The following is a 115343-nucleotide window of genomic DNA, read 5'->3' as shown; positions in this document are numbered from 1 at the left end:
TTGAACAGCGCCACGCAATCGCCTTCGCCAGGTTGGTTGTAGCGGCGGCTCACGCGGTCAATAACTTCGCGGTTGAACTGGATGGTGTAGGGGCGGCCGTGGCCAATGGCGTCTACGCTGTCCTGGCTTATGTCGGTGATCAGGTTGCCGTAGTGGTCTACGTGTACCACATGGCCAATAATGGAGTGGTCGTTAAGCCGAAGCTGGCGGTTAATGCGCTGCACCATGTCTTCGGCCAGTTCGCCTACCTCGGCCATGTTGGCGCCGTTGGCCAGGCCCACCGCTGCGGGGGCCATAATATCACGGCAGGGCGACGAGGAATCTGGTTGGGCCGGCAAATCCACCAACTGGCGCGGGTCGTTCTCGGTGATCAAGGAAAGCAAACCGTTGTCGGCGCAGACAAAATAATGGCCTTTGTAGAGCGCGGCCTGGTAGCGGCCGTTCTTGGTGCCGTGCGTGTCCACCGCCAGGAGGTGCACCGTGCCCTCCGGGAAGTCTTGGTACACGGAGTTGATCACGTGCAGCGCGTGGGCAATATTGAAGGGCTCCACGTGGTGCGAAATGTCTACAATCACTTGCTCTGGGTTGAGCGTCAGTATTTTAGCTTTTACGGCGGCTACGTAGTGGTCAGTAGTGCCGAAGTCTGATAAAAACGTGAGAAAACCCATGGTGGCGGTCGGTGAGAAGAACTTAAATATTCCTATATTTGTCTTAAAACAAAACTACTACATTTTCAGTAGAAGCACGCATAAACCTACTTTTAAACCTGATATAGCCTTTGGTAGAAAAAACTATTACCCTGGAGAATATCTCACTTATAGATTTCCTGGGCCTCGAAAATCAGAACATCAAACAATTGGCCGCCGCGTTCCCCAGCAGCAAAATCATCTCGCGCGGCAACGAGATCAAAATCCAGGGCCAAACCCCCGAGATCACCAAAATCCACGAAATCCTGTCTTCTTTGATTGAGCATTACCACCAGTACGGCAAAATCACAGATAAGAGCGTGCATAAATTCCTGGCCGCCGACAATGACTTTGAGGACGATGTGGTCATCACCAGCCCAGATGTGATTGTGTACGGCAGCAAGGGCGGCGTGATCAAGGCCAAAAACCCCAGCCAGCACCGTTTGGTAGAAGCCATCGCCAAGAACGATTTAATCTTTGCCATGGGCCCCGCCGGTACCGGTAAAACGTTTATCTCGGTGGCCATGGCCGTGCGCGCACTCAAAAACAAAGAAGTCAAGAAAATCATCATTTCGCGCCCCGTGGTGGAAGCCGGTGAAAGCCTGGGTTTCTTGCCCGGCGACATGAAAGACAAGATTGACCCGTATCTACGGCCCATCTATGACGCCCTGGAAGAAATGATTCCGGTAGAAAAGCTGAAGTATTACTATGAAAACAAAATCATAGAAATAGCCCCTTTGGCCTACATGCGCGGCCGTACCTTGAACAACGCGTTTGTTTTGCTAGACGAAGCCCAAAACACTACGCCCATGCAAATCAAGATGTTCATGACCCGTATGGGCCCTACGTCTAAAGTGATGATCAACGGCGACCGCACCCAGATTGACTTGCCGCGCAACCAACGCTCCGGCCTGATTGAGGCGATGACCGTGCTCAAAGACATCAAAGGTATCGGTTTCGTAGAAATGGCGTCTGAAGACGTGGTGCGTCACCGCCTGGTGAAAAACATTGTGGAAGCCTACACCAAATTTGACGAGAAACGCCAGAAAGACCGTGAAGAGCGCGAAAAGTCCGGCGACACCGACAACCAGGACGCCCCGCGCCGCCGCCAGAACTTCCGGCGCTATGATGATTAACTGAGTTTTTATTTCCCTGTTTAAGGGAAATTTCACAAAGAGCGTTTTCGGCCTCATTTTCAGAAATGAGCCTGAAAACGCTCTTTTTTGTTTGTCTTGGTTTTGCTGAAATTTTCTAATTTCAACGTTGATTCACGCATTCCGTCCCCCTTTGAAGGGGGTAGGGGGATGATAAAGATTGCTTAGTTACACAAGTACAGATCTGCCGCAAGTTTAACGGCAGCGTAACTTGTGGCTACCCACTTGGTGAGTTTATCAACTCACGTAAGTTTATAAACTTACAACTTGCAAAACCACAAGTTACGCTTCGCTAAACTTGCGGCAGAGAAACAAAAAAAGCATTTCACTCCCTTGGTCGGTCCCCTGACAGACCGAAAGGTAAGCCGTACCTTTACTCAAATAAGTTGGCTTCTCTGTGAACTGGCCAAGTGTAATGAAATCAGCACTAGCCATCATCCCCCAACCCCCTTCAAAGGGGGACGAAATGCGTGAGACATTGACTTGTTTTTGGCTTCGTTTCCAGAAATGAGCCCGAAAACGCAAATGCACAACACCACACATCCCAAAACCTAAAAACGCGTATGCCAGAAAAAGCCGCAGACGCTGAGAATTAGAAAGGGAACGCGTACTTTTGCAGCCTTTCCATAAAGAGAACCAATGACTATTTCCGCGCATAAGATAGAGAACCAGCAAGACTTGGAGGCTGCCTTCAAAATCAGAGAAACCGTGTTTGTGGTGGAGCAGAACGTGCCCGCCGAGGAGGAGTATGACGAGTTTGAAAAATCTTCCACGCATTACCTGGCCACTGCCAATGGCATTCCCTGCGGTACCGCCCGCTGGCGCGTCACAGACAAAGGCGTGAAGCTGGAACGGTTTGCCGTGCTTCAGGAATACAGAAGCCAGCAAGTTGGCAGCGCCATTCTGCAGAAAGTGATGGCCGACGTGCAGGCCGCGCACCCTGGTAAGAAAATGTACATGCACGCGCAGGTGCACGCCATTCCGTTTTATGGCCGCCACGGGTTCACGAAGGTAGGCGAGCTGTTCTCTGAATGTGACATTGACCATTATAAAATGGAGAAATATGCCTAAACTGGTCATCACCGGCACCTTGCGCCTGGTGGGCAGTTTTGTGGTAGGCATTCTCCTGTATCATAGCATAGGCCGCGGTTTCCCATTTGCCTGGGAAGCTGCGGCTTTTTTTATGCTACTATTTGGACTGCTGGCCTGGCGGGCGTTCCAGAAACCGTTGGCTAGAAACAGAACGCGGGCAGGAGTAGCGGGCCTGGCAGCCGTGGCGGCGGTTTCTTTCTGGGGCACTTCTCTCAAAAATAAACCCGCTAACCTGCCGGTGCCGCTGGCGGAAATCACGCATTATCAAATCACGTTTAGCAAATCCGTGGCCTTAAAACCGACCTCGGTGAGTTCAGTGGGCCAGGTACAGGCCGTGCGCGCCAACGGGAAATGGTACAAGGCCAGCGGCAAAGTAGCGGTGTTTCTGCCCAGGTCTGAGTCTGCTGATTCTTTGAAATACGGGCAGCAACTTTTAGTCAAAGGAAGCTTGCAAACTCCCGCAGAGCCCGCCAACCCTTATCAATTTAATTACAAACGCTACCTGGGCCTGCAACACATTCAATGGCAAGTCTACCTGAATGACGGCACGTGGCAAGCCATTGGCTATGAACCGCCCAGCCTTCTGGTGTCGCTCAGCCTACAAGTCAGAAAGAAATTGGAGCGGGCATTTAAGGCCCAAATTCCAACCAAACGCGAACTGACCATTGCCCAGGCATTGATTCTGGGCGTGCAGGATGATTTAGACGCCGCCACAAGAAACGCCTACGCCCGAACCGGCACCATGCACGTGCTGGCAGTGAGTGGTATGCACGTGGGGTTGCTGTACGGGGCGCTGCTCTTGTTCTTGAAACCAATGGCCCGCGGCAGGAAAGGCAAATTGCTGGTGTTTCTGGTGATTGTGGGCGTGGTCTGGTTTTACGCGTTCGTGACTGGGATGTCGGCGTCGGTGCTGCGGTCGGTGACCATGTTTTCGTTGCTGGAATTGGGCAAAGTGCTTCGCCGGAAGGCGTCTATTCTGAACACGCTGGCGGTGGTGGCCATGGTTTTACTGCTGTACGAGCCCAATTTCCTGTTCGATGTCGGGTTTCAGCTGTCATTTTTGGCGGTGGCGGGCATTGTGCTGCTGCAGCCATTATTCCTGCAAGTCTGGAACCCTGAGCGGCGCATGGTGCGCTGGGTCTGGGAATTGTTCGCCATTTCTGTGGCCGCGCAATTGGCCACGTTTCCGCTGAGTCTCTTTTATTTCCATCAGTTTCCGGTGTATTTCTGGGCGGCTAATTTGTTGGCGGTGCCGGCTACTTCGCTTGGGTTGTATGTGGGCCTGGCGTTCATGGCGTTTTTCTGGGTGCCGGGGTTAAATGTTATCTTGGCGAAAGTCTTGCAAGGCTTACTCTGGATTTTGAATGAGTTCCTGCTGCTAGTGGAGTTTTGGCCGGGCGCGGTGCTAGATGGTTTTGTGATCACGCCGGGCCAAACGGTGGCGCTGTACTTGTTCATCGGCGCAGCCATCATGTTCTTAGTTTACAGGAAGTTGGCGTGGCTCACCTTTTCAGTGATGTGCCTGGCCTTTTTGTCGGGCACTGAATTGGCGGAGGCACAGCGGCTGCGCCGAACCCAGGAATTAGTGCTTCATAGCGTTCGGAAAAGCAGCGCGGTGAGTTTAGTGCAAGGAAGGAGCGTGCATTTCATGGCCGACTCCGCCTTTCGGGCGCAGCCCCAGAATTTCACCTACAACGTGCAGCCGTACTGGTGGGCGAAGGATATTAAAAACGAAGACGCTTGGTTTGGGGCCCATTTCCAAAACGGAGCCCAAAAACAGGAAATCGCGCAGCATGAAACCGATCAGGGAAACCGAATTCTGGTCTGGCGCGGCAAGCGACTGCTCTGGCTGAAGCGACTGCCGCGCGCAGTGCAGAAACCGCTGCAGGTAGACGCTATTGTGCTGCAGCAGAACGTATGGACAACTCCGGACAAGTTGAAATCAATGTTTTCTACGCGCTTGGTGGTGCTGGACCAGACCAATGCCAGGTGGTACGTGCAGCGCAAAAAACAAGAACTGCAGCAAGCCGGTTATACTGTGCATTTGCTGGAGGAAGATGGCGCCTGGCACATCAGGCTGTGAAAACCCGTTTTCGGGTTCATTTCTGAAAACGGAGCCAAAAACGGAAACCATGTTCTGAACGGGCGCCCGACAATTTGCTGGAGCGGCTGACCTCAGGTGCCTGCGCTAAAACACCGTGTTTCTGCTGCCGAAAGCGGGTATTTTTTCTTTATCTTTCCCCCGTGCACTGCCGTACATACTGCTATGAATTTATCTGACATGAATACGTCCACTGAAGAAACCCTCGCCCTTACCTATATTTTATATGAATGCGTGGACCGCGTGGCCTACATCACCTTGAACCGGCCCGAGAAACGAAACGCGCTGAACGCCGAAGTGGTGACGGAACTGAAAAAAGCCTTTGACTTCGCGGAGAATGACGAGGCCTGCAAGGTGATTGTGCTGCGGGCCAACGGGGCTGTTTTCTGCGCGGGCGCTGACCTTGAATACCTGCAACAGCTGCAACACAACAGCTTTCAGGAAAACCTGGAAGACTCTACGCACTTGATGCAGCTCTTCTACCAGATTTACACGCTCAAAAAAGTGGTGATTGCGCAGGTGCACGGGCACGCCATTGCCGGCGGAAGCGGTCTGGCCACGGTCTGTGATTTTACCTATGCCGTGCCCGGTGCCCGGTTTGGGTACACAGAAGTGAAGATTGGGTTTCTGCCCGCCATTGTCAAAATATTTCTGCTCCGAAAAATAGGGGAGGCCCGTGCCAAGGAACTGCTCTTGACCGGAGACTTGATTTCGGCGGTAAGGGCCAAGGAGATTGGGTTGGTGAATGACGTGATCCCCGACGAAGACCTGGCCACCACCGTGCGTCAGTTGGCAGAACGGCTTTGCACGCAGAACTCGGGCCAGTCCATGGAAGTGACCAAGGAAATGATTGCCATGGTGCAGGAAATGCCTTTGAAAGATGCCCTGAACTACGCCGCAGAACGCAACGCCCTCGCCCGCGCCACCGAAGACTGCCAGCGCGGTATCCAGTCGTTCCTGGACAAGCAACCGCTGAGTTGGTAGAAAGTGGTTATTAGTTGTTGGTGGTTAGTTTTTTGAGGGGATTTGGGTTTCTGTTTTTGGCTTCGTTTTCAGACATGAGCCCGAAAACGCGAGGACCCGGAATAGATTTATACTATATATTTTCAAGGCATGAATTTAAAGGAGTCTATAAAAGGAAATACACCAGCGTTTTTAGACTTGTGCAAATCGCATCAGGTTAAAACACTGTATGCTTTTGGGTCTGTCACTACAAATGATTTTGATGAAAGCTCCAGTGATATTGATTTGTTGGTGGAACTCAATACCCAGGATCCGGTGCAAAGGGGCGAACACCTTATGGATTTATGGGAAAAATTTGAGGTGTTTTTCCAACGGAAAGTGGATCTATTAACCAATGCTTCTATTAAAAACCCAATTCTCAGGAAAAGTATTGACGCTTCCAAGCAATTGATATATGACGGACAGAAGCAGGAAATATCTATCTGATGTGTTGATGGCTATTGAATTAATTGAGGACTTCACGAAAGACACGCCAGACTTCAGCATGTATGAAGCAGACCGAAAAACTCAGAGTGCTGTTGTAAGACAGTTGGTGATTATCGGTGAAGCCATCAACAAATTCAGAAAGTTAGAACCTGCCATTGAAATTAAGAATGATAGGCAGATTGTAGGGTTCAGAAACAGACTGGTTCATGCGTATGATAGTTTAGACAATTCCATTGTTTGGGCGATTCTGGAAAGTCACCTGCAACCGCTAAAGCTTGAAATGAAGAAGTTGAGTTTGCTTTAGGACAACTTTAAGGGGGCCTTGGATATTAGAGTTCAAGGGGAAAATCCTTTTCAAATGATTTATTATTTGGATTATTGAGCCTAAAATAAAATAGTCCTGCCTCACATTTTAATTTTAAAACAAAACCGACTCCACTAGGTTACAGAGATATGCTGACGAACGCGGCGATAGTGTTAGGGACCTTTGCAGTGATGGAGGTGGTGGCCTGGGCGGTGCACAAATACGTGTTGCATGGTTTTCTGTGGAACATACATGAAAGTCACCACAAGCCGCATGACCACGCCTTTGAGCGCAATGATCTGTCTTTTGCTTTCTACGGGGTCATTGCGGCGCTTTGTTTTATTTACGGCTCTGAGCAGCTGGATTACCGGTTCTGGATTGGTACCGGTATTTCGCTCTACGGGTTGGCGTATTTCTTCATTCATGATCTGCTGATTCACCGCCGGATCAAGTTGTTTGGGAAAGCGTCCAGCACCTACTTGAGAGCCTTAGACATTGCGCACAAGGTACACCACAAAACCAAAGGCAGAGATGGGTCAGAGTCCTTCGGGATGCTCTGGGTCCATCCTAAATTCTTTCGCATAGCCCGCCGGAAACGTTAATTTTACCCGTTCTATTTAAAATCTCTGCTGTGGCGCATTACTCTATCAAGGAGTTGGAACATCTTTCGGGCATAAAGGCCCATACCTTACGCATCTGGGAACAGCGCTACAACCTGCTGCAACCCAAACGCACTGATACCAACATCAGGTACTATGATGACGCCGACCTCAAGAACCTGCTCAACGTAGCGCTTTTATACCAAGAAGGCTATAAAATCTCCAAGATAGCCCAACTGCCGCCCAGCCAGGTAGCCGAGGAAGTACTCAAACTCACTGAAAACGAGCTAGGGCAGGAGCAGTTCATCAATCAGCTCATTGTGGCCATGGTGGAATTGGACGAAGCCCTGTTTGAACGCGTGCTGAGCCGGGTGATTCTGACCTTGGGTTTCACGGGCGCGGTGAGAACCGTGATTTACCCGTTTCTGCACAAGATTGGGCTGCTGTGGCAAACCGCCAACATTACGCCGGCGCATGAGCATTTCATGAGTCAGTTGATCAGGCAGAAAATGCTGGTGGCCATTGACGCACTGCCCCTGCCGCAAAACCAGGCGGCCCCGCGCGTGATTTTATTTTTGCCAGAAGGCGAATTGCATGAACTGGCTTTGTTGTATGGGCATTACTTGTTTCGGGCCAAAGGCTACCAGACTTTGTATCTGGGGCAGCACTTGCCGTTGGTAGATGTGCAACGCGCCGCCAATCAATTCAAAGCCGAATTTCTGTTCACCGTGTTCACTTCAGCCATGCAGAAAATGACGGTGGTGGAATATTTGGAGCAGCTCAATGAAACCGTGAACGTGAAAGAAATTTTGATCACCGGTGCCATTCTGCAATATTACCCGGAAGGCGCGTTCCCCAAAACCACCCACTATTTAAAAACCCTGGATGCCTTAGATGCCTGGTTGGTGAAATAACAGCAAAGGTTCTTCTGTTTAACTTATAAAGAGAAACCTTCTACAAAGCTGGAGCAGCATCCGTAACTTACTTCCCGTTTTCGGGCTCATTTTCAGAAATGAGCCCGAAAACGGGAATTTTTATTTCGCCCTTTATCTTTTAAAAGGCCTTCTGTAATCTTGAGTAAATGATTATTGAGCCAGCTTTAAGTCTGATAAATAATTTTGATAAAGATTTGTGTAAAAAAGTTAAACAGAAATTAGCGTTTATTTAAAATAGCCCGTACTATTGTTTAATGTTTTACACCAAACGTTAAACAATATGACAGCCTTAGATTTTACTTCCGTTGTAGAGAAAATGGCGCCCACCCTTCGGCCAGCTGCCTATAACCTTACCCGCGATGCGGACGATGCCAAGGATTTGGTTCAGGAAACGCTGCTGAAGGCGTTTGTGAACCGTGAGAAATTCAGGGCGGGCACCAATCTAAAGGCGTGGTTATACACCATCATGCGCAACACCTTCATCAACAACTACAACAAGGTCACCAAACGAACCAGCACCTTAGACACCACGGAGTACATTCAATATTCCAAAGATGACCGCATGGTCACCTCCAACCGTGCCTCCGGTGATTTCGCCCTCAATGATATTTACGCCGCCATTGAAAACCTGCAGGAAGAATTCCGGATTCCGTTTATGATGTACTACGTGGGCTACAAGTACCTGGAGATTGCCGAGCAGCTGCAATTGCCCATAGGAACCGTGAAGAACCGCATTCACCTGGCCCGCAAAGAACTCAAAGGCCAATTGCACGTCTACGCCTACGGCGATTGATTTAAGCAGAACGCCCCGCTTCCTGAACCAATATCCCAGAAATATGCGTATATTGTTTCAGCTATATTTTGACCCAAAGCCATTTTTTGCCAAGAGGTGGCTTTCTAATTCCATTATACCTTTACATGTCCAAACTTCCCGGGAAAAATGCAGTGGTGATTGGGGCGGGCTTTGCCGGCCTTTCGGCGGCGTCTAGCCTGGCCCAGGCCGGGTATGCCGTGACTTGCCTGGAGAAAAACGAGGTAGCTGGTGGCCGCGCCCGGGTTTTCAGCGCCCAAGGCTTCACCTTTGACATGGGCCCCAGTTGGTATTGGATGCCCGACGTGTTTGAGCATTACTTCCAGAAATTCGGGAAGAAGGTGTCTGACTATTATGATTTGGTACGCCTGGACCCATCTTATCAGGTTTTGTTCGGCGAAGGCGATGTATTGCCTATTCCGGCCCAAATGGCGGAGTTGGAAGCCATGTTTGAGGAACTGGAACCTGGGGTAGCTTTGCAACTTCGTAAATTCCTGAAACAGGCCGCTTATAAATACGAGGTGGGTATCAACCAACTGGTGTACAAACCCAGCCGGTCGGTGACGGAGTTCGCCAACGTGAAGTTGATGGTAGATGTGCTGCGATTGGATGTGTTTCAGAGCATGTCTAAACACGTGCGCAAGTATTTCAGGCACCCCAAGCTGATTCAGTTGATGGAGTTCCCGGTGTTGTTCCTGGGCGCGTTGCCAGAGAACACGCCGGCGCTTTACAGCCTTATGAACTACGCAGATTTAAGTTTAGGCACCTGGTACCCCAAAGGCGGCATGCACAAGATTGTGGAAGGCATGGTGAAATTGGCGCAGGAATTAGGCGTTGAAATGAAACTGGGCGAAGAGGTCACGCGCCTGGAGTTTGAGGGCGAAAGCATTTCCAAAGTCATTACCAGCAAAGGCGAATATGCAGCTGATGTAGTAATTGGCGGTGCCGATTACCACCATTTTGAGACCAAGCTTCTGCCGCCTGCCTTACAAAGCTATACTGAGAAATACTGGCAAAGCCGCGTAATGGCCCCGTCCTCGTTGATTTTCTATTTGGGCGTGAATAAGAAACTGACCGGCCTGCTGCACCATAACCTGTTTTTTGACGAAGACTTCGGGCCGCACGGCCAGGAGATTTACACCAATCCGGCCTGGCCTAAAAGACCGCTTTTCTACGTGTCGATGCCGTCTAAGACAGATGACACGGTGGCGCCAGAAGGCATGGAAAATCTGTTTGTGCTGATTCCCGTGGCCCCAGACCTGGAAGACAAAGCTGAAACCCGTGACTATTACTACCACTTGGTCATGGAGCGTTTGGAGCGGCTCACGGGTCAAGACGTACGCTCCCACGTGGTTTATAACCGAAGCTATGCGCACCGTGATTTCATCGCAGATTACCACGCCTTCAAGGGCAATGCTTACGGCTTGGCCAACACGCTCACGCAAACGGCTATTTTGAAGCCCAGCCTCAAAAGCAAGAAAGTAAAGAACCTGTTTTACACCGGGCAATTGACGGTGCCCGGCCCGGGCGTGCCGCCGTCGTTAATCTCCGGGCAAGTGGTGGCCGCAGAAGTGGTGAAAGAATTTGCGCCGCGCCCAGTACCCTTAACCGCCTGATCTGCCATGCAAACCCCCATGAACCTGTTTGATACCACCACCCTGGAGTGCAGCAAGCTGATCACGCAGCGCTACAGCACCTCCTTTACCTTGGGTATCAAAACCTTGCACCCTAAGTTTCATGACGCTATTTATGCCATTTATGGGTTTGTGCGCTTCGCGGATGAAATAGTAGACACCTTTCACGGGCACAACAAAGCGGCTTTGCTGGAGCGGTTCAAACAGGAAACCTACCAAGCCATTGAAGAACAGATTAGCCTGAACCCTGTGCTGCACGCGTTCCAAATGGTGGTGCGGCAACATAACATAGACCATTCCTTTATTGATGCCTTTCTCAGGAGCATGGCCATGGACCTGGACGACCACCAATATGACAGTGACCTGTACCAGGAATACATCTACGGTTCCGCTGAAGTGGTAGGATTGATGTGCCTGAAAGTCTTTTGCGAAGGTGATGACGACATGTTTGCCCGCCTCAAGGCGCCGGCCTGCTCTTTAGGGGCCGCTTTCCAGAAAGTGAATTTCTTGAGAGACATCAAAAGCGATTACCATGACCGCGGTCGCGTGTACTTCCCTAAGGTGAGTTTCCTGTCTTTCTGCAACAAAGACAAAGAGGAAATTGAGCAGGACATTCAACATGATTTTGACCTGGCTTATCAGGGAATTTTAGCCTTGCCCAAGGGTGCAAGAATGGGCGTTTACCTGGCGTATATCTATTATTTAAAGCTATTTAAGAAAATAAAGGCGGTTCCTGCTGCCCAAATTATGGCAGAACGCGTAAGAGTGCCTGATAATACGAAACTCGCCCTGCTGGTAAGTTCGTATATTAAGTACCGGCTAAATACCATCTAATGTACCTGATCGCACTTTTGTTTACTCTTTGCCTAGTAGTTGCCCCCACCACCTGGCAGGCCACTGACCCGTACGCGCATCAAAAGCTGCTGAATTTTTACCAGACGGCCTCTAAAGACGAAAAGATTGCCGAGCAGTTCCACTCCCTGATGCACAAATATCAGGGCAAAGATCCGCTCAAGATGGGCTATAAGGCCGTTTCCAATGCCATTATGGCCAAACATACTTGGAGCCCTTATTCCAAGCTGAAGTATTTAAAACAGAGTTCGCAGATTTTTGACCAGGCCGTGGCCTTAGACAACACTGACCCAGAAGTTAGGTTTTTGCGCTACTCTATAGAAAATTACATACCACGCTATTTGAACATGAGCAGCCACCTGGAAGAAGACAAGCGGGTGTTCATGGCGGCCATTTTAAAGCACCCACGCTCGGGCATGCCCAGTGAGTCTGTGAAGATCATGCGGGAATTCCTGCTTCGCAAAGAATTGCTCACCGCTCAGGAAAAAGAGCAGGTGGAAAAATTGAAACTATGACCTACGTTTATCTCTATTTAAACATTTTTACCATTTTTTTTCCACTGGCGCTCTCGTTTGACCGCCGCGTCCATTTCTATACCAACTGGCGGCACCTGTTTCCGGCCATGGCCATTTCGGCGTTCTGCTTTATTTCCTGGGACATTGCCTTTACAGACCACGGCGTCTGGGGCTTTAATCCTGATTATCTGGTGGGCATTTACTTTTTCAACCTTCCGCTGGAGGAAGTATTGTTCTTCATTACCGTGCCCTATGCCTGCGTGTTCATTTATGAATGCCTGAATGAATATGTGCGCAAAGAGTGGCTGCAACCCTATTCGCCGTACATCACCTGGATCTTGGTGGTGCTGAATTTAATAGTAGCCGTGGTTTTCTGGGGGCGTTGGTACACCATGCTCACCTGTCTGCTGGTTCCTATTTTGCTCTTAATCTATTATTGGCGCTTCCGGTACAAGAAAATGGGTCGGTTTTATCTGGCCTATGTGGTGCACTTGGTGCCATTTCTGCTGGTGAACGGCGTGCTCACGGCGCTGCCGGTGGTGTGGTACAACAATGCCCATAACGTGGGCCTGCGCATCAGCACTATTCCGGTGGAAGATACCATGTATTCTATGCTGATGCTGCTGCTTGTCATTATCTTATATGAAGGCTTCAAACAAAAAGCCGAGCGCCTCGCAAACATTCCCGTTCTTGAAACTGTTTAGGTTCTATGCGTCAACTTCAGGTACATATTGACAACAATTCGGGCTTTTGCTTTGGGGTAATCTATGCCATACAGATGGCTGAGGATATTCTGGAAGAGCAGGGCTACCTGTATTGCCTGGGCGATATTGTGCACAACGACGAAGAAGTGGAGCGCCTGCAGCACAAAGGCCTGCGCATCATCAATTATGATACCCTCGCCACGCTCCGCGATGAAAGCGTTTTAATCAGAGCCCACGGCGAGCCACCTTCTACGTACCAGATGGCGATGGAAAATAATTTGCGCCTGATTGATGCCTCGTGCCCGGTGGTGCTCAAACTCCAGAACCGCATTAAGACTTCCTTCGATAAAAAAGAGCAGATTTTCATTTACGGCAAACACGGCCACGCCGAAGTTTTGGGGTTGTTAGGCCAGACCAGCGGCGAGGCGGTGGTATTTGAGAACCTAGAGGAACTGCTTCGGCATGAATTGCCGGAGAACATCACGCTTTACAGCCAAACCACCAAAAGCACCGACAGCTTCTACCGCATTAAAGGCGAACTGGAAGGCCGTGGGTATGCCGTGAACGCCAATGACACCATTTGTAGGCAAGTTTCTAACCGTGACAAAGAACTCCGCAATTTCGCGCTGCGCTTTGACAAGATTATCTTCGTGTCGGGTACCAAGTCTTCTAACGGGCGCGTGCTGTACCAGGTCTGCAAAGACACCAATCCCAACACATTCTTCGTTTCTAAAGTAGAGGAACTGCAACCCGACTGGTTCACGGCCGGCGAATCGGTGGGCATTTGCGGGGCCACGTCTACGCCCATGTGGCTGATGGAGGAAGTGCGCAACGCGCTGTCAGCGTTTTAAAAAAAATGCGTATTCGGGCTCATTTCTGAAAACGAAGCCAAAAACGGGATTGTCTGTACTTTTGTATCTTGCCACCTGCCAACGGAACTACCTTCGCCCACTACGTGTAGGAGTTAAACCATGAAAAACCAACCTACTACTTTCCTGGAAAAAAACGCCGGCGTGCTGATTGCGCTCACTATTCTGGTGGCCTGGGCAAGCGTGCTGTGGTTTCTGCTCAACTGGGAAGTGGATTTTGCGTCGCCGTTGACGTACGTGGCGGTGTTGGTGATGTCACATTTATACACCGGCCTGTTCATTACCGCCCATGATGCCATGCACGGCGTGGTGGCGCCCGGCAAGAAAAAGTTGAACATGGTTATTGGTACGGTGGCAGCGGGGTTATTTGCCTATAACTATTATTTTCGGCTGCTGCCAAAGCACCACCAGCACCACCAACACGTAGCCACCGAACATGACCCAGATTACCATGGCGGCAATTTCTTTCTGTGGTTTTTCAGCTTTGCGCGGCAGTACATTACCGTGGTGCAAGTCTTGCTGATGGCGGGCACCTACCATGTGCTACAGCTTTGGTTTCCAGTGGAAAACGTGGTGCTGTTTTGGATGATACCCGCCGTGACGGCTACGTTCCAACTGTTTTATTTCGGGACATACTTGCCGCATAGGGGTGAGCATGAACCGGAAAACAAGCATAAATCTGGCACGCAACAGCGAAATCATGTGTGGGCGTTCCTGAGCTGCTATTTCTTTGGCTACCACTACGAGCACCATGACAAACCGTATCTGCCCTGGTGGAAATTGTATCAAGAAAAAGACCGCCTGTTGCATCCATAAAAATGGAAGCCGTTTTTGGCTTCCATTTTCTATTTGAGGGCAAAACCAGAAATTTGCTTAGCTGAGCCAGGCCGGTTTGGTGGTGGTGATGTTCGCTTTCAACTGGTTCAACAAACTGTACAAGCCAAAATATGTCCGGTTCACGAAAAGCCCGTGGCGGGACCCGCGCGCCATTCGGGAATTCCGGAACATTTTGTCCTGTGAGATTCTATCGCCCAGCATGTAAATCTGCTGAAAGTATTGGTCATCGGCAAAGTCAAACGACGGCGCATGGAACGGTTGGCCCAGCAACGAAATCATTTCCTTGAAAACACCTTTGAAATACGCCTGTTCCGCCGCGGTGTCCTGGTTATTGATGAACTCCAGGTCAAAGAAAATCTGGTTCAATTCGGCTTCCTTCAGCAGAGAGTCTTTCTTGATCAGGGAGAAATAGCCTAGGTAAAAATCCTCCGGAATCACTTTAATGCAGCCGAAGTCAATCACACCCAACACCGGGCCGGGCTGCACAATAAAGTTGCCGGGGTGGGGGTCGGCGTGTACTTGCTTGAGGTGGTGTACCTGAAAATCATAGAAATCCCAGAGGGCCTGGCCAATGCGGTTGCGTTCTTCCTGGGTGGGTTTGGTGTCCAGCCATTCACGCAGGTGCGCGCCGGGCAGCCAGTCCATGGTAATAATGCGCGAACTGCTGAGTTCTGGGTAATAATTAGGGAACGTGAGATGGGGCAGGTGCTGGCAGGCGGCAGAGATTTCCGCGGAGCGGCGAACCTCAAGTTCATAATCTGTCTCTTCCAGCAGTTTCTCCTCCACTTCCTGCAGATAATGGTCCATGTCGCGCTCGTTCATGTTGAGCAACCGGTACGCGAAGGGCCGCACCATGCGCAGGTCTGAACTCACGCTTTCGGCCACGCCAGGGTACTGCACTTTCACGGCATAGGTCTTGCCGCCTTTGGTGGCCTGGTGCACCTGGCCAATAGAGGCCGCGTTCACCGCCGAGGTGGAAAACGTATCAAATAGCTGCTCCGGCGTCTTCCCGAAGGATTTCTGAAACGTGCGCACCACCAGCGGGTAAGAAAGCGGCGGCGCGCTGTATTGCGCCTGCGCAAACTTATCTTGGTAGGCCTGGGGCATCACGCTTTTGTCCATAGACAGCATTTGGGCCATCTTGAGCGCGCTGCCTTTCAACTGGCTCAAAGAGGCGTAAATGTCCTGGGCATTTTCAGTGTGCAAGGCTTCTTTGCCCAGGCTGGGGTTCACTATCTTTTTAGCGTAATGCTTAATATAATTGCCTCCCACTTTGGCCCCGGCCCCAATAAACTTGGAAGCGCGCTGCACTTTGGAGGTAGGAATATGGTCTTGCTCTTGCGGGCTATTGTCCATGAAATTTATTTAGACTGATAAAGGAATTTAGCGAAGTCAACCAGACTGTCCACGGCGGTTCTGCCCATCAGGTCAAAGGCCAGGGTCACTGATTTTTCAATGGCGGCATCGGTTTTCTCAAAGCCCTGGGAGGTATCACGCAACCAGAACTGGAAGATGAACAGCGTCTCCAGCCACAGCGCGTCTGGGTAGCGGTCAGAGAAGAATTTACGGTCGGCGAGCAGGCCGGCTTCTTTGCCCTGGAGCACTAGTTCCTGCACAAAAGCCTGGAACTTGGTCTTGAACGCCTTCAACTCTGGGCTAGGCATTTTTCTCAGGCTCTCTGGCAACGGATAGGCGACCAACAGAAAGCTGCGGTGTTTCTTGAGCACTTCCAGCCAGGTGTAATAAAAGGCCAGCAGCTTCTCTTTGGAATTGTATTGGGTGTACACCGCCTGCGCGTGCATGCTGCTGTAGGTCTGGTCGAAGATTTGTTCCCACAAACCTTCTTTCACGCCCTGGAACGAGGAGAAGTAGTTGTAGAACTCTTCTTCACTAATGCCCAAACTCTGCGCGAATTTATAAACGGAGGCAGGTTCACGGCCATGTTCCAACACATGGTGCACGTATTCCTGAATAATTCTTTCTCTGATGTTTTCTGACTGGATTTGTATAGGTGTGGTTGTTTCCATGGCTATTGCTGGTATACCCTCACAACAAACCAGAGCCCCAAGAGGTTTACCCAAACTCCTAAATAACCGAAATACTAAGCAAGCGTTTTGAGTTTCTGTTTTTGGCCTCGTTTCTGAAAATGAAGCCAAAAGCTGGGGGGGTAGGAGGGCGTTTAGATGGTTTACAAATTATTTAAGGTGAGTCTACTGGTATGGACAGGGCTTGACCTGTCCAATGCGGTGGCCGTACATCATGGTTGTTTCTTTGGATTAGAGCAGAGAGTAGTCGGGGCTGCTGGTATCAGGAATGCGTGGGCGGACAGGTCAAGCCCTGTCCCTACGTGCAAAATACTCTACATCAATCAAAGGGGTTTCTAAATACATCAACGCCTAAACAAAGAAAGGCTTCCAATTGGGAGCCTTTCTTACACTTGATATTTGATAATGCTTAGTGCACGCCGTTGTCTTTTTTGCAGCAGGCGTCTAAACGGTCATAAGCGCGAGGCGTGGCTTTAGAATCATCAGCGTCATAGCCCAGGTCATTCACGGCTTTTCTCAATTTGTCAGCAGAGGTTTTGGTGCTGTTGAACTGCACGGTGAGCACTTTGGTATTTTCGTCCAGGGTGGCTTTCTCCACGCCTTTCTCGTAGGCCAGGCCTTTCTCTAACGTGGCTTTGCACATGCCGCACACGGCAGAGGTTTTGAATTTAACTTCCTCGCCTTTCTTACCGCCCTGCGCAAAGCCGAACGTAGCAAGACCAACAAATACCAAAGAGAATAATAGGGTTTTTAAGCTTTTCATGGGTTATGGTGTATGATTGTGTGTTAAAAATTATTTCAAAGCTGGCCGTTTTCAGGCTCTAAATCCAAAATCAGGCCAAAAATAGAAATTTAGCGGAAGTAGCAGGAAGTTATTTTCTGTTAAAGTTCTGCTTCCTGGCAAAAACTACCTTCTAAATTTCCAGAACGCCATATTAGTTCACGGGCAGGTACAATTTAATGGTTCCTGGCTTGAATTGAACGTTATCCAAATGTCCCATTTTCTGCCGGTTAGCGGTGATTAGGTGCAGATGCAAAAAGGTGTCATGGTGGGTGAAGATGGTTTTATGTTCCGTGGAAAAGAAGCCTAGAATCTCTACCTGTTCGTTTTGCAGCTGATAATCTACCTGGCCCTGGTGCGCCTCTTTGGGCGAATTTACCTTGGTGCCCGGGGGCAAATTCACCACATGAATGGTGGCCTGGTTTATTTCGCCCGCCAATTTAAACAGAAACGGACGGGTTGCCTTCTTGGTCTGCTGGTCAAGGTAGGTTTCCAGCTGCGCGAGCGTCTGAATCTTAGCAGGCAAGGCGTGTTCTTTCCATTGGGTCACGGTGGTGTAGCCAAAAAACGGCGCTTTCAGCTCAAAGGTCGCTTCCACACGCATGGAAGAATCTGGCTGAACCGTTGCTTTGTAGGCTTTGCCGTCCAGAATCAAGATTTCACCGGCCAGGTTTTCCATGGGCCCCAAGCCGTACAAATGCGTTTTCTGCGCGATGGTGTCTAACGCAATGGTGCCCTGGAGTTGGCCGCGCATCATCACATTTTTCATGGCGCCCACAATCTTTACGGGGCTTTGCTTCTGCGCCCTTGATTGACTGGTTGTCAAAAGGGCCAGAAGGCAAAATGCCAGAGTGGTTTTCGTTTTCATATTGATGTGTTTTACAAAACCTATTTGATGGTGATTCTGAGACCTGCATAAATCACGCGACCAATGATGGGCGCATAAATCATGCTGACGTCAAAGTGTTGGCTGAACGGTTGGTCTGCGCCTAGAATAGGGTTCTTTTGAGTGTAGCCCAGCAGGTTTTCGCCGCCCACATACACTTCCCAGCGTTTGAACGCGCGCGTGATTTGCCCGTTGAACGCGGCATACGGACTCACCGACCTGGTTCTTATTTCGCCTTCGTGCTGGTGTTCCATCAAAGGCACTAACCGTTTCCCGAACCACTGCGCCGTCAAGTCTGCCCGCCACTTGTCAAAAGGCGTCGCGAAGCCCAGGTTCACAAACGCCCGGTGATTGGGGATAAAGGGGCGCTGCAGGAGTTGGCCGTTGTAGCTGGTTTTCACGTCAAAATACTTGTAGGCCGCTTTCACGTCCAGCATTTCGGTGAGTTCATACTGCAATTCTGCCTGAAAGCTTTTGGAGAAGGACCGTCCCACCAGGTTGGAAAACTGTACCTGGTTGGGGTTGGTGTACATGTCAGGCACTACCTGGTTTTGGAACGTGGTGTAGTAGTAATCAGTGATGAACGCGCCCTTGCGGTTGCCCACCTCAAAGTACTGCGTGAAGCTTCCGCCCAGGTTCCAGGCTTTCTCTGGTTCTAAGTTGTTAGGCAGTACAAAATCACGGTTACTGATTAAGGAAGCCACGTTCTCGGCGATAGGGTTCGCTACTCTGAATCCTTTTCCGGCCGCTAGACGCAAGATGGAATTAGGGTTGAAATCATATTTCACGTTGAAGCGCGGCGTGTACACCATGCCTTACAGGTTATGATGGTCCGCCCGAATACCGCCTACTAAGGTCAGGTTGGTGCTGTTCTGGTACACATATTCAAAGAAAGCGCCCGGCACTAACTCTTTGCGGGTGTAGCGTTTGCCCGCCAAGGTTTCGTCCAGGTCTTCCAGCTGGTAACTCAGTCCGGTTTTATAGGTGTGCGACGTATTCCCAAACGCCGACTGGAAAATCAGATTCGCCAAACCGCTTTTCTGCTGGCCGTCATACATTCTGGGCCCGTACTGCGAGTCAAATTCATGGTTAGACCCAGACAAAATCAACCCGATGCTCTGATAAGGTTTGTTTTTGAACGTATACGAGGTTTTGGAATACGCACTCACGCGGTCGGTCTCAGATTCAATGCCATAGAAACTGCCTTCTTGCTGGGGCATGCCGCGGCGGTAGTTCACCTGTCCGCCGGTGCGGGTTTCATTTAAGGCCTGCAGCCCAATCTCCGCCACCCATTGCTTGCCGGTGTTGTATTTCCACTTGTTGAACACATTGTAGTGCTTGCCCAAGGGCAAATCCAGAAAACCATCTTTGTTGCCGTCCACGCGGTTGCTCAACTGGTCCGTGTGCAACATTAAGACCGTGGTTAGTTTTGGCGCAACTGTGAACGAGGTGTTGAGGTTGGCATCCCATTTGGCCAGGCTGTTGCCGTAAAGGTTCAGGTGCAGGCGGTCGGTTTTCTCCGGGTCTTTCAGGCGCACGTTCACCTGACCCGAGATGGATTCATAGCCGTTCAGCACCGAGCCGGTTCCTTTGATGATGTCAATTGCCTCAATGTAGGTGCCAGACAAATAATTGAGTCTATATGGCGTGGCCAATCCGCGCAAAGCCGGCACATTTTCGGTAGTAAGCAATGTGTAGGAACCATCCAGCCCCAGCATTTGAATCTGCTTGGCCCCTGAGACGGCGTCTGAGGTAGTCACTTCCACCGAGGCGTTGGTCTCAAAGCTCTCGGCCAGGTTGCAGCACGCCGATTTAAGCAAATCCATGGACGTAATGACCTGCGTGTTGGTGGGCGTGAGCGCCGAGTAACGGTCTTGTTTGCCGGTCACGGTCACTTCCTGCAAATCTGAGAAAGACTTCAGCTTGACCGTTATATTGGTTTGGCCATTGACTTGAATAGTGTCAGGATAGTAGCCCACATAGGAAACCAGAATAGCCGTTACGCCCGTGGTGCTGGGTTTTAAAGAGAAGATGCCGTTGGCCAGAGTGGAAGTGGCTTCAGTAGTACCCAGCCAAGAAATAGAGGCGCCAATTAATCCTTGGTTATTGGCCGCGTCTACCACGCGGCCCGTCAGATTTTGCGCCATTCCGGAAAAGGAGCCCAAAAACGCAAACAGAGTCAAAACCAGAGCGGTCTGACGTTTAGAAAAAAACATAGGTGTGATTCATTTAGTAAAACAAATTTCCAAAGGGGATAGGCCATAGAAAGCCTTTGCTTCGGCGCGTGCGCCAAAGTGGGAAATTGCAGAACTAAATGTTGAGGATGTGCAAGCGGTGCAGCAGGTCAATACCGGCCAGCGGGGGAGAAGAATCTGAGTACAGCGGCCAGCCTTTACTTACTGACTGAGCACCCAGAAAAGGAACTAAAAAAGACGTTTCTGGCACTGCGGCCAAAACGGCAAACTCAACTTTGGGCAGCTTGTTCGTTGGCGCTACGTCAACTGTATGGAACGTGGTGGCAACCGTGCAGCAAGGCGTTTTGTCTAGGGTAGTTGTTTCCGCAGTTGGGCAAACTGGTGTTTTCTTCTTGGCCTTGCAACAGCCCATCTTCTCCATCTTCTCCGCCGCCGCTGCCGACGGGGCCATGCCCAGCATGGCGCAGAAGCGCTGCGTGGCCGCCATCCCCACCGAGCCCGTGAGCACGTTGAAGGCGAGCAGTAAAAGGAGAATATGCCTGGTTTTCCGGTGCATGCCCCAAAGTTACGGAAAAACGCGCCACTTTCCACCACTTTCGCGCCACGCTTCATATTTGACTTCCGTTTTTGGGCTCTAAATCTGAAATGTGCTCTAAAACAGCGCGTTGGCACTTTTTGCGCAATAGTCTACTAGATTTCCGGCAAATGTTATCCAAAAGTTTTCCCAACCAGGCCAGAAAAAATGTGGATAATGTGCATAAGTGGGGTGGATAACCATGATTTATCCACAAAGTGGGAAAAAGTGGGAGAGTGTGGTTGACTTTGCGGGCGGCTTTACTACTTTTGTTTTGTACCAAAGACCGCAGTCACCACACCACTTATCATGAACTTCCTCTCCGGCGAATATGAATGTAAGCTAGACCCGAAGGGACGATTGGTGCTGCCTGCCAAAATCAAAGCCAACCTTCCCGAAGATTCTGGAAACCAGGTGGTTTTGACCCGCGGGTTTGAGCCGTGTTTGGTGTTGTACCCCAAAACGGAGTGGAAGGTCATCTATGACCGGGTTTCCGGGCTCAACGAATTCAATGAGGAGTACCGCCATTTCCAGCGGAATTTCTTCAGGGGCAACACTGAGGTAGAGTTGGATGGCGCAGGCCGCTTTATTCTGCCCCGCACCATGGTACGCTACGCGGAAATTGAGAAAGAAGCCATTGTGGTGGGGTTAGGCAACCGGGTAGAAATCTGGAACCCAGAGAAGTATGACGCCTTCTTAATTAAAGACCAGCAGAACTTCTCCCAAATGGCCCAGAAATTTTTGGGAGACGAAACCACAGCCACTACAACTATTTTAAGCGAGTAACCAGGCCATGAGCTATCACCAACCCGTTTTATTACAGGAATCGGTAGATGCGCTGGCCATAAAGCCCGGCGGTATTTACGTAGACGTCACCTTTGGCGGTGGCGGTCACTCCGCGCACATCTTGTCACAGATGAAGGGCGGGCAGCTCTATTCCTTTGACCAGGACACAGATGCCGAACTGCAGTCAGAGAAACTAATCTCAGACACCTTCACGTTTGTGAAAGCAAATTTCCGGTACCTCAAAAAATACCTGAGACTGTACGGCGTGAAACAGGTAGACGGCATTCTAGCTGACCTGGGCGTTTCCTCACACCAGTTCAACACCGCTGAGCGCGGCTTCTCCACCCGTTTTGACGGCCCGCTTGACATGCGCATGGACAAAGAAAGTCCGCTCACTGCGCAGCAGGTCATTATGACCTATGAAGAAGAGCAACTGCACAAAATCTTCGGGCTGTATGGCGAAGTGAAAAACGCCAAAACGCTGGCCCGAGAGATTGTGTCGGCGCGCAACGTGCAGGAAATTGAGACCATCGCAGATTTTAAGAAAGCCATACAGGGCTGTACCCCAAGGGGTAAGGAAAATAAGTACCTAGCCCAGGTGTTTCAGGCCCTCAGAATTGAGGTGAACGATGAACTGAAAGCGCTGGAGGAGATGTTGGAGCAGGCCGTGGAAGTGCTCAAGCCTGGCGGAAGATTGTCCGTGATTTCCTACCACAGCCTGGAAGACCGCCTGGTTAAGAACTACATCAGCAAAGGCAAGTTTTTTGGGGAAGTAGAGAAAGACTTCTTCGGGAACGAGATAAAACCCCTTGATTCTGTCACGCGCAAGCCTATTGTGCCCGGCGCGCAGGAATTACAGGAAAACAACAGAAGCCGCAGCGCCAAGTTGCGCGTGGCCGTGAAGCGAGAGGCCCAGGATTTGGCTAAAAAGTAGAGAGGAAGCAGGGATAGAGAAATTTTACCAACCGTACCATGGCAGTCAACACTGTACGTCCGCAAAACATCCGGCCCAAGGCCAACACCCTGCGCGAGGTGCCCCAGGTGGAACCGCCGCGCGCACCCCGCAAGCCCCGGCAGAAAGGCACCAGCCTTTTTGAGCTGCTGGACCGCTACACCAAAGTTGATTTCTTCTTCGCCGATGGCCTGCCTGTGCGGTACCTGCCCAAGGTTTTGTTTCTTATGGGCGTAGTCTTGTTCTACATTGGCAACACCCACTACGCAGAGCGTACTTTGCGGCAGATTGACAAAACCAAGTCTGAAACCGAGGACCTGCGCGCTGACTATACCACGCTCAAGTCTGACTACATGGAGGCCAGCAAGCAGAGCGAGGTTGCTCGCAACGTGGCGCCCAGCGGTTTGGTAGAAAGTTCTTCGCCGCCCATTCAAGTAATTGTAGGTAAAAATGAATATTAAGAGGTCCATCGTTACGCGCGTACGGTTGGCCTTTTTGGCTATCTGCCTGTTCGCGTTCGCCATTATGTACAAGGTGGCCTACATTCAGTTCAAGGACGGGGACCGCTGGCGCGAAATTGCCAACGAGAAGCGGTTCCATTACCAGCCCATTTACGCCACGCGCGGCAACATCTACTCAGATGACGAGCGTATCATGGCTACGTCATTGCCCTTTTACCGCGTGGCCTTTGACCCATCCATTCCCAAAGACGAAGTCTTCAACAAAGGCATTGACTCCTTGGGCATGATGCTGTCGCGGTTTTTCGGGGACCAATCTCCGGAGTATTACAAGCGAAAAATCAAGGGCGCCCGCGCCAAGAACCGAAAATACGTGCGTATCAACGGTCGCCTGATTAATTACCAGGACAAAAAACTGATGGCCAAATGGCCGATTTTCAGGGCCGGGAAAAACAAAGGCGGGGTGATATTTGAGAAGATTGACCGTCGGTTCCTGCCGTTCGGGTCCTTGGCCAAGCGCACCATTGGCTTCATCAACGAAGACCGCAAAGGCGCCGGTCTGGAGTTTAGCTTTAACCGCCATTTGGCCGGCAAAGATGGCGAAGCTCTGTTTGAACGCATGGCCGGTGGCAACAAGCCCATCAATGACGGAACCGAGGTGAAACCCATGCCGGGCTTCGACATTCAAACCACCATTGACATCAACCTGCAGGACGTAGCCGAAAGTGCGCTGCGCCGCGTGCTCACCATCAATGACGCCGCTCACGGTTGTGTGATTCTGATGGAGGTAAGCACCGGCCGGATTAAAGCAATCGCCAATCTAGGCAAGGCCGGCCCGGGGTATTACGAGGAAGACTATAACTACGCGGTGGGTAACCAAGGCCGCACGGAGCCCGGTTCTACGTTCAAACTGGCGTCTATGATGGCCCTCTTGGAGGAAACCGACATGAAACTCACCGACACCGTGGAAACCGGCTACGGGTCAGAACGCATTGGCGGCGCAGTGAAAACAGACACGCATGGCTACGGCAAAATCACGCTGCAGCAAGTGTTTGAGAAATCGTCTAACGTGGGCGTGGCCAAGCTGATTCAGAAAACCTTTGAAAGCCAGCCGCAGAAATATGTAGACTACCTGCACAAGTTCGGGTTGCACCAGCCGCTTGGTTTCCAGATGAACGGCGAGGCCATTCCGTACATCAAATCGCCGAAAGACCGCAGCTGGAGCCGTCCGTCTTTGTCCACCATGGCCATTGGCTATGAATTAAAGCTTTCGCCGCTGCAGACTTTGGCCTTTTACAATGCGGTGGCCAACAACGGCGTGAAAGTGCAGCCCATGATTGTGAAGAGCATCAAGCGCGCAGACAACGTGCTGGAACAGTTTGAGACCAAGGTTCTGAACCCAAAAATCTGTTCAGACGAAACCTTGGCGCAACTAAGGGCCATGATGGAAGGTGTGGTAGAGAACGGAACTGGCAAGAACGTGCGCAGCGAAGACTACAAAGTGGCCGGCAAAACCGGTACTGCCCGTAAAGTAATAAACGGCCAGTACACCCGTAAATATTCCACCTCGTTTGTGGGGTATTTCCCGGCTGACAAGCCCAAGTACAGCTGCATTGTGATTATTGACAATCCGCAGAAAGGTGCACAGTACGGCGGTGATGTGGCCGCGCCGGTGTTCAGAGAATTGGCAGATAAGGCTTATGCCCAGGATCTAGCCATCCATAAACCCATGGCGCGCAAACCAGCCGGCGTTCAGCCTAAACTGCCCACGCTCCACGCCGGAAGCCAGGAGGAAATCAAATTACTCTGTGACAAACTGGGCATCAGCGCCCACCCCATCAACCCCGAGGAAGACTGGATTAGGGTAGACACGCAAAAACACTCGGTGGCCTTGAAACCGGTTCCCGTGAAGATGGGCAAAGTGCCCGACGTGACGGACATGACCTTGAAAGACGCCCTGTATCTCTTAGGAAACCACGGCCTGCGCGTACGCATTGTGGGGCTAGGCAGAGTGCAAAGCCAGAGTCTTACGCCCGGCGAACCTGTTCAGAAAGGCGCAATCATTACCCTTACCCTTGGAAAAAATGGCACAACTACAAAACCTGCTGCAGGCCCTCCAGCCAACGCAATTGCTCGGGCCTTCTAACCCCGAGCTTTCTGCGTTAACCATGGATTCTCGCCAGGCGGGGCCGGGCGTGGCGTTTTTCGCCATCAAAGGCACGCTCCGCGATGGGCATGATTTCATAGAAGCCGCCATGGCGCAGGGCGTTTCGGCGGTCATTTGCGAAACAGAGCCCAAAAACGCCCCAGCCGGAGTAACGGTGGTGGTGGTGCCAGACGCCGCCGCGGCCATGGGCCACATGGCCGCGGCGTTTTATGACTATCCGTCTAGAAAACTTAAGCTGGTGGGCGTCACCGGCACCAACGGCAAAACCACCTGCGTGACCTTGCTGCACAAACTGTACCGCGAGCTGGGCTACAATGCCGGTTTGCTCTCCACGGTACAAAACCAAATCAATGAAACCGTTATTCCGGCCACGCACACCACGCCCGACGCCATCACGTTGCAGGGCTTGCTGGCCCAAATGGTGAAAGCTGGTTGTACGCACGCCTTCATGGAAGTGAGTTCGCACGCCCTGGTGCAGCACCGCGTGACCGGGGTGGAATTTACTGGGGCGGTTTTTACCAATATTTCGCATGACCACCTGGATTACCACGGCACCTTTGACGAGTACATTAAGGCCAAGAAACTATTCTTCGATTTCCTTTCTAGAAAAGCGTTTGCGTTGGTAAACTCCGATGACAAGCGCGCCATGGTTATGTTGCAGAACACCAAAGCCAGCAAATACACCTACGCGCTGCGCAAGGAAGCCGATTTCAAAGCCAAGCTGATAGACAATTCCATTCAGGGTTTGCAGCTGGAGCTGGAAGGGCAGGAGGTCTGGTTCAGGTTAATCGGGACGTTCAATGCTTATAATTTAATGGCGGTGTATGGCGCGGCCATTTTGCTGGGAGAAGATTCTCCCGAAGTTTTGGCCAGCTTATCAGATTTATCATCGGCAGCCGGACGGTTTGACTATGTGGTGTCGCCCGAGGACCAGATTACGGCCATTGTAGATTACGCCCACACGCCAGACGCGCTGGAGAACGTGCTGCAAACCATTCAGCAAATCAGGAAACCAGAACAGAAGGTGATTACCGTGGTAGGCTGCGGCGGCAACCGTGATGCGGCCAAGCGCCCGGTCATGGCCGACATCGCGGCTCGTTTAAGCGACCGCGTGATTCTGACCTCAGACAACCCTAGGGATGAAGACCCGCAGGAGATTTTGAACCAGATGCAGGTAGGCGTGAAACAAGTGGATTTGAAAAAAGCGCTTTCGGTGATTGACCGCCGCGAAGCCATTAAAACCGCCGTCATGCTGGCCGAACCTGATGATATTATTCTGGTGGCGGGCAAGGGACATGAAACCTACCAGGAAGTGAAAGGCGAGCGGTCGCCGTTTGACGATAAATTGATTCTACAGGAAGCCTTCGCGCTCCTCCAGAAATAACCGACGGATAGCAGGGAAGGCAAGGCAGAAAATGCCTACATCCTAAACATTATAAGATGCTGTATTACCTTTTTAGATACTTAGACCAAGAATTTGACGTGCTGGGCGCGGGTGTATTCCAATACATTTCGTTCAGGGCTGGCTTGGCGGCGCTGCTATCTCTCTTGATTGCCATGATTTTCGGCGGACGCTTGATAAGAATGCTGCATCGCAAACAAGTAGGCGAATCCATCAGAGACTTGGGTCTGGAAGGCCAGATGGAGAAGAAAGGCACGCCAACCATGGGCGGTCTAATCATTCTGTTGGCCATTGTGCTGCCTACGCTTCTGCTGGCACGACTGAGCAATATCTATATTATTTTAATGCTGGTGTCTACGCTGTGGCTGGGCGCCATCGGGTTTCTGGATGATTATATTAAAGTCTTCAAGAAGAACAAAGAAGGTCTGGCCGGCAAGTTCAAAATCATTGGGCAGGTGGGTTTGGGGTTGATTGTAGGCGTGGTGTTGTTTTTCAACGAAGACGTGGTGGTACGCCAATACCTCACAGAAAAAGGTATCTCGGCCATTGACGTGGGTGGTTCCTTTGAAGACGTTCGCAAGATGATTACCACCGTGCCGTTCACCAAAAACAACGAACTGGATTACCACCATTTCTTCAGCTTTGCGAGTCCCGTTTTGGGCTCTTACGCCCGCTTCCTGTACATCCCGTTGGTGATTATCATCATCACGGCCGTATCAAACGGCGCCAACATCACCGACGGCATTGACGGCCTAGCCGCTGGGACTTCAGCTATTATTGGTACTACCTTGGCGGTGTTTGCCTGGGTGTCTGGTAACGCCATCTTCGCCGATTACTTTGACATCATGTACATTCCCAACACCGGCGAGTTGGTGATTTTCTGTACCGCCTTTGTGGGCGCCTGCGTGGGTTTTTTGTGGTACAACTCGTACCCGGCGCAAGTGTTCATGGGTGACACCGGTTCCCTTTCCATTGGCGGCATCATTGCCGTTTTGGCGCTCATTTTGAGAAAAGAGCTCCTAATCCCAATTCTCTGCGGCATCTTTTTAGTGGAAAACCTATCGGTTATGATTCAGGTGAGCTACTTCAAATACACCAAACGCAAATACGGCGAAGGCCGACGAATTTTCAAGATGTCACCGCTGCACCATCACTACCAGAAACTAGGTTACCATGAATCTAAGATTGTCACCCGCTTCTGGACCGTGGGCATCATGCTGGCCATTTTGACTTTGGTGACTTTGAAATTGAGGTAGGAAGATTTTCCGTTTTGGGGCTCATTTTCAGAAATGAAGCCAAAAATGGAAATTCAGTTTCAGAATAAATTACACTGCACAGAACGCTTGAACAAAAAATGAACAAACAAATAGCCATACTAGGAGCGGGGGAAAGCGGCGTTGGCGCGGCCTTGCTGGCGCAGGCCAAAGGTTATGATGTGTTCGTGTCTGACCGAGGCGAAATTTCTGAGAAATACAAAATCCAGTTGCAGCAAGCCAAGATTCCTTTTGAGGAAGGAACGCACACGCTGGAACAAATCTACGCAGTTGCGGAAATTATCAAGAGCCCGGGCATTCCAGATTCTGTGGCTGTGATTCAAGGGGCGTTGGAAAAAGGAATTCCGGTGATTTCTGAGATTGAGTTCGCGGGGCGGTATGCTGGAGGAAAGTTCATCTGCATCACGGGTACCAATGGCAAAACCACCACCACGCTGCTTACCTACCACCTGCTGAAAAGCGCGGGTTTGAAAGTGGCTCTGGCCGGTAATGTGGGCGAAAGTCTGGCCGGCAAAGTATTGGAAGGCGGTTACGACTACTACGTGGTGGAACTAAGCAGTTTTCAGCTGGACAACATGTATGCGTTCAAGGCGCACATAAGCATTTTGCTCAACATCACGCCAGACCATCTGGACCGCTACAACTACCAAATGGAAAGCTATGCTGCGGCCAAGTTTAGAATCACGCAGAACATGACTTCCGAAGATTTCTTCCTCTTCAACCTGGATGACGCGGAGATTCAAAAATATCTGGCAACCCACCAGGTGCCGGGCAAACCGGTTCCTTTCGGCCTGAAAGAGTCAGAAACATTAGCCATCAATTTTGAAGAGAAGTCGATTTTGGCCTCTGTTTGTGAAATGAAGACAAAACTGGACACAACGGGTTCTAATTTGATTGGCCAGCACAACCAATACAATACCATGGCTGCCGTGGGCGGCGCCTTGCTGGTCGGTATTTCACCAGAGCAAATAGAAACCGCACTTGCCACTTTCCAGAACGCGGAGCATAGATTACAGCCGGTAGGCGAGATTGACGGCGTGCGCTTTATCAATGATTCCAAAGCCACCAATGTGGAAGCCGTTTGGTACGCGCTGGACGGCATCAAAGAACCTATTGTGTGGGTAGTGGGCGGCAAAGACAAAGGCAATGATTATTCCACGCTGCTGCCTTTGGTGCAGGACAAAGTGAAAGCCATTGTCTGCCTGGGCCTAGATAACAGCAAGATTTTGGCTTCATTTTCAGAAATGAGCCCGAAAACGGTAGAAACGCAGGATGTGAAGGAGGCAGTAAAGCTAGCTTTTGATTTCGCTGAGAAAGGCGATGTGGTGTTGCTCTCGCCGGCTTGCGCAAGTTTTGATTTATTCAACAATTATGAACACCGGGGCCGCGCGTTTGCAGAAGCAGTGGCCGCGCTAAAAAACACTCGGGTATGATGACAGCAGCGAAAGATTGGCTCCGCGAGAACCTTAAAGGCGACCCTATTCTGTGGGGTATTGTGCTCACTTTCGGGTTGATCAGTATTGCGGTGGTGTACTCGGCCACGGGCACGCTCGCCTACAAAATGATGTCGGGGAACACGGAATATTACCTGTTCAAGCACTCGGCACTGATTTTCATTGGTTTGGCCTTTGTGTGGCTGGCGCATAAAGTCAACTACCGCTATTACGCCAAGATGAGCCAAGTGGCGCTAATGTTTTCGGTACCCTTGCTGATTTACACTTATTTGAAAGGCTCTAACATTAACGAGGCGTCGCGCTGGCTCACTATTCCCATCATCAACCAGACGTTTCAGCCCTCAGATTTGGCCAAGCTGGCCTTGATTTCTTATTTGGCCAGCATACTGAGCAAGCGCCAGATGAACATCGCGCACAAACAAACCTTGATTCCGTTGTTTCTCTGGAGTGGCTTGATTTGCGGCTTGATTGCCATGAGTAATATCTCCACGGGCTTTTTGCTTTTCATGACCTGTATTCTGCTGATGTTCATCGGACGGGTGCCCATGAAACCCATTTTCACCATGATTATAGTCGGGGCCATCTTCGGGACCATTGCTTTGACCATAGGGCAGCGGATGCAGACGGCTATCTCCAGGATTGAGAATTTCCTTGATTCTGAGGAAACTGTTTTCCAACTGGAGCAATCCTACATCGCCATTGCCACGGGCGGAATTGTGGGCAAAGGGCCGGGTAATTCAGACCAACGCAATGTGTTGCCGCACCCGTATTCAGACTTTATTTACGCCATCATTATTGAGGAATACGGGTTAATAGGAGGGGCCACCGTGTTGATGCTCTACCTGGCCTTTCTCTACCGCGGCATGGTGGCGGTGACCAACAGTTTGGGCGCCTTCGGGGGATTGCTGTCGGCGGGCCTGAGTTTTAGTCTTGTCATTCAGGCAATGGTGAACATGGGCGTGGCCGTGGGCTTGGGTCCGATTACCGGTTTGCCGTTGCCGCTATTGAGTATGGGCGGAACCTCGCTTATTTTCACCGGTATTTCCATTGGCATTATCCTGAGTGTGAGCCGAAGCGAATATGAGGCGCGCCAGCAGGCAATTGGGGCCGTGAACAAACCAGCCTTGAGCCATGCCTGAGAAAACCTACAGATTCATTATTAGTGGGGGCGGCACCGGCGGGCACATCTATCCGGCGGTGGCCATCGCCAATGAGATTAAGCGGTTGCACCCAACGGCTGAAATTCTGTTTGTGGGCGCCGAAGGCCGCATGGAAATGACACGTGTGCCCGAAGCAGGCTATAAAATCATTGGTCTCTGGATTAGTGGTTTGCAACGAAGACTGACTTTAGACAATCTTTCTTTTCCGCTAAAAGTCATTTCCAGCGTCCGGAAAGCGTATAAAATCATCAAAGACTTTAAACCCGATGCGGTGGTAGGCGTGGGCGGTTACGCCAGCGGTCCGTTGTTGTATGCGGCTACCAAAATGGGAATTCCTTCCTTGATTCAGGAACAGAACGGGCACGCCGGTATCACCAATAAGTTGTTGGCTAACAAGGTAGAAAAGATTTGTGTGGCCTATGACGGCATGGAGAAGTACTTCCCGAAGGAAAAACTGATTCACACCGGCAATCCCGTACGCCGTGACATTACTGAACTAAAGGGGAAACGCGAAGAAGCCATGGCTTACTTCGAGTTGAACCCTGCCAGAACTACATTTCTGGTAATAGGCGGAAGTTTGGGCGCCCGCACCTTGAACCAAGCCACAGAGGCTGCCCTGGCAGAAATCCAGCAGAAAGGCTACAACTTGATTTGGCAAACGGGCAAGACGTTTATCTCCACGGCAGAAGCGACGGTGCAGCATTTTCCTACAGACCAAATCAAGGCTTCTGACTTCATCAAACGCATGGATTTGGCCTACGCGGCGGCAGATGTGGTGATTTCCCGTGCGGGGGCTTTGTCAATTTCAGAACTGTGTCTGGCGCAGAAGCCGTCTATTCTGGTGCCTTCGCCTAACGTGGCGGAGGACCATCAAACCAAAAACGCCATGGCTTTGGTAAATAAAGAAGCGGCCGTATTGGTGAAAGACGCAGAAGCAGACAAATTGTGGAGCAGCGCTTTCGCTTTAGCCCAAAATAAAGAAAAACAAGCAGAGTTGAGCCGCAACATCGCGTTGCTGGCGCGGCCTTTCGCCACCGAAACCATTGTGCAGGAACTTTTTAAACTAATAAAATGAACCTGCGGCAATTTGAGAATATCTACTTTTTAGGCATTGGCGGCATTGGCATGAGCGCCATCGCCCGCTGGTTTCTGGCCAAAGGCTTTGCCGTGGCGGGTTATGACAAGACGCCTACGCCGCTCACCCAGAAATTGCAGGAAGAAGGTGCCCAGATTCATTTCGAAGATGACGTAAACCTGATTCCGGGCTCATTTCTGGAAATGAAGGCAAAAACGCTGGTGGTATTGACGCCCGCCGTTCCCAAAACCCACACACAGCGGCAATATTTAGAGCAACAAGGTTTTACCATCATGAAGCGCTCGCAGGTGTTGGGCTTGCTCACCGCTGACCAGTATTTGATTGCGGTGGCGGGCACGCATGGTAAAACCACTACCTCTACCATGGTGGCGCATTTGTTGCACCACGCAGGTGTCTCCACGTCGGCGTTTCTGGGTGGCATTTCCACAGATTTGGGTTCTAATTTGTTGCTGCCAGCCAAAGACGAAGACCGGGCCCTGGCCGTGGTGGAAGCCGATGAATATGACCGTTCGTTCCTGACCTTGCACCCAGACATTGCCATTGTCACCTCCACAGACCCAGACCACCTGGACATCTATGGCGAAAAGGAGGCCTTAGTAGAGTCATTCCGGCAGTTTGTGAGCCAGATTAAACCCAATGGTTTTCTGATCTTGAACCATACTGCTGACCAGAGCATAGCAGAGGCCGTTCACCCTTCCGTGAAGATTATCAGGTATGGTCTTGAAGGTGAGGAGCTAGCGGCAGGCGAGATAAAAATAGCCGATGGAAGTATGAAATTTTTTGCCCAAGGCTGGAACTTCCAACTCCCAGAGACCGCTTTGCAGGTACCCGGTTTCCATAATGTAGAGAATGCCCTGGCCGCGGTGCAGGCCGTGTCACTGGCGGGTGTGAGTGCCCAGGAAATTGCTAACGGACTTGCGGTTTATACGGGCGTAAAAAGGCGGTTTGAAAAGGTGTGGACTGACGGAAAAAGGGTATATTTAGATGATTATGCGCACCATCCGCGTGAGATTGAGGCTTTTTTGACTTCCGTGAGGGCGCTGTATCCAAAGAAAAAGCTTCGTGTTGTCTTTCAGCCGCATTTGTTTACCCGTACCCGTGATTTTTTAGAAGGCTTTGCCACCAGTTTGAGTTTGGCAGATGAGGTCTGGCTGCTGGATATTTACCCAGCCCGTGAGTTGCCCATTGAAGGCGTGAATGCCAAGCTGCTGTTTGACAAGTTACCCTTGGCAAACAAGCGTTTGCTAAAAAAAGAAGAAGTGCTAGCTGCGTTAGCAAAAGAGTTGGATTTTGCCGTGTTGGCCACGGTGGGGGCAGGAGACATTGACACGCTTGTTCCTGAGATAAAAGCATTTATGGAGGAGCAGAACCATGTATTGGAATAGGAAGGTAAAAGCCCTGCTTTTCGTAGTTTTTTGCGCCGCGAGCTTTGTTTTTCTGGCTGGGTTTTCAGGTACCCGGCAGGCCGAAAAAATATGCGAAAAAGTCAATATTAAAATTGATAATGAGTATAACAATTACTTTCTTAGTGATTCAGAAGTGATGGCCTTGCTCACCAGAAATGGGAAGCAACCACTCACCGGAATGAAAAAGGGAGAGATTGACCTCAAGGGACTGGAAATGCGGATTAAATCGCATAAATTTGTGAAAGAAGCCGAGGTCTCCCGGGATTTGGCAGGGAACATCAACGTCACAATACGGCAAAACAGGCCCATTGCCCGCTTGCTAAGCACTGAAAAAGACGCGTATCTAGATGAAGAAGGCAACCAATTGCCCCTCTCTTCTCTGTACACGGCCCACGTGCTGCCGGTGACCTCCTCATTGGTCTTGAAAAAGCCCGCCGGCTCCTTCTTTCAAGACTCGGTGGGTTTGCCCTATCTGGAGTTGTTGAAGTTTATTGAAAAAGACGAGTTCTGGAACGCGCAGCTGGCCCACATGCACATTGACGGCAAGGGCAGCGTGAGTTTTTTGACCCAGGTGGGCGACCAGCGAATTGAGTTCGGGAAACCGGTGCAGGTGCAGGAGAAGTTCAGGAAACTGTTTGTCTTCTACAAAGAAGTGCTGCCGGTGGTAGGCTGGGAGAAATACAGCCGCCTGAACGTGGAATACAAGGATCAGATTATTTGTGAATAGATATTGATATGACTCAGAACGACAAAATTGTTGTAGGCTTAGACATTGGGACAACCAAGATTTGCGCGCTGGTAGGTAGAAAGAATGAGTACGGCAAGCTGGAGATCCTTGGATTGGGTAAAGCGGTGTCTGAAGGGGTGGTGCGCGGCATGGTGAGCAACATTGACAAAACCGTTGAGGCCATCCGCAAGGCAATCCGTCAGGCAGAGGAGCAGTCAGGCATTGACATCAAGGTAGTGAACGTGGGCATTGCCGGTCAGCACATCAAGAGCTTGCAGCACAACGGCAGCATCACGCGCACCTCTGTGGACAGCGAGATCACCGTGGAAGACGTGAACCGCCTCACCAATGACATGTACCGTTTGGTAACCCCTCCTGGCAGCGAAATCATTCATGTCATGCCCCAGGACTACAAAGTAGACTACGAAGACGGCATCATGGACCCAGTGGGCATGTCAGGTGTGCGCCTGGAAGGCAACTTCCACATTATCACGGCCCAGTCAAACGCCATCAACAACATCAACAAGTGCATTCACCGCGCCGGGCTTGAGATTGACCAGCTGATTCTGGAGCCTTTGGCCTCGTGCATGAGCGTGCTCAGCGAAGAAGAGCGTGAGGCGGGTGTAGCCCTGATTGATATTGGCGGTGGAACTACTGATTTGGCTATTTTCAAAGACAACATTATTCGGCACACCGCCGTGTTGCCGTTTGGCGGGAACATTATTACTTCAGACATCAAACAGGGCTGCATGGTCATGCAGAACCAGGCCGAGCAATTAAAAGTGCGGTTTGGCAAAGCCATTGCCGATGAGGCTTCTGAAAATGAGATTGTCTCTATCCCGGGCTTGCGTGACCGTACGCCTAAAGAAATTTCCTTGAAAAACCTTGCTTTTATTATTGAAGCTAGAATGGAGGAAATTGTTGAACTTGTCTATTCAGAAATTGTTAGGAGCGGGTATGCCAACCAATTGGCGGCTGGCGTGGTGATCACCGGCGGTGGCGCCCAATTGCAGAATCTGGTACAGCTGGTGGAATATTTGACCGGTTTAGATGCCCGCATTGGTTACCCGAATGAGCATTTAGGCAAAAGCAAGATAGACTCTGTGAAGAGCCCAATGTACGCTACCACCGTTGGTTTGGTGCTGGCCGGTTACCAGGCCTTGGATGAGCGTGCCAACCGCTACACTGAGATGCAGAACCCAGAGCCGTCAAGAGCCGTGAATGAAGCCAAGCCTGCCCAGAAACAGAACAGCGGCGCCGGATTCTTCAGCAAGATAGTAGAGCGCACCAAGAGCATGCTGATTGACGATTTTGACGACAAGCAACAGAACTATTAACGAGTAATTGATAAGATAATATGAGTGTTTCATCGTACAAGTTTGAGGTGCCATCACACTCCAAGTCAATCATTAAAGTGATTGGCGTGGGCGGAGGAGGAAGTAATGCCGTGAACCACATGTTCAACCAAGGCATTAAAGACGTGGAGTTTGTGGTGTGCAATACCGATGAACAGGCGTTGAAAAGCAGCAGCGTGCCCAACAAACTTCAGATAGGGACCAACCTGACCGAAGGACTGGGCGCCGGTGCCAATCCGGAGCGTGGCAAGCAAGCTGCCTTGGAGAGCAAGGAAGACATTCGGGAACTTCTGGGCACGCATACCAAAATGGTGTTCATCACGGCTGGTATGGGTGGTGGGACTGGTACCGGTGCTGCTCCCGTGATTGCCAAAGTAGCCAAGGAACTGGATATCTTAACCGTAGGAATTGTGACCGCCCCTTTTGCTTTTGAAGGCAAGAAGAAGCGTGCCGCCGCCGAGAACGGTATTCAGGAACTAAGCGAAAACTGTGACACCGTGCTAGTGATTCTCAATGACAAACTGCGCGAGATGTTCGGGAACCTGCCTATTAGAGCAGCGTTCGCCAAAGCAGATAACATCTTGAGTACCGCTGCCAAAAGTATCGCCGAGATTATTACGGTAACCGCCGAGGTGAACGTTGATTTTGAAGACGTGAAAACGGTGATGAAAGACTCCGGCGCCGCCGTAATGGGCTCTGCCATCACTGAAGGCGAGAACAGAGCTTTACGTGCTGCTGAGGAATCACTTTCTTCACCATTGCTCAATAACACAGATATTCATGGCGCTCAGAAAATCCTTCTTTCCATTATGTCTGGTGATCAGGCAGAGTTAGAGATGGATGAACTGACCGAAATCACGGACTACATCCAGGAGAAAGCCGGCGATGATTCTGAAGTGATTTTCGGGCACGGTATTGATTCTACGTTGGGGGCCAGCATTAGAGTAACGGTGATTGCCACTGGCTTCGCCCGCAACGTGATGGACCTTTCAGAACCAAAAAAGGAAGTGGAGGCTGAGCCAACTGGGGCTACTCAGCCTCAGGCGGTTGAAATGACAGCAGCGCCGGTTGCTCCAGCAGTTTCTACGTATTCGGTGCATCCGCCGGTGTCTGCCACGCAACTGGTAGCCAACGACCCGGTTCCGGTTAGAAAACCTGCCCCGGTGGCCGAGACCAGCAAAATCATCTTCGACTTAGATTCTAACAACGAGATTTTCACGCCGGTTTTTGAGGAAGAAGCGCTGTTGGTGGAAGCCACACCTGAGAAAGATGTGCTTTCGGCTAAGATGATTGAGCGCCGTGAGCGTCTTCGTCGCATTAGCCTGGACAGCAACTCAGATGCCGCCATCAAAGAGAAACTGGAGATTCCGGCTTATCTGCGCAAGCAAGTGCAACTGGAGAACGTGGTACCGTCCACAGACCAGCAGATCTCCCGCTTCAACCTGAATGATGACAACGAACTGTTAGGCGATAACCGCTTTCTGCATGACAATGTAGACTAGTCGTTTTTGACCTCTATTTTACAAACGAGCCCCAAAACAGATTCTGTTTTGGGGCTCATTTTTTTTTGCCAGCATTTCTTTAGACTGAGAGATAAAAAGCGTTTACGGGCTCTAAACTGGAAATAGAGCAGAAACTGGAGTTTTCCCACAAGTTACGCTGCTTTAAACTTGCGGCAGGTATGCAGAAATGCTTGGTAGAGACAAGGCACTGCCTTGTCTCTACGGTTGAGGTCCCGACTGCTGTTACTCAAAAGACCTCTTACCCTGTGATGCTCTTACCAGTGACTCCACCAACCCTTGTTTTAGGCCTCATTTCCAAAACAGAGCCCGAAAACGGAATTCTTCTAAAACCCAATCAAGGCATCTACCTGTTCCTGAAGCAATTGCTGGTACAAGGCATTGGTGAATTGGCCGTCTTGCAGATGTTTGTGAATGAAGGGGTACCGCGGCTTTTGGGCGAGCACGTGCAGGCCGCAGTAATGCAACACATCGGTAAGGTGACTGAGCGCAATGTTGCCGCCCTGGCTGCCGGTGGACAGACCCACCAAAGCGCCTTTCTTCCCTTTTAACGCTGCCGGGTACTCCAAGCCATCAATAAACGCTTTCAAAACTCCGGGGAAGGAGCAATTATATTCCGGCACAATGAAGACAATTTTGGCAGCCTGGGCCACGCGTGTGCGCAAAGCCATGAATTCCTGGGAGAACAATTCACTTTTGTACAGTGCCGGGGAGGCGAAGTCCAGCGGGAGTTCCTGTAAGTCAAGAATCTCTGATTCCTGGCCGTGTGCCTGCAAGGTCTGCTGGTAGATTTGCGCTACTTGTAGTGTGATGGAGTTGGGCCGATTAGTCCCTGAAATTATTAAAATCATCTGCGGCGGGTTTCCTCTTAAAACAGATAGGGCGGGGGAATGTTACGTTGGTTGCTCAGAGGCTTCACGAAATAAAGAATGAAATATCCGTTTTTGGCCTCTAAACTGGAAATGGAACAAAAAAGGCGACACCAAACGGCATCGCCTTTTCTTATTTCTTCAGCAATTGTTAAACGTTCTCTGAAGTCAACGAAGCAGAGATGTACTCGCGGTTCAGCATGGCGATGTTCTCCAAAGAAATACCAACCGGGCATTCTGCGGCGCAAGAACCAATGTTAGTACACGCCCCGAAGCCTTCAATGTCCATCTGGGCCACCATGTTCTCCACGCGTGTTTTGCGCTCCACCTTGCCCTGCGGCAACATGGCCAACTGCGACACCTTGGCCGAGGTGAACAGCATGGCAGAACCATTTTTACAGGCCGCCACGCAGGCACCGCAACCAATACAGGTGGCAGCATCAAACGCTTTGTCAGCAATAGATTTCGGAATAGGGATTTCGTTGGCATCTGGCACCCCACCGGTATTAATGGAGATGTAGCCACCGGCCTGCTGAATGCGGTCCAACGCCGAACGGTCCACGCAAAGGTCCTTCAACACGGGGAACGGACCGGCGCGCCAAGGCTCAATGGTGATGGTGTCTCCGTCTGAGAACTTGCGCATGTGCAATTGGCACGTGGTGGTTCCTCTTTCGGGGCCGTGGGCGCGGCCGTTAATGTATAAGCTGCACATACCGCAGATACCTTCGCGGCAGTCATGGTCAAACGCGATGGGGTCAACGCCGCTGCGAAGCAGGTCTTCGTTGAGCACGTCCATCATTTCCAGGAAAGACATCTCCGGGGAAATATCTTTTACCTGATAGGTTTCCATTTTACCGGCCGCCTGGGAGTTTTTCTGTCTCCACACTTTCAGCGTCAGGTTCATGGGTTTGCTGTTAGGATTATTGCCAGCCATCTTTTTCTAATTTAGAATTAAGAATTTGGAATTAGGAATGGAGAACGATTGCAGCATAGCAATTCTTAATTCTCCATTCCTAATTCTTAATTGTTACTTGTAGCTACGTTGCGTCAACTTCACGTTCTCAAACTTGAGCTCTTCCTTGTGCAGCACAGGCTGTTGTTCAGGACCGGTGTATTCCCAGGCCGCCACATAGGTGTAGTTCTCATCGTCACGCATAGCCTCGTTCTCTGGCGTCTGATACTCTTCCCGGAAGTGACCACCACAAGACTCATTGCGGTTCAAGGCGTCATCTACCATCAGTTCGCCCAGTTCCAGGAAGTCGGCCACACGGCCCGCTTTCTCCAGGGTGATGTTCAGTTCCTCATTGGTACCTACAATCTTGACATCATTCCAGAACTCTGCGCGCAGTTTTCTGATTTCCTTCTTGGCGTAGTTCAGGCCTTCAGCGTTACGGGCCATGCCGCAGTAATCCCACATCAAAAGACCCAGGGCCTTGTGGAATTCATCTACCGTACGGGTACCGTTGATGCTCAGTAATTTGTCAATATCAGCTTTAACTGCGGTTTCTGCTTGTTTAAAGGCAGGGTGGGTGGTCTCTACGCGGGTAGAAGGAATCTGCGCCAGATAATCCCCAACAGTGTAAGGAATCACGAAGTACCCATCAGCCAAGCCTTGCATCAGCGCCGAAGCACCTAAGCGGTTGGCGCCGTGGTCAGAGAAATTACACTCGCCGGTAGCATATAAACCAGGGATGGTGGTCATTAAGTTGTAATCCACCCAAAGGCCGCCCATGGTGTAGTGCACGGCCGGGTAAATGCGCATAGGTTGCTCGTACGGATTCTCACCGGTGATTTTCTCGTACATCTCAAACAAATTGCCGTACTTCTGACTGATGGCGTTCAAGCCTTCACGCTTGATGGCATCAGCGAAATCAAGATACACGGCCAGCTTTGTAGTTCCTACACCGCGTCCTTCGTCACAGGCCAATTTGGCATTGCGTGAAGCCACGTCACGCGGTACCAGGTTACCGAAGGATGGATATTTACGCTCCAGGAAATAGTCACGCTCGTCTTCAGGAATCTGGCCCGGCGCACGGTTATCGCCAACCGCCTTCGGCACCCAAACGCGACCATCGTTCCGGAGAGACTCCGACATCAAGGTCAGTTTAGACTGATAAGCGCCGGAAACTGGAATACAGGTAGGGTGAATCTGCGTGAAGCATGGGTTGGCAAACAAAGCACCTTTCTTATGCGCTCTCCAGGCCGCGGTGGCGTTGGAGCCCATGGCGTTGGTAGACAAGAAGAACACGTTGCCATAACCACCGGTGGCCAGAATCACCGCGTGCGCGCTGTGTGATTCTATTTTACCGGTTACTAAATGGCGCGTCACAATACCTCTTGCCTGACCATCTACCATTACCAGGTCCAGCATCTCTGTACGTGGGTACATTTTCACTTTCCCGTAGGCAATCTGGCGGTTCAAGGCAGAATAGGCACCTAGCAACAGCTGCTGACCCGTTTGGCCCCGGGCGTAGAACGTGCGGCTTACCTGCGCACCCCCAAAGGAGCGGTTAGCCAGCAATCCACCGTACTCGCGGGCGAAGGGAACACCTTGGGCCACGCACTGGTCAATAATATTCACACTCACTTGGGCCAGACGATATACGTTGGCTTCGCGGGCGCGGTAGTCACCACCTTTGATGGTGTCATAGAACAAACGGTACACGCTGTCGCCGTCGTTCTGGTAGTTTTTGGCGGCATTGATGCCCCCTTGCGCGGCAATGGAGTGCGCGCGGCGTGGGCTGTCTTGGTAGCAGAATGCTTTTACGTTATAACCCAGTTCAGCCAGGGTAGCAGCGGCAGAAGCTCCAGCCAAACCGGTTCCTACCACAATAACGTCATATTTACGCTTGTTGGATGGGTTCACCAACTTTACGTTGAATTTATGCTTGTCCCACTTTTCGGCTAATGGGCCTTCAGGTATCTTAGAATCTAAAATCATAGCAGGTGCTTAGTTTAGAATGTGTTGAATGAAAAAGTAAAGCGGCATGGCGGCAAACGCACCAGGTACAACCACAGAGAAAAACGCCCCGAACATCTGAATAGCCGGCGTGTATTTCTTGTGATTCAGACCCAGGGTCTGAAACGCACTCTGGAAACCGTGGTACAAATGGTAGCCTAAAGCAATCTGCGCTACTACGTACAGCACCACATACCACCAGATATGGAACGACTCCACCACGCGAATGTACAAGTTGTCATACTGCACATTGTCTACCACTACGCCGTCAAGACCGCCAAAACGGGCCGGCACAAAGAAATTCCAGAGGTGGACAATCAGGAAAACCAGGATTACCGTGCCCAGCAAGCCCATGTTGCGGCTAGACCAGTTGCTGTTATCTTCTGGGCGGTTATAGGCGTAGGCCACCGGTCTCACGTTTTTGTTGCGCCGGGTAAGCACCAGGGCTTCATAGATATGGAGCAGAAAACCTACCACCAACACAATCTCCATGGTCCTGATGATGGGGTTGGTGCCCATGAAGTGTGAATAGACGTTGAAGGCATTGCCACCGTCATCTTTGAACAGCTGCAGGTTGCCCACCAGGTGCACCACCAAAAAGGAGATGAGAAACAGACCGGTCACGGCCACCAAAACCTTTCGGCCTATGGTACTGGAAAACGTTTTAGTAAACCAACTCATTTTGTTGTGTTAAGGTTGAAAATAAAGGTGTGTAAGGAATGGTAAAAATCTCTTCAAAGGTACATGCCCATGGTTTCCCACGCAATGCATCTAGTTATTTTGAATTAATCTAAATTGTTTTGTAAACATGTCAGGTGCAGATGCCCGGTGAAACGCCAGGTTTGAAATAATATAGCCTTACGGCATTATTTCCCTGAAAGCCTACAACAGTGGACCTTGTAATTCGTTATAGCCATGTGCCACTGTGCATATAACCATTCTGACGCCCGGTTGTTCACCAGGTGATGGTCAATTTAAAGATTCTTCTATCTTTGTTTTTGCATGATAACCCCTACTATATGCCTTTAACTTTACCGAAAACAAAGGCCTGGCTTTCATTGCTTGCGGGTCTGTTGGTGTTCTTTTTGCTTGCGCCAGAAACTACGCAGGCAACGCACTTACGGGCCGGTAACATCTATGCCAAAAGTGACACCACCGCCGCTAAAAATCCACTTCGGTTTTTCTTTAAATTGGTGACCTACAGTGTGCTGGGCGGGTTTGAAGACACACAGGCTACTTTGTACTTTGGCGATTGTACGAACCAATTACGGCCCCGCACCTCTAGGGTAGTGGCCAACAACGGGCAGAACGACACCTATGTCAATGTCTATTATTTTGAACATACCTACACCGGTCCCGGCACGTTCACTGTTACCTTTATTGGCGAAAACAGGGTAGGGGGCATTGTCAACATGCAGAACTCCGTGGATCAGACCTTCGTGATACAGTCACAGGTAACGGTAGATCCCTTTCTAGGCATTAACAGGTCTCCCATTCTGCTCTATGACCCGCTGGACATTGCCACCAGAAACCAGATTTTCATACATAACCCAGGGGCTTATGATGATGACGGCGACAGCCTGGCCTTCAAGTTAGTGCCTGTGCGGGTATTTGCCGGGCAGACAGACGCCTGCGGAAATCCCTCACCAGCCACCGCACCCGGCTTTCAAAGCCTTGACCGTTTCCTAGGCGTGCCTGTCAACACCCCCACGGCCTTTTTCACCTTAAACCAACGAACGGGCCAACTCACCTGGAACACGCCGCCTGCCGTAGGAATTTACAACATTGCCTTCGCAGTGGAAGAATGGCGAAACGGGCGACTCATCGGTTTTGTTATCCGGGACATGCAGATACGAGTCATTGACAACCCCAACCGGCCACCGGTGCTATTTATACCAAGGGACACCTGCGTAATTGCCGGCACCACCCTGCGAGACACCATCAGGGTCACCGACCCAGACCGGCACCGGGTGAACGTGACTGCCATTGGGGAGATGCTCCCGCCCGGCGTGTTCAGAAAAGTCTTGAATGACACCACCTATGTATTTGAGTGGGTCACTACGTGTGAAGATGTCAGGACAGCACCTTACCAAGTGTTGTTTAGGGCAGAAGATATTCCACCAACGGGTGTCTTTCCATTAGTGGATTTACAACCCTGGCAAATCACAGTGGTGGGACCGCCTCCGGTGCTGACTGCGGCGTTTCCGCAGAGCAGTAACAGCATTAAACTCACCTGGGACCGGTATACCTGCTCCAATGCCACCACCATTTATATTTACAGAAAGGAGAACCCGTCTACTTTTGAACCCACTACCTGTGAGGTAGGCATACCAGCCTCGGCGGGCTATACCTTGGTGGGCGAAGTGTCAGCGGACCAAACCGAATTCCTGGATAACAACAACGGGCAGGGCCTCCTCCGGAACCGAACGTATTGTTATCGCATTTACGCCGAATTCCCGTACCCAAGCAACGGAAAAAGCATCGCCTCCAATGAACTGTGCGCCTCTTTGGAATCTATTTCTATGACCAAAGTGAGTGTGACGGAAACCAGTACCACCACCGGGCAGATGCGCGTGGAGTGGAGCAAGCCGCGCGCCATATTAGCGCAACTGACCGCCCCGCTGGAATACCGGTTGTTACGCGCTGTGGGGCAAAGCAGGGCGGCAACGGTTCCCTTCACAGAAATTCGCAGAACCCAAGACCTGAATGACACTGTCTTTACAGACACCAACCTCAATACCCAGGAGCAGGCTTATACCTACCGCGTGGAGTTCTATCATGCGGGCAATACCGGGGCTCCAACCATTTTGGTGGATTCGTCCTCAGCGTCCAGCGTGCGCCTGCGGGCCATGGCCAACGGCCCTTCCATGGTGTTGAACTGGACCTACAATGTGCCTTGGAACAACGCCAGCGCAGCGGGCGGTCCCTATGTGCATGATGTGTATTTAAGCCGGGCGGGCGGTCCGTTTACCTTGGTGAACAGTGTGGGAGCCGGAGCTACAGCCGGAACGTTAACCCAAGATGTGACCCTGGAAGAAGGAGTGCAGTACTGCGCCTACGTAGTCACCAGAGGTACTTTCCAGAATCCTCTACTGCCCGACCCCATTGTGAACAACAGCCAGGTGGTGTGCTTTACCAGGCCTTGCGTGCCGGTGCTGAGCATTGACCCGCTGGTCTGCGATGAGAATTTCAGGGCCACGGGGCCACCGTTCCAGAACCTTTTGAGCTGGTCCTTCCCGGCGGGGTCGCAGTGTGATCCTGCGGCTATTGATTTCTACACCTTATATTACAAGGCCACCGATGAAGAGGAATTCAAACCCATCGCCACCGTAGAGGATATGTCATACGTACACCAGAACCTGCTCTTCTACTCGGGGTGCTACGTGTTAACGGCCACTGACATGTTTGGCAATGAAAGCGAACGCAGCAACATAGTCTGCAAAGACAACTGCATCATCTTCATCCTGCCCAACATCTTCACGCCAAACGGTGACGGCAAAAACGATGTGTTCACGCCGCAGCAAGGTGCCGCCTTCATTAAAACCGCCAAACTGATTGTGTATAACCGCTGGGGCAACCGCGTGTTTGAGGGCAACCAGGAGCCGGGCCTGAACTGGCGCGGCGTTGACAACAGCGGAAAAGCCTTGGCAGATGGCACTTATTTCTACCAGGTGGAAGTGGAGTTTTACGGCCGAAGCGCCACCCCAGACCGCCGCACGTTCAAAGGCTGGGTAGAGATCATCCATTAACCATGCTATACAAGTCATAAGTTTGGCGCCCATTCCGTATCAGGAATGGGCGCCTTTTTTATACCTTTGCCACCGGTCTGTTTCAGAGGTGCGTTTTTGGCCTCGTTTTCAGAAATGAGGCCGAAAACGCAAAACAACTTCACTATGAAAGCATATGTATTCCCCGGCCAGGGCTCGCAGTTTGTGGGCATGGGCAAAGACCTGTATGACCAGTATGATCTGGCCAAGGAAATGTTTGAGCGCGCCAATGACATCCTGGGCTTCAAAATCACAGACATTCTCTTCAACGGAACCGACGAGGAACTGAAACAAACCAAAGTTACCCAGCCCGCCATTTTCCTGCATTCCGTAATTCAGGCGGCCGTGGCCCAGGATTTCGCGCCAGAGATGGTAGCCGGTCACTCCTTGGGCGAATTCTCTGCCTTGGTGGCTAACAAAGTGCTGGCCTTTGAAGATGCCTTGAAACTGGTTTCCAAGCGTGCCTTGGCCATGCAAGCCGCCTGCGAGGAACAACCGTCAACCATGGCGGCTATTCTAGGTTTAGACGATGAAAAAGTAGAGCAGATCTGCGCCGAGGTAGACGAGGTGGTGGTAGCCGCCAACTACAACTGCCCCGGGCAATTGGTGATTTCGGGCTCTATTAAAGGGGTGGAGGAAGCCTGCGAACGCATGAAAGCCGCCGGTGCCAAACGCGCCTTACTATTGCCGGTGGGCGGCGCGTTCCATTCGCCGTTAATGAAATCTGCCGAGGCTGAATTGGAGCAAGCCATCCGGGAAACCGAATTTAAGCAAGGCATTTGCCCGGTATACCAAAACGTTGACGCCATGCAGCATACAGACCCTCAGGAAATTCAGCAGAACCTGATCAAGCAGTTGACCGCGCCCGTGCGCTGGACCCAATCGGTGCAGCAGATGATCGCTGACGGTGCAACCTTGTTTGTAGAATGCGGCCCCGGCAAAGTACTGCAAGGCTTAGTCAAGAAAATAGACAAAAACGCCGAAGTAAGCCAGGTAGGCTAGAATTTCCCTGAAATCAAGTTGATCAGAAATTCTACTTGTGTTCAGCATTCGTGGCAATTAAAATCAATTGCAGATTATTTCCGTTTTGGGGCTCATTTCCAGAAACGAGCCCTAAAACGGAAATTTTCGTATGTCAGATTCTGATTATAAATTCCTTTCGTTTCTTTTCACCTAGATTAACCGTTGAAAAGAAAATTCACCGCAGTACATGTACAAAGGACAACTACAGCAATTGTTTCAACAAAAAATGCCCCGGCAGGTGGTGTTTGCGTTGGACGTATGCCTGTGTGTGCTCACGTTTTTTGCGGCCTATGCGCTGCGGTTCAACTTTGACCTCCACAAGTTCAGGGAATTGGCGGCGCTGCAGATGCTGCCCATAGTTCTGGCTATCAGGGCGGCCACATTCTTTTATTTCAGGACCTACGCCGGCATTCTCAAGTACACCAGTTTAACCGATCTTCGGCGGTTGTTCCTGGCCTTGTCAACGGGTTCTTTGTTGCTGGTGGCCGCGCAGTTGGTGTATAACAAGGTCTTCGGGTTCCAGAATTTCATTCCGCTTTCGGTGCTGCTCATTGACTATGTGCTGAGCTTGGTGGCCTTGTCTTTGCTGCGGGTTTGGGCCAAGATAGTGACCTATGAATGGAGCCATACCAATTCGTACCGCGTGAATGTGGCTATTTTTGGCGCCGGCGAGATTGGCAGCATCACCTTGCAGACGCTGCAGCAGGACATGGGCACCTATTACCGTCCTGTTTCCTTTTTAGACGATGATCCTCGCAAACAGGGCCTGCTGAACAACGGCGTTGCCATTGAATTGCCTGCCCAGGACTTGGAAACCCAACTCAAAGAACTCAACATTGACTTGCTGGTTTTGGCCGTGCAGCGCTTGGCCATTGCCCGAAGAAAAGCCTTGGTAGATGCCTGCCTTAACGCCGGGGTGCAGGTGCTGGTGGTGCCGCCCGCCTATAAATGGATTAACGGCGAACTTAGTTTCAAGCAGATCAGGGAAATCAGGATTGAGGATGTGCTGGGCCGCGCCGCCGCTGAGATTGATTCGCCGCTGTTGCATAAAGAGCTGCAGAATCGCACCATTTTGGTTACCGGGGCGGCGGGTTCCATTGGCAGCGAATTGGTGCGCCAGGTGATTCAGTTCAAACCCAAACAGCTGATTTTGCTGGACCAGGCCGAGTCCACCCTCTATGACCTGGAACTGGAACTCACGGAGTTGTATGTGAAAATCAACTTCGAGATTGTGCTGGGCGACATCTGCAATGCCGCCCGCATGGAAGCGGTTTTCCAGACGTTCCAACCCGAACTGGTGTTCCATTGCGCTGCTTACAAACACGTGCCCGTAATGGAGGAAAACCCCACGGAGTCCTTGAATACCAACATTCTGGGTACCAAAATTTTGGCAGATTTGGCCGTGAAATACCAAACCCAGAAGTTCCTGCTGCTCTCCACTGATAAAGCGGTGAACCCCACCAGCGTGATGGGCGCCTCCAAACGATTGTGTGAAATTTACGTTCAGGCGCTGGACCATTACCTGCGTGATGCCGGGCAAAACCGAACGCGCTTTGTGACCACTCGTTTCGGGAATGTGCTGGGCAGCACGGGCTCTGTCATTCCCAGGTTCAGAAAGCAGATTCAGGATGGTGGCCCGGTCACAGTCACGCACCCAGACATTTCGCGCTTTTTCATGTCCATTCAGGAGGCCTGTCAGTTGGTTCTGGAAGCGGCGGCCATGGGCCAGGGCGGTGAGATTTACATCTTCAACATGGGCGATTCCATCAAGATTGTGGACCTCGCCAAAAAGATGATCAAGCTTTCTGGTTTAACGCTGGGCAAAGACATTCAACTGGTGTACACCGGTCTCAGGCCCGGCGAGAAACTGGAGGAAGAACTGTTCCATGAGCATGAAGCTGTAGAAGCCACCACCCATCCTAAAATACGACTGGCCAACATTCCCGCGCCCGATAGTGAAAAAGTGCTCCAGGAAATCCAGTATCTGATTGATTTGATTGATTCTCAGGACAGTACGGCCGTCATTAAGAAAATGAAGCAGCTGGTGCCCGAGTACGTAAGCCAGAATTCTGTCTACCGCAAATTTGACGTGAAGCAGTAGGGGCAGGTCGCGAGCTATCCTGACGCATTCCTGGTCTAGGCATTTTGAGTAAAGGCTGCGTTCTTAATTCATAGCTGACTTTTTAGCTTCGGCCACCGTTCAGGACAGGTCGCGACATGTCCGTACAAACCTCTATTCGGGTTTTCCGTTTTCGGGCTCATTTCTAAAAATGAAGCCGAAAACGCACTTCTAAAATTTACTGTTCTTCCAACATTTTCACCTCTAAAGAATCTGGGCACCGGGCCAATAATTCCTGAACACTTTTCTCCAACACCGGATGCTGCCAGTGAAGCAAGATTTCTGCCAAAGGAACCAAGGCAAACCGGCGAAGGTGCAGTTGCGGGTGGGGGAGTTGCAGTTCTGGCGTGTTCAAAATTTGCTGGCCCAGAAACAAAATGTCAATGTCAATCATGCGGGCACCCCAGCGCTCTTTTCTGATCCGGCCCAGGTCGAGTTCAATCTGCTGCGTGTGGGCTAGAATTTCCAGCGCGGGAAGAGCGGTTTCATACGCCAGGGCTTGGTTGTAAAAAGACGGTTGTTCGGTGAGGCCCCAGGCGGCGGTTTCATAGACCTTTGATTTTTGGCTCGGTTTCCCAAACAGAGCCGATAAACGGGATTCGGCTTCCTGCAGATAGAAAAGTCGGTCGCCCAGGTTGCCGCCTAAAAGTAAGATCAAGGTTTCCATTAGGCGCGTTCTATGGTTTCCTGGAAGAAGGAAATGGTTTTCTGGGCGGCAGCTTTGGTGAAATCAGGAAGTTCCTGCCCCGCAAACGGGTGCCGGCCACCAAACGAATGGTCGCCTTCCGGAATCAGAAACAGTTCAGCATATGGGTTGCAGAAGTGTAGGTCATGGGCCATTTGTACGGGCAGGGTTTCGTCTTTTTCGCCGTGGATGATGAGCCAGGGCATCTGTAGTTTCTCGGCGGCTTTGGGAATGTCCAGGCGGTGTTTGTTGGCCAGAAAATTCTCGGCTAGTTGGTAATAGAGCGGCATCTGTTGGCCGGTTCTTCCGTTGAGTACGTATTGCACACCGGTTTTCTGCCAGGTTTCCATGGTTTCTGGGCTCCAGCGCTGGTCATAGTCACTAACGGCGGCCCAAGTGGCCAAACCAGAAACTCGTTCGTCTTCGGCGGCTTTCAAGACCGCCAATCCACCGCCGCGGCTGTGGCCAATCAAGAACAGGTAAGAAGCGTCTATTTCTTCCGCCGGAATTTCTTTTGGGCCCGACGTCACATAATCCAGCACGGTTTTGACATCGTCCAACTCAATGCAGAAGTTGTTGTTCCCGAAGGCTTCCAGGTTGGTCAAATCATCGCCGTCAGGCTCCACGCCGTTGTGCGAGAGGTTCAGTTTCACGAACACAAACCCGTGCTGCGCGAAGTAATCTGCCAGCAGATTGAAATACCCCCAATCTTTGAAGCCCTTGAAACCGTGCACAAACACCACCACGGGTTTGGGCTGTCCGTCGGGGAGCCAGCGGGCGTCCACGGCGAAGTTGCGGCCGTGGGGCGAGGGAAGGAGGAACTGGGTTTTCTGCACCATAAAAAGCAAAAGTCTGGATTTGGACAAAAGTAACGCCCTATTGTGGGGAAATGCAAACGGGCGGTTTGCTTTCAAGGGCGCAGGCTCGTAATATTGTGTACCCACATGAGCAGTCCTTTAAACCAGATTCAGGCCCCCATTGCCGCCGAGATGCAGGAGTTCGAAAAGAAGTTCCGGCAGTCTATGAAGTCTAATGTGCTGCTGCTTGACAAAATCATGGGCTACATTGTCAAGCGCAAGGGCAAGCAGATGCGGCCCATGTTCGTGTTTTTTACGGCCAAACTGGTGCAGGAACAGATTCCAGACGCCACCTACCGCGGGGCGGCCTTGATAGAATTGCTGCACACCGCCACACTGGTGCATGACGACGTGGTGGACGATGCCAATTACCGCCGCGGTTTCTTCTCGGTGAACGCCCTCTGGAAAAACAAGATTGCCGTGCTGGTAGGCGATTACCTGCTTTCCAAAGGCCTACTTCTTTCCTTGAACCACAATGATTTTGAGCTGCTCAAGATTGTGAGCAACGCCGTGCGCGAGATGAGCGAGGGCGAACTCCTGCAGATGGAGAAAGCCCGCCGCATGGATATCACCGAGGCTGTGTATTTTGACATCATCCGGCAGAAAACCGCTTCTCTCATTGCCTCCTGCTGCGCCGTGGGCGTGGCCTCTGTGGGCGCTGATCTGGAGACTATTGAGCGCGCCAGGTTGTTTGGGGAAAAAGTGGGCATTGCCTTCCAGATCAAAGATGATTTATTTGACTACGGCACCGCCGAAATTGGCAAACCCGTGGGCATTGACATCAAAGAGAAGAAAATGACGCTCCCGCTCATTCACGCCCTGCAGCAAGCCGACTGGCTCACCAAGCGCCGCATCATCTACAACGTGAAAAACAACAACGGCAAGTCAGAGAGAATTAACGCGGTCATTGACTTCGTGAAGCAGTCTGGCGGGCTGGAGTATTCCATACAGGTCATGAATTCCTATCACCAGGAAGCGCTGCAACTGCTGCATACGTTCGCGCCCTCGCCGTCCAGAGATTCTTTGGAACAGTTAATACGGTACACCATAGAGCGGGAGAAGTAAAGGGCGTTTTCGGGCTCATTTCTGAAAATGAGGCCAAAAACGGCAAGTGGGGCGGCATGGCCTGAGAAGCAAGTAATTCTAGTGACAACGGTTTATTCTTACCTGGCGCGCCAGACCCATTTAGAAAAAGCCAGTTCAAACTCTATCAGCATGAAGGAAATCATTAAAAATGTACTTAAGCCGCTGGGCGTTCAGATAAAACGATATCCGGATGATGATTTGGCGCGCCGCATGAAGATTCTTAAGGCGTTTCAGGTCAACACCATTCTTGACATTGGTGCCAATTCTGGGCAATACGCCTTAAAAATGCGCGAACTGGGTTTTGAGGGGCAGATTATTTCCTTTGAGCCCTTGCAGCAGGCCTTCAGTACCCTGGAAACGGTTTCTGCCAAAGACCCCCACTGGCAGGTTCATAATTACGCGCTGGGCGAGTCTGACAAGAAATCGGCTATAAATGTGGCGGGCAACTCCTTCAGCAGTTCCATTTTGAACATGATGCCCAAGCATGAGGAAAGCGCGCCCGCTTCTGGCTATGTGGCCAAACAGGAAATTGACATCAAGCGGTTAGACTCTGTTTTTCCTGAGTTGGTGCAACCCAACAGCCGCGTTCTGGCTAAGATTGACACGCAGGGTTACGAGAAAAACGTGCTGGACGGCGCCACCGCCTCCTTGGCCAAGATTGGGGTTTTGCAACTGGAGATGTCACTGGTTTCCTTGTATGAGAATGAATTCCTTTTCAGTGAGATGCTGGCCTACGTGAAAGCGCTGGGGTTTGACCTGTATTCTCTGGAAAATGGCTTCGCCGATGAAACCACCGGCCAGTTGCTGCAGGTAGACGGCGTCTTTGTGCACCAAGATTTACTGAGATAGGTACTGCTCTTTTAAAAAGCGCTCGTTCGGCTTCCGTTTTCGGGCTCATTTCTGAAAATGAGGCCGAAAACGGAAGCGGCCGGTACTTTAGTTTCTGTTAAGTTAATTTTATGCCTGTCATTGAACTGCGGACAGAAATCAAGGTGCCGCGCCCAATAGTCTTTGACCTTTCCAGGAGCATTGACCTGCACCTGCTTTCCACCCAACAAACCCATGAAAAAGCCATAGCGGGCAAAACGCAGGGGCTCATGGGGTTGGGCGAATGGGTCACGTGGCGGGCGAAACACTTCGGGGTGTACCAGCAGCTCACCTCCCACATCACCGAAATGGAGCCTCCGCATTTTTTTGTGGATGAAATGGTGGCCGGTGCCTTCAATCGCTTTAGGCACGAGCATCATTTTCAAGAAAGCCCGTACGGCACGCTCATGGTTGATTTGTTTGATTACACCTCGCCTCTCGGAATGCTAGGAAAACTGGCCGACTTCCTCTTCCTGAAAAAATACATGACCACGTTGTTAGCTGAAAGAAACCGGGTGCTCAAGGAAGTAGCTGAAAGTGATAAATGGAAAGATTTGCTTGTCCGGTAGAAATCTATTTCCCGTTTTGGGGCTCATTTCTGAAAATGAGCCCCAAAACGGAAGCGGCGCAGCTCTCAAAAGAACTGCGCCGCTTCCGTTTCATATGCTTCAGAAACTTTTACTTCTCTGCCAGCAATTCATCCATGGTCTTGTTGAAATCACGCACAAAATCTTCATAATACTTGCCGGTGCCGGGGCCTGAGAAGCCAGTGTGGATTTTGCGCACCTTGCCTTTTTTGTCAATGAAAATGGTGGTGGGGAAGGAAACCACTTTGTCAAGGGCCGGCAAGGATTTGGCCACCAGTTCTTTGTCTTTGGTGCCGGCCACCAGCAAGGGGTATTCCACCTTTAATCGGTTCTGCATCTTCTCAATGCGGGCTTTGGCTTTGTCAAACTCGGGGCTTACCTCGTAGCCCAGGCCAATCACTTCCACGCCGCGGGTTTTGTTTTTAGCGTACCAGGGCGCCAGAAAAGCCGTCTCGTCCATACAATTAGGGCACCAGGACCCGAAAATCTGCACCACCACGGGCTTCCCCTGAAAACGGGCATCAGTTAAAGACACTTGCTGGCCGTTTACATCTGGGAAAGAGAACATGAGGCGGTCATAGCCAGGTTTCAAGTAAGTGAGGGTTTCGGCGGAAGCTAGTTTGAAATCTGGGTTGCGCTTGGCGGTCCAGGTTTCATGGGTGGCCAGGCCGGCGTAAAAATTTCCTTTCAACGTACTGTCGGCCTGGGCCTGGGCGTTAAATAAATATGCATGAGCGCCGTCAAACACAGAAAGGGAGAGGGAGGATCCGGAAACTTCGCCCTGCAGGTAACGGTAATCGCCGGTGGTGGTCAGGAACGTGCCGGTGAGTGCGTTGCCGTTCTGCACAAATTCGCCAATGGCGGGGTAGGTGCTGCCGTCTGCTTTGGTGAACTGAACTTCCCATTTCCCTGAGACATTCACCGCCGGCGCAGTTGGGTTTTCTGAGAAACGCGTGGTTTGGCCGTGTTCGGCGGTGAAGGGCAGGTTGTAGGGTTTCTCCATGTCGCGGCGGGCCCAGCGGCCGGCCAATCGGTTGCCGTCTGCCTTGGCAATTAAGGTGGCGTCAAAAATGTGCATCTCCAGGTGCACGCTGTCCTGGGCGTATGAAATTTCGTTAATCAAAATTCGCTCTTCTCCGTTTACTAAGTAAGCCACCGGCTTGCCTTCCTGCTCAGCCACGGTAAAGTTGAACGGCATGTTTTGGCCAGCCACCTGTATCACCCCGCGCCAGTTGCCCGGTAAAAGGGTTTTATCTTTGGAAGTTTCTGAGGAACAGGCCGTCATGAAAAGAAAAGTGGGTATAAGTAAGGCTGAAAAATAGCGGGTAAGGGCAAATGTTGGTTTCATGGTTCAAAAGTAAGGGACAGCGGTTGAATTACTGCTTTCTGCCGGGCAAAACCTTGAAACCATACGTTGATTTAAAAGTTTGTGTAAAAGTGTTTTGTTTGCGACTTTTGTGCGCGACGTTAAGAGTGTACTAAATAATAATACTAAAGCAAATCTATGGCATTTGATGTAGAAATGATCAAAGAGGTGTACGCCAAATTCGGGGACCGCATCAACGCGGCCCGTCAGGCAGTAGGCCGTCCTTTGACTCAGACCGAGAAAATCCTTTATGCTCACTTGTACAATGGCGCTGCCACTGAGGCGTATGAGCGGGGCAAATCATATGTAGATTTCGCGCCAGACCGCGTGGCCATGCAAGACGCCACCGCCCAGATGGCTTTGTTGCAGTTCATGCAGGCGGGCAGACCAACTGTGGCCGTGCCTTCATCGGTTCATTGTGACCACTTGATTCAGGCCCGCGTAGGTGCTGACCAAGATTTAGCAGATGCCAACACTGAAAACAAAGAGGTTTATGACTTCCTGGCATCGGTGTCTAACAAATACGGCATCGGGTTCTGGAAACCGGGTGCGGGTATCATCCACACCGTGGTATTTGAAAACTACGCCTTCCCGGGCGGCATGATGATCGGTACCGATTCTCACACACCAAACGCGGGTGGTCTGGGTATGATTGCTATTGGCGTGGGCGGTGCAGATGCCGTGGACGTGATGGCCGGCATGGCCTGGGAACTGAAATTCCCGAAAGTGATTGGCGTGAAACTGACCGGCAAAATGAGCGGTTGGACAGCAGCCAAAGACGTGATCTTGAAAGTGGCCGGAATCCTGACCGTGAAAGGCGGAACCGGAGCCATTGTAGAATATTTTGGGGAAGGTGCCCGCAACATCTCTTGTTCGGGTAAATCAACCATCTGTAACATGGGTGCCGAGATTGGTGCTACCACTTCAGTGTTTGCCTATGATCCAACCATGAGCGAGTACCTGCGCGGTACCGAGCGTGGTGAGATTGCCGAAGCCGCTGATGCCGTGGCCGAGCACCTGCGTGCCGATGATGAGGTATATGCCAACCCAGAGGCCTTCTATGACCAGTTAATTGAAATAAACCTTGACGAGTTGGAGCCGCACGTGAACGGTCCGTTCACGCCAGATGCCGCCTGGCCAATCTCTCAGTTTGCCGCTGCCGTGCGTGAGCACAACTGGCCTGCTAAACTGGAAGTTGGTTTGATTGGATCTTGCACCAACTCTTCGTATGAAGACTTAACCCGCGCAGCCTCCTTGGCGAGACAAGCGGTAGAAAAAGGACTGGCCGTTAACGCCGAGTACACCATTACCCCAGGTTCTGAGGTGGTGCGTTTCACTGCTGAGCGCGACGGTATTCTGGAGACGTTCTCTGAAATTGGTGGTGTAGTGCTAGCCAACGCTTGCGGACCTTGTATTGGCCAGTGGGCCCGTCACACCGATGACCCTAAGCGCAAGAACTCCATCATCACCTCGTTCAACCGTAACTTCGCGAAGCGGAACGATGGCAACCCGAACACCCACGCGTTTGTAGCCTCTCCGGAGATTGTGACCGCATTTGCCATTGCCGGTGATTTGACCTTTAACCCATTGACTGACACGCTGACCAACAAAAACGGTGAGCAAGTGATGTTAGATGAGCCAACTGGTATTGCGTTCCCAGTGAACGGTTTTGCCGTGGAGGATGCCGGTTACCAAGCGCCCGCAGAAGACGGTAGCCAAGTGAGCGTAGTGGTATCGCCCACCTCAGACCGTCTGCAATTGCTGGAGCCGTTCAAACAATGGAATGGCCAGGACATGACCGGGCTGCGTCTGTTGATCAAAGCCCAGGGCAAGTGCACTACTGACCATATTTCTATGGCTGGTCCTTGGTTGAAATACCGCGGTCACCTAGATAATATCTCTAATAATATGTTAATTGGCGCGGTCAACGCGTTCAACGGCGAGACCAACAGCGTGAAAAATCACCTGGTGGTAGGCAACGGCTACGCCGAAGTTCCTACCGTGGCCCGTACCTACAAAGCCGCCGGTGTTGGTTCAGTAGTAGTGGGTGACGAAAACTACGGAGAAGGTTCTTCTAGAGAGCACGCCGCCATGGAGCCTCGTCATTTGGGCGTACAAGTGGTGCTGGTGAAATCCTTCGCCCGTATTCATGAGACCAACCTGAAGAAACAAGGCATGCTGGCCCTCACCTTCGCCAACAAAGAAGATTATGACAAAGTGATGGAAGATGACATCATTGACGTAATCGGGTTGACGTCTTTCACGCCGGGTGTTCCATTGCAAGTTCGCCTGACGCACAAAGACGGTTCTACCTACACCTTTGAGGCCAACCATACCTACAACCAAGGTCAGATTGAGTGGTTTAAAGCCGGCTCTGCCCTGAACCTAATCAATTTGCAGCAGGCAGGCGCCTAAGCAACAGGGCTCCAAGCGCAGCACTTCCTTCACTGAAGTTCTACTTATAAAACAGAAAGGGCGACCATTTGGTCGCCCTTTCTGTTTTTGGCTTCGTTTCCAGAAATGAGCCCAAAAACAGAAATGTCATTTAATCCACCCTTCAGCACTCGTACTCTTTACTTTTAATTCCTAATTTTTAATTTATAGTCTGGTTTCCGCTACTATCCCTCAAGCGTAAATGTCTTCGTTATTCAAAAACTGACAGGTAAAAAAACTTCCCGTTTTCGGGCTCATTTCTGGAAATGAGCCCGAAAACGGGAAAGGAAAATAGGATTGGAGGATTACTTCTGCAGAATGAACTTCCGGGTCACTATACCAGTAGGAGTAGAGAGTTTCAGGAAGTAAAGACCAGCCGCCTGGTTCTCCAGCGTTATATTTAAAGTAGCAGTTCCTTGGGTTTGGCCTTGTGCTACAAACTGTCCTTGGCTGTTGACTACTTGCCAACCCACCACGCTTGCCTGCAACCCAACCGGCAGGGTCACCTTGAAGCGGCCGGCACTGGGGTTGGGGTAAAGTTGAAGGCCGTTGGCCAGTAGTTCAGCAGGAGAACTGGTAATAATTCTGGCCGCCTTGAATTGCTGGTATTTGGCCAGTGCCGCCGCCGCTGTTTGTTTAAGAGCCGCCCGCGAAGGCGCCGCCAGGACCGCGAAAGCCACCGTGTCTTGCCCAGCCGGTGCCAATGGTTTAACCGATGAGGAAATCACATAAGATACGTCCAGACCATCGGTGCCACCAACTTTGGTTCGTTGCACACCGCCAGAAAGTGCTTGGTACTTCTCGGCGGGAGTGAAGCCATCAGTTATGGTAATGGTACCTGGTACAATAGTGCTGTTCTCCAAACCGTAAAAGTTGGCGGTACCAGCACTGAGGAGTTGAATAGCGGTCCACACCACCGTGTCAGAAACGGGCCTGATGATGCCCATTTTGTGTTGGCTGTCCCATTCGGTCACGTTTTTGGACGGTTGTACCACGTCCCAGTCGGCATACAGGCCGGCGTAGGTGGTGGGCATGGCGTTTTCGGTGCGGTTGGTCAGAATGTATTCCAGTACCACAAAATCTTCATCTTTAGACGGAGCTTGGGCCCAGGCCAATACATTCTGCTGCACGCGCATGCTCATGGGTTTGCGCACATTCAGGGAATCTTCAAACAGGTTGTTGGCCTCAAACGTGGCAAACGGCGATGTTAATTTGCGCTGCAGCGCCGTGACCGCATAAAAATCTTTGTCAGTGGTGCCTTTCTCGTTCCGGATGTTGTCTGATACCTGAGTGGCAGAATAGCCCAGCATCAGGCCGCCCTCGGCCAACAGGTTGTTGGAGTTACCGTTGTATTTCACGCCTTGGCCCACCCGGTAATTTACACCGTCATAGGCCAGGTTGCCATGGTTAAACACAGAGACAAACAAATCATTGGCATCTGTCACCACAAAATTGGGATTGAGAATTAGTTTTACGTACTGGAAATCTGAATACGTGCCGTCAGTGAACTCAAACCGTATAGCTGCCGCAGCGTTCATAGGTGCATTCTCCTTCACCCGCAAAACAAAGGGCGCCGAAGAATTACTAGCCGAGGCCAACGTCGCCATGCTGCCAATAGTGCGCTGGCCCTGCACCACTTCCAGGTACTCGCTGGTTGACGTGATTTTGACCGTCAGGGAGCTCAACGGTGCCAGGAAATTTTTGAAAGTGGTAAACAGGTTCACCGTAGACCCAGGCATTAACAGAGCATTATTCTCCCATTCCCACGCCGTCGCGCGCGCCGCCTTCGCATTGATTTCAGACAAAGCCCGGTACACGTTCAGTCTGCCTTTGCCCAGTTTTTCAAAATAACTGGCGTTGCCCTCCAGGTGGTAAATATCATCGGCGGTTACCCGCAGGCGCTCACCCACCTGTTGTGCGTTCAAGTCTGGGAAATGGGACCTTACCAAAGCGGCTGCCCCGGCCACCATGGGGCTGGCATAAGAAGAGCCGCCTCCCGTGCCGTAATTACTATCATTAGCATTTCCGGTACTGGTAATATTGATCCCTTGTGCACCTAAGTCAATGTTGTAGCTGTAAGTATTAGAACTATTCTTGACATCTGCTGAAGTTAGGGCGCCTACAGATACCACGTTTAAGTAGGTTGCAGGATAATAATCAAGGTCTGCGTTCTCATTTCCGGCGGCGGCCACCACTACCGCATCTTTGTTCACGGCGGCGTAGGTAATCACATCCTGTTCAAACGCCGATGGGAACCCCACGCTTCCCCAGGAAAGGTTAATGACTTTACACCCTTTGTCAGCGGCATACACAATGGCCTCATACCCGCCAAATGATCCACTGTTGGTAGTAGAGGCAAACACTTTCAAGGGCAGAAACTTGCATTTGTAGCCCACGCCGGCAATCCCTTTTTCATTGTTAACTTCCGCAGACGCAATTCCGGTCACCATGGTGCCATGGCCGTTGACCGCAGTTGGGTTGTTATCATCGTCCGCGAAATCCCAGCCGTAGTAATTGTCTACCAAGCCATCATTGTCATTGTCTATGCCGTCAATTGGGTCTGCGTAGTTGTATTTGATTTGGTCCACCAAGTCTTCATGGCTTAACCGCACGCCGGTGTCCAGGATCCCGATGACTACGTTGGTGTCTCCTTTGCTGATGTCCCAGGCTTTGAAGGCCATGATTTTCTTAAGGTAGTCGCGTTGGGAGCCCGCGGTAGAATCTGCGCGGGGATCATTGGGTTGGTGGAGCGGTTCCCTGAGGTAAAGCGGTTCCACGTATTCCACCTGGTTGGTTTCCAGCAGTTGCTTTTTAACCTGCTCAAAGGTTTGGTTGGCGTTGTACCGCAGTTGGTAGATCAACGAAAGGTCAACGGCCTGGGCTTGCCGGGCCCGGAGGCGGGCGTCTGGCGCAGCGTTCGGGAATTTCTGGACAGCCGGTTGCGGGGCTAGCCGCTGCACCACTTGCTGCACGTTGGCTGGCAGCGCCTTGCGCGCACCAGGCGGCACGGACCCAGGCTTTAATTTAAACACCAGCGTTTGGGGCAAGGTGTTGGGCGTTTTTTGGCCCAAAACTGAAAATGGCGCCAAAACCAACCAGAGAAGTGCCGTGTATACTAAAAAGGAGTAAATTTTTTTCATTGAAGGATGTGTTCTGAATACAAAAATGGTTGCGCGATGAAGGTGCAACAACAATGTCGGTCAATAAATTCTAACAACCGTTAGTAGGTACTTAGATTCTTTAAGATTAGATTTAAGTTTTGTTGACCACCATCATTCTAATACCTTAACAAGATAAGCAATGATTTCAACTGTTTCACAGGAAAACGGGGTTTTGGCCGACTTGAGCCAGCGCCACCAGCCAATAATTGACCGGGCGGTACAGGCCCTGCATGAACGTACTTTTTTTTCCCAATACCCAGAGAATCCGTCACCGGCCATATACGGGGAAACCGCTGATCAAGATGGTCTGGCCAGTTATAAAAAACACCTGGGCCAGCGCTTCACAGAACTGCTCACGCCGGAGTCCGAAGGCTGGGCCGGGCAGGAGGAGTCGCCGTACGAGCAGGAGAAGCTGGGCATCACGTATCCTTATTATTCCACGGAGACTTTGATTACCCGGGCGCAGGCAGCGTTCCATGTGTGGCGCAAGGTATCACCGGCGCAACGGGCGGCGGTGTTGGTAGAAACCCTGGAACGCGTGAAAGCCCGTTTCTTTGAGATTGCGCACGCCACCATGCACACCACCGGGCAGGCATTCATGATGTCTTTTCAAGCTTCAGGGCCGCACGCCGCCGACCGCGCCCTGGAGGCCATTGCCGCCGGGTATGAGGAGCTTACCCGCTTTCCGGAGCAACAGGTGTGGGAGAAACCCATGGGCAAATACAGCCTCAAACTAAACAAAATCTGGACGCCGGTGCCAAAGGGAATTTCCCTGGTAATTGGCTGCTCCACGTTCCCCACCTGGAACACCGTGCCTGGCATGTACGCCAGTTTGGTAACCGGTAACCCCGTGATTGTGAAGCCGCACCCCAAAGGCGTTCTTCCAATTGCCATTTTCATTGCCGAAGTGCAGAAAGTGCTGGCCGAGTACGGATTTGACCCCGCTATCTGTCAGCTGGCCTTGGACCCAGATGATAGATTGATCACCAAAGAACTGGCCGAGCACCCCGCCGTGAAACTGATTGACTACACTGGCGGCTCCACCTTCGGGAATTACCTGGAAGGTTTGTCTGGCAAAACCGTTTTCACAGAGAAAGCCGGTGTAAACCCCATCTTGCTGGATTCTGTGGAAGACCTGGACAAGGTAGTGCAGAACCTGGCTTTCTCGCTTACGCTGTATTCTGGCCAAATGTGTACCGCGCCGCAGAACTTCTTCATTCCGGAAACTGGCGTGAAAGTGGCCGGTGAATTGGTGCCTTATGAAACTGTGGTGCAGAAATTAGCCGAAGCCGTGACCGGTTTGGTCAACAACCCCAAAGCGGGTCCGCATGTGTTGGGCGCCATTCAGAACCCGCTCACGCAGCAACGGGTGAAAGAACTGGGCAGCCTGAACGGCAAAAGCCTGCTGGATACCTGTGAGATTGCCAACCCAGCCTTCAGCAACGCGCGCATCTGTACGCCGGTGCTCTATGAAGTGGCTAGCCGGGACAAAGACGTGTTCAGCCAGGAACTGTTTGGACCAATTGCCCTAGTGATCAAAACCAAAGACACCCACGAGTCAATAAAATTGGCCCAGGAGATGGCCATGGAGCACGGTGCTATTTCCTGCGGTGCCTACACCACAGACCCAGCGTTAAAGGCCGAAATCATGGACCAAATGGGCTTGGCGGGCACTCCCGTGAGCTTTAACCTGACCGGCGGCATTTACGTGAACCAGAACGCGGCGTTCTCAGACTTCCACGTGACCGGCGGAAACCCCGCGGGCAACGCTTCATTCACCAACCCAGAATTCATGGTGAAACGTTTTACGTGGGTAGGTTTCCGGGAACCGGCCGCAGTGTAAAGCAGACCAAAGACTTAGAGTAAAGGCGTTTTCGGGCTCATTTTCAGAAATGAGCCCGAAAACGCCTTTTTTTATAATGGTATAAAATGGATGATGCTGCCTTAAGTCCCGTTTTTTGTAGTCTTCTGATGGGTGACTCCTAGGTGACCACGGTCCGGCAGGAGCTCCTTTCCGGGGCAGCGGCAAGACCAGTTCCATAGATACAAATGCCTCTGCTCCGCTGAAACGGAGGTTACAGACTCCCATTTCGTTTTAATTCTAGAGTCACCTTTAATAAACTATAGAAAGCGAAGGATGAATGATGCTATGGTTTAAATTATAGAAAATCAACAATTAAAAATCATAGTGTAATTTGCAGCACCGTTTTTTTATTCCCTGCGGAAGATATAGGACTGCTTTATTTCCCATAGGGATCTCTCCTGTTTTAGGCCTCATTTCCAGAAATGAGGCCTAAAACAGGAAAGCTGTTCAGTTGCTTTTTTGTTAGATAGGTAGATTAAAAAAAACTGCCGCTTTATTTCTGTGAAGTTGTAGGAAACCTTAACTGCCTTTTTGAAAAAAAGCTGTATTTTAGAAGTGAATTCCTGCTCTTCTGTAATAAATCGGGTTAAAATTTGATTTTTGATTAGAAAGCCAGCGATTTTGATGAAGTTGGTGGGTTTTGGAGCCAACCAGGGCCTAGAGAAAAAATGAGTAAGATGGGTAACTCCCCGGTAGATTCCGCCTTTTCTGCTGCTTCCAACACGGAGCGGGTGGAGTCTTATAGAATATTGTTTGAGAACAACCCATTGGCCATGTGGGTCTTTGACACAGACACCCTGGAGTTTCTCATGGTGAACAATGCCGCCGTAGAGTTATACGGCTATACCCAGGAAGAATTCCTGTGCATGAGCATCAAAGACATTAGGTCTCCGGAACAAGTAGACCAGCTGCTGTCTATGATGGAGATGCCCAGAAACAATCTCAACCAAGTCGGCACCTGGGTGCACCTCAAAAAAGACAAGTCAGAGTTGTATGTGAATGTGGCGTCGCATGTGCTGCCGCCAGAGAACGGCCGCCAGCGCCGCATGGTGGTAGTCAATGACATTTCTGCCCGAATTCTGGCGGAGCGTCAACTCAAGGAGGCAGAAACCCTGGCCCAATCCATCTTGAGCAACATTGCCGAGACGGTCTTCTCCCTTAACGGCAACATGGAGATGATCTATGTGAGCCCGCAATGTCACACAACATTTGGGTACACCCCAGAGCAGCTCTGTACCGACAAGACCCTTTGGTTCAGAATTATTCATCCGGAAGACCGGATTTTGTTTGAGCAGGCCTTGCCGCGCATCAGAACTTCCACAGACCAGTTTCAGATTGAGTGCCGTATGTTCACGCTTTCTGGCGAGATGCGGTGGGCCATTACCCGGTGCACCGCGCAACTGGACCAAAACGGCCGCATGGTGCGCATGGATGGCAGCATCAATGACATCACCCAACGCAAGCTGGCCGAGCAGCGCCTGAGATTCGCTGATTTCTCTTTGGAGCGCGCCTCAGAATCTTTTCTCTGGACGGGACCTGATGCCCAAATATTGCGGGTGAACAAAGCCATCTGCCAGCTTTTGGGTTACTCAGAGCGCGAGATGCTGGACCTTACCCTTTTTCATCTGGCGCCCGTGCTGCAAGGCAAATCCTGGCAAGATATCTGGCAACGTCTGCAGCAGCAGGAGAGCATTACCCTGGAAACCGAACTGCAGCACAAAAACGGGCAGTTGCGCCCAGTGGAAATCCATTTGAACTTCTTTATCTATGAACGGGAGAGCTTCAGTTTCATTTCTTGCCGCGAGATTTCTGAGCGCAAGCAATCTGAGAAAGAGCGCAGCCAGTTGATTGAGGAGACGGTGCGGCAGAATGAACATTTGCAGCAGTTCGCTTATATTGTCTCCCATAACCTGCGGGCGCCGGTGGCCAACATTGTAGGGCTTACCAGCCTGTTCAACCGGCGCAACCCCGGGGACCCCATCAACGCGGCGCTCATTTCCAAACTGGAGAAAACCACCCTTCGGCTGGACACCACCATTAAAGACCTCAATGACATTCTCACCATCAGGAGCCAGACAGACCAGCACCTGGAACTGGTGAACCTGCAGCAAGCCTACCGTGAGGTCTATGACAGTCTTTCCCCCCAACTGGTGACCGCCAATGCCCGGGTTTTCACAGATTTTGGCGAAGGGTCTACCGTGTTGGGCCGCAAAGGGTATGTAGATAGTATTTTTTTGAACCTCATTTCCAATGCTATAAAGTACCGCGCCCCAGAACGTGGTTTGGAAATTCACATAAAAACTTTATTTTCAAACGGCTTTCTGTGTTTGCAGGTGCAGGATAACGGTCTTGGCATTGACCTGGAGAAGCAGGGACAGAAGGTTTTTGGGCTTTACAAGCGGTTTCACCCGCATATTGAGGGCAAGGGCGTTGGCCTGCACATGACCAAAACGCAGGCAGAAGCCTTAGGCGGCAAGGTGGAAATTGAAAGCAGCGTAGACGTAGGCACCACATTCAAAATATTTTTTCAAGCACCAGCAAAGAAATGAGCACGTACCAGAAGGTTTTCTTGATTGATGATGATGAAATCCATAATTTCTTATGCGAGAGCGTGATCCGGAACCAGCAGTTTGCGCAGTCGGTGTCCAGTTTTCTGTGGGCCGAGGAGGCCTTGGAGGCGCTCTCCAGAATTGTGCGGGATGAACCTGCGGCTTTTCCGGAGATTATTTTCCTGGACATCAACATGCCCGGCATGGACGGTTGGGAGTTCATTGAGGAATACCGCAAGCTGCCCCAGGAATTCACCCAGAACTGTCTGTTGTTCGTGCTTTCCTCGGCGGTAGACAAAAACGACATCACCCACGCCCGCAACCTCTCTGAGGTAAGTGATTTCTTCTCCAAACCGCTCACCTCAGACATTCTGCACATCATCTCTGAGCAATACACCGTCTTGTAAATACGCGCTCAGTTTAGGCTCTAAATGGAAAATGGAGGCCAAAAACAGAAGTTCTGTTTTTGGCCTCCATTTTCCATTTAAGCGCAAAAGTAGCCTTAGCGCTACCTCAAAAAAGCATTATCTGAAAACTCAGGAAATTAGTTCTTAATGCAGGCGTGCGGAAAAGAAATGTTAGAAAAGTTTTTTCACACTCTCTGCCAGTTCTTCCACGTGGCGTTTTATCTCGGCCCAGGCGCTGTCAGAAGCTGTTTCTGAGCCGTCCAGTTTCTGTGCGATCAAGGCGCGTTTGGCCTCCAGGGCCGCAATGTGCTCATGGAACGTGTGGTTGGAATCTGCGGTGGTGCCGTTGAGCTTGGCTTGCAGCACTTTGATTTTGGAATCCAGTTCCTCCAGGCTCTTCTTTACTTCCTGGGCGTTGAGGTGGGCCGGGGCCCGCATGTTCTCTGGTTTGAGGTTATACGTATCCATGGGTGTTGGCTGGTTAGTAAGGTCTGTTTTCTTGTAAGTACTTTGCTAGCTAAAAAATGTTCTGCTTTGCTTACATTTGCCTGACCAGGTAAGTGCCGCCACTGGGGCCGCTTGCTGGTTTGCGCCGGCACAGCTTTTTGCATGAAAGACAAGAAAGAGAATCCATCAGAGTCCAGGTTCAGGGCGGCCTTGGCGCAGCCTTCTAAGTTGGTGGCCGGCCTAGATGCCCTGCTGTTCTGGCTTAGCCTGTTGGGTGTTGGGGTGTTTTTGTTTGATATTGGTTTTGAGCATGCTCCGTTCGTGCCCAGGTTGCTGCATTACTTCTACCACGGCTTCTTTTTGGTGGTGTTGGTGAGCCTGGCCCTGCGCACGCTGGCCTTGCTGCGCCTGGGCACAAGACGTCCCTCGCTTATTTTTGAGGGAGTGCTGCTGTGTTTCATGCTGGTGGCGTTGGTGGCGCGGTTCATCATGCAGAACCACCTGACCAGTGCCAGCACGCTGCTGCAGTTTTTTGACAGTGAACAGCTGGTGTACTTCGTGATTTTCTACGTGTTTCTGGTGGAGCTCTCCAAAAAGACGCTTCTGTTCTATAGAACCAGCTTTAACCCGGCCCAGCTGTTCTTGCTCAGCTTCCTTTTCCTAATTTGTATTGGTACGGCTTTGCTTATGTTGCCCCAGGCCACGTACCTGCCCATTTCGTTCATTGATGCGTTTTTCACGTCTACCAGTGCAGTCTGTGTTACTGGCCTGGCTGTAGTAGACACGGCTACGGTGTTCACGCCCACGGGCAAGGTAATCATTCTTATCCTGGTCCAGATTGGGGCCTTGGGCATTATGACCTTTGCCAGTTTCTTCGGAATCTTCTTCCAGGGGTCATCGCTTAAAGGCAGCCTGTTCATGAAAGATTGGCTAAATGAGGACAACCTGGGCCAAATCACTAACACGCTTTTCAAGATTGTCAGCCTTACGGTAGGTATTGAGTTGCTGGGTGCTTTGCTGGTGTATTGGGCCATTGCCCCGGTGCCAGACGCCTTGCTGGTGGACAAGATGAGTTTTGCTATTTTCCATGCGGTCTCTGCTTTCTGTAATGCCGGCTTTTCTACGTTGACCTTAGGGTTATATGACCCTATTCTTCGGTTCAATTACCCGTTGCAGGTAGTTATTTCTTTTTTGGTGATTATGGGCGGTCTGGGATTTCCTATTGTGTTCAACCTTTACCGGTACCTAAGACATTCTGTGATTCGGGGTTATTATAAGGTCACAGGTAAAAAATTCTTGAATCACTCCAGACTTCTTAACGTGAACACCCGACTGGTTTTGGTGACCACCAGCGCCTTGTTGGTGTTTGGCATGGTGGTATATTTTTTATTGGAGTACTCTAACACGCTGGCTGAACACAGCTTGGGCGGGAAAATAGTAGGAGCGTTTTTTGGGTCTGTTACACCGCGTACGGCTGGTTTTAACACGGTAGATATGGCCCAACTGGCGGCCCCCACCATTCTGCTTTATCTGCTTTTGATGTGGGTGGGCGCCTCGCCGGCCTCTGTGGGAGGCGGTATTAAAACCACTACGTTTGCGGTGGCTATCCTGACTATTGTGAACCTGGCCCGCGGCCGCGACCGCGTAGAGGTATACCGCCGCGAGATAGAGAAAGCATCTGTATACAAGGCGTTTACGGTTATGTTCCTTTCTTTGCTGGTCATTGGCGCCTCAGTGTTCCTGATCACCATTTTTGACCCGAAGTTGGAACTGAGTGCCGTGGCATTTGAAAGTTTCTCGGCCTTTGGCACGGTTGGTTTGAGCATGGGCATTACCGGAGACCTGAGTGCGGCCAGCAAATTTGTGTTGATTGTGACTATGTTTCTGGGCCGGGTAGGTACCCTCACCTTGATTATTGGCGTGCTCCAGAAAGTATCTACGCTGCGGTACCGCTATCCGCAGGAAACCATTATTATCACCTAATTTTATAGGCACATGCGCTACATCATCATCGGTTTAGGATATTTTGGGTCATCATTGTCCATGCGGCTCACTGAAATGGGGCATGAAGTTATTGCCGTGGATAAAGACATGCAGAAAGTAGAGCAGTACAAAAACCTGGTCACGCACACGGTCTGTTTAGACGCCAGCGATTTCCAGTCACTGGCCACGCTGCCCACCGCCGACACCGATGTGGTGTTGGTAGGCATTGGCGAAGACTTTGGCGCGTCTGTGATGGCTACGGCCATATTTAAGCAGCTGGGCGTGAAGCGCCTGATGAGCCGGGCCATTTCGCCGCTGCACCAGACCGTGCTGGAGGCTATTGGCGTGGACCAGATCATACGACCAGAACAGGAAAGTGCCGAGCGCCTGGCCAAAAAGCTGGAGATGCGCGGCGTGATTGACTCCTTTGACCTGGCCGAAGGCTACAACATTATTGAGGCCACCGTGCCGGAGCAATACGTGGGCAAAACCATTGCGCAGACAGATTTCAGGGCCCGCTACCAGGTGAACGTGCTCACTATTCTCCGGCAGAAGGAGAAGAAGAACCTTTTCGGGAATACGCATACAACACCATCCGTTTTGGGGGTAGTGAGCGGCGAAACCGTTTTTGAGGCCAATGATATTCTGGTAGTCTTCGGAAAAATACAGGACATTGACCGTCTATTACACGAGCGGTAGGGAAATCCATATCTGAGTTAAATTCCATTGAAATTCCGTTTTGGGGCTCATTTCCAGAAATGAGCCCCAAAACGGAATTCTCGTTTATGCCTGTTTCATTTCAAATTCTGAGCCTGATGATAATAAGATGGCTCCAGATTTTATTGGAAACAATTCTACTCTTTTCCTGAGTTTAAAATCAAAATTGGTTTCGTTATAAATGTCTTGTGCTATAAATGGTGTGATTTAAACCAGTTTGATTTATGTTAAATAAAAGGCTGTTTGTAAACCCCATATTGTCTGCAAAATTGTAATTCTTAAATAAATACTAGAATAAAAGAGGAATAATTCATTTTATTAAGTTTTTATAGTAACACTATACAATTGGTTTTCTATTTTTGGTGAAGCGCATGCTAACTAGGCAAAAACTAAAATAGGAAATTAAGGTGATAGATGTCCGGCAGCATCAGATACTGGGGGTAGTGTTCGAGACTTCGTCAGATTTGATTTGTACCATTGGGCTGAAAGGCGAGTTGCAGCAGATTGGGACAACCATGGCACAGCGCCTGGGTTATACCAAGGTAGAACTCAGCTTAGGACACCTTTCTGACCTGGTAGTGCCTGCCCAAAAGATGGAGGTTTGTCTGTTGCTGACAAACGCCAGCCAAAAGTCAGAACCAATTTCCGCAGACCTTTCTTTCATAACCAAACAAGGCCAACCGGTTGCTGTACATTTTACCCTGGAAAAACTCTCTGGAGAGGCGGGGTATTTTTGCCTGGGCAAGGTAGCAGACTCCAGTGACCTGCATCCGGCGCAGTTGCCCAACGCCTGGCACCAAGCCCTCATAGAAAACGGCTCAGATTTGCTGGCTGTGTTAGACGCCCAGGGCTACTTCCTGTATTCTGGCGGGGGCACCCAAAAATTGCTGGGCTATGCTCCCCATGAAGTGATAGGAAGTCATGTGCTGGAATATATTCACCCAGAAGATTTGGCGCTGGCCCAAAACCACTTGTTGGAAGTTATGGAGCGCCGCCAGATTTTCATACCAGAGGTTCGGTTCAAAAGCAAAAACGGTGACTGGAAATGGGTGGAGACCCTTGGCGTCAATCATCTGCAGACGCCCGGGGTGCTGGGCATCGTCTTGAACTCCCGCGAAATCACTGAACGGCGTAGCAGCTCATTTAAGCTAGAGGAAACTGAACGGCGGTTCCAGGCGCTGTTTGAGAACAACCCAGACGTCATCATCATTGAAAAGGAAGACGGTACTATTTTAGACGCAAACCCCTCCTTCTTGCAGGTTTTTGGGCTGGCTTCCAAAGCAGAGGTGATAGGCCAGCACGTGTCTGCGTACCTGCCTGCCTCTGTGGTGCCGCTGTGCCTGGCGAAACTTCAGGAGGCCTTCACCGGCAAAACAGTTAACTATGAGATCGCCATCCCCAACAAGACAGGGGAACAAGTGCTGCACATCACCAAAATTCCGGTGGTTATAGAGGGCAAGGTGTCTGCCGTACATACCATGGTCAAAGACATCACCGAGGCAGTGGTGGCGCAGCGGATTATTAACCAGCAGACCGAAAAGCTCCGGAATGTGCTGGAAAGCATTACAGACGCGTATTTTCTGCTGGACGCGAAAGGGAATTACCTGTTCATCAACAAAGAATGCGACCGCATGCTGGGCCTTAACCGAGAGGAGAGATTGGGTCAGAATCTGTGGGAAGCCTACCCGGAGGCAGTAGGCGGCCAGTTTTGGGAGAATTACCACCAGGCAGTCAACACGGGCGCGGCTGGGTACTTTGAGGAATATTATCCACCGCAAAAGAAATGGTTAGGGGTTAAGATGTTCCCGTCTACTGATGGTTTGTCTGTGTACTTCACAGATGTGTCTGAGCGCGTGGCCGCCCAGCAGGAACTGGAGAAACTCTCTCTGGTGGCCAGTAAAACCACCAACGGCGTGGTCATCACAGACAGTAATGGCTACACAGAATGGGTGAATGAAGGGTTTACCAGAATGACGGGCTACACGCTGGAAGACCTGACCGGCCAGAAACCGGGCAAGCTCTTGCAAGGCGAGGACACCAACCCAGAAACCGTTGCGGTCATCAGAGAAAAGCTGGCACAAGCCATTCCGTTCAACGCCACCTTGGTGAATTACCGGAAAAACGGCGAACGGTTCTGGGTGTCTATGGACATTGCGCCCATCTTTCATGAAAACGGCAAAATCACGCGCTTCATCGCCATTCAGAAAGACATCACCCTCCGGAAGGAAAACGAGCAGCGCCAGCTGGAGATGACCAAAGACCTCTACCTCCAGAACCGGGACCTGCAGCAGTTCACGTACATTGTGTCACACAACCTAAGGGCGCCGGTGGCCAACGCCATGGGCCTGGCAGATCTGCTCACCAAGATTGACAAGGACTCAGTGAATTTTGATGTCTCCTTGGCCAACCTCAAGAAAAGCGTGTTTAAACTAGACACCGTGCTGCGTGACCTCAACATGATTCTCTCCATTAGAGACAACCGCGAGGTGCTGGAAAAGGAAACCGTAGACCTGGCCGATGTCTGTAAGCAGGCGCTGCTCAATTATGAGGAAGCCTTGGCGCAGTGCCAGGGGCAGGTGGAGTATGACATTCAGCCGGGCATCAGTTTGTATGCCAACCGGGCCTACCTGTACAGCATTTTCTACAACTTGTTCTCCAACGCCATTAAATACCGGCAAGAATCAGAACAGCTGAAAATTAAGATCAGGGTCTTCGGGACGACGGAGCACGGCACGGTCATCACGTTCAGTGACAACGGCACCGGCTTTGACATGAAAAAGGCCGGGCCAGACGTGTTCAGGCTGTACAAGCGGTTCCATAGAAACAAAAAGGGCCGGGGCATTGGCCTGTTCCTGGTGAAAACCCACGTAGAAACCATGAACGGCAGAATTGAAGTGAGCAGTTCGCCTAACAAAGGCGCCCATTTCATCATCTACCTTAAGTAAACCGAAGAAAAAAGAGCACGGTTTCCGTTTTTGGGCTCCATTCTGGAAATGAGTCCGAAAACGGAACGTTAAGAAAAGCGCGTTTAGTTGCCCAGCGGGAAGGTGAGGAAAAAAGTGCTGCCTTGGTTCTCCACGCTTTCAAACCAGATTCTGCCTCCTTGTATCTCCACCAGCTCTTTCACAATGGAAAGCCCGATGCCTGTGGACTTTTCGCCCTTGAGCCCGGGCCTTGAGGCGCGGCTGTGTTTCTCAAAGATATAGGGCTGCAATTCCGCCGGAATCCCGATGCCGTTGTCCTGGTGCGTGATTCGGCAGTGGCCATTTATTTCTTCCACCGTAATGTGAATCTGGCCTTGGGCTGGGGTGAACTTGATGGAATTGGAGATGAGGTTGTTGATGATCTGCATGAATTTGACTTCATCCAGGGTCACAGCCACCGTGCCGGCTTCGGGCGTTAAGTGCAGGGCCGTGTCAATGTTGGGGGCCAGCCGGTAATTCTCCATCACGTCCCGCACTTTCTCCACGGCGTTGAAACGTTCCTTTTTCACCAACACCAACGGTGATTTCAAGTGTTCATCGCTCAAAACAGATGAAATTAAATCAGAGCTGTCTTTGTAGGCACGCTGAATGAGGGCGGTGTAGGTACTGAGTTCATCATAGAGTTTCTCCTGCACGTCATGCGCCATGAGCGCGGCAATGTTGTTCATCACAGACATGGGGCCTTGCAGGTCATGGGCCACAATCTCCAGCGCGCTGTTTTTCTTATGGGCGAATTCTTTCAGGTAGATTTCCTGCTGGGTTTGCACGGAGGTGTCTTCGGCCATGCCGGTCAGGGCGAAAAGTTGGCCAGCTTCATCTGTTACCGGGTAGGCGTCTATCTTAATGGTTCTCAGCTGGTTTTGTGGCGCCTGCAGCCGAAGGGTGAGGTGTTCCTGCCGCTCACCGGCTAGGAGCAGGTTAAACTTGCTGAAGGCTACCTCAAGATCTGTAGGGTGAACCAAGGCCGCCAACCTATTGGGGTAATTCTGGATTTCTTCTAAAGCCAGGCCGCTTATCTGGGCTGCGGATTGGTTTAAGTATGAGAACCGTTTTTCTTGCACCAGATAAAAGAAAAATGCTTTATCGCTGTTTTTGCCAATCTGCTCAATGATACGTAAGTCCATGGCCATCTTAACTGTGAAAATCCTTAATTACAAGTTGATTGTACGTACTCTCTCTTGCCAGATTTTGTTGGCTTGGCTTTGTTGCCTTGCATAGAAAATGGTTTCCAGGCTATTCTGAGAAGGCATTCCTGTTTTCGGGCTCATTTCTGGAAATGAGCCCGAAAACAGGAATGCTGCCTGAAAGAAAGCCGATGCCATAAATAGAAAGTGCCCAACAGGAAATCCTCCGTTGGGCACTTTCTTTTGCTGGGCAAGGTGGTATTAATCTCTTTTAGAGTCGCGTTTTTGCTGTTTTTCGGCGCGTTTTTCTTTTAAGTTTTTAGCGGGTTCCTTTTTGCCTTTTTCTTTGGAGGGCGATTTTCCTTTTGCCATAACACAAGTGGTTTAATGGTTCATGTTGCCCCAATGTACGCAAAATCTGCAGGTTTGAATGCAGCGCGCCAGGTTCTTTCCGTTTTTGGCCTCATTTCAGGAAATGAGGCCAAAAACGGAAGGCCAAACGGTGCTCCACTTTATGTTAAGGCTGCAGTTGGAATTGAAGCAGGAAACAGGTGCCCGGCTCATCTTGCGGCGTGTCAATGATTTGGATGGTGCCGTGCATGCGCTCCGTGAGCGACTTTACGGTGGCGAGGCCAACGCCCACACTGCCGTCGGCCAGTTCTGCCTTGGTGCCCAGCGTCTCAAACAGATGAAACACTTTTTCGCGGTACGCCAGCGGTATGCCGGGCCCATTGTCTGTCACCGCCAATGAGAAGCCATGCGCCTGTGGCTGGAAATCCACGCTGAGCCGGCCTTGGACTTTGTCATTGTACTTGATGGCGTTGGCAATGAGGTTCTGCAGAATCTGGTACAACCCTATTCTAAACGTGGTGACCGTGGGGTGGTCTTTGGGGTAAGTGGCCGTAAAATGACTGGGAAGGCCGCAATGGTCCAGCACTTCCTCCAGCAAAACCGTGAGATCCACTTCCTCTGAGAACGACACCCTGATAGACGAAGCCCGTGAGTATTGCAAGATGCCATCAATCAAGTTATGCAGCTGCAAAGACCGGGAATGGATCAAGGAAAGGTAATGGGCACCTTCCTGGTTTAAGTTGGCGGCGTGCTCTTCCAGAAGCCACTCAGACAGGTTGGTGATGCCGCGCAAAGGCGTCTTCAAATCATGCGACACTCTGTAAGAAAACTCAGACAAGTTGCGGTTGATGATGCTGAACTCGCGGTTGTAATGTTCCAACTCGCGGTTTTTCTTGCGGAGCTCCAATTGCCCCACAACTTGGTTGGCTAGGGCCTGCAACGCCTCAATCTGTGCCTGGGAAATCTGCTTGGGTTGGTGGTCAATGACGCAGAGCGTGCCCAGTGAATACCCGTCCGGCGAATTCAAGGGAATGCCGGCGTAGAAAATCACGCGCGGTCCGCCCACCACCAACGGGTTGTCATGAAAACGGACATCAAGGGTAGCATCTGGCACTATAAACGCTTCATGGGGCGTGTTGATGGTGTGCGCGCAGAAGGCCAGGTCGCGTTTGGTTTCCTTCACCGCCAGCCCGAAGGCAGATTTGAACCATTGCCGCTCCGTGTCAACCAGCGTGATCAACGAGATGGGCGTGCCGCAGACCGTGGAGGCTATTTTGGTGAGTTCATCAAAGTCTTTCTCAGGCAGCGTGTCCAGCACTTTATAGCTATGCAAGGCGTCTAACCGCTGGGCTTCATTGTCAGGGATCTGGGGAAATTGCATGGCACGTGTTTTACTGGTGATGTTTGAGATGGCAAGGTGGGGGAGCAGTACAAATATATGGGGTTTTTTCGGTTAGCCCTGTACCTCACCGTTTTGGAGAGAAAAACCTGACTTTTCTAAAATTTTTACCCTTTAAAAGTGGCTTTTGGGCAACAGAATAGCGCTAGAAACAGTATTAATTTAAGAAGGCGCGCTTGGTTCTTTATTTTTTTAAAAGACAGAAACGCGCTGAATTGATTTAACAGGCATGCAATGGATAGATTGAACTGCATATTGTTAATTGACGATGACCAGTCTGCCAATTTCATAAGCCAGACGGTGATCAAGAAACTGGATTGCGCAGAACAGGTATTGGTGGCCCAGAATGGCAGGCAGGCGCTTGACCTGATTCAGGAACACTGCCTGACGTTCACGCCCCAGAACTGCCCTCAACTTATTCTCTTAGATATTAAAATGCCCGTGATGGATGGCTTTGAATTTTTGAGGGAATTTGAAGACATTACCTGGCCTACACGCCAAAAACCCATTGTGGTGTTACTGACCACCTCTGCCAGTCCCACAGATATACTGCAGGCCCAATCTTATAAACTAGGAGGCTTCCTGAACAAACCCCTCAACAAAGAAAAGCTGAATACTTTAATGGAAACGCATTTTCTGCAACAGCCCGGCGAGTTGAATTATGAAAGTGCAGTGTAAATATAATTAGCTCAAATTGATAATATCCAGGACTTTCTCGCGGGTGAGTGGTTTTTTTAAATAAGCGGTTACCTGATACTGCTCTGCCTGTTCCTGGTATTTTCTGTTGCCGTAATAACTTAGAATCACCACTTTGGGATCTGGGTGTGGCGCGCAAGACAACGTTTTCAACTTTTCCAGAAACGCGAAGCCATCAGTCTCAGGCATTCTAATATCCAGCAACACCAGATCAGGGAATTGAGCGGTGCCTATGCGGTTCTGCACCAGCGAAAGCGCGTCAGAGACATTGGTGGCCACGGTTACCTTATCGCCCAAACCCATGGAAGTCAGAAGGTCCTGGATTAGGAAAAGGCTGGAGGCGTCGTCATCAATCACTAAGATGTCTCCCAAATCTTTTTGAAACGTAGGTAACTTTGGGGCTGATAACATAAAAAGGATTATTGGGGGTGAAAACAAAAGTACTTATTTACCTAGACTTATTCCCTATAAAGCATGGTATTAGTGCTGTTCTATCTTGGCTTATAACTAAAAAATCAGTGCTCTTGTAAGTTGAAAACCGGGGAAAAAGATAGAACCAATTTCCTGAATTTCTGTTAATCATTGTTGGCAAGACCTTGCGGTTGCAACACCTTCCAAACTTATCGCTAAAACCTTAGTCCAAAGTAAATAGTAATAGCTCTATACATAAATACTAACATAATGGCCACCAGGCCAACCACCGTCAAAGAAGGAATGCAGATGGAAGAGAACACATTTTCAAAAGGAGCCGCGTTGGTAGAAAAAGTGGCGGAGAGCTTTGGGCAGGCGTATTTTGTATACAACGTGGAAGAAGGCAGGTTCCTCTACCTTAACAAAGCGTTTGTGGATTTATTTGGGCCTGAGGCCGAGGACTTTTTAGTAACCCCTACCTTGGTGCTGCCCTTTGTGCATGAAGAAGACAAGGCCTTTGCCTATGACCAATATGCCAAACTGCTGGACCAGAAAGTGCTGAAAGGAACAGAACTTCGGCTGCAAATGCCCAGCGGGTCCACCAAATGGATTTGCCTTAGCACGCAGGTGCTGGAGGAAAAAGGGCGCTACATAGCCGGCTTCGCTGAAGATGTCACTAAAGACAAAGAATACCTTAAAAATATTCTCATGTTCAACTCCAAAAAGAACTCCACCCTGGAGATTCTCTCGCATGACCTGGCGGCGCCTTTCACCAACATTGAGGGCATGGTGGAGATGCTGGAGCAGGAACTGCAAAGCAAAGACGGGGTAGCCTCTGACCTCATCCAGTACATCAAAGAGAATGCGCAGAAAGGCTCAGACATCATCAGAGATTTCATTGACAATGAGTTTCTGGAGTCTGCGCAGGTGGTGCTGCACAAAGAGCGCGTGAACCTGAGCCAACGCATTGGCATTATGGTGGAGAATTATGTAAAGTTGGGGCGGCCTTTGATTGCCAAGAACTTCAGCATGGACCTACCCCAAGAGCCATTGTATGTGTACATAGACGTCATGAAGTTCATGCAGGTGCTCAATAACTTAGTTTCCAACGCCATTAAGTTCACCCCAGACCATGGAAATATTACTGTGAGTGCCCAAGACCAAGGCAACAAGGTGTTGATCGAAGTGCAGGACAACGGCATTGGCATTCCAGACGCCCTGAAACCAGCCCTGTTTGATAAGTTTACCAAGGCCAGGCGCGAAGGCCTGAAAGGGGAGAAGAGCGTGGGCCTGGGTATGTCTATCATCAAGACCATAGTGGAACTGCACAAAGGCCAGGTATGGGTAGAAAGCCAGGAAGGCCAGGGCACCACGGTGTTTGTGGAGATACCAAAGGACTAGCGCGCCAGGCTTTGCTCACGTAAAATAATTGGAAAGGGGCGGGGATTACAAGAACTTGGAAATCACAAAGTTGGTGCCTTTCAGTTTGGTCACGCCGTCTTCTTCAATCAACTCAAACCCTACCACTTTCTCCAGCACCGGTGGGTGGGCCGTTTCCTCATATTGTTCGTGGTTGAAGTGTAAAACGGTCAAGGTGGCAGGCTTGTTTCTGGCGGCTCTGGCTTTTTCCTTTTCCTGCTTTATTCTCAGTTTTTCGGCCTGTTTGGCTTGCAGCAGTTTCTGGTCACGCTCATGGGCCAGGTAAAAAAGCAGGTAAAGATAGTTTTGCGCATCGGCCAGCAGAATTTGGACCCCAGCCTGGTTTAGCTGGTAAAGCCGGGCGTCTTTCTCTTCAGTCTCCAGGAACGCATTTTGGGCAAGGGCATTCTCCAACAAAATAGAAGTGTAATTTCTAGGGTTGCCACGGTCATTGCCCAGCGCGCGGCTGAACCTGACTTTGCCATCTTGGTGCTTGATTTGGGCATTAAAATGCTTTACCCGCAAGGGGACATTGATAGAAACAGTCATGACGGTAGAAAGTAAAAGTATGGAATAGGTTTAGGCTAGGTGGTATAGAATATATAGTAAAAAATAAGAGAAGCGCAAAAGGCTTCAATAAAAAGGAAAACAGGGAGCAGTAAAGGTTGGTGACTTTAGCTTCCGTTAAAATAACTGGCCAAAATGTATGGTTTCCCTGCGTAGGTAAGGCTTAATTCACCTGCCAAGATAAAGAAAGAAAGCAACCCAAAATTCTATATAGTAAAAGAAAATTGCCAAAGCTTTTTGGTTGTGTAGAGGCGTGGCCTAGGAATAGCAGCGGAGGTGGACCAAGTGGCTTTAAAGTAACTGCGTGAGGACGTGCTTATTCTACTTAACAGAGGAGCCCAAAAAAAAGTCTGCCTTCTGTTTTAGGGCTCATTTCTGAAAATGAGCCCTAAAACGGAAGGCAGGAAAAACGGGTGGGCGAATTTTATCTGGAGGCCAAGCCAGACAGCATGCTTTGGTGGAAATCGGCTAGGAGCGTTTCTATGAAAGTGACGGCCTGGGTTTTGAGGTCGTGCAGGTGCTCTGCGGGAAGGTTGTCTTTGTCTTCGTCTTCCCCTTTGAGCAGGAGCCGCTCCGCTGGGTAATATTTGCGCTTCTTTCCCAGAATGTCAAAGTCCACAAGTTCATATTTATAGGTGGTTTCTTTGAGCAGGGCGCTCTCCACCAAGTGAATGTTCATGGTGAAGTACAAAGGGAATTTCTGCTCCTTGCCCAACTTGTCTTTGTACTTCAGGACGGTGTACACGGTGCCGGTGTACATGTTCTTGTCTGGCACATACACAAAGTTCTTGGACTTGCCCTGCAGGTTGGTCTTGAGCCATTCTTTCACCTTCGGTTTAAGGTCATACTCAATTTTGGCTGTGTCGCGCTTAGCGCCTTTGTAGACAATGTCGCCTTTCTTGCCATCTACCGGAAACTCCTGGGCTTGCGCCGAAAGACCGATGACCAGAAAACCCAGAACCAAAAGAATACTTTTCATACGCGGGGCATCGTTAGAACCTGGCAAGGCTGCCAGCAACGGTGCTTACGTTTTCAGGACCCAAAAGTTTATGGCCCGCCAGCTGCCGGTTAGGTCCATCAGCACATGGTGTCTTGAAAATAATTTCTTAAGTATTTAGCGGTTAAGTAGCTAGCTAAGCAAGATTACCTTGTTGTTTCGGTAAATGTCAATGCCCACGCGGGTGAGGTGCTTTATGCTGATGCGTACTTCATAATGAACTACTTCGCCATTTTCCTCGCGTTCAAACTGGTGGTTATGGCCCAGCAGCGACTTCTTTTCAGACACCACCTCGCCGTTGTATTTAATGGTTTCCTGGCCGGTGAAGGAATTGTCAACTTCTATTTTCACAGTATCTGTGAGGTTGAGGGTTAAGACGTTCATAGATTTGGAAAAGATGTTGGCTTGAAAGCCATGTAAAAACAGGAGTTACAGTTGATAAAGGCAATTTATACCGTCAGGCGGTGAAAAATATTATTTTTGGGTAAAATATTTTCACATAGTACACAACCTTAAACCCCCAGTTTGGAGTAAACCCCTAACTTTATAGCATTCTTACATAGCATGATCTTTTTGAAATCCGTATTATTAATAGATGATGACCCCACCGCCCTGTATGTGGCGCGCAATGTGCTGAAAAGGCAGAATATCACAGAACAGATAATGACCGCCCAGAACGGTTTTGAGGCCATCAGCAAGTTGCAGGCCGCCTGTTCTGACCCTTTCTACAAAGAAGCCACCCCCAGCCTAATCATTGTGGACGTGAAAATGCCAGTCATGGACGGGTTCCAGTTTGTGGAAGCCATGCAGGGGTTGCCCTTGAACCCCAAGCCGCTGGTGGCCATGCTCACGTCTTCACAGAACGAATATGACATCAAGCGCGCCGATATGCTGGGCGTGGACGGTTACCTGGGAAAACCGCTCACCGATGAAAAACTCACTGAGTTCCTGGACGCCTGCCGTGAAAGATGCCTGCACGATTAAACCGTTGTGGTAAAGTTCATGTAGGAGATGAAATTCATCTCTAAGTTTATAAGTTGACAGGAATAAAAATGGCAATCCCTCAGGAGTTTTAAATTTCTGAGGGATTGCCATTTTTAGTTTTTAATGAACTCATTTGTTGTCATAACTGAGCGCGGTATTAATTAGATGCTCAGCATGGGCATAAATATCATCCAGGGTTTGAATTTCATGTCTCATTTCTTTTTTAGCATCGTCTAGAAGAGAGATTATCTTTTTATTTCCTTCCAGATAAAGCCGGCAAATAGGCTTTCTATTATTGTCATCCAGAAGAATGCCGAAATAGCTTTGCGTATCTCTGTGCGTGACGCGGTTGGCATCAATCTTTGTTCTAAGAATAGAGCGAACGATGTAGAAAGCTTCTTTTTCTAATTCTATGGTCACCACTTTGCTGGCCGCCTCTACATTGACAGGTTGTACCGTTGTGTCTTCTACAACTCTCGCTTGTATGGAAGAACGGTCTTCTTCAGAGGCTAATGCATTCTTAAGCCTGTCGCTGATCATGTCACTGATAAGCTGATTAAGGGCCCGCTTAACTAAGCTATTAAAAGGCTCCAACACCTTAGCTGTCATTTGCCCAGATATAATTTGCCTTGCGAAATGTTTTACAAAGGCCTCTGAAGGATTAGCCAGTTCCTCCAACATGATTTTTTTAATCTCCTTCGCGTACTTTAATTCTGTGGCTGAACTGAGAATATTCTCCACACTAAAAGTGGTCTTGTGGTATTTCTTAAGTTCAAATATTGTCTGTTCTTGTAAGTCAGTAATATTGAATTCCCAAAATGGTTTATCATCCATTTTATTGGGCTCCACTAAGTCAGTATAGAACCTGTAAATAATGCCGTTGGTGAGTATCCCAAATTTAGACGTGGTGACGTGGAAATACCGGTGCAGCTGGGAATTGTGAACGTCTAATTTCTCTTTCCAATGTTTGCATTCTATAATTATGGTGGGCTTACCCTCCATAAAAATGCAGTAATCAACCTTTTCTCCTTTCTTAATGCCTAAATCTGCAATAAATTCTGGCACTACTTCCATTGGGTTGAATATGTCATAACCTAAGGCAGAAATAAACGGCATTACAAACGCCATTTTGGTTGCTTCCTCTGTTTGAATACTTTCCTGCATACGAGACACTTTGTCTCCTAACGCTTTGATAACGTCTTGAAAATCCATGATAAATAAAAGAGTAGAGTTGTGGAATAGTTATCTAAATGATTGAATAATATTAAATGCTATTGGTAGAATTACAGTCCCAATATATAGATTTAGAAATGAATCCACAGCATTCTGAATTTAGATTAAATTTCAGATAAGCCTACTTAGGAATGATGGACTAGAATACTTGTATGTGAAAACATTGAGTAAATGGATCCCAAATACTTCTAGTTGACAGGAATTCATAAAAAAAGCCCCTTAGAATCCATCTAAGGGGCTTTACTGTGGCCGCGCCAGGAATCGAACCTGGATCGAGAGCTTCGGAAACTCCAATACTATCCGTTGTACTACGCGGCCTGGTATTGCGAGTGCAAATGTAGGAAACCGCGGGGTGGTATAAAAGCGGGAAGCGCTGTTTTTTGCCCCGTTTCCAGAAATGAGCCCCAAAACGGGAATTGCCGACTGCCTTGTCTAACATTTCCGCTTAAATTCAGTTTACGTAAGTAGCAACCAAACACATTGAACGCTATGAAAAGATTGTATACCGCCCAAGTAACCGCCACCGGCGGCCGCAACGGTCAAGTGAAATCATCTGACGGTATCATTGACATGCCCGTACGCCTGCCTGAGGGCCTGGGCGGCAAAGGCGACGCCACCAACCCAGAGCAGCTGTTTGCGGCAGGCTACGCGGCCTGTTTTCAGAGTGCGCTGCAACTGATGGCCGGCAAGCAGAAAATCAGGCTAGACGAAAATTCAACCGTGACCGCCCACGTAAGCCTTGACCAGTTTGAAGACGGACGCTTCGGCCTGGCCGTGCAGCTAGACGTAAAAGTGGACGGCGTGGAAAAAGCAAAAGCCGAAGAACTGGTAGCCCAAGCCCATGAAGTTTGCCCATATTCTGTGGGAACCCGCGGCAACATCGACGTGAAGCTGAACGTGCTGGAATAGAGTCCAGAGTCAAGAGTCTAAGTTGGGGAAAGATTGAAAAGCACTGCTCTCTTTCTTCCGTTTTCGGGCTCTGGATTTCAAATGACGCCAAAAACAAAAAGCCTTCCTGAATTTTTCAGGAAGGCTTTTTTATGGATTGCAGTTTGACTTACGCCACGTCTGCCAATACTTCAGATACTTTCTGCGCGGCGTCTTTCAGCAGCACGGCAGAGAATACTTTCAGGCCAGACTCGTCAATGATTCTAGCGCCTTCCTCAGCGTTGGTGCCTTGCAGACGAACAATGATGGGAACGTTAATAGTACCAATGTTTTTGTAAGCCTCAACTACACCATTCGCAACGCGGTCGCAGCGCACAATACCCCCGAAGATGTTGATCAAAATGGCTTTCACGTTAGGGTCTTGCAAGATCAACCGGAAACCGGCCTCTACGGTCTGCGCGTTGGCTCCACCTCCTACGTCCAGGAAGTTAGCAGGCTCACCACCAGAAAGCTTGATGATGTCCATAGTCGCCATGGCCAAACCGGCACCGTTCACCATACAGCCTACGTTTCCGTCAAGCTTTACATAGTTCAGGTTGCTTTTGCTTGCCTCAACTTCCAAAGGATCTTCTTCCAAGATGTCGCGAAGGTCAGCCAGGTCTTTGTGGCGGAACAGGGCGTTGTCGTCCAGGTCTACTTTACCGTCTACGGCCAGAATCTTGTTGTCTGAAGTCTTCAACACGGGGTTGATCTCAAACATAGAAGCGTCAGTGTCCAGATACGCCTTGTAAAGGTTGGTCAGGAACTTGGTGAATTCTTTGAACGCTTCGCCCTGCAGGCCAAACGCAAAGGCAATTTTGTTAGCCTGGAACGGACGAAGGCCAACGGCTGGGTCAATCCACTCCTTGAAGATTTTCTCCGGCGTGTGCTCGGCTACTTCTTCAATGTCCATGCCGCCTTCGGTAGACGCCATGATCACATTCTGGCCTTTTGCTCTATCTAACAAGATAGACACGTAATATTCTTTCGGCTCAGAGTCACCAGGGTAATACACGTCCTGGGCCACCAATACCTTATTTACTTTCTTTCCTTCGGGGCCGGTTTGGTGCGTTATGAGTTGCATGCCCAAGATCTGGCCGGCAATTTCTTTCACCTGCTCCAGGTTTTTGGCCAGTTTCACCCCGCCGCCTTTGCCGCGGCCGCCCGCATGAATCTGGGCTTTGATTACGTGCCAGCCAGTGCCGGTTTCCTCGGTTAAACGCTTTGCCGCCGCTACCGCCTCTTCAGGGGTTTCGGCCACAATGCCTTCCTGAATTCTAACGCCGTAGCGTTTCAGAATGTCTTTCGCCTGGTACTCGTGTATATTCATGAGGTTAGGTTGATGTTTTTTGGTGCACGAAAGTAAAGCTTTCAAGGCTCTTTTCAAAACAAAGGCCACGATGTGGCTAGTCCTGAGTCCTGAGGGGTGAGTCCTGAGTCTTTCATACGGAATACAGCAGCAGAGTTGCGTGCGTAAACAGAGTGCGTTTTTGGCTCCATTTCCAGAATGGAGCCCGAAAACGCACAACGTACGCCAACTCAGAACTCAAGACTCAATTCTTATCTTTGCCGCATGCCTTTCTCGTATCTTCCTTTTCCTGAGGTCAAAAACCAGCCCGCGGTGGTGGTAGACAGTTTTCACCCCAACGGACTCGTCCTTTCCCATTGGCGCGAGGCACCCACGCCAATGCCCCTCAGAGAAGATACCAGCGCGGGCATGGTCTTGCAGGCGCTTAAACAGAACTGGCCAGACTTGCCGAATTACCAACACGTAACCGCCAACCATTTTGACATTGACGCGCTGGTAGGCGTCTGGGCCCTGCTTCATCCAGAACTGGCTTTGCAGCACGAAGAAACGCTACGGCAGGTAGCCGTCATCGGGGATTTCAGGGAGTTGGATTTGAGCAATCCGGTGGTAGATAAAGCTTTAAAGCTGGTTTGTTGGCTAAACGCCGAAGAGAAGGCCCGCTTTTATCCACCCTTCGGGGCCGAGGAGTTGGAGGAAAATGAAGTAGTAGCCTCTATTCCCAAATTTCACTATTTCCTGGAAGCCTTTACCCAGGTGTTGGAAAACCCCGAGGCGCAGCAACACGTCTGGAGGCCAGACTATGACCAAGTTTTGGCAGGCTACCGTCAAATCCACAGCCCTGATTCCCACTTCACAAAAAGGGAAGATTTAGGCGTGATCATTATAGAAACGCCAGAGCCGGTGCATTATTACGCGCTCTTCGGGCCAACTGCTGGCTATGACATTGTCATCTCTTGCTATGACCAAAACCGATACGAGGTAGAATGCAAGTACACCACCTGGGTGGATCTCCACAGCCGCCCCACGCTCCCCAGACCTGACCTTAGTCCTTTGGCCCAAATATTAACTCAACTGGAGATGGAGGGCCAGAAATGGTCCGCCGACGGAGTGACAGATACCGGGCCTTTATTGCGGTTACAGAAAGAAAAATTGACCAAGGCCCAACGCTACGGCAACCCCATGGAGAGAATAATTTACCCGTCTTCTATTTCCAAAGATGTTTTCGTGCAGACGTGTCTGGCCTATTTTGAGAAGGTTTTTGCCGGAATATCACCCAAAAAATACTGGACGTGGGCTGAGGTAAAAGCCTTTTCAAAAAGCTAACTCAGTTTCCGTTTTCGCCCTCATTTCCAGAAACAAGCCCAAAAACGGAATCCATTTTTTGACTCTTGACCCAGGATTCTTCTCAGGACTTATAGAATGTCGCCATCACCTGGGCCGCCGGAAGTCCTTGTGGCGTAAAATCTCTTCGGGCGCGGCCGTTCTCGCGAACCTGCGGGTACCATTTCCAGATGAAGGTACCTTTGAACCACGGTTTCTGCCAGAAGGTCTGGTACATGGCTTCGTAGAGTCTGGCTTGCGTTTCCGGGTCTTCGGGCTCAGGGGCTTGTCCACGACTGGGCCAGGTCCAGGGCTGGGCGGCGGCCAATGGAATGTTGCGGTAGCCCACTTCGGTGAAAACCAGCGGTTTGTTGAATTTCTGCTGCACTTTCTCCAGCGCCTTTACGTGCGGTTCCCAGGCTTCCAGTAATTCGGGTAGGGCAGGGGACGGATTCTTGCTCAGCGGGAAATAACCCTGCACGCCAATGAAATCCAGGGCATCCCAGAACTCAATGTCTTTGTACTCGCGGTCCCAGTTGGCGGCGTAGGTGAGTTGCCCTTTGTAAATCTGCCGGGTTTCTTTGATGAGTTTTCGCCATTCCTCGGGTTTTTCTTTCACGGTGGCGTGGAGCTCGGTGCCAATGCAGAGCGCCTCTATCTGCAGAGAATCGGCTAGCCGGGCGTAGTGCAACAGCATGGTGCGGTAATTCTGGAACCAGGTCTGCCAGTCTTGCTCTGAAGTCATTTTAATGGTGCCCACCCATTCGCCGTTTTGGTTGTTGCGGAGCCAGATGTGCGGTTTTAGCAAGGTTTTGATGCCCAAAGATTTGGCCAGTTGCGTGGTCTGAATCAGGCCTTCGTCGCGCTCGCCCCAATAGCCGCGCTTGCTGCTGAAGGTCAGTTCTGGCGTGTTGTGGTTTTTCTGCCACCCAAACGGCGTCTGCGCAATCCATTCCACGCCGTGGTCATTGAGTGTCTGCAACTGCGCCAATGTCACAGTGTCTGCGACCACCCAGTTCACGCCGCGCATGGTGGCCATAGCGGGCAGAGTTGGTTTCTGGTTGGGTTGGCAGGCGGTGAGTTGGGTCAGGAGGCAGAAGTTGAGGCACCAGAGCAGTAGGTTCATACAGGCAAGGTAAAGAATTTCCCGTTTTTGGCTACGTTTCCAGAAATGAGCCCGAAAACCCGCCGCCGCTGGTTTGCGTTGAGAAGCCCAGGCTTAATTACGCCATAAGGTTGCAAATGCCGCCTGTTCCCCGTTGTTTTGTAGCACATGATTCCAGAGAAACCAGTATTGTTGGAGGCCCGCGGGCTGCATAAATCGTACGGCGTGCTGCCGGTCTTAAAAGGCATTGACCTGGTCATTGGCGAAGCCGAAGTGGTGTCTATTGTCGGCGCCTCGGGCGCGGGTAAGAGCACGCTGCTGCACCTGCTGGGCACCTTAGACACCCCAGACGCCGGCGATGTGTTTCTTTCCGGGCACCGAATCTCCGGCATGAGCAACAAGGAAGTGGCGCAGTTCAGGAACCGTAACATTGGCTTCATCTTCCAGTTCCACAACCTGCTGCCCGAGTTTAGCGCGCTGGAGAACGTCTGCCTCCCTGGTTTCTTGGCCAATCGGCCCGAGAAAGAAGTAGAGACCCGCGCCACCGAGCTGCTGGAAATGCTTAGCCTGGGCCACCGGCTGCATCACAAACCCTCAGAAATGTCTGGAGGCGAACAACAGCGCACCGCCGTCGCCCGCGCCTTGATCAATTCCCCCAAACTGATCTTCGCCGATGAACCCTCCGGCAACCTGGACTCCAAGAACGCCGATGAGCTCCACCAAATCTTCTTCAAACTCCGCGAAGACCTTGGCCAGACCTTTGTTTTAGTCACCCATAACCCCGTCCTCGCCGACATGGCCGATAGAAAACTCACTATGAAAGACGGGTTTTTGCTGAAGCCAGGTGAGGCGGAATAGCGTCAGTCCCACCCTACGGGAATGTTTGTATTGACCACCCCCAACCCCTCCTAAAACAGGAGGGGAGTTTTCTGTTTTTGGCTTCATTTACAGAAATGAGCCTGAAAACGGCAAAATTCACAAGGACCCCGAGCTAAAGCACGGGTCTATTGATTTCAGCAAAAGTCAGCAAAGTGCTATTCTTCCTCCCGCCCTGAAGGGCGAGGAAGTTTATGGAGCGTTTCCAACAGCACATTCAGCAACCGATCAACCTTGCGCAGGGTCGCCGGAAGGCGATGTGCCCGGAGCATGGGAGGGAACAGTATTGGCCTTTCAACCAGCAAAAGCCTAAACTTACAATGAAACAGATAGCATTTTCCAGGTGCAAAGAATGAACACCCGCCTGTCTGAGCGGCAGCGAGTTCGGGGGTTCTTGATTCTTTTGGTTAGGTTGAGCATCAAGGAGAAAAGTGACAAACCTGGGAGGCGAAGTAAGAAAGAAGAGATTAAGTAAGTAGGTTGTGGATGGTAGTTGTTAACTTGAAAAGCAGTCTTAGTCGTTGGAGAAAATACCAACAACGGCGAATTAGGTAAGATAAATGGTGGGTGGTAGTTGCTTAGTAATGGAATGCCTCTTCGTTAGATCCTTCGGCTGCGCTCAGGATGACCGCGGGGAAAAGCAGGCTTGATATTAAAGCCTTGGCATAATAAACCACAGTAGTCACTTCGAAGTTTCAATTAAACTCTATTTAATTAACTCTCTATAGATCAATGAATTGCAATTTGCTAAAAATAAATTAGCATTTGTGCGTAACTACTTGACTATCAATGACATTAAATGCAATAAAAATCTATAAAATTGGCACTATTCTAAACACCCGTCTGTTATGAATCTGAACTGAAAACTAAGAGAAATGCAGACGAAAGTGAATCAAGCTGAGACCAGCGAAAAAGGATTAAAGAAGCATAAAATAGAGAGCTTTGATATCTCCCGTTCTGACGAAACCATGCACCTGGCCGTTGATTTGGCCAAGTTCATCAAAGAGAATAGACTGTATCAGAACATACAAGGCAAAGAATATGTGAACGTGGAAGGCTGGCAGTACGCTGGCTCGCGGTTAGGTATTCTGCCCATAGTGGAAGAGCTTACCAACATGAGCGATTCTACGGAGATTAAATATTTGGCCAAAGTAAACTTGCTGAACCTACGCACAGACCAGGTGGCTGGTGCCGGATTTGCCATCTGCTCCAACAAAGAGCAGGGCCGTAAATATTACCAGGAATACGCCATCGCGTCTATGGCCCAAACCAGAGCCATTGGGAAAGCTTACCGGAACGCATTGGCCTGGATCATTAGGGCAGCGGGCTACGAGCCAACCCCCGCCGAGGAAATGGATTACCAAGGCAACGTGACGGAGCAGAAAACTGAGTCGCAAACCAGAACTTCGGCTCCGGCCAAAACCATGAAAGCGGTTCCTGCGGAGGCTGTGACTGAAACAGCTCCGGTGGCTACTGCACCAGTGGTGGAAGAAGAAGCCACCGTGAAATATGCCACGGCCAAGCAGAAAGAGGAAATCATCAGGTTACTGAACAACCCGGTGATCACGCGCCAGGAGAAGACGAAAATGCTGCTCAACATCAATAAATTAGATGAAGAGCGCGCGAAGCAGTCTATCCAGAAACTGAAGAAAGTGATTGAAGATCGCGAGCAGGAGCAATCCGCAGCCGCCTAAGGATTCATTAAAAAGAGTAAGTTCACAGAAAACCCGGCCCATGGTCGGGTTTTCTGTTTTCGGGCTCCTTTCCGGAAATGAAGCCGAAAACGGAACCTAAGACTAAATAGTCAAACCTAAATGTCTTGTTGTTTTCAGGCTGATCAAATTCTTTAATTCTGTTGAAAATGCCCTGATGGTAAAGTGATAACGGCTCTACGGTTTGCGTTTTCGGGCCCGTTTCCGGAAATGAAGCCGAAAACGGAACCTGTTGGCTTAGCCTTAGGCCTACAGGGAAGCTGCCGCTTATTTTGTAGTTTTGGCTATTGTATGGCAGACATTCAGCAGATATTGCGGGAGTATTGGGGCTATGACCAGTTCAGGCCGGGGCAGGAGGAGATCATTGACTCTGTGCTGGCGGGGAAGGACACACTGGCCATTCTGCCCACGGGCGGCGGCAAGTCCATCTGCTTTCAGGTGCCGGCGCTGGCGCAGGAAGGCGTTTGTCTAGTGGTGAGCCCTTTGATTGCCCTCATGAAAGACCAGGTGGAGAACCTGCGCAAGCGCGGCATCTCGGCGGCGGCGCTGCACGCAGGACAGCCGGAGCGCGAGCGCGACCTGATTCTGGACAATTGCATCTTCGGAACTACCAAGTTTCTGTATCTGTCGCCGGAAAGATTGCAGACTGATTTGTTTCTGGAGCGGCTCAAGCGCATGAACGTGAGTCTGCTGGCCGTAGATGAAGCACACTGTATTTCGCAATGGGGCTATGATTTCAGGCCGCCGTACCTGGAGATTGCCAAGCTACGCGAGGTGTTGCCCAACGTTCCCGTGCTGGCGCTTACCGCCTCTGCCACCGAAGTGGTCAAGCAAGACATCCAGGAAAAACTCGCCTTCAAAAAACAGCAGGTCTTTCAACAAAGCTTCGCCAGAAAGAACTTGTCGTATTCAGTGTTGCCGGTGGAGGACAAAGAAGGCCGCCTGCGCGAGATTCTGCAGAAGATGCCCGGTACGGCCATTATCTATGTGCGCAACCGCCGCCGTACCGCAGAACTCTCTGATTGGCTACAGCGCCAGGGAATTAAAGCCGCCGCCTACCACGCTGGCCTCCCGCACCAAACCAGAACCACCGCCCAAACCAATTGGATCACAGACAAAGTGCGCGTGATGGTGGCCACCAACGCCTTCGGGATGGGCATTGACAAGCCAGATGTGCGCCTGGTGGTGCACCTTGATTTGCCAGATTCTTTGGAGGCGTATTACCAGGAGGCGGGTCGCGCCGGCCGCGATGGCAAGTACAGCTACGCCACCGTGCTCCTGGGCCCTGAGGAATCGTCTCTGCTCCTCAAGAAAACCACTGAGGCCCATCCACCCTTGGAGACCCTGAAGCGCGTGTACCAGGCCCTGGCCAATTTTTACCAGCTGGCCACCGGCAGCGGGCAATTCCAGTCCTTCGACTTTGACTTGGCCGAGTTCTCCAAGACCTACCAATTACAACCCGTGGAAGCGCATTATGCTTTGAAACAGCTGGAGAACGAAGGCCTGTTACAACTGAACGAAGGGTTTTACAGTCCGTCTAAAGTAAATTTCTTGCTGGAGCACCAGGCGCTGTATGAATTCCAGCTGATGAACGAGACCTTGGAACCCGTGATCAAAGGCCTGCTGCGGCTGTACGGCGGTGAATTGTACAACGACTTTGTGAAAATCTCAGAGGTAGGCCTGGCCAAACACATCAACCTGCCCGAAGCCACCCTCCGGCAGCAACTCCAACACTTGCACCAGCGCAAGGTCCTGGTCTATGACGCCCAACACGACGGCCCACAAGTGCAGTTCACCTTGCCCCGCTTTGATGCCCAGCAACTGCCCCTGGACCAGAAGCGCCTGAACCAGTTTCGGGAGAAAGCCATGAAAAAAGCCGAAGCCGTGGTGACCTACATGCAGAATACCCAGAAATGCCGCACGCTGCAGATCCTAGCTTATTTCGGGGAAAAGTCTGACCAGATTTGCCGCATCTGTGATTATTGCCTGGCCCAAAAGAAAAAAGCCAAACTGGAAGAGAACAAACTCCACCTGGAAGCTCGCATTTTAAGCTATCTCAAAAAAGCGCCCTTGCACCCAAAATCCCTATCACTCCATTTCAGTAGCTCAGAGCAGGAGTTACTGGGAGACCTGTTGCAGCAAATGTTAGAGGCGGGTTTGGTGAGTTATGCCGCAGATGGGAATTTGATTACGAAGGAATAATATATTGTTATTAGTTTTGAATTTATATGTTAACTAGAACGTGGAAATAGCATGTTCTTCCTCTGTCTGTTTTCGGGCTCATTTCTGGAAATGAGCCCGAAAACAGACAGTAAATTTATTGCCTCTGTGGCTTTCCCGCTTGCTTAAGAAATGCGGTTTATTTGGAAGATGCTTTCTTGGGCCGCGTGCGGTGCTTCTTGATGAGGTGATGGATGTAGCTCATTTTCTGAATGACCGGCGCAGAGAACGTCTCGGGGAACAGGTCTGGCAAGCCCAGTGACCGGTTGACCTCGTTTACTTTCAGGCTCAGGTCTGTGTACCGGGCCAGCATAGATTCCATTTGGGCGTCTTCCAGGTCTTCGCCGGGCATTTCCAGCAGGTCTGTGTTGTCTGCGGTGTCCAGCACGGCAATCATGTCCAGGTACGTGCCCCAGGTCTCCGCGAAGTCTTCCCAGGGGTGCATGGTGGCGTAGGCGCTGATGTAGCTGTTGGCCCAGTAGGCCTTGGGGCCATTTTTGTAATAGTGGTCCATGGCTTGGCTTTAGCTGGGGTTTTCATGAACCCCAAAAATAGCCTTGAACGCTTCTTCGTCTTTGCCCTGCACCAGCAACTGCCAGTAGTAGTGGCCAATCTCATGCCTGAAATGCCCAATCAAGGTGCGCTGGGTTTCATTCATCTGCACCCGCAGCTTCTCGCGCTCCACCGGGTCGGCCTCTTTAATGTTGATGGTGATTTTGCCGTCGGCGTGGCCGGTGTACACTTTCTCTTCAGGGCCTATGCCCAACCACCCAAAAGCACTGGGCTGCTGGTCTTCTTTGAAATCAAAGGACAAGGGAAGTTCAAACTGTTGGCCTTTGGAGCCATAAGGGAGCCCAATAAGGTCCAGCATGTGCAGCAGCCGGCGTTTGGCCACCTCCAGCTTGTACCACTTGGTCAGGTTGCCTTCCACAGACAGGTCTGGGATGGTCTCTGTGAGCTGGCAGTAGCCGCACAGGCACTGGGCCTGGTAGGAGCCGGTGCGTTCTACCATGCGGTTGCAGATGTTGTAGCGCGTGTAGTTAAGGCACTTGTCTACCAGGGCCTGGCATTTTGGGTTGGTGCACCGGAAGGCGTCCTGCTCTGGTGCCATGGCGTGCATGCCCTGGCACACGGGGCACCAGCCCACTTCCCGCTGGCAGGAAAGGCACTGTGAATTCTCAAAAAACAACTTGTTGCCGCAGCTGCAATGGAAGGTTTTCATGGGGAATATAAATAGTGGGTTGCCAGTGCCTAACTTATTGCTGCATGGACTGCTGCATAAAAGATGGCTGCAAAATTTGGGTTGGCGCCTGTGGGTGTACTTTCACGTGGTATTTGGTTTCCTGGCCGCCATTAGTTTTCAAGACCCCTTTCAAAGGGCTGCAGTCTCCGTAATCTGTGCCGTTGGCGGCTTTATTGTAGTTGCTGTCGGCTAGCAGGTTGTTGGTGGGGTCAAAGCCCTGCCAGCCAAAACCCGGCAGGTAGGCCTCTGCCCACGCGTGCATGACGGCGGTGCCGGTCAGGTTCAGGCCCTGGTTCAAATACCCCGACACATACCGGCAGGGGATTTTGCTTAACCTGGCCAGGGCCAGGAACAGGTGCGTGAAATCCTGGCAGACGCCGCGTTTCAGTTCAAGCACCTCGCTCACGGGGGTGTGCACATCTGTGGGTTCGGGGTCAAACTCCAGCAGGTCATACACAAACTGGTTGAGCTAGGTGAGGTAGTCAAACACTGACTGGTACTGGGCCCGGAGAAACAATTGTCCGCTAACCGAAGCTGGTAGCGCCGTGTACCGGCTGGTGCCTAAAAAAAGATGGTTCTCAATGAAAAAGTCATGGTCGGCCAGCAGGTTTTGCTCTTCTGCCAAAGAAAGAATGGGCCCTGACGGCAAAAACATCTGCTTTTTCTCCACCACCGCCTGCATCTGGAACTCAAATGTTTTGAACGGTTGCGTGGAATACAACCGGGTAAGGTCAAATCCAAAGGAATTACGGTGGTGAAACACCTCCGCTTTCAAAGAATGATGAAAGGAAAGCTTGCGCACCGACTGCGTCTCATCTTGGCTAGGCGCCACCAGGAAAGAGAAGAACGCCTCGCGCACGTTTTCTTCATAGGTGTTCTGCGTGCTGTAGGTGATCTCAAATACTGTGGTCATGGGTGAAATTACCATCCTCAATTATATTTCAGATACTTTACGTCTAGCAGGTGCGCCAGGTCATAAATGTTTTGGAGGGTTGTCTCCAGAAACTCTACCGGCGAGGTTTCAATGTCTTCAATGGTATTGTACTGGTAGTGGCAGGCCAGCTTGCCGGCAATAAAATTGAGTGAGCCTTTCTTTTTGTCTTCCTGAAAGGGAATGCCCTCAATGTACTGTTTCACGCAGGCCAGGCTGAACGCAATGGACTTTGGGAAGGCCGAGTCAAAGAGCAGGAAGTCCAGCACGGTGTGTTTGGTGGGGCTGGTTTTCTGGCACCGCATGAACATGTCAAAAGACTCAATGCTTTGCAAGGTGGTCATCCATTGGTAGGTCTCCACGGCGCCGCCCTGTTTGGCTGCGTCCAGTTTCTCAATGTCTTTGAGTTTGGTAAGCAAGATGAGGCAGACCTGCACGGCCCGTTCCAGGTGCATGTCCAGAGACAGCAGCATCCATACTTCATTGCGGAGCAGGGTGTTGTCAATATGCCCTTTGATCACGTAGCTGCTTTCTTCCATGCGCTTGGTGAAATACTCAATCTCCGCTGAATGGAAACCAGCTTCAGCGAAGGCGTTCATGCGGTGGTAAAAGGAGTTGATGGACTCCCAGAGCTCAATGGAGATGCTGTCGCGGGCCCCGCGGGCGTTCTCCCGCACCATGTTCAGGTAAGCCAGAATAGAGAAGGGATTGTTCTCTGCAATAGTGGTATAGGTTAAAACGGCTTCGTCATGCAGTTCCGGGTGGGCGGCAAAATACCCTGGGCGGTTAGCCGACATCTCCAGAATGGAGGCCAGCACGGTCTCCCGGCTTTGCCCCACGGGCGCATCTACAGATGACATGAACTGCACCCGCGTAAACCGGGCAATATGTTCAGCTCTTTCCAGGTAGCGGCCCATCCAAAACAAGCTATTTCCAATTCTTGACAGCATGTAAGTAGTGTATGGTGTGGTAGGTGGTTTCTTTTTGGTTGATGGGAATGGTTTTGCGCTTTAGAAGGCTGGTTGGTTTCTAAAGCGCAAAAAGATGTATACACTTTGTAAACGGGCGCACCCCAATTCCTGGAGGGCTTGGGTTAGGGTTCCAGCACCCAGGTGTCTTTGGAGCCGCCGCCCTGAGAGGAGTTCACAACCAGGCTGCCCTTTTTAAGGGCCACGCGTGACAGCCCCCCTTTCAACACAAACTGGCGGTCTTTGCCCAGCAGCGCGAACGTGCGCAAGTCTACATGCCGGGGCTCAAACCGGTCTTCGCCTTCAATGAAGGTGGCGTGGGTAGACAGGTCCATGATGGGCTGGGCAATGTACTTGCGGCGGTTCTGGGTGATGAGGTGCTTGAATTCTGCGAGTTCGGCGTGGCTGGCCTTGTTCCCGATCAAGATGCCGTAGCCACCGCTTTCATCCACGGGTTTCACCACCAACTTGGCCATGTTCTCCAGCACGTACTTAAAGTCATCTTCCTTTTCACAGCGGTACGTTTGCACGTTGTTTAAGATGGGCTCCTGGTTAAGGTAGTACTTAATGATGTCTGGTACATAGGTGTACACCGCTTTGTCATCTGCGAAACCCGTGCCCGGGGCATTGAGCAAGGAAATGTTGCCTTCGCGGTACGCCCCCATAATGCCGGGCACGCCCAGCATGGAATCTGGGTTGAACGCCAGGGGGTCCAGGAAATCATCGTCTAAGCGGCGGTACACCACATCTACTTTCTGCGGGCCGTTAATGGTCTTCATGTACACAAAATTCTTCTCCACGTACAGGTCACGGCCCTCCACCAAGGGTATGCCCATGTTAAGGGCCAGGTAGGCGTGCTCAAAATAGGCGGAGTTATACACGCCGGGCGTGAGCACCACGCATGTGGGCACATCTACGCCATCTGGCGCCACAGACTGCATGGTAGCCAGCAACTCCTGCGGGTACTCCTGCACCGTGCTCACGTTGAATTGCTTGAACAGGTGCAGCAGCGCCCTTTTCATGGCCACCCGGTTGGTGAGTAAATAACTAATGCCTGACGGGCAGCGGATGTTGTCTTCCAGCACGTAGTACTGACCATTACTGTGTTTGATCAGGTCAGTGCCGGAGATATGGTTGTAGATGCCCCCCACCGGTTTAATGCCCTGCATGGCCTTGAGGTAGTTCTTAGAAGAGAAGATAAGGTCTGCCGGCACTACCTTGTTTTTGAGGATGTGCTTGCTGTTGTAAATGTCTTGAATGAACAGGTTGAGCGCTGTGCACCGCTACAAGATGCCTTCCTCCAGGCGCGCCCATTCCGCCGCCTGAATCACCCTGGGGAACAGGTCATACGGGAAGATGCGCTCCACGCCTTTGGCTTTGTAGTTGTACACCGAGAAGGTGATGCCCTGGTTGAAAAAAGACATCTTGGCGTGTTCATTGAGTTCCCTGAAATCATCTTTGGAAAATTGCAGGAACTGCTCGTAAATGCCCTGGTACTCTGGTTTTATTTCACCGGTGGGTTGAAAGACTTCATCTAAAAATTGCGAAGGGGCTTGGTACTTCCCGAACACACTACTTGTCACCCCCTGGCGCATGGCAGAATTCATACTGTATTGTTTATTTGGATGCAATGCTTTTACGTTTCCTTTGAAATTTTTCGCCCTGGCGCTGTCTGGGGGCGCTTGTCCTCTGGGCTGCCCAACAGGTTGCCTTTGCTAAGGCCGTCAAGCAGCTGAACGCATGTAAACGGTAGTTGCTGGCTGCCATGCCTGCCCTTACGGAAAAAGGAGGGGGGAATATTCCTGCGAAAAGGCGTTTTCCAGCCCAAAATCTGCAAATTCAGTATTTAATGAACACATACCGTATTTGTACCAATCAATCAGGCAGGGTGGCCTTGTGCTGGAACAGGTGCGTGTCTGGCTTTTAGGGCGAGGGTCATTTTTGAGTTCACCGGAATTCAATTTCCGTTTTGGGGCTCATTTCCAGAAATGAGCCCCAAAACGGAAATTACCCAGCTTGGCACCTACCAGCGAGGGAGCAGGATTTGGGATTGGTCTGGAGGGCCTAACCTGCTATTTACGCGTTGTGGTTTCTGGTAGGGGCGCAGGGCAAAACTTATCAATGGCTCTGGCCTGGACATAAAAAAAAGGCTGCCTTTTGAGGCAGCCTTTTTTCTTTTGGGAATAGGAGGGGCTTATTGTTTCACCACTCTAATGTTCTCCTGTCCTTTGTCTGACACTACTGTCAAGATGTAGATGCCCGCAGGTACAGAGTTGTCAAGGCTGAGGGTTTGCTGGTTAGAACCAGCGTCAGCGGTCACTACTTTCTGCAGAACCACTTTGCCCATGGCATCTGTCAAGCGCAGGGTCACCTGTTGTTTTCTGTCGGCTACGAAGGCGACGGTAACTTCTGAGGTGAACGGGTTAGGGTAGGCCGAAGAGCTAGAGATCACGCCGTTGAATGTTACCGGCTTCATGCCATAGGTAGTAGATTTTCCGTCTGTGTCTACCTGGGTTAAGCGGTAATAGATGGTTCCCATCTTGTTCGGGCGGTTGTCTGTGTAGTTGTAGTTCTTCACCACGGTAGAGTTGCCACCATTAGAGGCCACAAACCCGATTTTCTCAAAGTTCACCGCGTCTGTAGAAGCTTCAATGTCAAAGCCGGCGTTGTCAATCTCAGCAGCGGTAGCCCAGGTTAACTGTGCTGCTTCGCCGTCACGCTTGGCGTTGAAGTGCATTAAGGTCACAGGCAGCGGTTGGTTGATGTCTGATACCGTTAAGGTAGAGAATGAAGTAACCGTACCGGAGATAGATCTAATGGCAGAAGCGGTGTTCACGGCCTGGTTAGTCTTGCTGATGTCTGTATAGGTGCTGCTTTCTACGCCGTCAACGGTGGTGGTTTTGTAGATACGCATGGCGTTGAAATCACGCAGGCCACCGGCGTTGTTGTCATCATCGGCAGGCCAGGTCAAGGTCACGGCTACCGGAGTAGCAGGCTGGGTAGCAGGCGTTACTTTCCATTTGCGGTTGATACCGGTATTACCATCAACGGTTACGGCGCCGGCTGGGCCAGAAGTACGTACTAAGTCGGTAGTTCCCATGGCTGGACCAGAAGTGATGTTAAAACCAATTCCACCGAAATTGTTAGCACCAGTCACATTTCTGGATGTGGCCAGTTTCCCTACTACGTAGTTGGTAGCCGTCTCAGAAATGGTAGCGGCAGAGCCCAAGGTCAGAGTGTTGGCGTTGGTAGTAATTTTACCGGAAGTAAGGGCTAGGGCACCATTCACCTGCACGTTATCACTGGTCAGGTTCACACCCGCGCTGTTGTTTACGGTCAGGTTGTTGAAGGCTAGGGCGCTGGTGGTAGACACGGATTGAGCGGCAGGACCGTTCAAGACAACTGCACCGGCCGTGCCAATGTAGCCTTCTCCTGCGTGGGTGAAATCACCTTTCACGTTTAAGGTGTTGGCGCCTTGGTCAAACGTTCCAGATGTAATACTGAAGTTGCCGTTTACGGTACGGCCTGCGTTTAAGGTAACCGTGTTGCCTGAGGCATTAATGGTCAGGTTTCTCAAGGCAGTGGCAGTAGTTGGTAATTCTAAGCCAGTAGTAACACCACCCAGATACGTCACATTGTACGTTCCTGAAGGAGTGGCAGAGATAGTACCGGTTGTTCTGTTAATGGTACTATTGGCGGCCATTGTCAAGTTAGGAGCAGTTAAAGCACCTACTGACAAATTTAATGCTGTGTTTATGTTGAATAAACCAGCAATAGTAGCTGTTCCATCAGTTTTAGCAACCGTTAATTCTCCAATGGTGTTAGCAGATGGATCAAAAGTTAAGGATACCAATGCCCCAGTACCATTTATAGCCACCTTAGAAGTAGAATTTCCTAATAACTTACCAGATTCAAAAGAAGCAGTCCCTGACAGCGTTAACGTTCTGCCTGCAATGTTTAAGTTTCCTTTGGTAAGGGTCAAAGCACCAGCCACATTCAGGTTCGAGCCCAAAGCAATGGTGCCAGTAGAACCTACAGATGTACGGTTGAGGATCACATCTTTTACAGTGCCAGAAGATAAAGATAAAGTACCTGCATCGCCGTCACCTGTTATAACTATAGAGGAATTATTAGTAGTGAAAACATTACCAGAACCAATGACTGACCCAGCCATTGTCAATGTTTTAGAACCAACGATTAAATTCCCTCCACTCAAGTTTAAAGTTCTTCCTGCAGCAATGGTTAAATTGTTTGTAAGAGTTACTCCTTTTGAATTGGCTATCTCTAAATTAAAATCGCCTGCAATTGACAGTCCCGATCCAGTATTTTGTGCTGTAGTGCTATTGTTATAAACTATTGTAGAACCTGAAGCAAAAATTCTTCTTATTTCTGCTATTCTAATATTGCCAGTTGGAGGTGTAGCAGTACTTGGTAATGCTGTACCTGAGCCAACTAATGGGGTAACGTCACCAAGCTTTAAAATTCCGTCTGTATCTAACATAAATGAACTGGTAGTACCACCACCAGCCAGAAAATTTCCTGCAGGAATTGAGAGCGTTGTGTTTAATACCTCATATTTCATAACATTTGTTGTAGGAGCAGTATTAGTAACAACTTGATCAATGCCATCTGGGTTACCTACAAATTTAATTGTTGCAACTCCCTGGGTATTTACAATACTACCACCTGTGCGAGTATAATTTCCAGCAAGTTCTACCGTAGTACCTACCTGACCAGATAAATCTAAAGTGCCGGCCATTACTCTTATATCTCCACCTATTGTTAAGGTTGTAGAACCATTATAATGAATAACCAATCGTGATGTGCTAGGAGCGTTTACAATTAAATCTCCTCCTATATAAACTGATTCTATTCCTGTCTCTTCCCCGTCCAAATAAAGCTGCCTTGTTCCTGTGTTTAGAATAGTAAAGTTTCCGTTTATGGTTGTAAGTAAGCCATCCAATAAATAATAATTAGCTGATGTGGGAGCTAAAGTTGGAGTGTCCCAAGTGACATTGCCAAATTCTTGATTTAAACCTAGTAAAGGTTTTGCTACTGCCTTAAGTATTTTAATAGTAGAGCTAGGATGCCAGTAGGCTAAAGGAACAAAACTATTTGCAGAAGAAGAATTTTGCAAATAGACACTAAATTCACTATTGAATAGTAGATTTTCTGGAGTAGAATCAAGGATAAGATTTCTGTTATCCAATGTGCCAGTCACAATCACTTCAGCAATTGTTCTAGTGGATGGGCCTAAAAGTAAAGTTCCGTTATTTTCTAATGTTCCCAACACTAATAGGTCATCTTCTGCCCCAGCGGAAATTTCTAATGTAATACCCGAATTGATGATAATTTTACCCAAAGGGGCAATAGTAGTATGATATATAATAATATCACTATCAACAGATACGGTATGATTGCCCAGAATAATTGTGTTAGTGCTATTATCATAACTTGGAGAAACAGTAGCATTGGTAAAAGTTTCACCTTCATCCTCAGATACTTCCCAAACTGTTGTGTAATCACTCCAATTACCAGAAGCTTTAGTTCTGTAAATCTGCCCCCAACTGGAGTAAACGGTGAGTACCGTAACTAAAACGGTCAAGGCAAGTTGTTTGCCCCCCTTAAAATTTTGTAATAGTGTTTTCATACATTTTGATTTAGCCTTCCCTGTAACTCGCTCTTTTGTTCTAAAAAAATTTTTAATAAAAAAGTTGAGGCGTAGAAGCCGTTTGTGAAACTTTTATTTTTCAGATTTCGTTTAAGTCAATTTTTTACGCAAATCTAAAAAATATAATATTTAGTATATAATATTTAGAAGCTGGGGGAGGCGGTCTAAATATTGGTGCTAAGGTAAGGTATTTAATTAGATTATTTCAATGGACCTTTAGAAAAAAATATGTAAACCAGAGATTTTATTCCCTGTATCACAAAGGTATACACAAATATATACCCTAGTAAATACCTAGTTTTCAGTATTTATACCCATTTCTGGTGTTTTGCCCAATTCTAGGGCAGCCCGCAAAGAGAATTCTAAAATTGGAAGCAGGGCATGTGCCGAAAACCTGATTTGCCGACCCAGAATATCCCGCCTTTCTGCCTTTCCAAGGTTGCCTGGAAATTTACATGTGGTAATAGTGCAAGAAAAGGAGTGGCGGTCAATAGGCGTAGTCAGGGGAGCATGGATGGAATCAGAAAAGGCAGTTGGGTTTTTGGGCTCCGTTTTGGAAATGAGCGCCAAAACAGGTTTTCTCTAGCCATGGCGGTGCTAGGTGGGTTTTTGTTTCTGGAGGCCGTTGGGCATCGGTTTCTGCTTAGGGCTGCCTGGGCTCTGGCGGCGCTGGCCCCTGTTTGGCAAAACTAATTTGCAGGAAGGCAGTAGTGTGCTAGGGGCCTAATTTGGTAAGTGGCCCCCGTACCCAGAAAGCTCCACCAATGAAGAAGACGCCACCTTTAGATAAAAAACCGTTCACCGGCTATGTCACCGTGCGGGGCGCGCGGGAACACAACCTCAAGAACGTTGACCTCACCATTCCCAGAAATGCGCTGGTGGTGTTCACGGGCGTGTCGGGCTCGGGCAAGTCGTCGTTGGCATTTGGCACGTTGTACGCCGAGGCCCAGCGCCGTTACCTGGAGAGCGTGAGTCCGTACGCCCGGCGGCTGTTCCACCAGATGGCCGTGCCCGAGGTAGACGCCATTGAGGGGCTTCCGCCGGCGGTGGCGCTGCAACAGCAGCGCGGCACGCCCACCACCCGCTCCAGCGTGGGCAGCGTGACCACCCTTTCTAACCTGGTGCGCATGCTCTACAGCCGGGCCGGCGACTACCCCAAAGGCCAGCCCATCATCTACGCCGAGGCGTTTAGTCCTAACACTCCCGAGGGCGCGTGCCCCACCTGCCACGGCCTTGGCCGCATCTATGACGTGACGGAGCAAAGCATGGTGCCCGACCCCAGCCTCACCATTCGGGAGCGGGCCATTGCCGCCTGGCCCACCGCCTGGGGCGGCCAAAACCAGCGCGACATTCTGGTGACCCTGGGCTATGATGTGGACAAACAATGGAAAGACCTTCCGCAGAAACAGCGTGATTGGATACTTTTTACCGAGGACCAACCCGTGGTGCCCGTGTACCCCGGCTACACTCCCGAGCAAACCCAGCGCGCCCTCAAACGCAAAGAGGAACCCAACTACATGGGCACGTTCACCAGCGCCCGGCGGCATGTGTTCCATACGTTTGCCAACACCAACAGCCCCCAGATGAAAAAGCGGGTGATGCAATATATGCTCCACACCGACTGCCCCACCTGTCAGGGCAAGCGCCTGAACCCCGCCTCGCTCTCCGTGACATTCGCCGGACTAGACATCACGGAGTTTTCGCGGTTGCCTCTGAAACGGGTGGCGGATTTGCTTGCCCCTTACGGGACGGCATCGGCCAGCGGCCAAACCAGACAGGACCAGGAACACCCTGAGCAGGTGATTGTAAAACAGCGCATTGCCCAGGATTTGACCGCCCGCATTCAGGTGCTGCTTGATTTGGGTTTGGGGTATCTGTCTCTGGAACGAAGCACGCCAACCTTATCGCCGGGTGAATTGCAGCGCCTGCGGCTGGCCACGCAGTTGTACTCGCATTTGTTTGGCGTGGTGTACGTGCTGGACGAACCTTCGGCGGGCCTGCACCCCAGTGACACGGTGGCGCTGCTCACAGCTTTGGAGAACCTGAAGCAAGCGGGAAATTCACTGTTTGTGGTGGAGCATAATGTAGACGTGATCCGGCAAGCCGATTGGTTGGTGGATGTAGGCCCGGCGGCCGGTGAGAAAGGCGGCGAGATTCTCTACAGCGGCGTGCCCGAAGGCCTGCAAAAAGTCACTAATTCCCAAACTGCTGCGTATTTGTTCGGCTCAACGCCCGTAGAGAACCGGGAGCGACGTACGCCAACGGGCTGGCTCAAACTAAGCGGCGTCACCCGCAACAACCTGCAGAACCTGGATGCGGAGTTTCCATTAGGCGTGTTCACCACCGTCACGGGCGTCTCGGGCTCGGGCAAAAGCAGTCTGGTGAGTCAGGTGCTGGTGGAACTGGTGGCCGAACATCTGGGGCAGGAAATCCATCCGGAGGAAGAGGAGGGAGACGCGCTGGAAAGCAAAGCCCCGCAAACCCTGGGCGGCCGGATTGTGAGCGGCATGGAGCAGATCAAGCGCCTGGTGCGGGTAGACCAGAAGGCCATCGGGCGGACGCCGCGCTCCAACATGGCCACCTACACCGGCTTGTTTGACCACGTGCGCAAACTTTTTGCGGCCACGCCGATGGCCAAAAAACGGCGGTATGACGCGGGTAGGTTCTCCTTTAACGTGGCCAAAGGAAGGTGCGAGAACTGCACCGGCGAGGGCTTTGTGATGGTGGAACTGCTTTTCCTGCCCAGCGTGTACGCGCCCTGCCCCGTCTGCCACGGCGCCCGCTACAACGCCCCAACCCTGGAAGTGACGTACCGCGATCTCAACATTGCTCAGGTATTGGATTTAACCGTTGATTCCGCCTGGGAATTTTTCGACGAGGAACCCGCCATCCACCGTGCCCTCACCGTGCTGCGCGAAGTAGGCCTGGGCTACCTTCGCCTGGGCCAACCGGCCACCGAACTCTCTGGCGGGGAGGCCCAACGCATTAAGCTTGCCACGGAACTGCAACGATTATCAAGGGGCAACAGCCTGTACATCTTAGATGAACCCACCACGGGTTTGCACCCGGCAGACGTGGAGAAACTCATGGCTCAACTGGAGAAACTGGTAGACGCCGGCAACACCGTAATTGTAGTAGAACACACCATGCGCGTAGCCGCCGCCTCAGACTGGGTCCTGGATATTGGCCCGGGGGCGGGAGAAGAAGGAGGTCAGATTGTCGCCGCCGGCCCGCCGGATAATGTAGCGAAGGTGAAAGCCAGCAAGACGGCGCCGTTTCTGGCGAAGGAAATTCAGCGTCAATAATGCCTGATCTGGCCGTTTTTGGCCTCGTTTTTCAAAATGAGACCGAAAACAGGATTTAGTCTGGAAGCGGTGACCTACCCCCGCCCCTCCCAGGAGGGGAGTTAGAAGGCATAGTCCAGTTGTTCGTTTTGCTTGGCGTCTTTCGACAGCTTATTAAGAGGGTAACAAGCCCGTGTTGGAAATTTTTCTAGGCATGCTGATATTCCCCTCCTGGGAGGGGCAGGGGTGGGTTAACGCTTTCCCGCGCCGCTGCTTTATTAATGTAGAATCATGGTGAAGCGTGCCTCTGTCTACCTTAAAATCTGGTCTGGCGGAATAGTTTAATTAGCGAACCTTCCCGCAGAGGTTTTCTTCTACTTCGTGAAAACACCTTAAAGGTCCCATGGGGAGTTTCCGTTTTCGGCCTCGTTTTCAGAAATGAGCCCGAAAACGGAAATTTTCCGGCAGCCATTCGTCCGTCTATTCGTAGAACCAGTTTTTGCCAATTCGTCCTAACCTATCAAGAGGCAAGACTTTTGCGGGCTGCGGCAGGGTTTGCGGAAAATTGGCCTACTTGCGTTTTTAATTGAATATGTCCATCCTTTCGCGGCAACGCGTTGCCCTCAGTGTTTTCTTTTTCCTGTCGGGGGTGAATTTCTCCAGTTGGGCGGCGCGTATTCCTACCATTAAAATGAACCTGGGCCTGAACGAGGCCGAGCTGGGTTCTGTCTTGCTGACCATGCCGGTGAGTTCGTTGATTGGCTTGCCGCTGTCGGGGTGGCTGGTGTCAAAGTTTGAGACGCGCGTGCCCCTGGCGGCAGGTTTCCTGCTGACTTGTTTTTCCCTGGCCTGTATTCCGTTGGCTACTACCTCTTTCTCATTGGTGGCGGTGCTGTTTGTGTTCTCGTTGAGCATGCGCATCTTCAACATTGCCGTAAACACGCAGGCCATCAACCTGCAGAAGCGGGCCGAAAAGAAAATCAACGGCGCTTTCCATGGGCTTTGGAGTACGGGCGGCATTGTGGGGGTGGGTATTACCACCGTGCTGGTTTCTTTGAACATAGACATGCTGCCGCACTTGATGACAGTAGCCGGGCTGAGCGCCGTGAGTGCCCTGGTGGCGTTCCGGCATTTGCTGCAGAAAGACCAGGCCCCGGCCGGGAACAAACTCTCGCTCAGAAAGCCAGATCCTTTTATCTTGTACCTGGGCCTGCTGATTTTTCTGGCGGCGGTGTGTGAGGGCGGTATGTTTGACTGGAGCGGCATTTATTTCCAGCAGGTGGTGAAAGAGGAGATTTTCACGGTGGGCTACCTGGTGTTCATGACCTTTATGGCGCTCTCACGGTTTGTCTCAGACAAGGTAGTGGACCGGCTGGGCATGCCCAAAACCTATATGGCCAGCGGGTTGCTCATTTTTTCGGGCATTGGCCTGGCGGTGCTGTTTCCCAGTTTTTGGCCGGCGCTGGTGGGCTTCAGCATGGTGGGGTTTGGGGCAGCTTCTGTCATTCCCATGACCTATACGCTGGCGGGAGCATCGCCCAATTATTCGCCGGGCATTGTGATTTCTCTGCTCACCACCTTTGGCATTGTGGGCATGTTGCTGGGGCCGCCCATGATTGGCTACCTGGCGCATGCGCTGAGTTTGAAGCTGTCTTTTGTGACCTTCGCGGTGGCGGGGCTGATGCTGGTGCCTATTTCCCGCATGTTCTTCCGGCTGCCGAAATAAAAAACTCCCGTTTTTGGGCTCATTTCCAGAAATGAGCCCCAAAACGGGAGGTAAACGTGTAGGTGAAATCTAGATTTCGTTGTAGTTCACCAGTTTCACGCCGGGCATGGTTTTGAGGATGTCCTCCATCCAGGAGCGGTGCGAGGAACCCACGGCCACCACTACTTTTTTGGCGCCTTTCTCCTTGGCCTGCCTGATGATATTCTCGCACATGGCCTGGTTCCTGAGCGTCCAGAAATGAATCATCTGCTGTACTTCCTGGGTGGGGAAACCGGGTGCGCCGTAAAAAGTGGGTCCGCCATAGAAATTCTGCGCCGCATCTATTTTGGCATAGCCCGCCGAGTTCATGAAGGCGTACCCGCTCAGCTTGTTGGCGTAGGCATCCTTCCAGCCGGCTTCCATGAATTGGTTGATTCGTTTCTGGGTTTGGCTCGCCGCTGAGGTAGAATCTGCGGCGGCTTTCTGCTCCATCTCCTTCATAAGAACGGCGGCGCTTCCCCAGGCCTGGTTCCAGTCATTGTCATATTTCTGGCAGTCCATGGGGTAAATCTGGGGGTGCTTGAGTTCATAGACCAGCGGAAAGAAAATCTTGTGGTACTCGCTGTTCACGCGCACAATGCTTCTGCTCTTAAGCGAATCTGAAAGACCGAATTGCTGGCGGTACGAGGCCTGCTGTTGCTGGTTGAACTGGGGCAGAAGTTGGGTTTCCAGCACAAAGAACTGATACTCGGCGTTGCCGCGGTCATGGGTAAAATACAGGTCGCGGGCCAGTTGCATGCGTGCTTGGTGGTTGTTGGGGTTTTTAGCCAGCGCAGCGTACGCTTTGGTGATGTGCTTAGGGCTGGTTTTGGTTTGCTTGGGACTTAGGCTGCGCAGGTAGGCCAACCGTTTTTCATCATTGGCTTTGTTCCAGTACCCGGCTTCCAGGGCGGCTTTGTGGTCTGGGCTGGACATATACTCGCCAAACACCATGTCTGGGTTGTACTTCTTGAGCTTTTCTATGACGGGCCGGTATTTCTCTGCGGCCAGGGTGTTCTGGTGCGCCGACGCCACAATCAGAATCTCCAGCGGTTCCTGCTGCTGCTTTGCCCAGGTGGTTTTAGGGAAGAAGACGAGGCAACACAGGAAAAAAAACACGCTAAACCTGGTGCTGCCGGGGGATGAAAAAAGCATAAAGGGTTGGTTAGGTTGGAATTGAAAAACCAAGATAAGCACCAACAGCTAAGGGGAAAACTGTTTTTTGATGGTGTAAACGAAGGTTTTCAGTCCTCACTGCCTAAGTACTTCATTCAAAACCGATTAGTTATATTCCTTTGCTGCCGGGCTACTGAAAAAGTTTTTCCTGTTTTCGGCTTCATTTCCAGAATGGAGCCCGAAAACGCCTCTCAACCCAACAACGCCAGCAGTTCCTGTTTGCTGAAACCGTTCAGCACGCCGCCGTCGGTTTTGATCAGGTCGTGCACCAGTTCCTTTTTGCTGGCCTGCAGCTTCATGATTTTCTCTTCCACGGTGCCAGGGCAGATAAGGCGCACGGCCACCACGTTTTTGGTTTGGCCAATGCGGTAAGTGCGGTCAATGGCCTGGTTTTCCACGGCGGGGTTCCACCAGGGGTCCACCAAATACACATAATCGGCGCGGGTTAAGTTAAGGCCGGTGCCGCCCGCTTTCAGGCTGATCAAAAACACGCGCACGTCTTCCTGCTCCTGGAATTTTGCTACCGCGCCCATCCGGTCTTTGGTTTGGCCGGTGAGCAAAGAATAGGAGATGCCTCGTTTGACCAGTTCGGCCTGAATCAAGGTGAGCATGGACACAAACTGGGAGAACACCAGAATCTTGTGGTGCGGCGCTTTGCTTTCAATCTGTTCTAACAGCACGTCCAGTTTGGCGCTGGCCTCCCCGTAGGCGGCTTCCTCGGGCAGCAGGGCGGGGGAGTTGCAGATCTGGCGCAGGCGCGTGAGGCCGCGCAGCACGTGCATGGGGCTTTTCTGAATCTCGTCCTCGCCCTGCGCCGAAATGAATTCCCTAATCTCCAGTTCATGCGCTGCGTAGATTTTGCGTTGGTCCTGGCCCATTTCGCAGTACAGCACCATCTCGGTTTTGTCGGGCAATTCCTGGGCTACCTGTTCTTTGGTGCGCCTGAGCAGAAACGGCTTTATTTTGCGCTGCAGTTCCTTGGCACGGCGGCTGTCTTTGAACTGGTCAATGGGTTTTGAATAATGGTCCCTGAAGTGCCGCTTGCTGCCCAATAAACCCGGCACGGCAAACGACAATTGCCCATACAAATCATAGGTGTTATTCTCCAGCGGCGTGCCCGTGAGCACCAGCCGGTTGCGCGCCTGCAAAAGCCTGGCCGCCTGGTACCGCTCAGATTCCGGGTTTTTGATGGCCTGGCTTTCATCCAGCACCACGTAATTGAACGGGCAATTTTTGAGCACCATACTATCAGAGAGCAAGGTGCCGTACGTAGTGAGCACCACGTCAAACCCAGCTATTTCCTGCGGATGCTTGACCCGGTTTTTCCCGTAACTGGTCATGACTTTCAGCGTGGGCGCGAATTTCTGAATCTCCTCCTGCCAGTTGAACAGCAACGAGGTGGGCACAACCACCAGGTTGGTGGTGTGGGGGTGGCGCTGCTGTTGCACTAAAAAGAAAGCCAACACCTGCACCGTTTTGCCCAAGCCCATGTCATCTGCCAGACAGCCGCCAAAGGTAAACTGGTCCAGAAAACAGAGCCAGTTGAGGCCCTGCCGCTGGTAGTCACGCAAGGTGGTTTGCAGTTCTGCGGGCACTTCTACTTCCGGAATACCGTCTTGTTGGGCTAAGGTCTGGTGGTAGAGCGCCACTTCCTTCCTTACTTCTGGGCTCAGCACTTCTTGGTCATAGAGTTCTTCCAGCTGCGCGAAGTTGACTTTGGGCGTGCGCAGTTTTTCGCCTACCACTTCCGCGGCCGAGAACAGTTTTTGCAGGCGCTCCAGCCATTCTTCGGGCAGAATGCCCTGGGTGCCGTCATCTAAAGTCACAAACCTGCTTTTTTTTCTGAGAGCCCTGTGCAAATGCTTCAGCGCCGCTTTCTGATTCCCGAATTGGACATTTAAGGAGGTGTCAAACCAATTGATGCCGCTGGTCACCAACATAGAAATAGTGGCCTTGTGCGGACTGAGTTTGGTTTGCTTCAGGTCCTTGAAACCTAGCAGCGTGATTTTTTTGTTTCGCCAGGCCTCAAACGCGTGAAGAAACCAGTCCTGGGCCAGAAACCGGTCTTTGTGGAGGTAGAAACTATCTAGGTGCAGTTGCTCTTTGAAGTGCGGGTGCTGCTGTACAATGGCGGCGGTGAGTTGCAATTCCGCCTCGCGGTCGCGGTGCACGGTAAAAGAATGGCCTTTGGCGTCGGTGGCGTGAATCTGTTTGTAGCTGAGAACCGGCACCTCCACGTGGCCGTAGCGCATGACGGGCGTGAGCAAGATGAAATCCTCTGAGTCAGAAAGGTAAATGATCTGCTCGCGCTCCCCGTCAAAGCCCTGCTCGGTGAGCTGTTTGGTGGTGGCGGGTTTTAAATAGGCGTAGGAAATTTTGATGCGCGCCTCCAGGTTAGCCAACACATTTTCCTTGAACTCCTGAAGCTTGGAGGCGTGGATCAAGAGATGGAAACTGCGCTTCTGGAAGAAGTCCAGCACCCGGCGCACGTCTGGGTTGTGCAGCAAATACAAACGGTTTTCCAGTTGCAGAAAATGGCCGTATTTAAGGGAAAGGTGCTTGAGCAAATACGGTTGCTGTTCCAGGTACAGCAAACCGGTGATGCTGTAAAAATCGTCCTGGGCCTGCACTTCCAGCACCAACTCCAATGGCACATGCAAAACTTGCACTGCTTGGACAGAACTGGCGGTTATGTTGGCAGAAACCTCGGGCAGGTGATGGTACACCGGTAATTTTTTGGGGTTAGCCACCAAGGCCTGCAGCGCCTGCAGATCAGCGGCAGACGCCTCTGCCCCGTCATAATTGTTCTGAAACCGCGCCACCGCCGAATAGAATTTAAGTTCTTGGGGCTGGTCTGTCTGCCAGATAAAATCTACCGGTGACAATAGCGTGAGCGGGTTCTTGACCTTGCCGTTTTGCGTGGTGGCCGCCGTGTACAGCTCTACCGTGAAATGCTTGTAATACTTGTGTTCAGACAATACCAGAATCTGTTGCGTGCCGGTAGTTTCAGTGCTTTTTGAAGATAAAAAGGGCAGGGGCTGGGCTGGGGCCAGTTTCTCTTTCAGCAGTGCCTGGCTTTGCGCCGTGACGGGCAGCAATTGTGGAAGCCTGGGCTTTATTTCCAGGGCTTTGTTCACGTAGGCCACCTTAAAATAGCGGTCCAGATTTGGTTCCTGGGCCAGGCCGTATTCCTGCGCCACGGGCTTCAGTTTTTCGCGCCGCAGGGCAGCATCAAAGAATACCCTGATCTCTTGCCGGTTGAGCACCGTTTGCAGCACCTGCGCCTGATGCCCGCAGAGCCCGATTTTCAGCGCCACGCAACCGCAGGACACCCACAATCCCTCGGGCTTTTGTTCTACCTGCACTTCTGGGTACCGCCCGTACGGCGAGGTGCCGGAAATGACGGCTCTGTTCAGTTCAAGAACCACAGGCTGCAAATCAAACCCCACCGTGCCGCCCACCATGGCCTCACCAGAGGAATGCCGCGCAATGGTGGCGTAGGTAAGCGTAGCCACTGATACGCCTGGCAGCAAGTAGTTATTGGGATGGTATTGGGCGTGGGGGGCAGTCTGCTCGGGCTCCGTCATTTCAGAAGATGAAGGTAAGCAGAAATTGCGCGCTTCTAAAATGAATTTGCCAGCACCTATATCGTAAAATTTCTATGTACTGGTAGGGGAAACCGGGAGCGCGGCTGTCTTATCTTGTATTCAGCTGTTAGATATTAGCACCATTGCCTTATGTTTAAAAAAATACTGCCTGCCCTGTGCCTTCTGGGTATTTCCATTTCAGCCCAAGCCCATAATCTGCAGAAACGCGAACTACCAGGCCTGGTCTTCCTGGGATTTAAAAGACGGATTAAAGCTGGGTGAACTGTACCTGGCCATAAAGAAGAAACCTGAACGAAAGGCGTGAACCTGGGCAACGCCTTCAACACCTTTGAATTAGCCTGCTTTTTCAGCCCAGACGGCAAGTATTTGTACTTCGCCAGTTTCAGCAAAGAAACGCCCGGTGTGCCCACAGAACTTTTGAACGGCGAAGGAAATATCTACCGCGTCCGGATGAAGGAGTTATTGAAACTAGTGGAAAAACAAGCTTTGGCCACTGAGGAAAAAAGGAGGTAGGTTACAACTACATTTACTCTTCAAGCCCTGAAAAACTGAATCTGTTTGGTTCAATTTTTCAGGGCTTTTTTATTTTACCAGGAAAGGCGAGGGTGGGAAGTTTGGTGCTTCAGCATTCGAACATCAACTCAAGAATTCTTTTCAGAATCAAACCTTTACACAGGACTTGCTGGGGTTTCCGTTTTCGGGCTCGTTTCCGGAAATGAGCCCGAAAACGGGAGTCAATTCTTTTTTTAACGAAGGGAAGCTACCAGGGGAAAACAAGGTGTACCACTTTTTAGTTGGTTTCTACGTATGACGCCTGTAGGTACAGGAAATGGCAAAAAAACTTACCTTTTTTTGAGGCCGCCGTCCTACTTTTCCCATTTTACCCTTTTTATGAAATATACCTTACTTTTCTTTTTCTACTTCGGTTTGGTGACCCTACTTCCTGCGCAGGTAATTGAGCAAGACACCATCAAGCCTGGCCGTGGCAGCCGCGAAACGCAGTTGGAACGCATCAAAGACCGCAAGAAACGCCTCTTCACTGATTCGCTGGGCGGCACTGAGCCTACCAACAAAGTTCTCCTAGACACCACCATCTTCAACAAATACGGCGACCTGCTCAATGATGACCCCGAATACAACAAGCGCCAACCGCTCTGGAAACCGGCGTTGCAGGTATTGGGCGTGAACGGCTTGTTCATGGGCTACAACCGCTTTGTGGCCAAGGCCGATTACGCCTACGTGAGCCCCGCCACCTGGAAAAAGAACCTCCGAACTGAACCGGAATGGGACACAGACGAATTCGGGATTAACTTTATTGGGCACCCGTACCAGGGGACCTTGTACTTCAATGCGGCCCGGAGCCAGGGTTACAATTACTGGGCCTCGTTGGGTTTTGCCTCGGGCGGGAGCGTGACCTGGGAATACTTCGGGGAGAATACCTTGCCGTCTTATAATGACATGATTTACACGCCCTTAAACGGCGCGGCGCTGGGCGAGATTCTGTACCGGGTGAGTTCCAATATTCTGGATGACCGCACCACCGGCCGTGAGCGGGTGATCAGGGAAGTGGCGGCTGGCTTGATTAATCCGGTGCGCGGGCTTAACCGCTTGCTGCAGGGCAAAACCAAAACGGTCACCAACAAAGAAGTCTACGAGAAAGAGCCGCTCAACCTCACGTTCTTTGCCGGGGTGCACCGCCAGAACAACAGGCAAGATGATTTCTTCGGCCCCGCCGATGAAAAATTCATGGTCAACGCCCAACTGGATTACGGCAACCCTTTTGAAGACCAGGCCCGCAAACCGTTTGATTTCTTCCGGCTGCGCGTGGAGTTGAGCGCCGGCGGAAAAGACACCACCGCAGGCATCATCAACAACATTACCGGCTACGGCATCTTGTTTGGCAAAAACAGCAAATGGGGCAAGATGGACGTGATGACTGGCCTATTCCAATACTATGATTACTGGAACACCCGCAACTTTGACTTGGGCGCCTTGGGGTTCGGTCCGGGGCTGTTCACCCGACTGCCGGTCAGCAAGCAGATCAATCTCTACAATAACGTGCATTTGGGCGTGATACCATTGGCCGGAAACAGCACGCGTTTCTCTAAAGACGAAAACGGCCTGCGTGATTATGTGTACACCACCGGTTTGCATGCCAAGCTGGAAAGCACCCTGAGTTTGAGCCGCTACGCGTCTCTGGCCTTTGTGTACTACCACTATTGGCTCAAAACATTTGAGGGCCTGGAGGGCACCAACTCCATTGGCATTGTGCGGCCGCGAGTAACGGTCAGGTTGTTCAAGAACGTGAGTTTGGGCTATGAGCATTTTGGTTACACCACCCGCCGCCAGCTAGAAATGTTCCCTACGCAACGCTCCGTAATCACCGACCAGAAGATTTTCCTGCAGCTTTTCTTGGAAGACCCGCAACGCAGAGGCCGCTACAACTAAAAGGCCAACACGTATAAATTCCTGTTTTCGGGCTCAATTCCAGAAATGAGCCCGAAAACAGGAATTCTTTGTTTTAGGAGATGCCCCACCATGACCAGACGCACTAGGGAGGTTATCGCCTTCGTTTAAAAGTAGTACCTTTAAGGTGTGATGTTCGCTGTTTTCATTTCAGATAACCTTACTTTTTGATTTCCTTTTTATGAAAAATAACTTCTGGCCCATGGGCCGAACTTCGGGTTTTCTTGCCGTTCTGGCGGTGGCTGGCTGCACCAGCACGCCTCCGCAAACCACCAACAATACCGCGGCCACTGCGGCTGTTTCGCAGGCTGCCGCTACACCTCCCAATGACATGCAAAATCCTCTGTTAGCCGAATGGACCGGGCCTTTTGGCGGCGTTCCGGCGTTTGATAAAATGAACCTGGCCCATTTGCCCGCGGCCATGGAAAAAGGCATGGCCCTGCATTTAGCCGAGATTGACGCCATCGCCAATAACCCCGAGCCTGCCACCTTTGCCAACACCCTAGAGGCCATGGAGAAAGCCGGCGAACCGCTGAACCGCGCCTTTGTCTATTATGGCATCTGGGGCAGCAATTTGTCCAGCCCCGAGTTCCGGAAGATTCAGGCCGAGATTGCCCCCAAGATTTCTGAGTACAGTTCCAAGGTTTCGCAGAACCAGCAGTTGTTCAACCGCATTAAAACGGTGTATGAAAATGCCCAGAAAACGCCGCTGCCCGCAGACCAGCAGCGCGTGGTGCAGTTGATTTATGAAAACTTCCAGATGGAAGGCGCTGGGTTAGACGCAGCTTCCAAGCAACGCTACGCGGCCATCAACAAAGAATTGTCCAGCTTGTACACCGCCTTCGGGAACAACACCCTGGCTGACGAGGAGAAATATGTGACTTACCTCACCAAAGAGCAGTTGGGCGGTTTGCCCGAGAGTTTTGTGAAGGCCGCCGCCAAAGCCGCCGAAGAACGCGGCAAGACCGGCCAATACGCCGTGACCAACACGCGCTCCTCCGTGGATCAGTTCCTGACCTACTCAGACCAGCGGGCGCTGCGCGAAAAAGTCTGGACCACCTTCTACTCCCGTGGCGACAACGGCGATGCCCATGACAACAACCAGAACATCACCAAAATTCTGCAGCTGCGCAACGAGCGCGTGAAACTGCTGGGAGCCAAATCATACGCCGACTGGCGCCTGCAGAACCGCATGGCCAAGAACCCGGAGAACGCCATGGCTCTCATGAACGCCGTGTGGCCTGCCGCCATTGGTCGTGTGAAAGAAGAAGTCAAAGACATGCAGGCCATTGCCACTGCCAGCGGCCAGAAAATCACCATTTCGCCCTGGGATTACCTGTATTACTCAGAGAAAGTGCGCAAGAAAAAGTATGATCTGGATTCTGACGAAGTAAAGCAATACCTGGAGCTGGGCAACCTCACGCAGGCCATTTTCTACACCGCCGGGGAATTGTTCAATTATAACTTTTCGCCGGTGGCCGCGGGTTCTGTGCCGGTCTATCACCCAGACGTGAAAGTGTGGGAAGTAACCGATAAAACCACCGGTAAGCACATTGGCCTTTGGTATTTAGATCCTTTTGCCCGCACCGGAAAACGCTCCGGGGCTTGGGCCTCGGCGTACCGCAGCCATACCACGTTCAACGGTCATAAAACGGTGCTGGCTTCCAACAATTCCAACTTTATCAAGCCTGCGCCCGGTGAACCAGTATTGGTTTCCTGGAATGACGCCACCACGTTTTTCCACGAGTTTGGGCACGCTCTGCACTTCCTGTCAAGTAATGTGAAATACCCTACCCTGAACGGCGGCGTGCGTGACTACACTGAATTCCAGAGCCAGTTGCTGGAGCGTTGGTTGTCTACCGACCGCGTGATCAACCAGTTCCTGAAACACCACAAAACCGGTCAGGTAATGCCTGCCAGCTTAGTCGCCAAAATCAAGAAAGCCGCTACCTTTAACCAAGGCTTCGGTACGACGGAGTTTCTGGGTTCGGCCATCATGGATTTGAAATACCACATGGCAGACCCCACCAACCTGAACCCAGACATTTTTGAGCGCGAAACCCTGAAAGCCATGAACATGCCTCAGGAAGTAGTTATGCGTCACCGGTCGCCGCACTTTGGGCACGTGTTCTCTAGTGAGGGCTATGCCGCCGGGTACTATGGTTATCTGTGGGCAGATGTGTTGACCTCAGACGCCGCCGAGGCTTTTGAGCAGGCACCCGGCGGGTTCTATGACAAAGAAGTAGCCACAAGATTGGTGAAGTACCTGTTCGCGCCGCGCAATTCCATGGACCCCGCCGAGGCCTACCGTTTGTTCAGAGGCCGTGACGCCAAGATTGACGCCCTCATGCGTGACCGCGGCTTTGCCGTACCTACCGCGCCTGCCAAGAAGAAATAGTTTTTCACAGAAAATCCGCCGGTGCCGTTAATAATGGGCCGGTGGATTTTCTTTTATACCTGCAAGTTGATTCCTGCCTTTTTAACACAGCAGGTTTCACCTTCTACAAAGAACACCCAAATGAAGATAGTAGGAAACATACAGGCCATCACGCCCAACCGCAGCAGCAAGAACAAAAACGTTGAGCTGCACATTGACCGCGTGGAGTACCTCACCCAGAAAAAAGACGGCCGCTATTACCAGGATTTTGATTACATAGATGACCTGGATTCGCCCTTGGTCATCACCGGGGATTTTCTGGCCCTGGCCACCGATAAAAAGCTGCCGGAAGGCGAGTTGGCGTTCAAGGTCTATGACCTGGTGGAAGGGGAGTATGTACACAATCCGCAAAAGTACCTGGCCATCACGCTGTTTTATGATTTTGATGAAAACCAGACCATTCTCAGCGAAGTGGACTACGTGATAACCCTGGACCGCGAAACCTTTGAACAACTCATGGCAGCGCGTGAGAAAGAAAAAGGGCTTTACCTGAAAAACAGAAAAAAGCGGTAGGGAATTGCTGAAATTGCCTTTGAACGCAAGGCTAGAAACTTTCCGGCACCAGGGCAGCCCCGAAGACCAGTTCCTGGCCGGTCATCACAAAAAAGAAGTTCTGGAGTTGGTGCACAAATTCTACCGGGGCACTGGTGGCAATGTAGCCACCGTTGAACACAATCTCTTTGTATGCGGGGTCAAGCGCCCATTGGTCTAATTGCGGAAACGAGTATTCCTGCTCCAGTTCATTGAAATTTGCCCCGGCCAGCCATTCCACGGTAAGCGGAATAGGGGCATAGGCCGCCATGTCTCCCTGCAGAATGGAGATGAGCCGCGCTTTGTCCAGCACCACTGGGGCCCCAGACGCATAGACCACATTCCCAACCCGGAGTTCAGTTTCAAACATGGCGCAATATACGGGTTTCTGCCAGAGACACAGGCTTGCCACTGTGTGAAAATCCTGAACAAGGCCAGAAACTCGCTTTGGTAAACAGCCAAACCTAGCAGAACCAGGCACTTTCCGTTTTCGGGCTCAGTTTCAGAAATGAGCCCAAAAACGGGTTTTCGGGGGCTTTCACCCAAATCTTATTTTCTGATTGGGTGAGTAGAATTGCCGAAATTTGGGCAAACCAACCCATTTACCTGCCGTAGAGAAATAGAGGCGGTTCCAGACCGGGCCGTTGACGCAAAACCTTAACGTGAATCTCTATGTGGCAACCAATTTCAAGACCTTTGCATGGGCTGGCAGACGCTGGCTTTGTGCCCGCCGTGGCAGCAGCCCCAGAATTAGTGGGCTTTACCGAAGAAGAAACAGCCTCTACCCTGTGCCGGGCAATTAGTGGCAGCGCTCTGGTGTCTGCCCTTGTCACCAAAGCCGAATGGGGCGCGGTGAAAGTGATGCCTTACAAAGCCCACCTTGCTGTGGATTTGGCTACCGGCATGTTTTCCATGGCGGCTCCCTGGCTGTTTGGCTTCGCCGGGAACACCAAAGCTCGCAACACCTTTTTAGCTATGGGCTTGGTAGGGTTGGTGGTAACGGCGCTTTCCCGCCCCGAGGAAATGGAGCCCGGCCATGAACTAAACCTCAAACGCAAGGCATCGGCGCTGCCCGCTTTGTAAACAACTGGTTTTTCACCCAATGATAACGTTTAAAAAAAGAGCAGGCATGGCTTTGAGAAGCAGCCTGCTCTTTTGGTTTCTGTCTTAGAGCCTGTTTATATTTTGGTTTTGCAAGCGAAAAATGTGGAGCGAAAGGTTCTGGCGAAGCGATTTTTGAACAGCGTAGCAGCGCTACGGTGTGATAAAATGGCAAAGTCAGGTTCTTTTGATACCTTTTTGTAGCGCAAAAGACAAATTTAAACATGCTCTTCATCCACCCAATCGGCACGTTTCATGAATTGGTCCTACACCTGGAAACTCACCAAACGCACCTTTGTAGAATTCACCGATGACCGGCCCCTGGACTATGCGGCCATCATTGGGTTTTACACCATTTTCTCCTTGCCGGCGGTGTTGCTTATCATGATTAGAATTGCCGGCGCCGCGTTTGGCGTGGAGGCCGTGCGGGGGCAGGTGGTGCAGCAGATCAGCGGTATTGTGGGGCTTGAGAGCGCAGAGCAGATTCAATCCATTATTCAGAACGCCAGTGTGTCGCCGGCCAGTACGGTGGGCACCATTGTGGGCGTGTGTACCATGGTGTTTGCCGCCACCACCGTGTTTGTGGCTTTGCAAGACTCGCTCAACGCCCTCTGGAAAGTGAAACCCAAACCCGGCAAAGCCTGGCTCAATCTGGTGGTCAGCCGCGTACTTTCTCTGGCCATGGTTGTGAGTCTGGGCTTTCTGCTCCTGGTGTCTTTGTCTATTGAAGTGATTCTGGGCGTGCTGCATGACTTTCTGCACGCGCGTTTTTCCGGGGTGGCCGTTTACTTCATGACCATCGGGAATCTGGTGGTGTCGGTGCTGATCAGTACGGTGATCTTCGCGGTGATTTACAAGGTTTTGCCCGATGCTAAAATACGGTGGGTCAACGTGTGGGTGGGCGCCACGGTCACGGCCATTCTGTTTGTGGTGGGCAAATACTTGCTCAACATCTACCTCAGCTATGACCCGCTCGCCGACACGTACGGGGCGGCCAGTTCGGTGGTGTTGCTCTTGGTGTGGGTGTATTACACGTCTATTGTGTTTCTGCTGGGCGCCAAATTCACCCAGATTTATTCTGATGAACATGACAAAACCATTCAGCCCGCCGACCATGCCGTGAAAGTGGAAGTGAAGGAAATTGAAAAGGAAGAATAGGTGCTTTCCGTTTTCGGGCTCATTTTCAGAAATGAGCCCGAAAACGGGAAATTCATTTACCTGGGATCACGCTTTCTAATGAAATTGTCAGCAATTCACATCCAAGATGAAATTTTTATTCGGCGAACTTGTTCTTACTTTGCTATCTGTATCAACTGCCCATGACCGAAAAAGAGTTTGATGCCTCATACGCCGATGCCCTGGAGAATATCCTGGTGACCCTGGCCCAGAACGAGGAAATTGATCCTGCCAAATTTTACCACATGGCCTGTTTGGTGGAGAACCTTCGGTTTTTTAGCCCGGTGTTGTACGGCGCCATTTTGGACGGTAAGAAAAAGTAGGTTTTCAGAGCTGGAGTGCGAAATGATTTACGGCAGGTGCCTCATTCTTTAGTCTCCGCCGCAGCCGCCACAACCGCTGTCTCCTCCGCAGCCACTGTCATTGTCAGCACTGCCGCTACCTCCGCAACCACTGCCCCAGTTACCGCCAAAGCCAATAAATGTTACATCCGGAATCTTCAGGAAAAGCAGAAGGCCCGGCACCAGTAAATTCACCCCGACACTCAGCAGGTGCCCACCGCCATTGGCAGTGTAGAGGTATAGATTCACCAACACCCATGCAAGCCCAAACCACAAAAGACTGAAAGGTCCCAACTTTCGGGCCAGCAGGTGCTTCGTCAAATTCACACGTCTGAAATCGGTTTTTTTGAATCGTTCTGTCACATCTTCCCAGACATCTGGCGGCGGCTCTTTCCCGAAGGCAGTCACATATTGCTGTAAGGTATTTTCATACGTCTGGTGGAATCTGGCGGCTTCCTGTTCCCCACCGTTGGTGGAAATGTGGTGGAGCGGCTTCTGCAAAGTGT

94 protein-coding genes, 1 tRNA gene and 2 pseudogenes (2 of these 97 running past the window's edge) are annotated in these 115343 nt (G+C 50.8%); 59 read left to right on the top strand and 38 right to left on the bottom strand.

The window, feature by feature from the left end:
• A protein-coding gene (locus IMY23_RS06955; RefSeq protein ID WP_192821389.1) for an S-adenosyl-l-methionine hydroxide adenosyltransferase family protein crosses the window boundary here: on the bottom strand, positions 1-668 show its 5' portion. It extends 112 nt beyond the left edge of the window; the window shows 668 of its 780 coding nt (coding positions 1-668); its start codon is at positions 666-668; its stop codon lies beyond the left edge, outside the window.
• Between the two features lie 110 nt (positions 669-778).
• On the opposite strand from IMY23_RS06955, the gene IMY23_RS06950 reads away from it, so the two are divergent.
• The 15 genes from IMY23_RS06950 (at position 779) to IMY23_RS06880 (ending at position 14521) form a co-directional block, all read left to right on the top strand.
• The gene (locus IMY23_RS06950; RefSeq protein WP_192821388.1) at positions 779-1822 is read left to right on the top strand and encodes a PhoH family protein; all 1044 of its coding nucleotides are present in this window, start codon (positions 779-781) and stop codon (positions 1820-1822) included.
• 657 nt (positions 1823-2479) lie between these two features.
• Positions 2480-2911, top strand: a complete 432-nt coding sequence (locus IMY23_RS06945) for a GNAT family N-acetyltransferase (RefSeq protein WP_192821387.1) — start codon at positions 2480-2482, stop codon at positions 2909-2911.
• Positions 2904-5015 carry a ComEC/Rec2 family competence protein gene (locus IMY23_RS06940; RefSeq protein WP_192821386.1) on the top strand — a complete coding sequence of 704 codons (2112 nt, stop codon included), beginning with the start codon at positions 2904-2906 and terminating at the stop codon, positions 5013-5015. Before IMY23_RS06945 ends, IMY23_RS06940 begins: the two co-directional genes overlap by 8 nt.
• A 198-nt stretch (positions 5016-5213) precedes the next feature.
• Positions 5214-6017, top strand: a complete 804-nt coding sequence (locus IMY23_RS06935; protein ID WP_192821385.1) for an enoyl-CoA hydratase/isomerase family protein — start codon at positions 5214-5216, stop codon at positions 6015-6017.
• Between the two features lie 129 nt (positions 6018-6146).
• On the top strand, positions 6147-6482 hold the full coding sequence (locus tag IMY23_RS06930) for a nucleotidyltransferase family protein (RefSeq protein WP_192821384.1): 336 nt from the start codon (positions 6147-6149) through the stop codon (positions 6480-6482).
• Positions 6451-6786, top strand: coding sequence for a DUF86 domain-containing protein (locus tag IMY23_RS06925; RefSeq protein ID WP_192821383.1), 336 nt, complete (start codon positions 6451-6453; stop codon positions 6784-6786). Before IMY23_RS06930 ends, IMY23_RS06925 begins: the two co-directional genes overlap by 32 nt.
• Positions 6787-6935: 149 nt before the next feature.
• Positions 6936-7388 (top strand): sterol desaturase family protein, encoded by a 453-nt coding sequence (locus IMY23_RS06920; protein ID WP_192821382.1) that lies wholly within the window; start codon positions 6936-6938, stop codon positions 7386-7388.
• A gap of 29 nt (positions 7389-7417) precedes the next feature.
• On the top strand, positions 7418-8299 hold the full coding sequence (locus tag IMY23_RS06915; protein WP_192821381.1) for a MerR family transcriptional regulator: 882 nt from the start codon (positions 7418-7420) through the stop codon (positions 8297-8299).
• A 301-nt stretch (positions 8300-8600) separates the two neighbouring features.
• Entirely contained in the window at positions 8601-9113 is a 513-nt protein-coding gene (locus IMY23_RS06910; RefSeq protein ID WP_192821380.1) for an RNA polymerase sigma factor, read from the top strand.
• 125 nt (positions 9114-9238) lie between these two features.
• Positions 9239-10747, top strand: coding sequence for an NAD(P)/FAD-dependent oxidoreductase (locus IMY23_RS06905; RefSeq protein ID WP_192821379.1), 1509 nt, complete (start codon positions 9239-9241; stop codon positions 10745-10747).
• A gap of 18 nt (positions 10748-10765) precedes the next feature.
• Positions 10766-11599: a phytoene/squalene synthase family protein gene (locus IMY23_RS06900; protein WP_192823707.1), complete on the top strand. Its 834-nt coding sequence runs from the start codon at positions 10766-10768 to the stop codon at positions 11597-11599.
• Positions 11599-12132, top strand: a complete 534-nt coding sequence (locus IMY23_RS06895) for a hypothetical protein (protein WP_192821378.1) — start codon at positions 11599-11601, stop codon at positions 12130-12132. The genes IMY23_RS06900 and IMY23_RS06895 overlap by 1 nt, the downstream gene beginning before the upstream one ends.
• A complete protein-coding gene (locus IMY23_RS06890) occupies positions 12129-12836 on the top strand; it encodes a lycopene cyclase domain-containing protein (protein WP_192821377.1) in 708 nt (235 codons plus the stop codon). Before IMY23_RS06895 ends, IMY23_RS06890 begins: the two co-directional genes overlap by 4 nt.
• Positions 12837-12841: 5 nt before the next feature.
• Positions 12842-13687, top strand: coding sequence for a 4-hydroxy-3-methylbut-2-enyl diphosphate reductase (locus IMY23_RS06885; RefSeq protein ID WP_192821376.1), 846 nt, complete (start codon positions 12842-12844; stop codon positions 13685-13687).
• A gap of 120 nt (positions 13688-13807) precedes the next feature.
• The gene (locus IMY23_RS06880) at positions 13808-14521 is read left to right on the top strand and encodes a fatty acid desaturase (RefSeq protein WP_192821375.1); all 714 of its coding nucleotides are present in this window, start codon (positions 13808-13810) and stop codon (positions 14519-14521) included.
• Positions 14522-14578: 57 nt separating this feature from the next.
• Here IMY23_RS06880 and IMY23_RS06875 read toward each other — a convergent pair whose 3' ends face one another.
• The 7 genes from IMY23_RS06875 to IMY23_RS06845 form a co-directional block, all read right to left on the bottom strand.
• Entirely contained in the window at positions 14579-15898 is a 1320-nt protein-coding gene (locus IMY23_RS06875; RefSeq protein WP_192821374.1) for an AarF/ABC1/UbiB kinase family protein, read from the bottom strand.
• A 5-nt stretch (positions 15899-15903) separates the two neighbouring features.
• On the bottom strand, positions 15904-16569 hold the full coding sequence (locus tag IMY23_RS06870; RefSeq protein WP_192821373.1) for a TetR family transcriptional regulator C-terminal domain-containing protein: 666 nt from the start codon (positions 16567-16569) through the stop codon (positions 15904-15906).
• A gap of 427 nt (positions 16570-16996) precedes the next feature.
• Positions 16997-17350 (bottom strand): heavy-metal-associated domain-containing protein, encoded by a 354-nt coding sequence (locus IMY23_RS06865; protein WP_192821372.1) that lies wholly within the window; start codon positions 17348-17350, stop codon positions 16997-16999.
• A 172-nt stretch (positions 17351-17522) separates the two neighbouring features.
• A complete protein-coding gene (locus tag IMY23_RS06860; RefSeq protein WP_225986435.1) occupies positions 17523-18236 on the bottom strand; it encodes an acetolactate decarboxylase in 714 nt (237 codons plus the stop codon).
• Between the two features lie 20 nt (positions 18237-18256).
• Positions 18257-19066: a TonB-dependent siderophore receptor gene (locus IMY23_RS06855; RefSeq protein WP_192821371.1), complete on the bottom strand. Its 810-nt coding sequence runs from the start codon at positions 19064-19066 to the stop codon at positions 18257-18259.
• Positions 19067-19069: 3 nt separating this feature from the next.
• Positions 19070-20401, bottom strand: a complete 1332-nt coding sequence (locus IMY23_RS06850) for a TonB-dependent receptor (protein WP_192821370.1) — start codon at positions 20399-20401, stop codon at positions 19070-19072.
• A 163-nt stretch (positions 20402-20564) separates the two neighbouring features.
• A complete protein-coding gene (locus IMY23_RS06845) occupies positions 20565-21005 on the bottom strand; it encodes a hypothetical protein (protein ID WP_192821369.1) in 441 nt (146 codons plus the stop codon).
• A gap of 327 nt (positions 21006-21332) precedes the next feature.
• Between IMY23_RS06845 and mraZ the strand changes: the two genes are divergently transcribed.
• The 13 genes from mraZ to ftsZ all read left to right on the top strand — a co-directional run bounded on the left by mraZ (position 21333) and on the right by ftsZ (position 36762).
• Positions 21333-21809, top strand: a complete 477-nt coding sequence (mraZ, locus tag IMY23_RS06840; protein WP_192821368.1) for a division/cell wall cluster transcriptional repressor MraZ — start codon at positions 21333-21335, stop codon at positions 21807-21809.
• Positions 21810-21816: 7 nt separating this feature from the next.
• Positions 21817-22743, top strand: coding sequence for a 16S rRNA (cytosine(1402)-N(4))-methyltransferase RsmH (gene rsmH, locus IMY23_RS06835; protein WP_192821367.1), 927 nt, complete (start codon positions 21817-21819; stop codon positions 22741-22743).
• 38 nt (positions 22744-22781) lie between these two features.
• The gene (locus IMY23_RS06830) at positions 22782-23222 is read left to right on the top strand and encodes an FtsL-like putative cell division protein (protein ID WP_192821366.1); all 441 of its coding nucleotides are present in this window, start codon (positions 22782-22784) and stop codon (positions 23220-23222) included.
• Positions 23212-25365, top strand: a complete 2154-nt coding sequence (locus IMY23_RS06825) for a penicillin-binding protein (RefSeq protein ID WP_192821365.1) — start codon at positions 23212-23214, stop codon at positions 25363-25365. The genes IMY23_RS06830 and IMY23_RS06825 overlap by 11 nt, the downstream gene beginning before the upstream one ends.
• Entirely contained in the window at positions 25304-26770 is a 1467-nt protein-coding gene (locus IMY23_RS06820; RefSeq protein WP_192821364.1) for a UDP-N-acetylmuramoyl-L-alanyl-D-glutamate--2,6-diaminopimelate ligase, read from the top strand. The genes IMY23_RS06825 and IMY23_RS06820 overlap by 62 nt, the downstream gene beginning before the upstream one ends.
• Before the next feature lie 56 nt (positions 26771-26826).
• Positions 26827-28044, top strand: a complete 1218-nt coding sequence (mraY, locus tag IMY23_RS06815; protein WP_192821363.1) for a phospho-N-acetylmuramoyl-pentapeptide-transferase — start codon at positions 26827-26829, stop codon at positions 28042-28044.
• Positions 28045-28142: 98 nt separating this feature from the next.
• Positions 28143-29495: a UDP-N-acetylmuramoyl-L-alanine--D-glutamate ligase gene (gene murD, locus IMY23_RS06810; RefSeq protein ID WP_192821362.1), complete on the top strand. Its 1353-nt coding sequence runs from the start codon at positions 28143-28145 to the stop codon at positions 29493-29495.
• Complete coding sequence (locus IMY23_RS06805) at positions 29495-30655, top strand: FtsW/RodA/SpoVE family cell cycle protein (RefSeq protein WP_225986601.1); 1161 nt, start codon at positions 29495-29497, stop codon at positions 30653-30655. The genes murD and IMY23_RS06805 overlap by 1 nt, the downstream gene beginning before the upstream one ends.
• On the top strand, positions 30648-31751 hold the full coding sequence (gene murG, locus IMY23_RS06800) for an undecaprenyldiphospho-muramoylpentapeptide beta-N-acetylglucosaminyltransferase (RefSeq protein WP_192821360.1): 1104 nt from the start codon (positions 30648-30650) through the stop codon (positions 31749-31751). The genes IMY23_RS06805 and murG overlap by 8 nt, the downstream gene beginning before the upstream one ends.
• Positions 31748-33157, top strand: a complete 1410-nt coding sequence (gene murC / locus IMY23_RS06795; protein WP_192821359.1) for a UDP-N-acetylmuramate--L-alanine ligase — start codon at positions 31748-31750, stop codon at positions 33155-33157. Before murG ends, murC begins: the two co-directional genes overlap by 4 nt.
• Positions 33158-33356: 199 nt before the next feature.
• Positions 33357-33905 (top strand): cell division protein FtsQ/DivIB, encoded by a 549-nt coding sequence (locus IMY23_RS06790; protein ID WP_225986434.1) that lies wholly within the window; start codon positions 33357-33359, stop codon positions 33903-33905.
• A gap of 8 nt (positions 33906-33913) precedes the next feature.
• Positions 33914-35242 (top strand): cell division protein FtsA, encoded by a 1329-nt coding sequence (gene ftsA, locus IMY23_RS06785; protein ID WP_192821357.1) that lies wholly within the window; start codon positions 33914-33916, stop codon positions 35240-35242.
• A gap of 20 nt (positions 35243-35262) precedes the next feature.
• The gene (gene ftsZ, locus IMY23_RS06780; RefSeq protein WP_192821356.1) at positions 35263-36762 is read left to right on the top strand and encodes a cell division protein FtsZ; all 1500 of its coding nucleotides are present in this window, start codon (positions 35263-35265) and stop codon (positions 36760-36762) included.
• A 344-nt stretch (positions 36763-37106) separates the two neighbouring features.
• Here the strand turns inward: ftsZ and IMY23_RS06775 are convergent, their stop codons facing one another.
• The 4 genes from IMY23_RS06775 to IMY23_RS06760 form a co-directional block, all read right to left on the bottom strand.
• Complete coding sequence (locus tag IMY23_RS06775; protein WP_192821355.1) at positions 37107-37631, bottom strand: NADPH-dependent FMN reductase; 525 nt, start codon at positions 37629-37631, stop codon at positions 37107-37109.
• Between the two features lie 169 nt (positions 37632-37800).
• A complete protein-coding gene (locus IMY23_RS06770) occupies positions 37801-38553 on the bottom strand; it encodes a succinate dehydrogenase/fumarate reductase iron-sulfur subunit (RefSeq protein ID WP_192821354.1) in 753 nt (250 codons plus the stop codon).
• A gap of 123 nt (positions 38554-38676) precedes the next feature.
• Positions 38677-40590 carry a fumarate reductase/succinate dehydrogenase flavoprotein subunit gene (locus IMY23_RS06765; RefSeq protein ID WP_192821353.1) on the bottom strand — a complete coding sequence of 638 codons (1914 nt, stop codon included), beginning with the start codon at positions 40588-40590 and terminating at the stop codon, positions 38677-38679.
• A gap of 9 nt (positions 40591-40599) precedes the next feature.
• Positions 40600-41289: a succinate dehydrogenase cytochrome b subunit gene (locus IMY23_RS06760; RefSeq protein ID WP_192821352.1), complete on the bottom strand. Its 690-nt coding sequence runs from the start codon at positions 41287-41289 to the stop codon at positions 40600-40602.
• A gap of 338 nt (positions 41290-41627) precedes the next feature.
• Between IMY23_RS06760 and IMY23_RS06755 the strand changes: the two genes are divergently transcribed.
• The 3 genes from IMY23_RS06755 to IMY23_RS06745 all read left to right on the top strand — a co-directional run bounded on the left by IMY23_RS06755 (position 41628) and on the right by IMY23_RS06745 (position 47499).
• The gene (locus tag IMY23_RS06755) at positions 41628-44357 is read left to right on the top strand and encodes a gliding motility-associated C-terminal domain-containing protein (RefSeq protein ID WP_192821351.1); all 2730 of its coding nucleotides are present in this window, start codon (positions 41628-41630) and stop codon (positions 44355-44357) included.
• A gap of 144 nt (positions 44358-44501) precedes the next feature.
• The gene (gene fabD, locus IMY23_RS06750) at positions 44502-45377 is read left to right on the top strand and encodes an ACP S-malonyltransferase (protein WP_192821350.1); all 876 of its coding nucleotides are present in this window, start codon (positions 44502-44504) and stop codon (positions 45375-45377) included.
• A gap of 208 nt (positions 45378-45585) precedes the next feature.
• A complete protein-coding gene (locus IMY23_RS06745; protein ID WP_192821349.1) occupies positions 45586-47499 on the top strand; it encodes a nucleoside-diphosphate sugar epimerase/dehydratase in 1914 nt (637 codons plus the stop codon).
• A gap of 196 nt (positions 47500-47695) precedes the next feature.
• Here IMY23_RS06745 and folK read toward each other — a convergent pair whose 3' ends face one another.
• Both folK and IMY23_RS06735 read right to left on the bottom strand, forming a co-directional pair.
• Entirely contained in the window at positions 47696-48184 is a 489-nt protein-coding gene (folK, locus tag IMY23_RS06740; protein WP_192821348.1) for a 2-amino-4-hydroxy-6-hydroxymethyldihydropteridine diphosphokinase, read from the bottom strand.
• Positions 48184-49041 (bottom strand): S9 family peptidase, encoded by an 858-nt coding sequence (locus IMY23_RS06735; RefSeq protein ID WP_192821347.1) that lies wholly within the window; start codon positions 49039-49041, stop codon positions 48184-48186. Before IMY23_RS06735 ends, folK begins: the two co-directional genes overlap by 1 nt.
• Positions 49042-49146: 105 nt before the next feature.
• Between IMY23_RS06735 and IMY23_RS06730 the strand changes: the two genes are divergently transcribed.
• The 3 genes from IMY23_RS06730 to IMY23_RS06720 all read left to right on the top strand — a co-directional run bounded on the left by IMY23_RS06730 (position 49147) and on the right by IMY23_RS06720 (position 51581).
• A complete protein-coding gene (locus IMY23_RS06730) occupies positions 49147-50124 on the top strand; it encodes a polyprenyl synthetase family protein (protein WP_192821346.1) in 978 nt (325 codons plus the stop codon).
• 150 nt (positions 50125-50274) lie between these two features.
• Complete coding sequence (locus tag IMY23_RS06725) at positions 50275-50994, top strand: FkbM family methyltransferase (protein WP_192821345.1); 720 nt, start codon at positions 50275-50277, stop codon at positions 50992-50994.
• Positions 50995-51104: 110 nt separating this feature from the next.
• The gene (locus IMY23_RS06720) at positions 51105-51581 is read left to right on the top strand and encodes an SRPBCC family protein (protein WP_192821344.1); all 477 of its coding nucleotides are present in this window, start codon (positions 51105-51107) and stop codon (positions 51579-51581) included.
• A gap of 109 nt (positions 51582-51690) precedes the next feature.
• On the opposite strand, the gene IMY23_RS06715 is transcribed toward IMY23_RS06720, so the two are convergent.
• Positions 51691-52947 (bottom strand): peroxiredoxin, encoded by a 1257-nt coding sequence (locus IMY23_RS06715; RefSeq protein ID WP_225986433.1) that lies wholly within the window; start codon positions 52945-52947, stop codon positions 51691-51693.
• Between the two features lie 156 nt (positions 52948-53103).
• Here IMY23_RS06715 and IMY23_RS06710 point away from each other — a divergent pair, with 156 nt between their 5' ends.
• Positions 53104-55380, top strand: coding sequence for an aconitate hydratase (locus tag IMY23_RS06710; RefSeq protein ID WP_192821343.1), 2277 nt, complete (start codon positions 53104-53106; stop codon positions 55378-55380).
• 323 nt (positions 55381-55703) lie between these two features.
• Here the strand turns inward: IMY23_RS06710 and IMY23_RS06705 are convergent, their stop codons facing one another.
• Positions 55704-58538 (bottom strand): S8 family peptidase, encoded by a 2835-nt coding sequence (locus IMY23_RS06705; protein ID WP_192821342.1) that lies wholly within the window; start codon positions 58536-58538, stop codon positions 55704-55706.
• 160 nt (positions 58539-58698) lie between these two features.
• Here IMY23_RS06705 and paaN point away from each other — a divergent pair, with 160 nt between their 5' ends.
• From paaN to IMY23_RS06690, 3 genes are all read left to right on the top strand, one after another.
• Positions 58699-60402, top strand: a complete 1704-nt coding sequence (gene paaN, locus IMY23_RS06700; RefSeq protein ID WP_192821341.1) for a phenylacetic acid degradation protein PaaN — start codon at positions 58699-58701, stop codon at positions 60400-60402.
• Between the two features lie 689 nt (positions 60403-61091).
• Positions 61092-62972 (top strand): PAS domain S-box protein, encoded by a 1881-nt coding sequence (locus IMY23_RS06695; RefSeq protein ID WP_192821340.1) that lies wholly within the window; start codon positions 61092-61094, stop codon positions 62970-62972.
• Positions 62969-63379 carry a two-component system response regulator gene (locus tag IMY23_RS06690; RefSeq protein ID WP_192821339.1) on the top strand — a complete coding sequence of 137 codons (411 nt, stop codon included), beginning with the start codon at positions 62969-62971 and terminating at the stop codon, positions 63377-63379. Before IMY23_RS06695 ends, IMY23_RS06690 begins: the two co-directional genes overlap by 4 nt.
• A gap of 171 nt (positions 63380-63550) precedes the next feature.
• Here IMY23_RS06690 and IMY23_RS06685 read toward each other — a convergent pair whose 3' ends face one another.
• Positions 63551-63847: a hypothetical protein gene (locus tag IMY23_RS06685; RefSeq protein WP_225986432.1), complete on the bottom strand. Its 297-nt coding sequence runs from the start codon at positions 63845-63847 to the stop codon at positions 63551-63553.
• A 141-nt stretch (positions 63848-63988) separates the two neighbouring features.
• On the opposite strand from IMY23_RS06685, the gene IMY23_RS06680 reads away from it, so the two are divergent.
• From IMY23_RS06680 to IMY23_RS06670, 3 genes are all read left to right on the top strand, one after another.
• Positions 63989-65809 carry a TrkH family potassium uptake protein gene (locus IMY23_RS06680; protein ID WP_192821338.1) on the top strand — a complete coding sequence of 607 codons (1821 nt, stop codon included), beginning with the start codon at positions 63989-63991 and terminating at the stop codon, positions 65807-65809.
• 12 nt (positions 65810-65821) lie between these two features.
• Positions 65822-66508 carry a TrkA family potassium uptake protein gene (locus IMY23_RS06675; protein WP_192821337.1) on the top strand — a complete coding sequence of 229 codons (687 nt, stop codon included), beginning with the start codon at positions 65822-65824 and terminating at the stop codon, positions 66506-66508.
• Between the two features lie 425 nt (positions 66509-66933).
• On the top strand, positions 66934-69471 hold the full coding sequence (locus IMY23_RS06670) for a PAS domain S-box protein (protein WP_192821336.1): 2538 nt from the start codon (positions 66934-66936) through the stop codon (positions 69469-69471).
• Positions 69472-69554: 83 nt separating this feature from the next.
• Here IMY23_RS06670 and IMY23_RS06665 read toward each other — a convergent pair whose 3' ends face one another.
• Together IMY23_RS06665 and IMY23_RS06660 are read right to left on the bottom strand one after the other, a co-directional pair.
• Positions 69555-70634: a sensor histidine kinase gene (locus IMY23_RS06665; RefSeq protein ID WP_192821335.1), complete on the bottom strand. Its 1080-nt coding sequence runs from the start codon at positions 70632-70634 to the stop codon at positions 69555-69557.
• Positions 70635-71151: 517 nt separating this feature from the next.
• Positions 71152-72366 (bottom strand): GAF domain-containing sensor histidine kinase, encoded by a 1215-nt coding sequence (locus IMY23_RS06660; protein WP_192821334.1) that lies wholly within the window; start codon positions 72364-72366, stop codon positions 71152-71154.
• A gap of 252 nt (positions 72367-72618) precedes the next feature.
• On the opposite strand from IMY23_RS06660, the gene IMY23_RS06655 reads away from it, so the two are divergent.
• Entirely contained in the window at positions 72619-73062 is a 444-nt protein-coding gene (locus tag IMY23_RS06655) for a response regulator (RefSeq protein WP_192821333.1), read from the top strand.
• Positions 73063-73068: 6 nt separating this feature from the next.
• On the opposite strand, the gene IMY23_RS06650 is transcribed toward IMY23_RS06655, so the two are convergent.
• Positions 73069-73452: a response regulator gene (locus tag IMY23_RS06650; protein ID WP_192821332.1), complete on the bottom strand. Its 384-nt coding sequence runs from the start codon at positions 73450-73452 to the stop codon at positions 73069-73071.
• Between the two features lie 309 nt (positions 73453-73761).
• Here IMY23_RS06650 and IMY23_RS06645 point away from each other — a divergent pair, with 309 nt between their 5' ends.
• Positions 73762-74892, top strand: coding sequence for a PAS domain-containing sensor histidine kinase (locus IMY23_RS06645; protein ID WP_192821331.1), 1131 nt, complete (start codon positions 73762-73764; stop codon positions 74890-74892).
• A 45-nt stretch (positions 74893-74937) separates the two neighbouring features.
• Here the strand turns inward: IMY23_RS06645 and IMY23_RS06640 are convergent, their stop codons facing one another.
• The 3 genes from IMY23_RS06640 to IMY23_RS06630 all read right to left on the bottom strand — a co-directional run bounded on the left by IMY23_RS06640 (position 74938) and on the right by IMY23_RS06630 (position 76858).
• Positions 74938-75459, bottom strand: coding sequence for a hypothetical protein (locus IMY23_RS06640; RefSeq protein WP_192821330.1), 522 nt, complete (start codon positions 75457-75459; stop codon positions 74938-74940).
• 442 nt (positions 75460-75901) lie between these two features.
• Positions 75902-76456 carry a hypothetical protein gene (locus IMY23_RS06635; protein WP_192821329.1) on the bottom strand — a complete coding sequence of 185 codons (555 nt, stop codon included), beginning with the start codon at positions 76454-76456 and terminating at the stop codon, positions 75902-75904.
• A gap of 150 nt (positions 76457-76606) precedes the next feature.
• Positions 76607-76858 carry a hypothetical protein gene (locus tag IMY23_RS06630; RefSeq protein WP_192821328.1) on the bottom strand — a complete coding sequence of 84 codons (252 nt, stop codon included), beginning with the start codon at positions 76856-76858 and terminating at the stop codon, positions 76607-76609.
• A 189-nt stretch (positions 76859-77047) separates the two neighbouring features.
• On the opposite strand from IMY23_RS06630, the gene IMY23_RS06625 reads away from it, so the two are divergent.
• Complete coding sequence (locus tag IMY23_RS06625) at positions 77048-77458, top strand: response regulator (RefSeq protein ID WP_225986431.1); 411 nt, start codon at positions 77048-77050, stop codon at positions 77456-77458.
• A 129-nt stretch (positions 77459-77587) separates the two neighbouring features.
• On the opposite strand, the gene IMY23_RS06620 is transcribed toward IMY23_RS06625, so the two are convergent.
• A complete protein-coding gene (locus IMY23_RS06620) occupies positions 77588-78670 on the bottom strand; it encodes a type I restriction endonuclease (RefSeq protein ID WP_192821326.1) in 1083 nt (360 codons plus the stop codon).
• Positions 78671-78937: 267 nt separating this feature from the next.
• Positions 78938-79009 (bottom strand) — tRNA-Arg (locus IMY23_RS06615).
• Positions 79010-79180: 171 nt separating this feature from the next.
• Here IMY23_RS06615 and IMY23_RS06610 point away from each other — a divergent pair.
• On the top strand, positions 79181-79600 hold the full coding sequence (locus IMY23_RS06610) for an organic hydroperoxide resistance protein (protein WP_192821325.1): 420 nt from the start codon (positions 79181-79183) through the stop codon (positions 79598-79600).
• A gap of 148 nt (positions 79601-79748) precedes the next feature.
• Here IMY23_RS06610 and sucC read toward each other — a convergent pair whose 3' ends face one another.
• Positions 79749-80948 (bottom strand): ADP-forming succinate--CoA ligase subunit beta, encoded by a 1200-nt coding sequence (sucC, locus tag IMY23_RS06605; protein WP_192821324.1) that lies wholly within the window; start codon positions 80946-80948, stop codon positions 79749-79751.
• 243 nt (positions 80949-81191) lie between these two features.
• Between sucC and IMY23_RS06600 the strand changes: the two genes are divergently transcribed.
• Positions 81192-82250 (top strand): DUF6687 family protein, encoded by a 1059-nt coding sequence (locus IMY23_RS06600; protein WP_192821323.1) that lies wholly within the window; start codon positions 81192-81194, stop codon positions 82248-82250.
• A gap of 82 nt (positions 82251-82332) precedes the next feature.
• Here IMY23_RS06600 and IMY23_RS06595 read toward each other — a convergent pair whose 3' ends face one another.
• Positions 82333-83373, bottom strand: a complete 1041-nt coding sequence (locus IMY23_RS06595; protein WP_192821322.1) for a hypothetical protein — start codon at positions 83371-83373, stop codon at positions 82333-82335.
• 147 nt (positions 83374-83520) lie between these two features.
• On the opposite strand from IMY23_RS06595, the gene IMY23_RS06590 reads away from it, so the two are divergent.
• The 3 genes from IMY23_RS06590 to IMY23_RS06580 all read left to right on the top strand — a co-directional run bounded on the left by IMY23_RS06590 (position 83521) and on the right by IMY23_RS06580 (position 88142).
• Complete coding sequence (locus IMY23_RS06590) at positions 83521-84210, top strand: ABC transporter ATP-binding protein (protein ID WP_192821321.1); 690 nt, start codon at positions 83521-83523, stop codon at positions 84208-84210.
• A gap of 893 nt (positions 84211-85103) precedes the next feature.
• Positions 85104-85922 carry a hypothetical protein gene (locus tag IMY23_RS06585; protein WP_192821320.1) on the top strand — a complete coding sequence of 273 codons (819 nt, stop codon included), beginning with the start codon at positions 85104-85106 and terminating at the stop codon, positions 85920-85922.
• A 309-nt stretch (positions 85923-86231) separates the two neighbouring features.
• Positions 86232-88142, top strand: a complete 1911-nt coding sequence (locus IMY23_RS06580; RefSeq protein WP_192821319.1) for an ATP-dependent DNA helicase RecQ — start codon at positions 86232-86234, stop codon at positions 88140-88142.
• A 157-nt stretch (positions 88143-88299) separates the two neighbouring features.
• Here IMY23_RS06580 and IMY23_RS06575 read toward each other — a convergent pair.
• The 7 genes and pseudogenes from IMY23_RS06575 to IMY23_RS06550 form a co-directional block, all read right to left on the bottom strand.
• Positions 88300-89382: pseudogene (locus IMY23_RS06575) on the bottom strand (putative zinc-binding metallopeptidase).
• A 34-nt stretch (positions 89383-89416) separates the two neighbouring features.
• On the bottom strand, positions 89417-89860 hold the full coding sequence (locus tag IMY23_RS06570; RefSeq protein ID WP_192821318.1) for a transglutaminase family protein: 444 nt from the start codon (positions 89858-89860) through the stop codon (positions 89417-89419).
• 12 nt (positions 89861-89872) lie between these two features.
• On the bottom strand, positions 89873-90316 hold the full coding sequence (locus IMY23_RS06565; RefSeq protein WP_192821317.1) for a transglutaminase N-terminal domain-containing protein: 444 nt from the start codon (positions 90314-90316) through the stop codon (positions 89873-89875).
• Positions 90317-90333: 17 nt separating this feature from the next.
• Positions 90334-91284, bottom strand: a complete 951-nt coding sequence (locus tag IMY23_RS06560) for an alpha-E domain-containing protein (protein WP_192821316.1) — start codon at positions 91282-91284, stop codon at positions 90334-90336.
• A gap of 143 nt (positions 91285-91427) precedes the next feature.
• Positions 91428-92573 (bottom strand): annotated as a pseudogene (locus IMY23_RS06555) (circularly permuted type 2 ATP-grasp protein); the annotation flags it as partial.
• A gap of 12 nt (positions 92574-92585) precedes the next feature.
• Positions 92586-92909 (bottom strand): hypothetical protein, encoded by a 324-nt coding sequence (locus IMY23_RS19955; protein ID WP_225986429.1) that lies wholly within the window; start codon positions 92907-92909, stop codon positions 92586-92588.
• A 587-nt stretch (positions 92910-93496) separates the two neighbouring features.
• Positions 93497-95005 carry a T9SS type A sorting domain-containing protein gene (locus IMY23_RS06550; RefSeq protein ID WP_192821315.1) on the bottom strand — a complete coding sequence of 503 codons (1509 nt, stop codon included), beginning with the start codon at positions 95003-95005 and terminating at the stop codon, positions 93497-93499.
• Here IMY23_RS06550 and IMY23_RS06545 point away from each other — a divergent pair.
• The 3 genes from IMY23_RS06545 to IMY23_RS06535 all read left to right on the top strand — a co-directional run bounded on the left by IMY23_RS06545 (position 94956) and on the right by IMY23_RS06535 (position 101983).
• Positions 94956-95654 carry a hypothetical protein gene (locus IMY23_RS06545; RefSeq protein ID WP_192821314.1) on the top strand — a complete coding sequence of 233 codons (699 nt, stop codon included), beginning with the start codon at positions 94956-94958 and terminating at the stop codon, positions 95652-95654. The two genes, IMY23_RS06550 and IMY23_RS06545, sit on opposite strands and share 50 nt — an antisense overlap.
• 2083 nt (positions 95655-97737) lie before the next feature.
• On the top strand, positions 97738-100278 hold the full coding sequence (gene uvrA, locus IMY23_RS06540; protein WP_192821313.1) for an excinuclease ABC subunit UvrA: 2541 nt from the start codon (positions 97738-97740) through the stop codon (positions 100276-100278).
• A 571-nt stretch (positions 100279-100849) separates the two neighbouring features.
• On the top strand, positions 100850-101983 hold the full coding sequence (locus tag IMY23_RS06535) for an MFS transporter (protein WP_192821312.1): 1134 nt from the start codon (positions 100850-100852) through the stop codon (positions 101981-101983).
• Positions 101984-102052: 69 nt separating this feature from the next.
• Here the strand turns inward: IMY23_RS06535 and IMY23_RS06530 are convergent, their stop codons facing one another.
• Both IMY23_RS06530 and IMY23_RS06525 read right to left on the bottom strand, forming a co-directional pair.
• The gene (locus IMY23_RS06530; RefSeq protein WP_192821311.1) at positions 102053-103156 is read right to left on the bottom strand and encodes a DUF5694 domain-containing protein; all 1104 of its coding nucleotides are present in this window, start codon (positions 103154-103156) and stop codon (positions 102053-102055) included.
• Between the two features lie 212 nt (positions 103157-103368).
• Positions 103369-106764, bottom strand: coding sequence for a DEAD/DEAH box helicase (locus IMY23_RS06525; RefSeq protein ID WP_192821310.1), 3396 nt, complete (start codon positions 106762-106764; stop codon positions 103369-103371).
• A gap of 321 nt (positions 106765-107085) precedes the next feature.
• On the opposite strand from IMY23_RS06525, the gene IMY23_RS06520 reads away from it, so the two are divergent.
• From IMY23_RS06520 to IMY23_RS06505, 4 genes are all read left to right on the top strand, one after another.
• The gene (locus IMY23_RS06520) at positions 107086-107298 is read left to right on the top strand and encodes a PD40 domain-containing protein (RefSeq protein ID WP_192821309.1); all 213 of its coding nucleotides are present in this window, start codon (positions 107086-107088) and stop codon (positions 107296-107298) included.
• A 378-nt stretch (positions 107299-107676) separates the two neighbouring features.
• Positions 107677-109233: a DUF3943 domain-containing protein gene (locus IMY23_RS06515; protein WP_192821308.1), complete on the top strand. Its 1557-nt coding sequence runs from the start codon at positions 107677-107679 to the stop codon at positions 109231-109233.
• 199 nt (positions 109234-109432) lie between these two features.
• The gene (locus tag IMY23_RS06510; protein WP_225986428.1) at positions 109433-111649 is read left to right on the top strand and encodes a M3 family metallopeptidase; all 2217 of its coding nucleotides are present in this window, start codon (positions 109433-109435) and stop codon (positions 111647-111649) included.
• Between the two features lie 120 nt (positions 111650-111769).
• Positions 111770-112201 carry a hypothetical protein gene (locus IMY23_RS06505; RefSeq protein ID WP_192821307.1) on the top strand — a complete coding sequence of 144 codons (432 nt, stop codon included), beginning with the start codon at positions 111770-111772 and terminating at the stop codon, positions 112199-112201.
• Positions 112202-112232: 31 nt separating this feature from the next.
• Here the strand turns inward: IMY23_RS06505 and IMY23_RS06500 are convergent, their stop codons facing one another.
• A complete protein-coding gene (locus IMY23_RS06500) occupies positions 112233-112589 on the bottom strand; it encodes a hypothetical protein (RefSeq protein WP_192821306.1) in 357 nt (118 codons plus the stop codon).
• A gap of 302 nt (positions 112590-112891) precedes the next feature.
• On the opposite strand from IMY23_RS06500, the gene IMY23_RS06495 reads away from it, so the two are divergent.
• From IMY23_RS06495 to IMY23_RS06485, 3 genes are all read left to right on the top strand, one after another.
• Entirely contained in the window at positions 112892-113302 is a 411-nt protein-coding gene (locus IMY23_RS06495; protein WP_192821305.1) for a hypothetical protein, read from the top strand.
• A gap of 273 nt (positions 113303-113575) precedes the next feature.
• The gene (locus IMY23_RS06490; RefSeq protein ID WP_192821304.1) at positions 113576-114478 is read left to right on the top strand and encodes a YihY/virulence factor BrkB family protein; all 903 of its coding nucleotides are present in this window, start codon (positions 113576-113578) and stop codon (positions 114476-114478) included.
• Between the two features lie 161 nt (positions 114479-114639).
• A complete protein-coding gene (locus tag IMY23_RS06485) occupies positions 114640-114819 on the top strand; it encodes a hypothetical protein (RefSeq protein ID WP_192821303.1) in 180 nt (59 codons plus the stop codon).
• Between the two features lie 48 nt (positions 114820-114867).
• On the opposite strand, the gene IMY23_RS06480 is transcribed toward IMY23_RS06485, so the two are convergent.
• Positions 114868-115343 carry the 3' portion of a hypothetical protein gene (locus tag IMY23_RS06480; protein WP_192821302.1) on the bottom strand. Its footprint extends 274 nt past the window's final position, so 476 of the gene's 750 nt are visible here — the last part of the coding sequence; the start codon falls outside the window, past its right edge; its stop codon occupies positions 114868-114870.

It is taken from the genome of Rufibacter sp. LB8, assembly GCF_014876185.1.
Taxonomy (GTDB): domain Bacteria; phylum Bacteroidota; class Bacteroidia; order Cytophagales; family Hymenobacteraceae; genus Nibribacter.
The sequence above is the reverse complement of the archived record's forward strand: the minus strand, read 5'-3'. Positions and strand labels throughout refer to the sequence as shown.

Excerpts from the sequence above, each read along its gene's own strand:
- IMY23_RS06945 (WP_192821387.1), top strand. The coding sequence starts at position 2,480 with ATGACTATTTCCGCGCATAAGATAGAGAACCAGCAAGACTTGGAGGCT.
- IMY23_RS06940 (WP_192821386.1), top strand. The coding sequence starts at position 2,904 with ATGCCTAAACTGGTCATCACCGGCACCTTGCGCCTGGTGGGCAGTTTT.
- IMY23_RS06935 (WP_192821385.1), top strand. The coding sequence starts at position 5,214 with ATGAATACGTCCACTGAAGAAACCCTCGCCCTTACCTATATTTTATAT.
- IMY23_RS06930 (WP_192821384.1), top strand. The coding sequence starts at position 6,147 with ATGAATTTAAAGGAGTCTATAAAAGGAAATACACCAGCGTTTTTAGAC.
- IMY23_RS06925 (WP_192821383.1), top strand. The coding sequence starts at position 6,451 with ATGACGGACAGAAGCAGGAAATATCTATCTGATGTGTTGATGGCTATT.
- IMY23_RS06920 (WP_192821382.1), top strand. The coding sequence starts at position 6,936 with ATGCTGACGAACGCGGCGATAGTGTTAGGGACCTTTGCAGTGATGGAG.
- IMY23_RS06910 (WP_192821380.1), top strand. The coding sequence starts at position 8,601 with ATGACAGCCTTAGATTTTACTTCCGTTGTAGAGAAAATGGCGCCCACC.
- IMY23_RS06905 (WP_192821379.1), top strand. The coding sequence starts at position 9,239 with ATGTCCAAACTTCCCGGGAAAAATGCAGTGGTGATTGGGGCGGGCTTT.
- IMY23_RS06900 (WP_192823707.1), top strand. The coding sequence starts at position 10,766 with ATGAACCTGTTTGATACCACCACCCTGGAGTGCAGCAAGCTGATCACG.
- IMY23_RS06895 (WP_192821378.1), top strand. The coding sequence starts at position 11,599 with ATGTACCTGATCGCACTTTTGTTTACTCTTTGCCTAGTAGTTGCCCCC.
- IMY23_RS06890 (WP_192821377.1), top strand. The coding sequence starts at position 12,129 with ATGACCTACGTTTATCTCTATTTAAACATTTTTACCATTTTTTTTCCA.
- IMY23_RS06885 (WP_192821376.1), top strand. The coding sequence starts at position 12,842 with ATGCGTCAACTTCAGGTACATATTGACAACAATTCGGGCTTTTGCTTT.
- IMY23_RS06880 (WP_192821375.1), top strand. The coding sequence starts at position 13,808 with ATGAAAAACCAACCTACTACTTTCCTGGAAAAAAACGCCGGCGTGCTG.
- IMY23_RS06875 (WP_192821374.1), bottom strand. The coding sequence starts at position 15,898 with ATGGACAATAGCCCGCAAGAGCAAGACCATATTCCTACCTCCAAAGTG.
- IMY23_RS06870 (WP_192821373.1), bottom strand. The coding sequence starts at position 16,569 with ATGGAAACAACCACACCTATACAAATCCAGTCAGAAAACATCAGAGAA.
- IMY23_RS06865 (WP_192821372.1), bottom strand. The coding sequence starts at position 17,350 with ATGAAAAGCTTAAAAACCCTATTATTCTCTTTGGTATTTGTTGGTCTT.
- IMY23_RS06860 (WP_225986435.1), bottom strand. The coding sequence starts at position 18,236 with ATGAAAACGAAAACCACTCTGGCATTTTGCCTTCTGGCCCTTTTGACA.
- IMY23_RS06855 (WP_192821371.1), bottom strand. The coding sequence starts at position 19,066 with ATGGTGTACACGCCGCGCTTCAACGTGAAATATGATTTCAACCCTAAT.
- IMY23_RS06850 (WP_192821370.1), bottom strand. The coding sequence starts at position 20,401 with ATGGCGCAAAATCTGACGGGCCGCGTGGTAGACGCGGCCAATAACCAA.
- IMY23_RS06845 (WP_192821369.1), bottom strand. The coding sequence starts at position 21,005 with ATGCACCGGAAAACCAGGCATATTCTCCTTTTACTGCTCGCCTTCAAC.
- mraZ (WP_192821368.1), top strand. The coding sequence starts at position 21,333 with ATGAACTTCCTCTCCGGCGAATATGAATGTAAGCTAGACCCGAAGGGA.
- rsmH (WP_192821367.1), top strand. The coding sequence starts at position 21,817 with ATGAGCTATCACCAACCCGTTTTATTACAGGAATCGGTAGATGCGCTG.
- IMY23_RS06830 (WP_192821366.1), top strand. The coding sequence starts at position 22,782 with ATGGCAGTCAACACTGTACGTCCGCAAAACATCCGGCCCAAGGCCAAC.
- IMY23_RS06825 (WP_192821365.1), top strand. The coding sequence starts at position 23,212 with ATGAATATTAAGAGGTCCATCGTTACGCGCGTACGGTTGGCCTTTTTG.
- IMY23_RS06820 (WP_192821364.1), top strand. The coding sequence starts at position 25,304 with ATGGCACAACTACAAAACCTGCTGCAGGCCCTCCAGCCAACGCAATTG.
- mraY (WP_192821363.1), top strand. The coding sequence starts at position 26,827 with ATGCTGTATTACCTTTTTAGATACTTAGACCAAGAATTTGACGTGCTG.
- murD (WP_192821362.1), top strand. The coding sequence starts at position 28,143 with ATGAACAAACAAATAGCCATACTAGGAGCGGGGGAAAGCGGCGTTGGC.
- IMY23_RS06805 (WP_225986601.1), top strand. The coding sequence starts at position 29,495 with ATGACAGCAGCGAAAGATTGGCTCCGCGAGAACCTTAAAGGCGACCCT.
- murG (WP_192821360.1), top strand. The coding sequence starts at position 30,648 with ATGCCTGAGAAAACCTACAGATTCATTATTAGTGGGGGCGGCACCGGC.
- murC (WP_192821359.1), top strand. The coding sequence starts at position 31,748 with ATGAACCTGCGGCAATTTGAGAATATCTACTTTTTAGGCATTGGCGGC.
- IMY23_RS06790 (WP_225986434.1), top strand. The coding sequence starts at position 33,357 with ATGAAAAAGGGAGAGATTGACCTCAAGGGACTGGAAATGCGGATTAAA.
- ftsA (WP_192821357.1), top strand. The coding sequence starts at position 33,914 with ATGACTCAGAACGACAAAATTGTTGTAGGCTTAGACATTGGGACAACC.
- ftsZ (WP_192821356.1), top strand. The coding sequence starts at position 35,263 with ATGAGTGTTTCATCGTACAAGTTTGAGGTGCCATCACACTCCAAGTCA.
- IMY23_RS06775 (WP_192821355.1), bottom strand. The coding sequence starts at position 37,631 with ATGATTTTAATAATTTCAGGGACTAATCGGCCCAACTCCATCACACTA.
- IMY23_RS06770 (WP_192821354.1), bottom strand. The coding sequence starts at position 38,553 with ATGAACCTGACGCTGAAAGTGTGGAGACAGAAAAACTCCCAGGCGGCC.
- IMY23_RS06765 (WP_192821353.1), bottom strand. The coding sequence starts at position 40,590 with ATGATTTTAGATTCTAAGATACCTGAAGGCCCATTAGCCGAAAAGTGG.
- IMY23_RS06760 (WP_192821352.1), bottom strand. The coding sequence starts at position 41,289 with ATGAGTTGGTTTACTAAAACGTTTTCCAGTACCATAGGCCGAAAGGTT.
- IMY23_RS06755 (WP_192821351.1), top strand. The coding sequence starts at position 41,628 with ATGCCTTTAACTTTACCGAAAACAAAGGCCTGGCTTTCATTGCTTGCG.
- fabD (WP_192821350.1), top strand. The coding sequence starts at position 44,502 with ATGAAAGCATATGTATTCCCCGGCCAGGGCTCGCAGTTTGTGGGCATG.
- IMY23_RS06745 (WP_192821349.1), top strand. The coding sequence starts at position 45,586 with ATGTACAAAGGACAACTACAGCAATTGTTTCAACAAAAAATGCCCCGG.
- folK (WP_192821348.1), bottom strand. The coding sequence starts at position 48,184 with ATGGAAACCTTGATCTTACTTTTAGGCGGCAACCTGGGCGACCGACTT.
- IMY23_RS06735 (WP_192821347.1), bottom strand. The coding sequence starts at position 49,041 with ATGGTGCAGAAAACCCAGTTCCTCCTTCCCTCGCCCCACGGCCGCAAC.
- IMY23_RS06730 (WP_192821346.1), top strand. The coding sequence starts at position 49,147 with ATGAGCAGTCCTTTAAACCAGATTCAGGCCCCCATTGCCGCCGAGATG.
- IMY23_RS06725 (WP_192821345.1), top strand. The coding sequence starts at position 50,275 with ATGAAGGAAATCATTAAAAATGTACTTAAGCCGCTGGGCGTTCAGATA.
- IMY23_RS06720 (WP_192821344.1), top strand. The coding sequence starts at position 51,105 with ATGCCTGTCATTGAACTGCGGACAGAAATCAAGGTGCCGCGCCCAATA.
- IMY23_RS06715 (WP_225986433.1), bottom strand. The coding sequence starts at position 52,947 with ATGAAACCAACATTTGCCCTTACCCGCTATTTTTCAGCCTTACTTATA.
- IMY23_RS06710 (WP_192821343.1), top strand. The coding sequence starts at position 53,104 with ATGGCATTTGATGTAGAAATGATCAAAGAGGTGTACGCCAAATTCGGG.
- IMY23_RS06705 (WP_192821342.1), bottom strand. The coding sequence starts at position 58,538 with ATGAAAAAAATTTACTCCTTTTTAGTATACACGGCACTTCTCTGGTTG.
- paaN (WP_192821341.1), top strand. The coding sequence starts at position 58,699 with ATGATTTCAACTGTTTCACAGGAAAACGGGGTTTTGGCCGACTTGAGC.
- IMY23_RS06695 (WP_192821340.1), top strand. The coding sequence starts at position 61,092 with ATGAGTAAGATGGGTAACTCCCCGGTAGATTCCGCCTTTTCTGCTGCT.
- IMY23_RS06690 (WP_192821339.1), top strand. The coding sequence starts at position 62,969 with ATGAGCACGTACCAGAAGGTTTTCTTGATTGATGATGATGAAATCCAT.
- IMY23_RS06685 (WP_225986432.1), bottom strand. The coding sequence starts at position 63,847 with ATGGATACGTATAACCTCAAACCAGAGAACATGCGGGCCCCGGCCCAC.
- IMY23_RS06680 (WP_192821338.1), top strand. The coding sequence starts at position 63,989 with ATGAAAGACAAGAAAGAGAATCCATCAGAGTCCAGGTTCAGGGCGGCC.
- IMY23_RS06675 (WP_192821337.1), top strand. The coding sequence starts at position 65,822 with ATGCGCTACATCATCATCGGTTTAGGATATTTTGGGTCATCATTGTCC.
- IMY23_RS06665 (WP_192821335.1), bottom strand. The coding sequence starts at position 70,634 with ATGGACTTACGTATCATTGAGCAGATTGGCAAAAACAGCGATAAAGCA.
- IMY23_RS06660 (WP_192821334.1), bottom strand. The coding sequence starts at position 72,366 with ATGCAATTTCCCCAGATCCCTGACAATGAAGCCCAGCGGTTAGACGCC.
- IMY23_RS06655 (WP_192821333.1), top strand. The coding sequence starts at position 72,619 with ATGGATAGATTGAACTGCATATTGTTAATTGACGATGACCAGTCTGCC.
- IMY23_RS06645 (WP_192821331.1), top strand. The coding sequence starts at position 73,762 with ATGGCCACCAGGCCAACCACCGTCAAAGAAGGAATGCAGATGGAAGAG.
- IMY23_RS06640 (WP_192821330.1), bottom strand. The coding sequence starts at position 75,459 with ATGACTGTTTCTATCAATGTCCCCTTGCGGGTAAAGCATTTTAATGCC.
- IMY23_RS06635 (WP_192821329.1), bottom strand. The coding sequence starts at position 76,456 with ATGAAAAGTATTCTTTTGGTTCTGGGTTTTCTGGTCATCGGTCTTTCG.
- IMY23_RS06630 (WP_192821328.1), bottom strand. The coding sequence starts at position 76,858 with ATGAACGTCTTAACCCTCAACCTCACAGATACTGTGAAAATAGAAGTT.
- IMY23_RS06620 (WP_192821326.1), bottom strand. The coding sequence starts at position 78,670 with ATGGATTTTCAAGACGTTATCAAAGCGTTAGGAGACAAAGTGTCTCGT.
- IMY23_RS06610 (WP_192821325.1), top strand. The coding sequence starts at position 79,181 with ATGAAAAGATTGTATACCGCCCAAGTAACCGCCACCGGCGGCCGCAAC.
- sucC (WP_192821324.1), bottom strand. The coding sequence starts at position 80,948 with ATGAATATACACGAGTACCAGGCGAAAGACATTCTGAAACGCTACGGC.
- IMY23_RS06600 (WP_192821323.1), top strand. The coding sequence starts at position 81,192 with ATGCCTTTCTCGTATCTTCCTTTTCCTGAGGTCAAAAACCAGCCCGCG.
- IMY23_RS06595 (WP_192821322.1), bottom strand. The coding sequence starts at position 83,373 with ATGAACCTACTGCTCTGGTGCCTCAACTTCTGCCTCCTGACCCAACTC.
- IMY23_RS06590 (WP_192821321.1), top strand. The coding sequence starts at position 83,521 with ATGATTCCAGAGAAACCAGTATTGTTGGAGGCCCGCGGGCTGCATAAA.
- IMY23_RS06585 (WP_192821320.1), top strand. The coding sequence starts at position 85,104 with ATGCAGACGAAAGTGAATCAAGCTGAGACCAGCGAAAAAGGATTAAAG.
- IMY23_RS06580 (WP_192821319.1), top strand. The coding sequence starts at position 86,232 with ATGGCAGACATTCAGCAGATATTGCGGGAGTATTGGGGCTATGACCAG.
- IMY23_RS06565 (WP_192821317.1), bottom strand. The coding sequence starts at position 90,316 with ATGACCACAGTATTTGAGATCACCTACAGCACGCAGAACACCTATGAA.
- IMY23_RS06560 (WP_192821316.1), bottom strand. The coding sequence starts at position 91,284 with ATGCTGTCAAGAATTGGAAATAGCTTGTTTTGGATGGGCCGCTACCTG.
- IMY23_RS19955 (WP_225986429.1), bottom strand. The coding sequence starts at position 92,909 with ATGAATTCTGCCATGCGCCAGGGGGTGACAAGTAGTGTGTTCGGGAAG.
- IMY23_RS06550 (WP_192821315.1), bottom strand. The coding sequence starts at position 95,005 with ATGGCCGCCAATAGTACCATTAACAGAACAACCGGTACTATCTCTGCC.
- uvrA (WP_192821313.1), top strand. The coding sequence starts at position 97,738 with ATGAAGAAGACGCCACCTTTAGATAAAAAACCGTTCACCGGCTATGTC.
- IMY23_RS06535 (WP_192821312.1), top strand. The coding sequence starts at position 100,850 with ATGTCCATCCTTTCGCGGCAACGCGTTGCCCTCAGTGTTTTCTTTTTC.
- IMY23_RS06530 (WP_192821311.1), bottom strand. The coding sequence starts at position 103,156 with ATGCTTTTTTCATCCCCCGGCAGCACCAGGTTTAGCGTGTTTTTTTTC.
- IMY23_RS06525 (WP_192821310.1), bottom strand. The coding sequence starts at position 106,764 with ATGACGGAGCCCGAGCAGACTGCCCCCCACGCCCAATACCATCCCAAT.
- IMY23_RS06515 (WP_192821308.1), top strand. The coding sequence starts at position 107,677 with ATGAAATATACCTTACTTTTCTTTTTCTACTTCGGTTTGGTGACCCTA.
- IMY23_RS06510 (WP_225986428.1), top strand. The coding sequence starts at position 109,433 with ATGAAAAATAACTTCTGGCCCATGGGCCGAACTTCGGGTTTTCTTGCC.
- IMY23_RS06505 (WP_192821307.1), top strand. The coding sequence starts at position 111,770 with ATGAAGATAGTAGGAAACATACAGGCCATCACGCCCAACCGCAGCAGC.
- IMY23_RS06500 (WP_192821306.1), bottom strand. The coding sequence starts at position 112,589 with ATGTTTGAAACTGAACTCCGGGTTGGGAATGTGGTCTATGCGTCTGGG.
- IMY23_RS06495 (WP_192821305.1), top strand. The coding sequence starts at position 112,892 with ATGTGGCAACCAATTTCAAGACCTTTGCATGGGCTGGCAGACGCTGGC.
- IMY23_RS06490 (WP_192821304.1), top strand. The coding sequence starts at position 113,576 with ATGAATTGGTCCTACACCTGGAAACTCACCAAACGCACCTTTGTAGAA.
- IMY23_RS06485 (WP_192821303.1), top strand. The coding sequence starts at position 114,640 with ATGACCGAAAAAGAGTTTGATGCCTCATACGCCGATGCCCTGGAGAAT.